Here is a 112160-nt window from a genome sequence, read left to right as displayed (position 1 = left end):
ACGCCACCTATCTCCTTCAGACCGCGCGGGGTCTGAACCTTGCCACGGACTACACCGGGCGGCTCGGCGTGGACCTGGTGCCGGATGTGGTGACAATGAACAACGCGCATTCCACGCATTTCACCTGGAACCCGGACCCGCGTATCCCCCATGTCCTTCCCGGGTGGGAAGAGGATGGCTCCCCCGCCGACCGTTACCTGGATCTCGGCGAAATCCTCATCCGCAACGTGCCGACCACGACCCGCGATTTTCGCGGTGGGGAGCGGGATTTCGGCAACTCGATCTTCATCTTCGAGGCGGCTGGCCTGTGCATCGGCCATCTCGGCCATCTGCATCATGAGCCTACGCCGGAGCAATATGCGATGATCGGGCGGCTCGATGTGGTGATGGTGCCGGTGGATGGCGGATTGACGCTGGACCATCCGACGCTGATCCGGGCGCTGCAGCGGTTCCGCTCCTCGATCGTGCTGCCCATGCACTGGTTCGGCGAGGGGACGTTGCAACAGTTTCTGGATGGGATGTCGGGTTCCTTCCGCATATCCCGCGCCGGCACGAGCGAGTTGGAAGTTTCCCTCCGGTCGCTGCCTTCGGAGCCGACTGTGATCGTTCTGGAACCCCGCTGGCTGAATTAGGGAACCGGGGCTTGTCCGGGTGGACGGTCTGTGCTGTCTCCCGCGCATGGAGGTGCCCTCATGTTCAATTCCTCTCGGCTCAATCCCGCAGACGCCGGCTTCCTGACCAGGCTCGCATCCCGGCTGCCGCCCGACACGCTCCGGGCCCCCGAGCCGCGCGATCTAGAGGAGCCGCGCGGCCGCTGGCAGGGCCGGGCCGGGGCGGTCGCGCGCCCCCGGTCCACGGAGGAGGTGGCGGAGATCGTGCGTGCCGCGGCGGAGGCCCTTGTGCCCATCGTGCCGCTTGGCGGCGGCACCGGGCTGGTCGGCGGGCAGGTCATGGCAGAGGGGCTGCCGCTCCTGCTGTCGCTCGACCGGATGACCGCCATTCGGGGGGTCTGGCCGGAGGAAAACGTGCTGGAGGTGGAGGCGGGCGCGACCATCGAGGCCATTCACCACGCGGCGGAGGCTGCCGGGCGGCTGTTCCCTCTCACCCTCGCGTCTCAGGGGACAGCGCAGATCGGTGGCTGTCTGTCTACCAATGCGGGCGGGGTCAATGTTCTGCGCTACGGCACCGCACGGGAGCTATGCCTTGGGATAGAGGCGGTGCTGCCGGACGGCTCGATCATGCATGGGCTGAAACGGCTCAGGAAGGATAACACGGGCTATGACCTGCGCGGTCTGCTGATCGGGGCGGAGGGGACGCTGGGCATCATCACGGGTGCCATGCTGAAACTCTTTCCGCGTCCTGCCGCGACCGGAGCGGCGATGGTGGTGGTACCCGGCCCGGCGGAGGCCCTGTCGCTGCTCGCGCTTGCCCGTGATCGGATCGGGGAAGGGGTTTCGGCCTTTGAGCTGATCGGGCGCAACAGCTATGCGTTCATGGCGGAGACGATGCCGGATGTGCGTCTGCCTCTGCCGCTTCCCGGCTGGTCGGTGCTGATCGACCTCGGCCTGTCTTCGGGGGAACCGGCGGAAGTGCTCGAAGCACTGCTGGCGGAGGCGATGGAGCGCGGTCTGGTGACGGATGGGGTCATCGCCGCGTCGGAGGCCCAGCGGCAGGCCTTCTGGGCCTTCCGCGAAAGCATCCCGGAAGCCAATCGCCGAATCGGCGCGATCTCAAGCCACGATATTTCCGTCCCGCTGTCCCGGCTGGCTGATTTCATCGCGGAAGCGGAGGCAGCGCTCACCCCGGCCGGCGTCCGGATCAACTGTTTCGGCCATGTGGGCGACGGCAACCTGCATTTCAACCTGTTTCCGGCGGAAGGCCGCGGCCGGGCCGACTATGCCGCGCAGGCGGCGGACCTCGCACTCCTTGTCTATGACAAGGTGGCGGAACGAGGCGGCGCGTTCAGCGCGGAGCATGGCGTGGGTCGGGCGCGGACGGGCGATGTCGCGCATTATGGCGACCCTGCCCGGATCGCGGCGATGGCGGCGATCAAAAGGGCGCTTGATCCTCCGGGTATCCTCAATCCCGGCGTGATGATCCCAGCGGCAGCCATGGGTCACGCAGCTCTGGGTCAGTCGGAGTAGCGTTCCTCCGACCAGGGATCACCGCGCATGTGATAGCCGTTCCGCTCCCAGAATCCGGCGCGGTCGCGGCCGATGAATTCGATCCGCGTGAGCCATTTGGCGCTTTTCCAGAAGTAGAGATGCGGCACCACCAGCCGCATCGGGCCGCCATGGTCCCGCGTCAGCGGGGCGCCGTTCCAATGGGTGGCGAGCACCGTCTCCTCTGCGGCGAAATCGTCGAGCGGCAGGTTGGTCGTGTAGCCATCCGCGCTTTCCAGCAGCACGAATTCCGCCTCCGCCATCGGTTCCGCGAGGGCGAGGAGATCGCGCGTCAGCACGCCTTTCCACGGGTTGTCGTAGCGCGACCATGTGGTGACGCAATGAATGTCGGTGGTCAGCTCGTGCTGTGGCAGTGCGGTGAAGGCCGCCCAGTCGAGCGTGGTGCGGTTCCGGGCAAAGCCGGTGATCTCCAGCCGCCATCGGTCGAGCGGTATCTCCGGCTCCACGCCAAGGTCGAGCACCGGCCAGTCCTTGACCAGATGCTGACCGGGAGGAAGCCGTTCGCCCTCCGCGATGCGCCCGGCCGTGCCACGGCCGGTGAGGAAACGCCCCTCCTCCGCCCATTTCCGCTTCGTACGGGTCAGCTTGGTTTCATCGCTGTCGGACACGGCACCTCCGGTTCAGCCGCCGAGGGCCAGTTGTCCCGCGCGGAATGCCAGCCAGAACAACACGGTGAAATACACCATGGTTCCGAACATCATCACGTAGCCGCCGATGACCACCAGCCCGTCCCGCTGGATCATGCCGAGCGCGAGCAGCAGCACCGCAACGCCAGGCAGCGTGTTGGAGAAGGGAACGAAGCCGAACGGTGCCATCAGCAGCAGGCCCGACACCGCGATGGCGAGAGCGTTGATCCGGGTGACGAGGCCCCCTTCGGTCATCGCGTAAAGCCGGGGCTTGATGAAGCGGTTGATCCGCTCCACGATGTTCACGCCCCGCTCCAGCGCCGGTTTGAGCTTTTCCGTCGCAATCTCGCGGTCCAGCACCTTGCGCGGCAGCCACGGCATCCGGTTCAGCGTGACCGCGATGGCGATCAGGATGATCGCCGCGCCGAAGACGGTGGACACGCCGGGGATCGACACCGGGATCAGGAAGGGCAGGGCGGCAATGGCGCAGATCAGCAGAAGCCCCTGCTCCCCCATATCCTCCATCAGCGCGCGCAGCGTGATCGTCTTGCCCTGGATCCGCCCGATCGTGCCGCGCAGCGTCGTGCCGAGATCCTGATTGGTGTCGCTGAATTGCATGCCTTGTTCCCTGCTCCGCTGCCTGACTGCAGACTGCCTGTCCCGGCCCGGTTTGGCAATGCGTCGCTGCGGCGCAGAATGATGAGCACTGGAAACCTGCGGAGACGGGCGCTACCCCTGATGCCGACCCCTCATCATGCGAGACAGACCATGCCCAGACCCGTGACGCTTCAGCTTTCGCCCCTTACCGGACAGCCGCAGGAGGATCTCGCCGTCGTCGCCGAGCTGGTTCGCGATACGGGCGCCGAAATGCCGGAGGTCGAAGCGGTGGTGACCTTCGCCGCAGAAGGTGTGCCGGCGGAGGTGCTGTCAAGGCTCCCCAATGTGAAGATGATCTCGGTCTTCGGCGTCGGCACCGACAAGCTCGATCTGGAGGAATGCAGGCGTCGCGGCATCATCGTCGCCACCACCCGGGGCACGCTGAACGACGACGTGGCCGATTGCGCGCTCATGCTCACCATCGCGCTGCACCGGGAGCTTCTGCCGCAGGACCGCTTTGCCCGCGACGGCGGCTGGGCGCGGGAGGGCAAGGCCTGGCTCACCCATACCATGGCGGGCAAGAAGCTCGGCATCTTCGGGATGGGCGACATCGGGGTGGAGATCGCCCGCCGGGCCGAGGCCTTCCGGATGGAGGTGGGCTACCACAACCGCAGCAGGCGCGACGCGCCGCAGCGCTATTTCGATACTCTTGCGGGGCTGGCGGACTGGTGCGACACGCTGGTGCTGGCCGCGCCGGGCACGGCGGAAACCTTCCATGTCGTCGATGCCGCCATGCTGGACAGGATCGGGCCGCAAGGCTTCCTGGTGAACATCGCGCGCGGGCAACTGGTGGACGAGGCGGCCCTGGTCGCGGCGCTGGACGCGGGCCGGATCGCGGGGGCAGGGCTCGATGTGTTCGAGGACGAGCCGCGTCCGCATCCCGGCCTCATCGCCTCTCCCCGCACCGTGCTCACCCCCCATGCCGCCAGCGCGACTGTGGAGACACGCACCCGAATGGCGGGAAAGGTCGTATCGAATCTGCGGGATTATATCGAGGGCCGCGCCATGGATGCGCGTATCGTGTGACTTTACGGCGCGGGTTTCGGCCCGCGCCATGTCCTGTGACATTGCAGAGCGCGTTTCGTGAACATATCATGAACGAATGACGCGACTCACCCTGAACGAAAAGCTCGCGATCCTGTCGGACGCGGCGAAATACGACGCCTCCTGTGCCTCCAGCGGGTCTGACCGGTCGGGAGGCGGTGGCATGGGCATTTGCCACGCCTATGCGCCGGACGGGCGCTGCATCTCCCTGTTGAAGGTGCTGCTGACCAACTTCTGCATCTACGACTGTGTGTATTGCGTGAACCGCGCTTCCTCCAATGTGCGGCGGGCGCGGTTCACGGTGGAGGAGATCGTGGGCCTCACGCTCGATTTCTACCGGCGGAACTATGTCGAGGGGCTGTTCCTGTCATCCGGCATCATCCGCTCCCCCGACGAGACGATGGCAGAGATGGTGAGGGTGGCGCGGGATCTGCGTCAGACCCATGGTTTCCGGGGCTATATCCATCTGAAGACCATTCCCGATGCCGCGCCCGAATTGGTGCGGCAGGCGGGACTGTTCGCGGACCGGGTTTCCATCAATATCGAACTTCCACGGGATGAAAGCCTTCGCCATCTCGCACCGGAAAAGGACGCCGCCAGCATCCGCCGCGCCATGGGCGCGGTGCGGCTGGAGCGGGAGGCCGCCAGGGATGTGAGCCATCGCGGCACCTCAGCCCCGCAATTCGCCCCGGCCGGCCAATCCACCCAGATGATCGTCGGCGCGGACGGCACGGATGACGCGGCGATTCTCGGGCAGGCCGCGCGGCTATACTCCTCCTATGCCCTGTCGCGGGTGTATTACTCCGCCTTTTCGCCGATCCCGGATGCCTCGGCGCGGCTGCCGCTCGTCCGTCCGCCGCTGATGCGGGAGCACCGGCTGTATCAGGCGGACTGGCTGCTGCGCTTCTACGGGTTCGGGGTGGAGGAGGTGACGCCGCAAACCGGCATGCTGGATCTCGCCTGCGATCCCAAGCTTGCATGGGCGCTTGCCAATCAGGATCGTTTCCCGGTGGATGTGAACCGGGCGGAGCGGGAATTGCTGCTTCGCGTGCCGGGCTTCGGCGTCAAGACGGTGGATCGCATCCTGTCCAGCAGGCGGGAGCGGCGGCTCCGCTATGAGGATTTGCTCCGGCTCGGCGCGGCGATGCGGAAGGCCGCGCCCTTCGTCACCGCGGAAGGCTGGCGGCCCACGCGCCGCCCGGAGGTGCCTCTGCCCGCCCCCCGTCAGCTGGAACTGTTCTGATGCGGCAGGTGGTGCTGCCCGCCTTCGGCACATTCGCCGTCTGGCGGGACGCCGCCCGCGCGCTTGCGGGGGCGGGCATTCCGGCGGAGGAGGTGAGCTTTACCCGCGATGCCACGCCGGGATTGCTGGGGCAGGAGCACCCGCTGCCGCCGTCGCAACGCCAGCTCCGCGTCCCCCGTGCGTTTCTCGATCTGGCGGAGGCGGTCTCCTGTCATCGCGACGCTACGGCGCATGACCGGCTGTACGCCCTGCTTCTGCGGCTTCAGGATGCACCGGGGTTGCTGGGCGACCGTGCCGATCCGATGGTCGACGGGGCAAGACGCATGGAGAAGTCGGTTCGTCGCGACATTCACAAGATGCACGCGTTTCTCCGCTTCCGCGCGCTGCCGGAGGAGGAAGGGCGGCTTCGTTTCGCCGCATGGTTCGAGCCGCAGCACTTCATCACCGAACGGGCAGTGCCGTTCTTTGCCGAGCGTCATGCGCAGATGGATTTCCTGATCGCAACGCCGGAGATGACCGCCTTCTGGCAAGGGGGGCGGCTGACATTCGGCCCTCCCTCCCCACGCCCTGATCTTCCGCCCGATGGGGCGGAGGCGCTGTGGCACACCTATTTCGTCTCCATCTTCAACCCCGCGCGGCTGAAGGTGAAGGCGATGACGGCGGAAATGCCCCGCCGCTACTGGAAGAACCTGCCCGAGACATCGCTGATCCCCGGCATGATCGCCGATGCCCCCCGCCGCACGGCGGAGATGCGGGGCGCGCTGCCGACGATGCCGCCCGCCCATGCGCTTCGTCTCGCGGCCGCGCGCAGCCCCTCGCCGCCTGAACTGTCGGCCGATCTGCCGCCGCTGGCCGAGGCGCGGCGTCAGGCGGCGGTCTGCACACGCTGCGACCTTTGCCATAATGCGACGCAGACTGTCTTCGGCGAGGGTCCGGCGGATGCCGGACTGATGATCGTGGGCGAGCAGCCGGGCGATCAGGAGGATCTCGCGGGACGGCCCTTTGTCGGCCCGGCGGGGCAGCTTTTCGACCGCGTGGCGCAGGAGGTCGGGCTGTCGCGGGAGCAGGCATGGATCACCAATGCGGTGAAGCACTTCAAATTCCTGCCGCGCGGCAAGCGCCGCCTGCACCAGCGCCCCAATGGCGGCGAAATCATGGCCTGCCGTTGGTGGCTCGACATAGAGCGGGCGCGACTCCGTCCGCGGCTGATTGTCGGGATGGGTGCCACGGCGGCCGAGGCATTGACCGGGAACGGCAAGGGGCTGACGCAGCGGCGGGGAAAGTTCGAACGGGACACGACCGGCGCGCCGCTCCTTCTGACCTGGCACCCCTCCTATCTCCTGCGTGTGCCGGAGCCAGAGATGCGGCTCGCCGCCGAGCGGCAATTCCGCAGCGATCTTGCCACGGCGCTCGACTTCCTGCGGGACGCGGCGTGAGCGGGGGCATTCGCGCTTGTGTCCCCTGTCCTCACGCCCTATCCCTGACCGGCGATCCGGGCACGGGCCGAGCCCTCCGGCAAGCCATGTTCTTCAGGGAGAAGCCTGTGATCCGCCAGACCGCCAAGAGCGTAGCCGCCCTTGCCCTTCTTACGGCACTTGTCGCCGGCTGCGGCCCCGCCCCGATTCCCTCGGGTATCAATGATCCGCATGAAGATGGTAACCGCCGTCGCCACTCCTTCAACATCGGGGTGGACAAAGTGCTCTACCGCCCCGCGTCGGAGGTTTACGGCACCATCGTCCCGCCGCCGATCCGCGACGGTGTCGCCAACGTATCCTCCAACCTCGGCCTGCCGAGCGAGGCGATCAACGGCGCGCTTCAGGGGCGCCCCCAGACCTTTGCCCAGAACGGCCTGCGGTTCGTGGTGAACTCGACGATCGGGGTGCTCGGCCTTCTCGATCCGGCGACCTCCATGGGACTGCCGCGGATCGAAACGGACTTCGGCGAGACCCTGCACGTCTGGGGCATGCGAGAGGGCAGCTACGTCGAGCTGCCGTTCCTCGGACCCTCCACCAACCGCGATGTGGCGGGCATGGTCGTGGACGTGGTCAGCAACCCGCTTGGCCTGTTCGCGGAAAGCCCGGTGCCGGAGATCGCGACAGTGTCACGCGTGGGGCGGCTGCTCGGAACACGATATGCTTACTCGGATTTCGTGGACTCCATCCTATATGACAGCGCCGACAGCTATGCGCAGGCCCGACTTCTCTACCTTCAGTCGCGGCGCGCCAAGCTGCGAGGAGACCAATCATCGGAGGCTGATGCCTATGACCCTTACGACGACCTCTACGGCACTTCGTCCCAGACGAGCGGCACGGACGACATCTATTCCGACACCTACGACCCCTATGCCGCTCTTGGCCGCTGAGGGGCCTTCGCGCCGGAGCGTGCTGACGATGATCGGTGCCGGTCTGTTGGTCGCCACGCTGCCCGCCGGCCGCGCTCTGGCGCTGACGACGGGAGAGGCTCGCGCGCTGATCGACAGGTTGGTGGCCGACATCAACCGCATCATTTCCTCCGGCATGCCGGAGCAGGCGATGTACAAGGAGTTCGAGCGCGTCTTTTCCCAGTATGCCGACGTGCCGACCATCGCGGCAAGCTGCCTCGGCCCGAAGGCGCGGCAGACGCCGGCCGCACAGATGCGCGCTTATACCCAGGCCTTCCAGGGCTATATCGCCCGCAAGTACGGCAAGCGTTTCCGCGACTTCATCGGCGGGCAGATCGAAGTGACGGGCTCCCGCCAGGTCAACAGCTTCTTCGAGGTGACCTCCGTGGCCCGCCTGCGCGGGCAGCAACCGTTCGATGTCCGCTGGCAGGTGTCCGATCGCAGCGGCGCCAACAAGTTCTTCAACCTCATCATCGAGGGAGTGAACATGCTGGCAACGGAACGGACGGAGGTTCAGGCGATGCTCGACCAGAATGGCGGCGATATCGCCCGTCTGACGGCGGCGCTGCAACGCGCGGGCTGAAGCCGGGCCGTAGACCGTATCGAAACCAGAAAGGCCGGGGGCATTGACCCCCGGCCTTTTGCGTTTCGAACATGCGGCGCATCCGCGCATGAGGGCTCTGCGCTCCCCTTGCTCCGTTCGGCCTGCAGCGGCCCCGTCATTGGCCCAAACCCTCAGTTCCCGAGAATGGACTGGAGGATGTTGCCGATGAAATCGTCCACCCGGTTGCCGCGCGGCCGCTCCTCCCGCCGTTCCTCGGCCACCTGGGGCGGCGGCTCCGGGGCGGGCACGATCATGGGAAGCTGGCGGGCGGGCAGCCCCTCATGCACGCGAAGCATCACCTCGCGCCAGATGTCTGCGGGAAGCCCGCCGCCCGTCACACCTGAGAGCGGCCGGTTGTCGTCATAGCCCATCCAGACCCCGGCAACGTAATCCGCGGTGAAGCCGATGAACCAGGCATCCCGCGCGGCGGAGGTCGTGCCGGTCTTGCCGGCGGCCTCCCGCCCCGGCAGGCGGGCACGGGTGCCGGTGCCGCTCTCGATCACCTGGTTCATCATGTAGTTCAGCTCGCGCGACGCCTGCTCCGAGATCACCCGATTGCCGATCCCGCCCGTCTGCCCGATCAGCGGCGACGAATCGCCCCTGAGCGTGAGATCCACCAGGCCATAGGGTGTCACGTGGCTGCCGCCGTTCAGCAGGCCGGCATAGGCGCCCGTCATCTCCAGCAACGTGGATTCCGAGGTGCCGAGCGCCATGGCCGGACCGGCGGCGATGTCGGACCGGATGCCGAAGGCTTCCGCCGTGCGGCGTACATTGTCCCGCCCCATGCCTTCGGAGATTTTCACCGCCGGGATGTTGAGCGACAGTTTCAGCGCCTGGGTCAGCGTGACCCGCCCCTTGTATTCGCCCCGGGTATAGTTCTGCGGCGACCATGGGCCAGAGCCGGGAACATTGATCGTCAGTGGCTCGTCCACCACGTAGTCGTTGTAATGCGCTCCCTGATTGAGCGCGGTGGCATAGATGAACGGCTTGAAGGAGGAGCCGGTCTGGCGGAGCGCCTGCGTCGCCCGGTTGAACGCGCCGGAGACCTGGCTCCTGCGTCCGCCCACCATGGCCCGCACCGCCCCGTCCGCCGACATGACCACGATGGCGGCCTGCGCCGTGGAACCCTCTTTCACCTTGGTCTCGAATACGTCGGTCAGCGCCGATTCGGCCGCCCGTTGCAGCCGGGGATCGAGCGTGGTGCGGATGACCACGTCCTCCATGGTCTGTGTGGTGAGGAACGAGGGGCCGGATTCCATCACCCAGTCGGCGAAGTAGCCGCCCGCCTGCTGGGCGGCGCTGTCGGAGAGACGGGCTGGCTGCGCCTGCGCCTGCTGCGCCTGCTTGGCCGTCAGGTAGCCCTGCTCCGCCATCAGCCCGATGATGACATTCGCCCGTTCCTGGGAGCGGGACAGGTTGTTGGTCGGCGCGTAATAGGACGGCGCCTTCAGCAGCCCCGCCAGCATCGCCGCTTCCGCCGGAGTGACCTCGGCGGCGGATTTGCCGAAATACCGCTGGGCCGCGGCCTCGAAACCCCGTGTGCCCGCACCCAGATAGGCGCGGGAGATATAGATCGTGAGGATCTCGTCCTTGGTGTACTTGGCCTCCATGGCCATGGAGTAGGGGACTTCCTTGATCTTCCGCACGAGAGAGGAGACGCGGCAATCCGCCTCGTATTCCGCCTCGTTCTTCCATGCCTTCGGATCATAGGGCACGCCGAGGCAGAGCAGTTTCGCGACCTGTTGGGTGATGGTGGAGCCGCCATTGCCCTCGAAAGGTCCGCGGCCCGCACGCATGTTGATCGCCACGGCGGAGAGAATGCCACGAGGCGAGATCCCGAAGTGGCTGTAAAACCGTTTGTCCTCCGTGGCGATCACCGCATTGCGCAGGTTGGGCGAGATATGTTGGGCGCTGATCTCTCCACCGAAGGTTTCGCCCCGCCAGGCGAAGGGCCGGCCGTCCTTGTCGAGCATGGTCACGGAGCCGCGGTTGCGGCCGTCCAGCAGGGCGGTGACATCGGGAAGCTGGGAATAGAAATAGAAGATCGCCCCGCCCAGAATCAGGGCAGCAACCATGCCAAGGCGCCATGCAGCGCCCCAGACCACCCGCAGCGATAGCCTGAACAGGCCGGAAAACAGCGCCACGAAGAAGCCGATCACTGGAATGCGACGGAGGGCAGAGCCACCTGCGCCACGCCGCCGGTTGCTGACCTTCCGCTTTGCCTTGGCGGGGGATTTCGCGGGCGCAGCCTTGCGAGGCTGCGATTTACCGGCTGTCTTTCCGGAAGGGTATCGACGATCCGCCACCAGGGGAGGGCGGGTCCGGCCGTTGTTGCTCATCCTCAGCTCGCCTGTCGCCGTCCTCGCGCCTGAGCTGGATGCCTGAAGCGGGTCGGTCTGATGATTTGATGCCGCAGCATAGCGCAATTTAAGCGGAAGGGGAGAGCGGGACGATCACAGTCTGGTTTACAAAACGCCCTAATATTATGCGATGTGCCGAAAATGTACAAAAATCAGGCATATTGTCCTCGCGTGAATGACGCTTTTGTGAGCTAATGCCTTGTCAGAACGGGGGCTTATGCGCCTGCTATCGCCGTGGGCTCGCAAGAAGCCTCCCTTAACGGAAGGGTATGGACGTGAAACTCATCATCGCAGCAATCAAGCCGTTCAAGCTGGAGGAGGTGCGCGAAGCGCTCACGTCCATTGGCGTTCGCGGCATGATGGTGACCGAGATCAAGGGCTTCGGGTCGCAATCGGGTCATACCGAGATCTACCGGGGCGCCGAATATGCCGTGAACTTCGTTCCGAAGATCAAGCTGGAGATCGTCGTAAGCGACGTGCTGGCCGATCAGGTGGTCGAGACAATTCAGAGAACCGCGCGAACCGACAAGATCGGCGACGGCAAGATCTTCGTTCTCGACGTGGCCCAGGCTGTCCGGGTGCGGACGGGCGAAATCAACGACGACGCGCTGTAACGCGGACGGGACAGAAAGGTATTCGCAAATGAAATCGAGGAATATTTTCTGGGGGGGGGCGGCGACCGCGCTGACGGCGCTCGCACCGGCCCTCGCCTGGGCGCAGGATGCCACGACACCCGCCGTGGAGACGGTGGTGGAGGCAGTCGGGCCGACGATGGACAAGGGCGACGTGGCGTGGATGCTCGTTTCGACCGTGCTCGTGCTCTTCATGATCCTGCCGGGTCTCGCGCTGTTCTACGGCGGTCTCGTCCGCACGAAGAACATGCTCTCCGTGCTCATGCAGTGTACGCTCATTACCGCGATGGTGATCGTGGTCTGGGTCGTTTACGGCTATTCCATGGCCTTTGGCGGCTCCACCAGCCCCTACTGGGGCGGTCTGGCCAAGATGTTCCTGTCCGGCGTGACCATGGACAGCATGGCCGCGACCTTCTCGGATGACTACGTGATCCCGGAATATGTGTTCATCTGTTTCCAGATGACTTTCGCCTGCATCACGCCCGCGCTGATCGTCGGTTCCTTCGCCGAGCGGATCAAGTTCTCCGCCCTCATGCTCTTCATCCTGCTGTGGGTCACGGTCGTCTACTTCCCGATCGCGCATATGGTCTGGGATTCGGCGGGCATGATCTACAACTGGGGCGCGCTCGACTTCGCGGGCGGCACGGTCGTCCACATCAACGCCGGTATCGCGGCGCTCGTCGGGGCGCTGGTGATCGGTCCCCGTATCGGCTACGGCAAGGACATGATGGCGCCGCATTCGATGACGCTCACCATGGTCGGCGCTTCCATTCTGTGGGTTGGCTGGTTCGGTTTCAACGCCGGTTCCAACCTCGAGGCGAACGGCGGCGCAGCGCTGGCTATGATCAACACCTTCACGGCAACGGCAGGCGCGATTCTTGCCTGGTGCATCGTCGAAGGGCTGGCCCGCGGCAAGGCCTCCATGCTCGGCGCGGCTTCCGGTCTGGTGGCGGGTCTTGTTGCCGTTACCCCGGCGGCAGGCATCATCGGCCCGATCGGCGCCATCGTCCTCGGCGCGATCGCTTCGGTGGTCTGTTACTTCTTCGTCGCGGTCATCAAGATCAAGTTCGGCTACGACGACAGCCTTGACGTGTTCGGCATCCACGGCGTGGGCGGCATCGTCGGCGCCATCGGCACCGGCATCTTCGCCTCCACCTCGCTCGGCGGTATCGGCTATGCGGAAGGCGTGACGATGGGGGCGCAGGTCTGGGTGCAGATCAAGGCGGTTCTCGTGACGATCGTGTGGTGTGGTGTGGCGTCCTTCATCCTGTTCAAGATCGTGGACATGATCGTCGGCCTTCGCGTCACCGCGGACTCGGAGCGTCAGGGTCTCGACCTGACCTCGCACGGCGAAAGCGCCTACCACTACTGATCGGCGTCTGCCGCGAAAACATGCAGATGGGCGGGGGAAACCTCGCCCGTTCGGCTTTCGGGCCATAGGGCGCAGGCGGCCCTTGCCAAGCCCCTTGCCAGAGACACCCGCCTCGGGCTAGAGCGGGCCTGTCAGGATCGGGAGAACCGGTGAAATCCCGGTGCCGAAGGAGCAACCGCCCCGGTAAACTCTCAGGCGAACGGACCGTTCTGGCAAAAGACTCTGGAGAGAGGCGCGACAGCGTCCGCCGAAGGGATAACGATCTCAGGCGCAAAGGACAGAGGGGGCACCTACGAGCGGGGGTAATCCGTTCCAGGGTGCCGGGTCTTGCCGGCGAGACGGGGAGACTAAGATGGCCGGGCTGAAGCAAACGGTCCTTCATGATCTGCATCTGCGCCTCGGCGCGAAGATGGTGCCCTTCGCGGGGTACGACATGCCCGTGCAGTATCCTGCCGGCGTGATGAAGGAACATCTCCATACGCGGGACGCCGCGGGTCTGTTCGATGTCAGTCACATGGGGCAGGTGATCCTCCGCGGTGACGGCGCGGCGGAAGCGCTGGAGACGCTGGTTCCGGTCGATATCCTCGGGCTGAAGGAAGGGCGGCAGCGCTATGCGCTCTTCACCAATGACGATGGCGGCATTCTGGACGACCTAATGGTGGCGAACCGTGGCGACCATCTGTTCGTCGTGGTGAACGCCGCCTGCAAGGACGACGATATCGCCCATATGCAGCGCACCATCGGCACCCGCGTCACGGTGGAACCGCTGACACACCGCGCGCTGCTTGCCCTGCAGGGGCCGCAAGCGGAGGCCGCGCTGGCCCGGCTGGTTCCCGGCGTGGCGGACATGCGCTTCATGGATGTCGCCACCCATGCGTGGGACGGGGCCGATCTGTGGATCTCGCGCTCCGGCTATACCGGCGAGGACGGGTTCGAGATCTCCGTGCCGGAGTCCAAGGCCCTGGCGCTGGCAGAGGCGCTCCTTGCCATGGAGGAGGTCCTGCCCATCGGCCTTGGCGCGCGGGACAGCCTGCGGCTGGAGGCGGGCCTGTGCCTTTATGGCCATGACATCGATACCACCACGACGCCCGTCGAGGGCGCGCTGGAATGGGCGATGCAGAAGGTGCGCCGCACGGGGGGCGCCCGCGCGGGCGGATTCCCCGGCGCATCGCGTATTCTGGAAGAGCTGGAAACCGGCGCCGCCCGGCGGCGTGTCGGCCTGCTGCCGGAGGGGCGCGCCCCCATGCGGGAGGGCACACCCCTTTATGCCGCCGAAACGGGCGGTGATCCCGTGGGAGAAGTCACGTCGGGCGGTTTCGGGCCGAGTATCGCGCGCCCGATGTCGATGGGCTATCTTCCCATGGAACTCTCCGCCTCCGGCACGACTGTCTGGGGCGAGGTGCGGGGCCGCCGGATGGCCGCCATCGTCACCGACCTGCCTTTCCGTCCCGCCACTTACAAACGCTAGCGAGGGAAAATGAGCGTCGCCAACGGAACGATCCGGTTTACGGAAGAACATGAATGGCTCCGCGTCGAGGGTGACCTCGTCGTGGTTGGAATCACGGACTATGCCGCCGAGCAGCTGGGCGACGTGGTCTTCGTGGAACTGCCGGAGCCGGGCACCATGGTCGCCCAGAGCGACGAAGTCGTGGTGATCGAGAGCGTCAAGGCCGCCTCCGACATCCTCGCCCCTGTGGAGGGCGAGATCGTGGAGGTGAATACCGTGCTCTCCGAAAACCCCGCCCTCGTCAACGACGACGCGCAGGGGGCGGCGTGGTTCTTCAAGATGAAGCTCGATTCGATCGACCTGATCGAAGACTTCATGGACGAGGACGCCTACAAGGACTTCATCTCGTGACCGTCCTGCGGATCGTGCCGAACTTGCCTTCGGCCGATCCGCAGCGCCTCGCCGCCTTCTATGAGGCGGTGTTCGGTCTTCGTCCGGTGATGGATCACGGTTTCATCGTCACGCTTGCCGGGGACGCGTCCACCACCCAGATGAGCCTCGCCTCCGAGGGCGGCAGCGGTACCCCGCTCCCCGCCCTCTCCATCGAGGTCGATGATCTCGACAGTGTGCTGGAGCGTGCAACCTCGCACGGTGCAGCCATCGAATACGGTCCCATGGAAGAGCCATGGGGCGTCCGCCGCGTCTTTCTTCGCGATCCGGCGGGCAATCTCGTCAACGTTCTGAGCCATGCCTGACGCCCGGGAGTGGGAGCCATGACCTACAAGCGCACCGATTACGACCCCTACGACTTTGCCAACCGCCGCCATATCGGCCCGTCGCCCGCCGAGATGGAGGAGATGCTGGCTGCTGTCGGTGTCGCGTCGCTGGACGACCTGATCGACCAGACGATCCCCGCCTCCATCCGACAGTCGGAGCCGCTCGACTGGGCGCCGCTGGCGGAGCACAAGCTGCTCCAGAAGCTCACCGATGTCGCCGCGAAGAACAGGGTGATGGTCAGCCTGATCGGGCAGGGCTACTACGGCACGGTGACGCCGCCCGCGATCCAGCGGAACATTCTTGAAAACCCCGCGTGGTATACCGCCTATACCCCCTACCAGCCGGAGATCGCGCAGGGCCGGCTGGAGGCATTGCTGAATTTCCAGACGATGGTGTCGGATCTGACCGGGCTGCCGGTGGCCAATGCCTCGCTGCTCGACGAAGCGACCGCGGCCGCCGAAGCCATGACCATGGCCCAGCGGAGCGCGAAGTCCAAGGCAAAGGGCTTTTTCGTCGATGAGAACCTGCACCCGCAGACCCTCGCGGTCATCGAGACGCGGGCCGCGCCCCTTGGTATCGAGATCGTCAGGGGCGCACCGGAAACGCTGGACCCGGCATCGGTGTTCGGGGCGATCTTCCAGTATCCCGGCACCCATGGCGACGTGCGGGATTTCACCGACCTCATCGCCGCGCTGCATGAGGCAAAGGCGCTGGCCGTGGTGGCGACGGATCTGCTTGCGCTCACCATGCTGAAAGAGCCGGGCGCGATGGGCGCAGATATCGCCGTGGGCTCTGCCCAGCGGTTCGGCGTTCCGATGGGTTATGGCGGTCCGCACGCCGCCTTCATGTCCTGCCGGGACGAGTTCAAGCGCAACATGCCGGGCCGGATCGTCGGGGTCTCCGTCGATGCACGCGGCAACCGAGCCTATCGGCTCGCACTTCAGACGCGCGAGCAGCATATCCGGCGGGAGAAGGCCACGTCGAACGTCTGCACGGCGCAGGCGCTGCTGGCGGTGATGGCGTCCTTCTACGCCGTGTTCCACGGGCCGAAGGGTCTGCGCGCCATTGCCGAGCGCATCCACTTCCGCACCGTGCGGTTGGCTGCGGCGCTGAAGGCGGCGGGGCTTCCCGTGCGGCCGGAGGCGTTCTTCGATACGATCACCGTCGAGGTCGGCGTAGGGCAGGCCGGGATCCTGGCTGCTGCCGTGCAGCAGGGGATCAACCTGCGCAAGGTGGGCACCGACCGCGTCGGCATCTCCATGGACGAAATCGCCGATGAGGAGGTGCTGGGCCGTCTGCTGAAAGCCTTCGGCATCGAGGGCGACGCGCCCGAGGCAGCCGGCATCGGCTTCCCCGACGCGCTGATCCGGCAGTCCGAATATCTCACCCACCCAGTGTTCCAGATGAACCGGGCGGAATCCGAGATGATGCGCTACATGCGCCGCCTGTCGGACCGTGACCTGGCGCTGGACCGGGCGATGATCCCGCTCGGCTCCTGCACGATGAAGCTGAACGCGGCGGCAGAGATGATGCCGATCACCTGGCCGGCCTTCAACACGCTGCATCCCTTTGCGCCGATCGATCAGGCACAGGGCTATGCGGAGGTGGTGAAGGATCTGTCCGAGAAGCTCTGCACGATCACCGGCTATGATGCCTTCTCCATGCAGCCCAATTCCGGCGCGCAGGGGGAATATGCGGGGCTTCTTACCATCGCTGCCTATCACCGGTCCCGGGGGGAGGGGCATCGCAACATCTGCCTGATCCCGGTCTCCGCCCATGGCACCAACCCGGCCTCGGCACAGATGGTTGGCATGAAGGTCGTGCCTGTGAAGGCAATGCCGGACGGCGACATCGACGTGGAGGATTTCCGGGCAAAGGCCGCAGCCGCAGGCGGAAATCTCGCCGCTGTCATGATCACCTATCCTTCTACCCATGGTGTGTTCGAGGAGACGGTGCGCGAGATCTGCGCCATCACCCATGAGCACGGCGGGCAGGTCTATATCGACGGCGCCAACATGAACGCCATGGTGGGCCTCGTGAAGCCGGGTGAGATCGGCGGCGACGTGAGCCACCTGAACCTGCACAAGACCTTTGCCATCCCGCATGGCGGCGGTGGCCCGGGTATGGGGCCGATCGGCGTCAAGGCGCATCTCGCGCCCTTCCTGCCTACCGATCCGCAGACGGGGGAGGAGGGGGCGGTCTCTGCCGCGCCCTTCGGTTCCGCCTCCATCCTGCTCATCTCCTGGGCCTACTGCCTGCTGATGGGCGGGGCGGGGCTGACGCAGGCGACACGTGTGGCGATCCTGAACGCCAACTACATCGCTGCGCGGCTGAAGGGGGCTTATGAGGTTCTGTACAAAGGGCGCGCGGGCCGGGTAGCGCATGAGTGCATCCTCGACACCCGCCCGTTTGCGGAAGCAGGCGTGACGGTGGACGATATCGCCAAGCGGCTGATCGACAACGGCTTCCACGCGCCCACGATGTCGTTCCCGGTGCCCGGAACACTCATGGTGGAACCGACCGAATCGGAAACGCAGGCGGAGCTGGACCGGTTCATCGCCGCTCTGCTGGCCATCCGTGAGGAGATCGCCGCCGTGGAGCGGGGAGAGCTTCTCGCCGCGGAAAGCCCCCTCCGCTTCGCGCCCCATACGGTGAATGATCTCGTGGCCGAATGGGACCGGAAATACCCGCGGGAACAGGGCTGTTTCCCGCCCGGCTCCTTCCGCGAGGACAAGTACTGGCCGCCCGTCGGGCGAGTGGACAACGTCTGGGGGGACCGCAACCTGATCTGCATCTGCCCGCCTATGGAGGCCTATGCCGAAGCGGCTGAATGACGGAGCCGGACTTTGACGGCCAGTTTGTAGGAGTCGGGCTGGCGGGGGCATCGAACCCCCGCCAGCCCGGCTGCCACGAGCCTCAACCGGGAGCCGAAAATCCGCAGCCCTCGCTTGACACGCTGGCTCACATGGTTCAAAAGCCCACCACGGTGAGGGGCAGTAGCTCAGTTGGGAGAGCGCGTCGTTCGCAATGACGAGGTCAGGGGTTCGATCCCCCTCTGCTCCACCAGTTTCCCAGATATTGTGAATAGTATCCATGGGCTGGACGCATGGCGTCTCTGCCCTGCTCGCCGATTCTGACCAGTTTCCTGATGGATCCGCGGATTGTTTGTTTCTGCTTCCCGGATGAGCCTGCGAGAACACGCATGTGGTTTAAGGGGTCGCCACCGTGCAACCTGATATCGCTTGCCGGAAAAGCCTGGGCACTGGACTTGACCGGTCAGCAACCAGCAAAAGCCCTCAACCGCCCCCGCGCGATCTGCCACCGCTCCGGGCGGCACCTTTGGGGGGCATGCGATTGCCTCGCATGACTTAGACCCCGGACGGTCTTTCTGTTCCCTATCAGTTATCTTTGACAGTCTCGGGCAGGCCGTCTGCCGGGTGACCTTACCCAGAAGCTCACACAAGTGGCCGCGGAGAATGCCGTCCTCAGCTCTGTCTCGCGCGGGGCTCTCACCGCATGTCATGTGCGTCCTGAGGTCCAGCGGCATTTTTCTAGAACGGCATGTTCGCGCGCAGCGTTGAAAGTGCCGCGCGCGAGGGGAAGATCAATCCGCGGCAAGGCGTTGGAGATAGGCGCCGTAGGCATTCTTGGAGAAGCGTTTCGCCTGCGCAAGCAGCTGATCGCGGGTGATCCAGCCGGCGGCATAGGCGATCTCCTCGGGACAGCCGCTTTGCAGACCCTGCCGCTCCTCCAGCGTCCGGACATAGTTCCCCGCGTCCAGAAGGCTTGCATGCGTTCCGGTATCGAGCCAGGCGAAGCCGCGGCCCATGAGTTCCACCGACAGCAGGTCATCGGCGAGATAGCTTTCCAGAAGCGTCGTGATTTCAAGCTCGCCACGCTCCGAGGGTTTGACATCCCGCGCCCGCGCGGAGGCGGTGCCGTCGAGGAAGTAGAGCCCGGTAACAGCATAGGAGGAGGGCGGAACCTTCGGCTTCTCGATGATTTGGGTCACGCGACCGCCCTCGCCAAAACCGACGACTCCATAACGTTCGGGGTCGGCGACGCGGTAACCGAAGACGGTGCCGCCCTTCGCCTTCTCATCGGCAGACTTGAGCAACTCCTGCAGGCCCGCGCCGTGAAAGATGTTGTCGCCCAGCACCATGGCCGAAGGTGCCCCGTTCAGGAACGCCTCCGCCAGCAGATAGGCTTGCGCCAGGCCATCGGGGGAGGGCTGGACGATCCACTCAAGGCTTATGCCCCATTGCGATCCGTCGCCCAGAAGCCGCTGAAACTGGGCCTGATCATCCGGCGTGGTGATGATCGCGATCTCCCGGATCCCGGCCAGCATCAGGCAGGTGAGCGGATAGTAGATCATCGGCTTGTCGTAGACCGGCATGAGCTGCTTTGAAACCCCGATGGTGATCGGGTAGAGCCGCGTGCCGGAGCCGCCTGCCAGAACGATGCCCTTACGTGCCGTCATCTCAGGTCTCCAGTTGCTTGAGTACAGCCGCCAGCCCCTGCCGCCAGTCGGGCCGCGGGATGCCGAAACCGGCTGTGAGGGAGGAACAGTCGAGCCGCGAATTGGCCGGCCGGCGCGCCGGCGTCGGATAGGCGGAAGTGGGGATGTCCGCCACCTCCACCGTCAGGCCGGCCTGGGAGAAGATCTCACGCGCGAAGTCGGCCCAGCTGACATCCGGCGCGCCGGAGAAGTGATAAGTGCCGCTCTTACCCGGATCGGCGATCAGTCCGCGGGCCATGATGATCAGCGTATCGGCGATGTCGGCGGCAGATGTCGGCCCGCCGATCTGGTCGGCCACCACGGTCAGCCGCTCCCGCTCGCGCCCCAGACGCAGCATGGTCTTGACGAAATTCGCCCCATGCGCCGAGAAAACCCATGAGGTCCGCAGAATTGCATGGGTGCCGCCAGCGGCGCGGACGCCGTCTTCCCCCTCAAGCTTCGTGCGTCCATAGACGCCAAGCGGGCCTGTCGGGTCATCGGGCTTCCAAGCCGCCGTGCCGTCCCCAGCAAAGACATAATCGGTCGAGACATGCAGAAACGGCAGTCCTCGCTCGGCTGCGGCGCGGGCCATGGCGGCGGGAGCGGCGGCATTGACGAGCCGGGCTGTCTCCTCCTCCGACTCGGCCTTGTCCACGGCGGTATAGGCGGCGGCATTGATGACGGCATCGGCCTCAGACTCCTGGATCGCGCGGGCGGCGCTCTCCGGGTCGGTGAGGTCTACCGTCTCGCGGGGCAGGGCGGTGATCTCCAGAGCGCTGTCGGCGCGGGCCTGCAACTCCGTCGCCAGTTGGCCGCTCCTGCCGATGACCAGAAGCTTCACGCCTTGGTCCCCAGCCGCTGACCGACACCTGCGCGGTCCTGCAGAGCCTGCCACCATGGCTTGTTGTCGAGATACCACTGCACAGTCTTCTCCAGCCCCTGTTCCAGCGTGACGGAAGGACGCCAGCCCAGCTCTTCGCGGATGCGGGAGGGGTCGATCGCATAGCGCAGGTCATGGCCGGGACGGTCGCTCACAAAGGTGATGAGCTGCTCGTGCGGGGCACCTGCGGGATGCTTCTCGTCGAGAATGCGGCAGATCATGCGGACGAGGTCTATGTTCTTGGCCTCATTCTCGCCACCGATATTGTAGCTGCGCCCGACTTCACCTTTCTGCACCACCAGAAGCAGCGCATCGGCATGATCTTCCACGAAGAGCCAGTCGCGGACATTCTCCCCCTTGCCGTAGACCGGGATCGGTTCGCCGGCCAAGGCCTTCAGAATGACGACCGGGATCAGCTTCTCCGGGAAGTGGAAAGGCCCGTAATTGTTGGAGCAGTTCGTCATCACCACGGGCAGGCCGTAGGTCTCGTGCCAGGCCCGGACCAGATGGTCGGACCCCGCCTTCGACGCGGAATAGGGACTGTTCGGGGCATAGGGCGTGTCTTCGGTGAACTTTCCGGTGTCCCCCAAAGTGCCAAAAACCTCATCCGTGGAGATGTGGTGGAAGCGGAATGTCTCGGGCCGCCCCTTGTTCGTCCAGTGAGCGCGCGCGGCTTCCAGCATGTTGAACGTGCCGGTGACGTTGGTTTCGATAAAGTCCTTGGGGCCGTCGATGGAACGGTCCACATGGCTTTCGGCTGCGAGGTGCATCACCGCATCCGGGTCATGCGCGGCGAAGATCCGGTCGAGGGCCTCCCGGTCGCGGATGTCGGCCTGCTCGAAGGCATAGAGGTCGGACCCGGACACACTGGCCACGTTGTCCAGACAGGCGGCATAGGTCAGCGCGTCGACATTGACGACCTCATGGCCCTGTGCCACGGCGCGTCGCACTACGGCCGATCCGATGAAGCCGGCCCCGCCGGTCACCAAAATCTTCATCGATCTCACTCCGTGTAGGGGAACGGGCTGTCGAAATCGGCAAAGGCGGGCGCGGCCGCATCCTTGGCCGAAAGCACGGCGTCATCCGGGGATATTCCCCAGTCGATGCCGATATCGGAATCGTCGAACCGAACGGCGCCGTCACAATCGGGCGCGTAATAGTCCGAGCATTTGTAGAACACGAGCGTGTCCGGCTCCCGCGTGACGAAACCATGCAGGAAGCCTGCGGGGATCAGCAGCTGACGACCATCCTCGGCCGAAAGCTCCACCCCCACCCACTTCCCGTAATGCGGCGAACCCTTGCGGGCGTCCACCGCAACGTCAAGGATCCGGCCCTGGAGCACACGGACCAGTTTCGCCTGCGCATGGGGCGGACGCTGGAAGTGCAGGCCGCGGATGGTGCCGACCTGGCGTGAGAGGGACTGATTGTCCTGCACGAAGGGCGTGGAAATCCCCAGCTCGGACAGGGCCTTGAGGTTATATGTCTCGGAAAAATAACCGCGGTCGTCGCCAAATCGCTTGGGTGTGATGATTACGACCCCGGGGAGGGCCGTCTCCTCGATCTGCATCCCTGCTCCGTTCCTTTTCACGCCTCCCCGCCTCATGCCTAGCAAGTCGCGGCGGGTCTGTCACCGGCCAAGACGAGCCAGAACAGGCCAACCTCATGCCTCGACAGTGGGAGCCGTCGGTCAAAATCGCATGAAAAAGGGCAAACGCCGAAGCGTCTGCCCTCTCCCGCTTAAGTTTGCACGAAAGCTCAGTTCGTGGTGGTCGCGGTGCCGCGGCGGCTGTCGCTGCTGTCGTCGGCGATCAGGGCAACGACGGCAACGGCGGCTGCGATCGCAGCGATAGTGCCGGCGCCACCCATGCTGCCGGTTTCACCAACGACGACGACGGGCTCCGGCTCCGGGATCGGGGCGGCGACAGAGCCGGCGAAGCTCGCAACGGTGCTGGACAGGAGGATCGCCCCGGCCGCAAGCGCGGAAACAGTCGATTTCATCATTTTCTACCCCTTGGGTCGGCTAGCGTGTTATTCACAGTCAGAAGATAGCATGGCCGATGGATTTTCCAAACGCAATCAATCCTTGAGCTGACGGAGCTCTAGCCATCCCAGGTAGGGGGAGACCCACTGCCGAGAGCCGCGGATAGTGCCGGAATCGTCAATCCAGTAAGCGTTTTCGAAGGAAATCTCTTCGCTCCTGCAGCGTTCGATGATGTGGCGGGTGGCAAAACTCCGCTCTGCCACGACGAAATTCTCCCGCCCGATGTTGCTAAGATCACACAGGAAAGAGCGCCCGTAGGACTGGTTGTCGCCGTCAATGTAGAACATCTGACGCTGGTGCCGACCTGTTCCGGCGGAAATGACGGCGCGGGATGGCACCTCTGCGGACATCAGGTCTGCTCCGGCGAGGCCCCGAGTCGCAACGAGCACGCCCCCCCTGAAGGAGAGTGTCGACCCGTCGCCGGACACATAGGTATCCACTCCCGCATTCCGCCCGGCGAGCGCGAGGAGCGCGTTGCCACCTGTCCGCTCCACATGGGCGGAGATGAGGGGCGTTTTCTGTTGGGCGAGCATCGCCTGCGTGACCTGGGGCATGGCTGTGGGCTGCGGCCGGTCATCCGTACCCATGACCACATCGCGAAGCAGGGTGCGCGAATCCTGCAGATCACCGCAGCCCGCAAGCGTCATGAGCGCAAGCCCCGTAGTGGCGACGAGCGCCTTTCGCATCAGCGCCATACCTTGCCCCATTGCTGTTCGAGCCGCTCCTCATGCATGCCGCGCACCGTGTCATAAAGCCGGCCGGTTACGCCGAGGCGCGCTCCGCCATCGCGGTTGATCGGGCGGATGGCGGTGGAATAGGCTTGCTGCGTCGGCTGGCCGAGCATCCAGGAAATCGGAATGGTAAGGGTGATACCCTTGTCAAACGATCCCTCGCCGAAATCCTCTGACGAGACGTTGGTGAAGGTGGCAAAGGCACCGACGCGCCAGCCGTTCGCGAACTCCCTCTCCAGCGTCAGCGTCGTGCCCCAGTCGCCCGCCAGATAGCGGCCCACGTCGATTTCCGCGCGGTAGCCGCTGCCGATATCGTAGTAGGCCGAGACATGGCCGGTCACGACATCATAGTCCTGAAACCCGAAGTAACCGTCGAAGTCGCGCTGCTTGACCCAGTTTAGCTCCGCGCCGAAAGCCAGACGGCTCCCCACGGGCGCCCAGAGCGCCTCTGTCGAGATGCCGCCGAACATCTGCTCCAGATAGCCGAAGGTGACACGGGTGTAGATCTCTTCTGCCGGATGGCGGTACCAGGCCACCTGCAAACGCTCGATACGCGGGTCGCCGTATTTGTCGTACTCCGCCTGATCGGAGCGCACATGGGGCAGGCGCGAGTTCGACTCACGCTTCACGCTGTCCAGATTGCCGATGATCCGCTTGGACACGGCTCCCGAGAACGTCAGCCCGGGCAGAAGGTCGTATTCCGCCGCCAGCAATGCGTTCAGATCGGCCCGCACCGGCTGATCGGGGTCGAACCAGCTGAACAGCGCATTCGGGCCAAGCGACCAGCGGAATTTCGGATACAGCCCCTCACCCCAGACAGTGCCTTCCGCCACGGAATCGGTCGTCTCACCGATCGTGGTATGCGCCAGGAGGCGGTTCGATCCGTCGGGGGCGTTTTCCAGCGCCTCGATATCGCTCCGCTTGAAGGTGACGCGAGCGGCGGGAAGGCCGCGGCTGACGGGTTCGATTTCGAACGTCTCGACCGAGGCCGGAAGGGTCCGGGTCATCGCGCGGGCGGCGCGACCGATGGCCTGCGGCTCCTGATCGAACCTGTTGTTCCGCAGCCGGAGCCGCGCCGTCTCCGCCGTGACGGAGAGCGCCTCGACATGCATTCCGTCCGCTGCCAGAACCGTCTCCAGCCGATCCCTCAGCGTGACCGCAGCCTCCGGGTTCTGCGCCCATTCACGGCTCCAGGCATCCGGGCGGGAGACCGGATCGGGACGCGCCACCACGGGTAGCGGGGCGGGTTCGGTGGTGTTGCGGTTCGGGGGGTTCTTCGGATTGAGAGCAAGCTGAAAGGTCAGGCCGAACTCGCTGCCATACATGTAGTAGGCGCCCAGCCGGATGCTCTCGCTCGCCTGATATTCTGCGCCGAAGTTCCAGTCGGACTTACGGTCGAAGACGTCGCTCTGCTCCGATTCGAGCACATAGGCGTCGGAGGAATACTCCGCCTTGAAGCCCAACTTGTCGTTTGCCTGCCACTCAACCCCCGCGAAGGGCGACATCGGTCCGCGGAACCAGCGATCCGGTTCGAACTTGCCGCCGGTGCCACTGAAGCCGCCGGGGCGGTCGCCGAAGGGGGAACCCAGGTCATGCCCGGTGCCTAGCCGCCCCCAGCCGAGACCGCCGGTGACCTTGAGGCCGGGCACGACGGTCTTGGTCAGGGCGACATATTCACCCGAGAACACCCCCGTTCCCGCGAGATCCTGAAGCCCGATGGTCAGCGAGGGCCAGTAGCCCTGTTCCCTCAGGGGCGTCAGCCGCAGATCGAAGCTCCGATCGTAGAACGTGTCGTAGCCCGCGTAATTGAAATCCCGCGTTTCGCTATACCGGAAGGAAGCGCCCAGCCACGGCAGGAACTGAAAGCTCAGCGTGCCCCGCGTGATGCCGGAGAAATGCCCGATGCCAAGCGTGAACTCCCCATCCGGCATGGCCTCGCCCGTGGGCATGTCGATCAGGCCGGCGACACCGTTCATATTCATCGTGGGAGACGGGGTCAGCGCGGGCGAGGGCAAGAGCGTCTCGGCCGAAAGCGGCGCGGCCGCTGCGCAGAGCGCGAGGACAGAGGCCATGGCGCACCCGGTGCGCCTGTCTCGTCTGAAGGGTGGTGTCATCGGTCCCCGGCGTGTTATTGCGGTGTGCCCGCCTGCTCTTTGATTGCGGCAAGGCTAGCCGCAGTCACCGCCAGTCACAATAGCGGGACGGACGAAAGCCGGGGCAGGTGGCAACTCGGTGCCGTTCCGGGACAGACATCACAGGCGGAAGTCGTCGGTCGCGCGGATCAATTCCGCCGCGATGCCCGGTTCGGAGAGTGCATGGCCCGCCAGGGGGATCATCCGCAACTGCGCCCGTGGCAGCCGTTCCGCCAGACGCCATGCGGAGACGGGGGGACAAACCATGTCGTGCCGACCCTGCACGATCCGCGTCGGGATATGGGCGATCTCCGCCGCTCGGGCGACGATCTGATCGTCCTGCTCCAGAAAACCGCGATGGGTGAAATAGTGGTTCTCCAGCCGGGAGAACGCGCGGACATAGTCTGCCGGTCCATCGCCCATCACCGGCGGGTGGTCGATGCTTGCCAAGGCATTCTCCCAGCCCGCCCAGAGCCGGCCATAGGCTATTTCCTCCTGCAGGTTTCCACTGAACAGGCGCCGGTGGTAGGCGGCGATCAGGTCATCCCGCTCCCGCTCCGGGACCGCGTTGGCGAAGCGCTGCCACAAGTCAGGGAAGAACCGCCCCGCCCCGCCGCCGTAGAACCAGTCCAGCTCCGCCTGCGTCATCAGAAACACGCCGCGCAGCACCAGCGCACTCACCCGCTCGGGGTGTGCTTCCGCATAGAGGAGAGCGAGCGTCGCGCCCCAGCTTCCGCCGAAAGCCATCCAGACGTCGATTCCCAGTGCTTTCCGTATCCGCTCGATATCGCCGATCAGATGCTGCGTGGTATTCGCCTCCACGCTGGCATAAGGGCGCGAGCGTCCGCAGCCCCGCTGATCGAACAGCACGATGCGATAGACCTGGGGATCGAAGAAGCGGCGCATCATGGGGCTGCACCCGCCGCCGGGGCCGCCGTGAAGCACGATCACGGGCTGTCCTTCAGGGTTTCCGCATTGCTCCATATAAACGACATGGCCGTCGCCCATTTCGATCATGCGCTGGTCGAACGGGTCGGTCGGAGGGTAAAGCGTCGCCGGGGGGCGTTTCGGGGATGCGGTCCTGTCCATGAGGATACTATATAACGGTCAGGCCGGCGCTGCCTATTCCGATTGCGCGAAAGGACAGGGGATGACGATGGAGACCACAGTCGATGCCGCCGAAGTCGCCAAGTTCGAGGCGATGGCGGCGGAATGGTGGGATCCTGAGGGGAAGTTCAAACCGCTTCACGGCATGAACCCCTGCCGACTCGACTATATCTGCGCCCAGATCGCGGCGGAGTTTGGACGCGACAGGAATGGGGCGCGCCCTTTTGCAGGGTTGAGGCTGTTGGACATCGGCTGCGGCGGCGGGCTTCTGTCTGAGCCGATGGCGCGGCTCGGCGCCGATGTGGTCGGGGCCGATGCCGCCGCGGGCAATATTCCGGTCGCACGGGTGCATGCCGTGCAGCAAGGGCTCCAGATCGACTATCGTCACACCACGGCAGAAGCGCTCGCCGAAGCTGGGGAGCGTTTCGACGTGGTCCTCAATATGGAGGTGATCGAACATGTCGCCGATCCCCTTGCCTATCTGACCGCCTGCCATGATCTTCTCAAGCCTGGCGGGCTGATGATATGCTCAACATTGAACCGCACGGCGAAGAGCTTCGCCCTCGCCATCGTGGGGGCAGAATGGGTTCTCCGGTGGTTACCCAAGGGCACGCATGACTGGCGCAAGTTCATCACACCAGAGGAGCTTGGCGCCCTGATCGAAGCCGCAGGACTGACCCAGGTGGATCGCAAGGGCATGGTCTTCGATCCCCTGCGCCAGAGGTGGTCGCTTTCCCCGAAAGATCTCTCTGTGAACTACGTCACAGCCAGCACGCGCGCCCTCTGACAGAGCCGGTGCAACAGGTGATCGGCGCCCGTCGGTTGCCGGCGCGCAGTCACGGGATGCCTGCGCCCGGATGGCCGCCGTTGTACAGGAGTGAACATAGGACAAGGTCCCGGGCACGCACGGATTGACCAATGACTGTCGCCGCGAGTGGCCGGTTTCACGCGCAACTCAACTAAGAAACCGACAGAACCCGCCAGTTACAGGAGCGACTCAGGCTACAAGTGGTATTGTTGATCTTTTGCAACTATAGCGCCTGACCGGAACCTTGTCTTCTGTCCCCCAACCGTCAGGCGGCGCGTTTTCCGGTGTCCACCGGTCTTCCGGTAAAGGTCTTGTCGCCCACGCGAACGACGACCTTACCGTTCTCGAGCCTTTTTATGAACATTCCCTGCACGGAAATGCAGCTTCCGATGGTGATGGTACGCAGCATGGCTTTCTCCTCCCAAAGCAAGACCATTGCGGTCCGTTAAGGATATCTCATGAAGGGCTTTAAATCATCCCGCAAGATCAACTCCCGCGAATGTGTTGATTCTATGCCGCAACCACCTAAAGGATGAGTTAACGGAGCGCCGAATCACGAAGAAATTCAAAGCCAGTCGCGCAGGATCGGGATCAGCGGAATGTCCGCCGGCGGCATGGGGTATTCGCGGAGCGCACCGGCCCGCACCCATTTCAGCACCTGCCCTTCGCGCGCCTCGGGAGTGCCGCGCCAGCGGCGACAGGCGAAAAGCGGCATGAGCAGGTGGAAATCGGGATAGGAATGGCTGGCGAAGGTGAGCGGCGCAAGGCAGCTCTCCTCCGTGTCGATGCCAAGCTCCTCATGCAGTTCGCGGATGAGGGCCGCTTCCGGGGTTTCTCCCGGCTCCACCTTGCCGCCGGGAAATTCCCATAGCCCTGCGAGAGACTTGCCGGGCGGGCGCTGCGCCAGCAGCACGCGCCCGTCGCTGTCCACCAGCGCGACGGCCGAGACGAGAACGAGCTTCACGAGCGATAGTCGGCGTTGATGTCGATATATCCGTGGGTAAGATCGCAGGTCCAGACCGTTGCCTTGCCACGGCCAAGCCCCAGATCGACGGAAATCGTCAGCTCCTGATTCTTCATGTAGGCCGATGCAGCGTCTTCGCTGTAGCCCTCCGCACGAAGACCTTTTTCCGCCAGAAGCAAATCTCCGAATCGGATGGCGAGCCGATCGCGATCCGCTTCCGCCCCCGACTTGCCCACCGCCATGACGATCCGGCCCCAGTTCGCATCCTCACCGGCCACTGCGGTCTTGACGAGCGGCGAATTGGCGATCGCGAGCGCCACCTTGCGCGCATCCGCGTCATTGGCGGCACGGGTTACGCGGACTTCGACGAATTTCGTCGCCCCCTCACCGTCGCGGACCACCTGTTTGGCCAGGTCGAGCATCACACCCTGCAGCGCCTTCTGGAAGGCACGGGATGTCTTGCTGCGCATGTCCCGGATTTCGGCGGCGCTGCTTTGCCCCGTGGCCGCGACGATCAGCGCGTCGGAGGTGGAGGTGTCGCTGTCCACGGTGATACTGTTGAACGTGCCGTCGACCTGGGCGCTCACCATACGTTGCAGCGTGGCGGCAGGTATTTTCGCATCAGTGAAGATATAGACAAGCATCGTCGCCATGTCGGGCGCGATCATCCCGGAACCCTTGGCGATGCCGGCGATATGGATGGTGCCGCCTTCCCCTTCCACCTCGGCCATCGCGCCCTTGGGGAAAGTGTCGGTGGTCATGATGGCACGGGCGGCATCGGCGATACCGTCCGCCGACAGCGCGCTCTTCAGATCGTCAAGCGCGGCGGTGATCCGGTCATGCGGCAGCGGCTCGCCGATCACTCCCGTGGAGGAGGAGAAGACGCGGGACGCAGGGAGATCCAGCGCCGTGGCAACCCCGCCTGTCACGCTGTCCACCGCGTCCTGACCGCTCCGGCCGGTGAAGGCATTGGCATTGCCGGAGTTCACGATGATCGCGGCCCCGGCCTCCTGCGCGATGGGGCCGGCGAGCTTTGCCTGACAATCCAGCACCGAAGCCGCGCGGGTGGAGGATTTGGTGAAGGCTCCGGCGATGGACGTGCCGGGGGCCAGCCGGACCAGCATCACGTCGGTCCGGCCCTTGTAGCGCACACCGGCCTCTGTGACGGCAAATTCCGCGCCCGCGATGACAGGCAGCGCGGGAAAGGCCGCAGGCGCGAGGGGAGAGACGGGGAGCTTTTTCTTCTTCGCGGTGGAAACGGCGTCCTCGACCCGCTCCACCGCCTCGCCAACCGCCGTTTCCAGCTTCTTCTTCAGCTTGGCGACCTTGCCTTCGGCCTTTTTCGCCTTGGCCTTCCAGTCCTTCGCCATTCCCGTCTCCTCGCGCCGCTGGGTTGTTACTCGTTCAGCAATGTCTGATTGCGAAGCACGGACGGGTCAATCCCTTCGGTGCGCTCGATCTTGGCCGATTCGGTGGCTTTCGCGAGTTCCGCCTGAACGGCGGCCTGCTGGAGCTGCGTCTCGATCTGCGGGCGAACCTCATCCAGCGTCGGAACCGCGGCGTCGCGCACTTCTTCCAGCTTGATGACATGCCAGCCGAACTGGGTCTGGATCGGCTGGGACACCTGTCCGGGTTGCAGCCCGGCCACGGCCTCTTCGAACTCCGGCACCATCATGCCGGCACCGAACCAGCCCAGATCGCCGCCATTGGTCTTGCCGCTGGGATCCTGGGTCTTTTCATTGGCGACCGTGGCAAAATCACCGCGGTCCGCGATGGCCTTCTCCACGGCCTTCGCCTCATCCTCTGTGGGAACGAGGATATGGCGCGCGTGATATTCCTTGCCCGGCTCCACCTTCGCGTATTGCTCGTCATAGGCGGCTTTGACCGCATCTTCCGTCACTGCGGTTGCGGCGACGCGCTCAAGCGCCGTTCCGGCAAGGAAAGCCCGCTCCGTCGCGCCGAGGCCGATCTCTTCGCGCTTGGTGAGCTTGCCCTCAACACTGTCGGCCAGAACCGTCTGCTGCACGAGCTGTTCGATCAGCCCGTTCATCAGCACGTCATCGGGAAGCTGCTGGTACTGCGCAGGCAGGCCCTCCTTCACCACAAGCAGATCGCCCATCGTGATATTCTTGCCGTTCACCGTCGCAACGACGGTCTCGGCAGTCACATCTGCGGCAGCGGCAGGGAGCGCCAGTGCCAGCGTTACCGCCGCGCTCATGCAGAACTTGGCCATTTTCGACATGTCGGATGCTTTCCTCGCAGAAGCCGCGATCCCTCGCGGCGTTGACACTTCAACGGGCGACCCTTACATCGCCCAAGGATTCATGGCACCGGCGCGACCGGGGCGTCCCTGTCCATTGCCCTTCCGGAGCCGTTCCGTGGGTGGTTCTAGGCAAGGCATCCCGCCCGGGCAAGGCCGGTGGCCACACGATGACGTGGGCCAAGCGGAGAAAACATGCTGGGGCTGGGTAAAATCGCCAAGAAGGTCTTCGGGACCCCGAACGATCGCAAGGTCAAGGAAGTTCGCCCGCTCGTCGCGCGGATCAATGCGCTGGAGCCTGAGTTCAAGGCCCTCTCGGATGAGGGCCTGCGGGCGAAGACGGCCGAGTTCCAGGACCGCTATGCCAAGGGCGAAAGCCTGGACGACCTGTTGCCGGAGGCCTTCGCCAACTGTCGAGAAGGTGCGCGCCGGGCCTTGGGCCTGCGGGCCTTCGACGTGCAGCTGATGGCGGGCATCTTCCTCCATCAGGGCAATATCGCGGAAATGAAGACGGGTGAGGGCAAGACCCTCATGGCGACTTTCCCCGTTTATCTCAATGCCTTGGCTGGTCGCGGTGTGCATGTCGTCACGGTGAACGACTATCTGGCCAAGCGCGACGCGGACTGGATGAGCAAGGTCTATGGCACGCTCGGCCTGACGACCGGGGTGGTCTATCCCTTCCAGCAGGACGCGGAGAAGCGCGCGGCTTACAAGGCCGACATCACCTATGCCACGAACAACGAGCTGGGCTTCGACTATCTGCGCGACAACATGAAATCCTCCATCGAGGAGATGGTGCAGCGCGACCATTTCTTCGCCGTGGTGGACGAGGTCGACTCGATCCTGATCGACGAGGCGCGCACGCCGCTCATCATTTCCGGCCCCTCGCAGGACAGGTCCGAGCTTTACAAGACCATCGATGTGCTGATCCCGGAAGTGCAGCCCGAGCACTTCACGCTGGACGAAAAACAGCGGACCGTCGTCTTCACGGAGGAAGGCAACGAATTCGTGGAGCAGCGGCTCCACGAGATGGGTGTCCTGCCGGAGGACCAGTCGCTCTACGATCCCGAATCGACCACCATCGTCCACCACGTCACGCAGGGCCTCAGGGCGCACAAGCTGTTCCAGCGCGACACGCATTATATCGTGCGGGACGGCGAGGTGATGCTGATCGACGAATTCACCGGACGGATGATGAAGGGACGGCGGCTTTCCGAAGGGCTGCACCAGGCGATCGAAGCCAAGGAAGACGTCCAGATCCAGCCCGAGAACGTCACCCTCGCCTCGGTGACCTTCCAGAACTACTTCCGGCTTTACGACAAGCTCTCCGGCATGACTGGCACGGCCGCGACGGAAGCCGAGGAGTTCGCGGAAATCTACAAGCTCGGCGTGGTCGAGGTGCCGACCAACCGGCCCATTCAGCGGATCGACGAGCACGATCAGGTCTATCGCACCGCGCGGGAGAAGTTCGACGCCATCGTCAAGGCGATCCGCGTGGCGAACGAGAAGGGGCAGCCCGTCCTCGTCGGCACGACCTCCATCGAAAAGTCGGAACTGCTGTCCAGCCTGCTCAAGAAGGAAGGCATCCCGCACAATGTGCTGAACGCCCGCCACCATGAGCAGGAGGCGATGATCGTTTCGGAAGCCGGCAAACTTGGCGCCGTGACCATCGCTACGAACATGGCCGGTCGCGGGACGGACATCCAGCTTGGCGGCAATGTCGAGATGAAGGTGATCCAGGCGCTGGAGATCGACCCGGAAGCGAACCCGGACGAGGTGCGCGCCCGGATCGAGGAGGAGCACGCGGCCGAGAAGCAGAAGGTGCTGGAGGCGGGCGGGCTTTACGTTCTGGCCACCGAACGTCACGAAAGCCGCAGGATCGACAACCAGCTCCGCGGTCGCTCCGGTCGTCAGGGCGATCCGGGCCGGTCGTCGTTCTTCCTGTCGCTGGAAGACGACCTGATGCGGATCTTCGGCTCCGAACGGCTGGATTCCATGCTCCAGAAACTGGGGATGAAGGAAGGCGAGGCCATCGTCCACCCCTGGGTGAACAAGTCGCTGGAGAAGGCGCAGGGCAAGGTGGAGGCCCGCAACTTCGACATCCGCAAGCAGCTTCTGAAATATGACGACGTGATGAATGACCAGCGCAAGGCGATCTTCAGCCAGCGCCGGGAAATCATGTCCGCCAACGAGGTGGCCGAAATCGCGGAAGACATGCGCCATCAGGTCATCGAAGATCTGGTGGATACGCATCTTCCGCCCAAAAGCTACTCGGATCAGTGGGATATGGCCGGTTTCCACGATGCCGTGCAGACCCAGCTTGGCCTCGACCTGCCGGTGAAGGACTGGCAGGAGGAGGAGGGCGTCGATCAGGAGGTGGTGCGGGAGCGGCTGGCGGCGGCTTCCGATGCCTTCTCCGCCGAAAAGGCCGCGGCCTTCGGCGACGAGACGATGCGTAGCATCGAAAAGCAGGTGCTTCTGCAGACCATCGACGCGAAGTGGCGGGAGCATCTGCTGACGCTCGAGCATCTCCGGTCCGTCGTCGGCTTCCGAGGCTATGCGCAGCGCGATCCGCTCAACGAATACAAGACCGAGGCATTCGGCCTGTTCGAAACCATGCTCGAATCTCTGCGCTCCGAGGTGACGGCCAAGCTCGCCATGATCCGCCCGCTCACCCAGGAGGAGCAGGCGGAGATGATGCGCCAGCTCATCGCGCAGCAACGCACCCCGCAAAATGCGGCGGCGCCCGAGCTGGTGACGACCGCAGATGACGCGCCGCTGAATCAGGCGGAGCCGGCGCCGGTGAGGGTCGAGGCAAGCGGCTTTGATGAGGCCGATCCGGCGACCTGGGGCAATCCCGGCCGCAATGATCCCTGCCCCTGCGGGTCGGGCGAAAAGTTCAAGCACTGCCACGGCCGGTTCATCTGACCGGCATGTGCCCACGCCCCGGAGGCGGGTCGCGGGCCTCAGGGAGATTGCCGTGCCCCCCTTACGCCGTGTTCTGCTGGCCGCAGGTGTTGCCCTTCTCCCCGGTGGAGCATGGGCCTGTACGCCGGCATTGACGCTTACCCCCGCAGCACCGGCGTCTGTCAGGGTGACGGTGGAGGCGGATTGTGCGCCGGGTACACGTATCCTTGTCGCGCAGGATGCTTTCGTGGTTACGGAGCGGCTGGACGCGAGCGGGCATTTTTCAGGTGCTTATCCGGCGCTTTCGCCGGCGGTGGAGATCACCGTGACGCTACCTGATGCCCCCTCCGTTCTGGCGCGGGTCGAGGTGCCGACGGCCACGGCTTACAACCGTTTCGTCTTGCAGTGGCTCGGGTCGGGGGAGCCGGAGCTGGCGGGGGCCGCCCATTTCGGTGCCGAGGATGTGGCTTTGCCGCTTCGCGCGCTCGTCCTGTCCACGCGTGCGTCGGATAATCTGGCGCCCGAAGTGGTTCTGCCGGTCACGACGGAAACCTGCGGCCGCGATCTCATCGGCGAAACGCTGGTGGTCCGGCGCGGCGATATCGAGCGTCGCGATCTGACGGTTACCCTTCCCGCTTGCGACGCTTCGGGGGAGCGGCTGCATCTGCGGGGGTTGGCTGGCTGACGGCCTGTGGCGGCGCCGCGATCGGTTCTGATCTGTGCTGCGGCTAAGCCACGGCCCCGTGCTTCGACCCCTGCCAGGTCTACCCTGACCGCATGATCACTTCTGACAATGCCACGCCGCCGTTACGCGCAGAGCGCCTGCGGCCCTGGCATCACTGCAGATACCCTGCCGAGCGGAAGCTCACCTCCCGCGCCTTGCCGATGATGAGATGGTCGTGCAGCGTGAGCCCGAGGGCTTGTGCCGCGGCGGCGATCTGCGCTGTCACCGAAATATCGGCATCGGAAGGCGTCGGATCCCCGGATGGGTGGTTGTGCACGAGGATCAGGGCGGAGGCGTTCAACTCAAGCGCCCGCTTCATCACTTCGCGCGGATAGACCGGTACGTGATCCACCGTGCCCCGCGCCTGCTCCTCATCCGCGATGAGCGTGTTCTTCCGATCGAGAAACAGGATGCGAAACTGCTCCGTCTCCCGGTGCGCCATCGCGGTACGGCAGTAATCGAGCAGCGCGCTCCATGACGACAGCACGGGGCGATGCATGATGCGGGCCCGGGCCATGCGATGCGCCGCTGCCTCCACGATCTTCAACTCCTGCATCACGGACTCTCCCACGCCGTCCACCGCTTTCAATCGCGGCAGGGGAGCCGAGATTACGCCGTTGAAATCGCCGAAGGCCGCCATCAACCGGTGTGCCAGCGGCTTTACATCCTGCCGAGGAATGGCACGGAACAGTACGAGCTCCAGCAGCTCATAGTCCGGCATCGCTGCGGCACCCCCTTCGATGAACCGGTGACGCAGGCGCTTGCGATGATCGCGGATATAGGACGGCAGCCTGTCGGGCAGCGGAAGCCCCTCGGCCTCATCCGGGTCGAGGAGCAGGGGGAGGGGGGCTTCCTGAAACGCGTGGGTCATGGGCCGACTGTGCCCAAGCGGCATGAATAAAGCGTTAAGGGTCTGCCGAAAAATGCCGGATCGCGGTCACGCGCTATCGAAACCGCAGCGCATCGCAGCGTTATTCTGGTCCCGCTTGGACAACCCTAAAGCTTTCCGCGGATGTGCCAGCTCCGCTGTTCGACCAGACTGTCTCGGAGGCATCCTGCTGATGGAAGAGGGGGCTTTCGCCCCCTCACCCCTTCATTCCGTCCCAGAAATTCTTCACCTTCGTAAAGAAGGAGGAGCTTTCGGGATTGTTGTTGGCGTCGATCTCCTCGAACTCGCGCAGAAGCTCCTTCTGGCGCTGGGTGAGGTTGACCGGCGTTTCCACCGTCAGCTCGATCAGCATGTCGCCGTGGTTTCCGCCGCGGAGCTGGGGCATCCCCTTGCCGCGCAGCCGCATCTGACGCCCGGACTGGGAGCCTGAGGGCACCTTTACGCGGCTCCGCCCACCGTCGATCGTCGGCACCTCGATCTCACCTCCAAGTGCCGCGGTGGTCATGCTGACCGGCACGTGGCAGTGCAGGATCTGGCCGTCGCGCTGAAAGATCGGATGATCGCGCACCTCGATGAAGATGTAGAGATCGCCCGTCGGCCCGCCGCGCAACCCGGCCTCGCCCTCACCGGCAAGCCGGATGCGGGTGCCCGTCTCCACACCGGCGGGGATGTTGACGGAAAGCGTCCGTTCCTTTTCCACCCGGCCGGCACCATGACAGACCTTGCAGGGGTTTTTCACGATCTGGCCGGACCCGCTGCAGGTCGGACAGGTCCGCTCCACCGTGAAGAAGCCCTGCTGGGCACGGACCTTGCCCATGCCTGAGCAGGTGGGACAGGTCACGGGTTCCGCGCCGCCTTCGGCGCCGGTGCCGTGGCAGGCCTCGCACGCGGCGGAAGCCGGTACCGTGATCGTCTTCTGAACGCCGCTCCACGCGTCTTCCAGCGTGATCCGCATGTTGTAGCGCAGGTCGGAACCACGTTGCGCGCGGGAGCGCGGGGCGCCGCCCTGACGGCCCCCCATGAAGTCGCCGAACAGATCCTCGAACACGTCGGAGAAGGCGGAGGCGAAGTCGCCGCCCTGATAGGCGCCACCGCGCCCGCGGGCCGCGCCGCCCATCCCCCCCTCGAAAGCCGCATGACCGAAACGATCGTAGGCGGCTTTCTTCTGCTCGTCCTTCAGTGTTTCATAGGCCTCGTTCACCTCTTTGAACTCGGCCTCTGCATTCGGATTGTCGGCGTTGCGGTCGGGATGAAGTTCCTTGGCCTTCTTGCGATAGGCCTTCTTGATTTCCTCGGCCGAGGCGCCCTTCTCGACGCCCAGAACCTCGTAGAAATCCCGCTTTGCCATTGAAATTCCCTTTCAAACACGGTCAGGCCCGGCCGAGGGCCGGGCCTTTCCGCATTCCGCGCCCGTTACGAGCGCTTGTTGTTGCCCAGATCCTCGAAGTCCGCATCGACGATGTCATCATCATCGCGCGTCCCGGCGGGGCCTTCTTCCTTCTCCGCCGCTTCTTCCTGGCTGGCCTTGTAGATCGCCTCGCCCAGTTTCATCGCAGCGTCGGTCAGGTTGTGGATACCGCCCTTGATCTTGCCGGCATCTTCGGTCTTGAGCGACTCTTCCAGCGCGCCAATGGCCAGTTCGATCGCCTCCACGGTGGAGCCGTCGACCTTGTCGCCATGATCTTCGAGCGACTTCCGGGTGGAGTGGATCAGCCCCTCCGCCTGGTTCTTGGCCTCGACGAGTTCCTTGCGCTTCTTGTCCGATTCGGCATTCGCCTCAGCATCGCGCACCATCTTCTGGATCTCGTCATCCGACAGACCGCCGGATGCCTGGATGGTGATCTTCTGCTCCTTGCCGGTGCCTTTGTCCTTCGCGGACACGCTCACGATGCCGTTGGCGTCGATATCGAAGGTCACCTCGATCTGCGGCATGCCGCGCGGCGCGGGAGGGATCTGCTCCAGATTGAACTGGCCGAGGATCTTGTTGTCCGCCGCCATTTCCCGCTCGCCCTGGAAGACGCGGATCGTCACGGCCGACTGGTTGTCCTCGGCGGTGGAGAAGATCTGCGACTTCTTGGTCGGGATCGTGGTGTTGCGGTCGATGAGCCGGGTGAATACGCCGCCCAGCGTCTCGATGCCCAGGCTCAGCGGAGTCACGTCGAGCAGGACCACATCCTTCACGTCGCCTTGCAGAACGCCGGCCTGAATGGCCGCGCCGAGCGCCACGACTTCGTCCGGGTTCACACCCTTGTGCGGCTCCTTGCCGAAGAACTTGGTCACTTCCTCCACGACCTTCGGCATCCGGGTCATACCGCCGACCAGGACCACCTCGTCGATGTCGCCCTTGGAGACGCCGGCATCCTTCAGCGCGTCGGCGCAGGGCTTCATGGACTTCTTGATGAGATCATCCACCAGCGACTCGAGCTTCGCACGGGTCAGTTTCATGACCATGTGGAGCGGCGTGCCGGTGTTCTTGTCCATCGAGATGAACGGCTGGTTGATCTCGGTCTGCTGGCTGGAGGACAGCTCGATCTTGGCTTTCTCCGCGGCTTCCTTCAGCCGCTGAAGTGCCATCTTGTCCTTGGTCAGATCGACGCCATGCTCTTTCTTGAACTCCTCGGCGAGGTAGCTCACGATGCGCATGTCGAAGTCCTCGCCGCCGAGGAACGTGTCCCCGTTGGTCGATTTCACCTCGAACAGACCGTCGTCGATCTCAAGGATCGTGATGTCGAAGGTGCCGCCGCCAAGGTCATAGACGGCGATGGTCTTCGTTTCCTTCTTGTCGAGCCCATAGGCCAGAGCGGCCGCCGTGGGTTCGTTGATGATGCGCAGCACCTCAAGGCCCGCGATCTTGCCCGCGTCCTTGGTCGCCTGACGCTGAGCGTCGTTGAAATAGGCCGGCACGGTGATGACGGCCTGCGTGACCGTTTCGCCAAGATACGACTCGGCGGTTTCCTTCATCTTCTGCAGGATAAAGGCGGAGATTTGCGAGGGCGAGTATTTCTCGCCATGCACCTCGACCCATGCGTCGCCATTGCCGCCGTCCACGATGTTGTAGGGGACGAGCTTGCGATCCTTTTCGACTTCCGCGTCGGTAACGCGGCGACCGATCAGGCGCTTCACAGCGAAAACGGTATTGGCGGGGTTGGTGACGGCCTGCCGCTTGGCGGCCTGTCCCACGAGGCGTTCGGTGTCGGTGAAGGCGACGATCGACGGGGTCGTCCGCGCGCCTTCGGAGTTCTCGATCACCCGGGGCTGCGACCCGTCCATGATGGCGACGCAGCTGTTGGTTGTCCCGAGGTCGATCCCGATGACTTTGGCCATGTATTTACCTCTTCCTTCGGCGATTATTGGAGTTCGGAGCCGGACTTCGGCCTCCGCTCCCCGATCCCAGTGGTTCGCCGGGAGATACCCTCCCGACGGCTCAAGCGGTATATAAGGAGGGTGAAATAGCGCTGCAAGCGGAGCGCCCGGCAAACTCGCGGCAAAACGCGCGACAGGGCCGAGCTGTATCATGGGCTTCGTGGGGGAGGAACAAATGCCGAAACGCGACCCGTCATCCATTCGGTCATCGGAGCAGAAGCAGGGGTCTGATCCGCCGCCGCCGCCGGGTAAAGCCGCGTCCGACGCGCCGCCGATCGTCCCCCCGGTCGCGATCCGGGGCTTCCTGCTCCACCGTGACTTTCTGGACCGGACGAGCCAGGAGGCGATGGTGGCGGACCTTCGTGCCGTCGCGGGAGAGGCACCCTTCCTGCGGCCCGTGACGGCCTGGGGCAAGCCCATGTCGGTGCAGATGACGTCTGCCGGGCGGCTGGGCTGGGTGACGGACCGGCGCGGCTATCGCTACGAGCCGCTGCATCCGGGCACGGGGGAAGCATGGCCCGCGATTCCCGACGGCATCCTCGCCGTCTGGCGCGCGGTCTCGGGCACAGGGCGGATGCCGGACAGTTGCCTTGTCAACTTCTACGGGGAATCGGCACGCATGGGCCTGCACCAGGACAAGGATGAGGGCGATTTCCGCTTCCCGGTCGTCTCCCTTTCGCTTGGCGACGAAGCGTTGTTCCGCATGGGCGGCACGACGCGGGAGGAGCGCACGGAGTCGGTCTGGCTCCGGTCCGGCGATGTCGTGGTGATGGGAGGGGAGGCGCGGCTGGCCTATCACGGGATCGACAGGATCCGCTTCGGTTCCTCCACGCTTCTGCCGCAGGGCGGGCGGATCAACGTCACGCTCCGCTGCGTCACTTCGGCATGAATGCGGCGATGACGTGCCAAAGCTCTATGTTTCGGGCGCAGACATCCTGAAAGGAGACGTGTCATGGCTGACGCCAAAGGTACGGAGTTCGACGGCAAGGTTGCCATAGTCACCGGGGGCGCTTCCGGTATCGGCGCGGCGGTGGTGCGGGAACTTGCTGCGGGCGGGGCAAAGGTCGTCGTCGCCGACATGGACGAGGACCGTGCCGCAACGCTCGCGTCAGAGGTTGGCGGCAAGGCTTTCCGTGTCGATGTGACGGATGCGGAGGCCGTTCGCGCCATGGTCGCCTTTGCCGAGGCCGAATTCGGCGCGCTGCATCTTGCCGTCAACAATGCCGGGATCAGCGGCCAGCACCCCGCTCCGCTCGGTGAATATGACGTGGATATCTGGCGGCGCGTGATCGACGTGAACCTCAACAGCGTGTTCTACAGCCTCCGCCATCAGCTGCCGGCCATCGAGCGGGCAGGGGGCGGCGCGATCGTCAACATGGGCTCCATCCTCAGCTCGGTCGGCACGGAAGGAAACCCGGATTATGTGGCAGCGAAACATGGCGTTATCGGCCTGACCAAGACTGCTGCGCTAGACTATGCAACGCGCGGCATCCGTGTGAACGCGGTCGGTCCCGGCTATATCGAGACGCCGCTGCTGACCCATATGGACAAGGCCACCCATGACCACCTCATCTCCCTGCATCCGATGGGGCGGCTTGGCCGTCCGGAGGAAGTGGCGGCGCTGACCTGCTTCCTGCTCTCGGATCGTGCCTCGTTCATCACCGGCAGCTACCATCTGGTAGACGGAGGCTATACGGTGCCCTGATCCTCGCGAGGCTCTGGTGGAGACCCGGCCGCTGCCTTCGGGGCGGCGGCGAAGCGGTCGTTTCTGCTTTGCCCGGCCCTGCTTTGCCCGGCGAGTCGAGAGGATCTCTGCCGACTTGCGCGTTCAACCCTTGTCGAAATAGGGCTCAAGCTGTGCGATGACGACCGCGTTCTCCGCCAGCGCCCGCTCCATAAGGGCGCGCTCCTCGGCGGGCACGTCCTGCCCGGCGGCGAGGCGTTCATCCAGCGTGCCATAGCCGGAGACATCGAGTGGCGCCATCTCCGCTTGCCGGAGCACGGCGACCGTCTCGCGCACGGCTTCCGCCTCGTCCACCCCGCTGGCATAGACGATCAGCCCCGCGCCCGATGAACCCTCCGGCAGGCCGTCGCCCGGACGGCGTCCTACCTCCACCACCAGCATATAGACTTGCTGAGGGCGCTTCTGCTTTTCCGTATCGGACATCTCTACCCCTCACGTTTCAGGTGGCACCGGGATGGCTGCTCCAGCGACATTTCCCGCAATAGGCACAGCAGTGCCCGGACACAACCATTGCCTTGCTGCCGCAGAGGAACCGGGCGCGGGAACGGGCGTTCGGGCGGAGCGGTTCGCACAGGAGAAACACCGTGGATGACGGACAGACCGAGCACTCCCCCTCCCCGGGCGGCGATGCACCTACCGAACAACGCCCGCTCCACCGCGACCGGCCGTTCTGGGCGGCAACGCCGCACCGCAAGGCGCCCGCCACGCGGGAGCCTTCGAGCCGGCACTATGACGTGATCGTCATCGGCAGCGGGATCAGCGGGGCGCTGGTGGCGGAATCGCTGGCGGACGGGGTGCGGCGTGTGCTGATCCTCGATCGTCGCGACCCGGTCGAGGGCAGCACACTCGCCAGCACGGCGATGATCCAGCATGAGATCGACGTGCCGCTTCACGTGCTGGCCCGCAAGATCGGGGCAGAAAGGGCGGCGCGGGCATGGCGGCGCTCCGCGCGCGCCGTGGAAGATCTGCGTCTCCGCGTGGAGCGGTTGGGGATCGACTGCGCCATGACGGCAAAACAGGCCCTTTACCTTGCCGGTGACGAATATGGGTCGCGCGCCCTGCAGATGGAGACGCAGACCCGGCATGACGCAGGAGTTGCGGCGGAGTATTTGAACGCGACCCTGCTTCAGGAGCGCTTCGGCCTCAGCCGTACTGGCGCCATCGTGTCCGACTTCTCCGCCTCCGCCAATCCGGCGCAGATGACGGCGGGCCTGCTGCGCGCGGCCATGGCGCGGGGGGCGGAACTGGTCTCGCCGGTCGAGGTGACGGATGTCGAAGAGCGGGGAGAGACCGTGATCCTCGCTACCTCGGAGGGGCGCATTCTGACGGCGGGGCATGTGGTCTTCTGCACGGGTTACGAATTCCTGAAGGTCATGGAAAGCCCGGCTCATCGGATCATCTCCACCTGGGCGCTCGCCTCTCAACCGGACATGGCGCGGCCTGACTGGCTGGACGGCTTTCTGGTCTGGGAGGCCTCCGACCCGTATCTCTATTTCCGGACCGCGAGCAGCGGGCGGATCATTGTGGGGGGCGAGGACGAGGAAAGCGCCACCGCCTTCGCAGACCCCGTGAAGGCACAGAGGAAAGCGCGGCGGATCGTGGAGAAACTCGCCGATCTGACGGGAATCGACATCGGCGAGCCAGCTTACGCCTGGTCCGCGCCTTTCGGAAACACCACTACCGGGCTGCCGATCATCGACCGTGCGCCGGGCGCGGAGCGGGTGCATGTGGTGATGGGCTTCGGCGGTAACGGCATCACCTTTTCTGTCATCGCCGCGGATATCGTGCGCGGCCGGATCGAAGGGATAGAGGATCCAGACGCCGATCTGTTCCGCCAGCCGTAATCGGGGCGTCCGCCGGCGGCAACGGCGGCGGGGAAAGCGGGCTTTCCAAGGCAACGGAGGTACAGCGCTTGATTCCGTCGCCCAGGAGGGAGCGTCGCTTGTCGGAATACCGCTCTCGGGCAATCCTTAAGTGAGCCAAGCGACCGTGCGACGAGCCATCTTCCGAGACGTCACCCTTTAGCGGCGAATCACGCATAGCGAGCAGGGAGGCGACGCCGCTCCTCCTCTGCTGCGAATTGCGCCTCCAAGACCTGGCAAGACCTGGTTTTAGCAAGCTGATCCGCTGTCGAGGACACCTGGATCACCGACGCGCCGTTGAACCTCGGCGAACCAGCCCTGACGCTGGAACATCGTCGGACTCGGGCCGGGACATGCCTTCTCCGCCTTCACCGGCATGGCGCCTGCCTCGACAGGGTTTGCAGCGGGGCAATGACCTGGCCGTCGTCCGGTGTCTGCGGAGCTTTGCGCCCGGCAGACATTGGTCTCCGTCTGTCGGTGGGAGAGGCCGGTAGCGCGACGCTAGACGCTGGAGAGCCGTCTTCACCCCAGTGGTCTCAGCGATGGACGCCACCCCATATCCCCCATGCGACACCTCCTCCCGCGTCGAAGGCGGGAGGGGCTCACATGCAAGCGGCAGATCAGTCCCGCAGCAGTTCGTTGATCGACGTCTTGGAGCGGGTCTTGGCATCCACGCGCTTCACGATCACCGCGCAATAGAGATTGACGCCGTTCTTCGAGGGAAGGGAGCCCGAGACCACGACGGAACCCGCCGGAACCTCGCCATACATCACCTCGCCCGTTTCGCGGTCGACGATCTTGGTGGACTGCCCGATGAAAACGCCCATGCCGAGCACCGAGCCTTCGCGGACGATCACGCCTTCCACCACTTCAGAGCGGGCACCGATGAAGCAGTTGTCCTCGATGATCGTGGGGCCGGCCTGCATCGGCTCCAGAACGCCGCCGATGCCGACGCCGCCGGAGAGATGCACGTTCTTGCCGATCTGGGCGCAGGAACCAACGGTCGCCCAGGTATCCACCATCGTGCCCGAATCGACATAGGCCCCGAGGTTGACGAAGGAGGGCATCAGCACCACGCCGGGCGCGACAAAGGCGGAGCGCCGCACGATGCAGTTCGGCACGGCGCGGAAACCCGCGGCCTTCCACTCCGCTTCCTGCCAGCCGTTGAACTTGGAATCCACCTTGTCCCACCAGCCGCCGCCCTGCGGCCCGCCCGACTGCATTTCCATGTCGCGCAGCCGGAAGCCCAGCAGAACGGCCTTCTTCGCCCATTGGTTCACATGCCATTTGCCGTCGGCCTGCCGCTCCGCGACCCGCAGATGTCCCTTGTCCAGTGCTTCCAGCGTCGCTTCGATCGCGTCGCGCTGTTCGCCCCTCGTGGCGGGAGTGATGCCGTCGCGCGCCTCCCAGGCGGCTTCGATGGCGGTTTCAAGCGCGGCATTCGACATGGGGATGATGCTCCGATTTCTATGGCTCGACCGGGGCCAAGCCTATAGACCGCCCACGGCAGGCACGCAACGCAGCCGAAAGGACGGGCCATGACGCAAGATCCGGACACCCCCCACAGGATAGATGGAACGGATCGTCAGCACCCGTTCCGGGACAGCCGTCAGGATGCCCGGGCGGTGGAGGAGACGCCCGACACGCCGCAGACGCGTGCGCCTGCCTACCGCTTGGCCTTTACCGATACCGATTTCCTCGTGCGGGAGGAGCTGCGGCCGGTGCGGCTGCAGCTCGAACTCCTGAAGCCAGAGATGATTCTGGCGGAGCGGGGCATCCGCTCGACCATCGTGCTGATGGGCAGCGCGCGGATCCCCCGTGAAGGGGAGGCGGGGCCGGCGGCGGCGCTTGCCGGCTGGTATGATGTCGCGCGCGATCTGTCGCGGCAGATCACCGAGGAGAGCCTCAAGACCTACGGTCATGAATCGGTGGTCATGACGGGCGGCGGCCCGGGTATCATGCAAGCGGGCAACGAAGGTGCGTCGGAGGCGGGCGGCCAGTCCATCGGCCTCAATATCGTGCTACCGCATGAACAGGCGCCGAACCCGTTCGTCACGCCGGACCTGTGCTTCAATTTCCACTATTTCGCGATCCGCAAGATGCATTTCCTGATGCGGGCGCGGGCTGTCTGCGTCTTTCCTGGCGGTTTTGGCACGCTGGACGAACTCATGGAATGCCTGACGCTGATCCAGACCGGGCGGATGCAGCGTATTCCGATCCTGCTCTTCGGGCGGGACTTCTGGGATCGTGTCATCAACTGGCAGGCGCTGGTTGACGTGGGCACGATCGCGGAAAACGATCTGTCGATCTTCAGCTATGTCGAAACGGCGGAAGAAGCGATGGCGCTCCTGCATCAGCGGCAGGTCTTCTGATCAGCGCTTCTTCCCGCCGGAGAGCGAACGTTTCAGCGCATCCATGATGTCGATGACCTTGCCTTCCTCCTCCGGCTCGCTCGGGGGAGAAGCAGGTTTCCGGGTCTTGCGCGCCGGCTTGCGCTTGGCTTCAATCATTTCCAACAAACGCGCCTGAACGGGGTCATGAACGATCTCCGGGGTCCAATCGGTCTTCCGCGTATCGATGAGTTTGGTGATCATCTTAAGAAGATCGCTGTCCGGCGTCTCCGGTTTCTGTTCAAAGTACTCGCTGGGATCGCGCACCTCATCGCCGTAACGGAGCGTCCAGAGCATGATCCCCTTGCCCTTCGGCACCAGGAGAACCGGCCGCTCCCGCCGATAGAGCACCAGCCGCGACAGCCCATAGGTGCCGGTGGCCTCCATCGCGGCGCGGATCACGGCATAGGCCTCCTCCGCCACCTTGTCATCGGGGAGCAGATAGTGGGGGGTATCCAGCCAGACCCAGCCCACATTCTCCGACGGCACGAAACGGTCAATGGAAATGGTGTGCGTGCTGTCCAGCGCAACCGATTCGATCTCGGCATCCTCCAGCAGGACATAATCATCCTCGCCCTTCGGATAGCCCTTCACCTGATCCTTCTCTGGAACTTCTTTTCCCGTCTTTTCATCGACATAGCGGCTTAGCGTGGGGTTTCCCGTCTTTGCGTTCACCGTGTTGAAGCGCAGCTTGTCAGCCTCGCTCGTCGCGGGAGTCATGGCGACCGGGCATGTGACGAGGGAGAGCTTCAGGTAGCCTTTCCAGAAGGGACGGGGTGCCATCTTCTACCTATCTGCCATGGAGACTAACCGCCCATAACGCAGCGGAAGGGGCCGTGTTCCCGGTCAAGCGCAAGTTTTGGGTTGCTTATCGATCAAATTTGCGCGACATCCGCCGGAGGCGACGAAAACATTTTCGTATAGAAAATTTCTTTCTCATGTTTCTCCAGCCTGTTTTTTAATCAAGCATTCTAGAATTTGGTGAGAATATCTTACCTTTTCTTTTTAAGTTCCTGTTCTTGAAGAAATTAGCATTGATTTTATATTCAACTTTGAGAAGGATGTTTTGGGTACGAAACAACTTTGTGGAGAGTAAGATGGCGAAGACAACGAGACGTTCCGCGAGCAAGGCAGAGGCACTTGCGGATACGCTCCGGCTCGCCATTGCTTCTGGTGAGTTCCCGGCCAACTCGCTCCTTCCCGGTGAGGTAGAGTTGATGGAGCAGCACAATATCTCCCGCCCCACCTACCGTGAGGCCATCCGTGTACTGGAGGCGGAGGGGCTGCTCACGGTCGAGCGCGGGCCGCGGGGAGGGACGCGCGTTCTCCGGCCGACCATCGAGCCGATTGCACGCCAGATCGGGTTTTATTTCCAGATGCAGCGCATGACTTTGGGGGAGGTGATGGATTATCGTCTCCAGACGGAGCCCGCTGCCGTTCACCACATCGTCAAGGCGCGGAACTTCGATGCCATAGAGGCGCTGCGTGCCTGCATGGTCGAACAACGGGCAGCGATCTCCCGGAACAATCCCGCGGAAGTCGCCGTGGCCTACAATGAGCTGGACGATGAGTTTCGCCGGACACTCGTCAAGCATTCCGGCAACGGCATCACGGAGGTCTTCGGCGAGATTCTCGACGAAGTCATGACGCGCCATCTGGAAAACCGGGCGAATGCAACCCGTTTTGCCGAGGAAGACGTCGCAGGCCGTTATGAGGCCGGTGTCGGAACCAAAATGAAGCTGATCCGTCGTGCCGAAGCGGGCGATGCCGATGAGGCGGCGAATGTCTGGCGCCTCTATCTCAACGCTTATCGTGAGCGGATCGAGGAAATGGGCCGCCATCGCACCAACCTGATGCCGATCGCCTGCTGAACGCCTACCTGCAACTCTTCTTTTCAAACGTTGCTGCCCAGTCTGACACCGCCTCTCTGGAGCAGGGGAGCGTTTCACCCATCTCACCCGCGTAAGCAAGCCAGAGCGCCAGCCGCGTATCCGCCACGGCGAGCAGAACCGGTATTCCAGCTTCTACCGCAGCTTCCAGCACAGGGCGGAAGCCGAAACCAGCGGCCTCGCTGTCACCGAAGCGATTGAGCACCACAAGAAATGGCGCTGGGTCAAGGTGTGCTGCCAACCCCGCCGCTGCCTGATCGAGCGCCGCGGGATCGAGCCTGCATCCGCTGCCGGCAGGGCCACCCAGAGGCACCAATGCCCCATCCGTCAGATCCAGCAGCGCCAACCCGCCATCCTCCCGCCGTGCCTGTACATAGCCCCGCACCCCGGGGATGCTGTCTAAAGCGGAGCGAATGACATCGTCCGGTGACTCTCCGGCGCGATATACAACGGTTGCAAGGCGTGCCATGGGCGATTCTCTTCCTTGCTGGTCGAGCCATCGGGCTAGGCCTAGAAGCTAGCTCCGGTGCACGGTTTTGTCAGGCAAAGAGCCTCGTTTTTCTTTACTCGCGGTTATGTTGACTGTATCAGTCAACCATCTTGGAATGGAACGCGAGTCTCATGGCCGTCGCAGCTCTTCTTCACGCACCTGACGTTGCCGCTCCTCAGGCTGAGGAGCGCGATGTTCAGTTGACCGCAGCGCTGAACCGGCTGAGGCTGCTTTCCCTCCGGTGTCGCGCTGCGCGCCGGATCGATGTCTTCTCTGCCTGCGCCCTCCTTGCCATGGATCGGGTGGAAGCCGCGCAAGCTTTTGCTGAGGCCCTGCTGCGGGCCTTACCCCAGGCGACCGGCAAGCCATTGAATTTCCTGTTCCCCGGCGCCAGAGAGCGCTCCTTCGATGAAAGCTGGCTCCTGCGGTTGGTGGAGGCTGTCCGGCATGGGGATGGCGACAGCACGACCTTTCTCATCGCGTCGCAGGTGCGCAAGCCCTACCGTCGCCAGATTGCCTATCTGGCGAAAGGTCTCGCCGAAGGGCTGGACACAATTTAAAATCATTCTAAATTGAGGGTCATGGCAAGCGGATGCCAGCCATTGATTCGCAACTCGAAAGGAATGAGAACATGTCGCAAACGGCTGCCAACCTGAGCGAAAGTGCGCAGGCCGCCATAGCTGACGCCCTGAACCAGGCCGTCGCGGAGACTGTCGTCACCACGATGCTCGCACAGAATTTCCACTGGAACGTCAAGGGGATGTCCTTCGGGCCGCTGCACCAGCTTTTCCAGAAGATTTATGAAGATCACTTCGAGGGTCAGGATGATCTGGCCGAGCGTGTCCGCGCCATCGGTGCCCATGCCGAAGGCCGTCTGGCCGATATGGTCAAGCGCTCCAAGGTCGATGAGCATGACGGGCATGCCAGCGCCGAGGATATGATCCGTATTCTGCTGAACGCAGAGCGGACGGTGACGGAAACGCTTGCGGGCGTTGCCTCGATTTCCGAAAGCCATGGCGACCTGCTGACGCAGGATCTGGCCATCGAGCGGGGGCGCGTCCACGAGAAATTCGCGTGGATGCTTCAATCCCACCTCGAATGAGTCAAAGCCCGGGAAGGGTGGGCATCTCGATGCCCTTCTTCCCGCATTTGCGAGCATAGGCGCGTCCCCAGGCAGGAAATTTGCCAAGGTCGCGCTGCTGATGCACCAGCATGGTCAGGAAACCTTGCTGGTGTTTTTCTTTCTTGAGCTTCTTGAACAGAGACTTCTGCTCCTTGGTCATCGAGCAGGCGATGCAATGTCCCGCGCGGCGGAATTTGCAGACGCTGAGACAAGGAGAGGGCAGCTTTGTCATGAGAGGCTCCTTCGAGCGCGACACGCATCCGAAGTGACCGGTTAGCAGCAAGCCACGGCCTCTTGTCAAGCTCGGCAAACGCAAGAAGCCCCACGATCTCCGAGGAGACGGATCGCAGGGCTTCTGAAGGCGCTATACAGACAGGAGCCTGTCTGCGCCTATCCGGCATGTTTCCGGGAGGGGGACGCCGGCTTTCCGATCACTTGGTGAGGATGAGCTTGCCCGCCTTGGTGATCCTCAGGGAATAGACCTGTCCATCAAGGACGATGCGCGCCTGCACGCCCCCGGAGGTCAGCAGGTGTGCGTCGTGGACGGGGATGGAGTCCTGCAGCGTCAGCGTGCGGGAGACGGTGGCATTCATGGCATCCTCTCAAATCTGTCGAGAACCTGGTCAAGTGGGCGTCCGCCCCCAAAGGCAAGAAGCAGGAGCCGGTACAGCTCCCCCAGCGGAGTGGAAGGCGCGCCTTCCCGAATTTGCCGGTGATCCGGCCAGAACAGGATCTCAGGTTTCATTTTCCGTACTCCGACGGAGGGTCTATTCCGGGCTGACCTGTTCGGGCGGCTAGGACTGATGATGAAACTGAGCGAAACAGTCGGGAATGTCAAACGAGTTTTGTCGGGAATTAGCCGATGGAAGTTTTTTGCTTCTTCTGCGACAAGTTCACCGCCAAAGCTTGCGCTTTCAGAAGATTGTGCCACCCTTCTGCCGGCAATCTTAGACAGGAGGTTCAGTTGCAGCAGACCTCGATAAAATCCATGTTCGACAGCCTTTTGGGCCAGCTCGCCGGTGATACCGGGATGAGTCGCAGCCCGGCTGGTGGGCAGAATGCCGGCGCCGGGGCAACTTCCGGGGGCAGCGGAGGTCTGGGGGATCTGCTCTCCAGCCTGACGGGCGGAGGGGCAACGACATCTTCCGGCCGTTCTGGCGGCCTGTCGGAGATGCTGGGCGGCCTCGTCGGCGATCAGGGCTCTTTCGCCAAGGGCGCGGCCGCAGGTGGCCTTGCCGGAGCCCTTCTGGGTGGCAAGGGGCTGGCCAAGGGGGCGGTCGCTGCAGCGATCGGCACGCTTGCCTACAAGGCCTATAATGACTGGCAGGCAGGCAGGGCACCGGCCAGCGCTGATGGCTCGGCAACGCAACTGCAATCGGCCGCGGCGCTGGAGGCATTGCCTTCCCCGCGAGGGACCGATTTCATGCCCGATGATCCCGAGGAATTGGCGGAGAAGTTGGCGCGCGCCATGGTCGCCGCTGCCAAGGCGGACGGGGAAGTCACTCCTACGGAGCGCGCGCGGATCACCGCCGCCTTGAAGGAGCGGGGCTATGACGATGGCGCTGCACAGGTCGTGACCGAAGAACTGGCGGCCCCTCTCGACGTCGGGCGGATCGCGGCCCTTGCCGCCAACGAGGCGGAGGCGGCAGAAATCTATGCGGCCTCTTTGCTTTCTGTCGATCCGGAAGGCGCGGCGGAGAAGGGCTATCTTGCCATGCTGGCGGCACGATTGAAGCTCCCCCCGGATCTCGTGGCGCATCTTCACGCCAATGCGGGCGCGCTGGCCTGATCGCGTCAGGCCGGATTGGCGGTTTCCGGGGCATCCTGCGGCAACGCCGCCCCGGAAGGCCGTTCGACCTTTGCGAGTGTGCCGAGATAGTCGCGGCACCAGTGATGCACATCATAGGCGCGGAGCCTGTCCATCATGGCGCTCCAGCGTTCCGTGCGCTCCTCCAGCGGCATGGAGAGCGCGCGGGCCAGAGCATTGGCGGTGGCATCTATATCATACGGATTGATAAGCAGAGCCTCCACCATCTCCCGTGCCGCGCCGGCGAAGCGTGAGAGGACAAGCACGCCGGGATCCGCCGGATCCTGCGCGGCCACATATTCCTTGGCGACCAGATTCATCCCGTCCTTCAGGGGCGTTACGAATCCCACCTGCGCCACCCGGTAGAGACCCGCCAGCACCGGACGTTTCAGCGACTGGTTTATGTAACGTATCGGCGTCCAGTCCACTGCGCCATTGTCGCCGTTCACGCGCCCCGCCTGCGCCGCGACCGCCTCCTGCATGGTTCGGTATTCCGGCACGTCGGAACGGGACTTCGGCGTGACCTGAAGAAAGGTCACCTCCCCCCGGAAATCCGGATGACGCTTCAGGAACCGCTCATAGGCGTCGATGCGGTTGGGGATCCCCTTGGAATAGTCCAGCCGGTCCACCCCGATGATGAGCCGCCGGCCATGCAGACTGCGGAGCAGGTCGCGCACCCCCGGCTTGCCCACGGAAGCGCGCGAGAGATTGGCGAACTCCTCCGTCTCCATGCCGATGGGAAAGGCGCCCACGCGGAACTGCCGGCCGTAGGCCACCGCTTCTCCGTCACCGAGAAGGCTGCCGCTGCCCTCGCGCTGCAGGCAGCCTATGAAATTGTCCATATCGTAATCGGTCTGGAAGCCCACCAAGTCATAGGCGGAAAGCCCGGAAAGCACCGCCTCATAGACCGGCATGGCAAAAAGAATATCGGCCGGCGGCCAGGGGATGTGGAGGAAAAAGCCGATCCGGTTCTTGACCCCGCGCTGCCGCAACTCCTCCGCCAGCGGGATGAGGTGATAGTCATGCACCCAGATCGTGTCGTCCGGGCGGAGCATGGGCACGAGCTGATCGGCAAAGAGCCGGTTCACCCGGAAGTAACCCGCCATTTCCCGACGGGCATATTCCGCCAGATCGACCCTGCCGTGAAAGATCGGCCACAGGACCCGGTTGGCAAAGCCGTTATAGTATTCCTCGACGTCGGTTTCCGTCAGGTCCATCAGCGAATAGGCGATACGACCCTGTTCGCGAACGGTGACGCGGACATCTTCGGTATCCGCGACCGCCCGTCCCGACCATCCCATCCAGATGCCGCCCTGATCGCGCAGCGCGGCGTGAACGGCGACTGCAAGCCCACCCGGCGGCGGATTCCCATGCTTGTCGGGGAGCGGTACGCGATTTGAAACGACAACGAGCCTGCTCATGGGGCGATCTCCGCCAGCAGGGCGCGAAGTGCCGCGGGCGAGGGGAGCCGCTCCGTCGCCGCGCTGGCCTCCAATGTCTGTCCTATACGGATACCGCGTCCGCCCCTCTCCGCCACCAAGCGGAACATCGCCTCATCCGTTAGGTCGTCTCCGATGGCGATCGGCAGCCGGCCCTGGAATGCGGGCTGCGCGAGGAACGCGGCGACCGCAGTACCCTTGTCGCCGGAGGCGGGGCGCAACTCGACAACCATCTTGCCGGACTGGAGCTGAAAGGCATCGCCCGCAGTCGCCAGCGCCGCCGCCATCTCGCGTCGGACTTCAGCTTCCGCCTCGGGGAGCGCCCGATAGTGCAGCGCAAAGGCGAGGCCCTTGTCCTCAAACAACACGCCGGAGTGGCTTTCGGCAAAGCGGGCGGCCTCGGCCTTGGCGGCAATATAGGCGTGTGGCGGCGGCGGCTGATCCGCGCCCCGTAATTCTGCCCCGTGCAGGCCGGCGATCGGCAGACTGGCCGGCGCGAACATGGCCTCTGCCCGCAGCAGCGCTCGCCCGGTGACCAGCGCGAGCGCTCCGCCCAGCAGGCTGGAAAGGCGGGTGAGGCGGGCGGGGAGTTCCTCCTCCACCACGATACTGTCAGGGCTGTCGGCAAGATCAACCAACGTCCCGTCAATGTCCAGGAACATGGCCCAGCGGTCTGAAACGGCGGGAAGCGACCTCAACGTGGCTTCCGCAGCGGCAACCGGGTCAGAGAGGGAGTCCCGGTCCGTGACCGGGGGTGGCGTCTGACTGATCTGCATAAGGGGAAACTAGGGCGACCCCCCGTTTCGGCAACCGCGAAGCAGTTATTTTGCACCCGCAGCAGGCATTTCATGCATTGCGTGGCGGGTGTCGCTCAAGTCAGCTCGGCCAGTTTCCTCCGGGTGGCCGTTTCGCGCCAGACCGCGGGATGCGGCTGCTGCTCAGTCCAGTATCGGGGCCAGTATCGGTTCCAGCATAGGGGCCAGCATCGGATGCAGGTCTCGCCTGCGGCGGCGCAGGTCTTGGCGCTGGCGCATTTCCCATACGTGATGCCATCTCCCTGAGGGCGGCAACCCGGTTCGCGGTGGAGGGGTGGGTGGAAAACAACTTGTCGCGCTGAAAGGCATGCAGGGGATTGATGATGAACAGTGGCGCCGTGGCCGGATTGCGCTCCGCCGGGACGTTGTCGATCCGGCTGGCATAGCCCTCGATCTTCTGAAGGGCAGAGGCGAGCCAGAGCGGCTGGCCACAGATCTCCGCGCCTGTTCGGTCCGCTTCATACTCCCGCGTCCGGCTGATTGCCATCTGCACCACGGCCGCCGCCATAGGGGCCACGATCATGGCGATCAGGCCGCCGAGTGGGCCCGCGGAGCTGTTGCGATCACGCGGCATGAACAGCGCAAAGTTGCCCAGCATGGAAATCGCCCCGGCAAAGGTTGCCGTCACCGTCATGATGAGCGTGTCGCGGTGTTTCACATGGGCCAGCTCATGCGCGACGACGCCCGCCACCTCTTCCATCGTCAGCGCCCGCAGGAGGCCGGTGGTGACGGCGACCGCGGCATTCTCCGGGTTGCGGCCCGTGGCAAAGGCATTCGGCTGGTCGTTGGGCAGGATGTAGAGCTTCGGCATGGGCAGACCGGCTCGCGCGACAAGCCCTTCCACCATATGATAGAATTCAGGCGCGGCGCTCGGATCCACGGGCTGGGCCGAATAGGCCTTCAGCACCATCTTGTCTGAATTCCACCAGGTGAAGACGTTTGTCAGCGCCGCGAAGATCAGCGCGAAGATCATGCCGCCTTGTCCGCCCAGCAGATATCCGACGCCCATGAAAACCGCCGTCATGGCGGCCATCAGAAGCGCTGTCTTGGCATATCCTGTCATCTGTCGTCCCCGCAACGGATTGTGAGAGAGATATGTGGTTCTTGATGCGAGTGTTGACAAACAACACGAGGGGTTCAACTTCTTTCGCAGGCACCGGCGGCCCCCTTTCCGCCGACCATCCGATTGGAGCAGAGAATGCTGAAGGAATTCCGGGACTTCATCGCGCGCGGCAACGTGCTCGACCTTGCTGTTGGTATCATCATCGGTGCCGCATTCACATCTATCGTCAATTCCGTGGTTGCGGATCTCATCAACCCCATCATCTCCCTCTTCACCGGTGGACTGGACTTCTCGGGACTGTCGATCGCCCTGGGCGAGGGACCGAATGCCGCGCAATTCGCTTACGGCAAGTTCATCATGGCGGTGATCAACTTCCTCATCATCGCCTGGGTCGTGTTCCTGATCGTCAAGGGTGTGAACACGGCACGCAGATTCGCGCATCTGGATGGCAAGGACAAGGAAGAGAAGGCCGAAGATCCGCCGGAGATCAAGCTTCTCACCGAAATCCGCGACGAACTGAAAAATCGCCCTGCCGTCTGATGCAATAACCTCTTCGTCGGGGGCGGAAATATTGGTAGGCTCTACCGGATTTTCCGCTCCTTTTCGAAGAAGTTTGCGCTGAATGGAACTTGATGCGACGGACCGTCGAATTCTCATCGTCCTGCAGAAGGAGGGGAGGATCTCAAACTCCGATCTGTCGGAGCGTGTGAACCTATCTGCTTCCGCCTGTCACCGTCGTGTGCAGCGGCTGGAGCAGGAAGGCTATATCCGGGACTATGTCGCATTGCTGGACGAGCGCCGCATGGGGGTGCCCACGACGGTCTTTGTCGAGATCACCCTCTCCGGTCAGGCGGATGAGGTGCTGGAAGCCTTTGAACGCGAGGTTGCGCGCGTCCCCGATATTCTCGAATGTCACCTGATGGCGGGGTCCGCGGACTATCTGCTGAAGGTCGTGGCCTCCGATACGGAGGACTTTGCCCGGATACACAGGCAATATCTGGCGAAGCTGCCGGGAGTCTCACAGATGCATTCCTCCTTTGCGCTGCGCACCGTCTTTCGCACCACGGCGATTCCCGTATAGGCACCTCCGGCCGATCGCCGGCGTGGGCAACTCGCGCCCCGACGATCACCGGGCGATCACCCGGTTCGATACCGATCGAGATAATTGGTAATCCTGTTTCGAACTGCGGCACGCGATCGGCATTCATGGGAGCTCCCTGTCCTGGCCAACGGAAGGTAGCAGGGCCGATTGGCCCCCTGGGTCACTGCCCGGCATACGCCTTCATACGGGCCCGGCATATGGGGATGACCCGCGCCATCCCCGCTCAGGGAAAGGCTCCCGTCGCAGAGGCGTTCCTGCTCTGGCAATGGCGTTGCCTGCGCAAAAGAAAACCCCCGCGCAAGAAGCAGCGGGGGTTCGGCAACCATGAGGTTACCCGTCGCGTCAGAGGCTCAGAGGAGACCCTCGCGCTGCGCCTTCTTGCGAGCCAGTTTACGCGACCGGCGAACGGCCTCGGCTTGCTCGCGGGCCTTCTTGACGGAAGGCTTCTCGAAGTGCTGCTTGAGCTTCATCTCACGGAACACGCCCTCGCGCTGAAGTTTCTTCTTCAGAGCGCGCATGGCCTGTTCGACGTTGTTATCGCGAACGCTTACCTGCATGTGGTTGTCACCACCTTTCTGGTCTAGGGTTTCTGTCAGGTGCAGGACGCCGCTCCATATCAGGGGGCAGAGGGGTTGTCTACCGCGCCTCGCAAGGAAAAGGGGAATTGCCATGACCGAGACTTCTTCCGGTTCAGCTCACTCTATGGAAGAGATCCGTGAACGCCTTCTGGACGCGGCGCTGCCGCATGTCGTCTTCGATGGCTGGACCGCCGTCACCTACAAGGCGGCCGTGGATGATTCGGGAGTCGATCCGACGCTCGCGCGTATGGCCGCGCCGCGCGGTGCAATCGACCTTGCCCACGCTTTCCACGTCCTTGGCGACAGACGCATGGCAGAGGCGCTGGCGACAAGCGACCTTTCTGCCCTGCGCTTCCGCGAGCGCGTTGCAAAGGCCGTCATGCTGCGCCTCGAACGCGCAGGCGACCGGGAGGCCGTGCGCCGCGGCATGACGCTCTTTTCGCTGCCCCAGCACGCGGCAGAGGGATCCCGGCTGGTCTGGGAGACGGCGGATGCGATCTGGACAGCGCTCGGCGACACGGCGGACGATCTGAACTGGTACACGAAACGCGCCAGCCTTTCCGGGGTCTTCGGCGCGACAGTGCTTTACTGGCTCGGCGACGAAACACCCGACAGCAGCGCCACGGCGGCATTTCTGGAGCGCCGGATCGACGGGGTCATGCGGATCGAGAAAACCAAGGCTTTCCTGCGCAAGACGCCCGGCTTCAATCTGCTGATGAGCGGCCCCGACTGGCTCGCACGGCAGGTGCCTTCTCCCGACCGGTGCCGGAGGGACGGACTGCCCGGGCGTCGATCCCGAACGGCGCCCGGCCCGCTTGGGAGGACGGCACAATGAGCCGTTCCATGCGTGCTGTAGAGATATCTCGGCCCGGCGGGCCGGAAGTTCTGCGCCTGGTGGAGCGTCCGATTCCGCAACCGGGGTATGGAGAGATCCTGATTCGCGTGGATTATGCGGGTGTGAACCGTCCTGATGCCCTGCAACGTGCCGGGAACTACGCGCCGCCGCCCACCGCCTCCGATCTGCCGGGGCTGGAGGTATCGGGCCATGTCGTTGCCGTCGGGCCGGGAGCGCAGCGCTGGAAGGCGGGTGATGCCGTCGTCGCGTTGACCCCCGGCGGCGGCTACGCGGATTACGTCGTGACCCATTGGGGTCAGGCGCTACCCGTGCCGGAGGGACTTGATCCTGCCGCCGCCGCCGCGCTCTGCGAGACATTCTTCACCGTCTGGACCAATGTCTTTGGCCGGGGAAAGCTGAAGGCAGGCGAGCGGTTCCTTGTCCACGGCGGATCCTCCGGCATCGGCACGACGGCCATCCAGCTTGCCCATGCCTTTGGCGCGCGGGTCTTTGCCACGGCGGGGAGCAAGGAAAAGTGCGACGCCTGCCGTGCTCTGGGTGCGGAGAGGGCGATCAACTACCGGGAGGAGGATTTCGTCGCCGTGCTCAAGGGCGAGGGCGGGGCGGATCTGATCCTCGACATGGTGGGGGGCGACTATATCCCCCGCAACCTGCGCGCCCTGGCGGAGGATGGCAGGCTGGTGCAGATCGCGTTCCTCTCCGGTCCGACGGCGGAGGTGAACTTAGGCCTGCCGATGCGGCGGCGGCTGTCCGTCACCGGATCGACGCTCCGGCCGCTTTCCGATCTCAACAAAGCGCGAATCGCGCAGGGGCTTGAGGCGTCGGTCTGGCCGTTACTATCGGCGGGCCGTGTCGCGCCGGTGATGGATTCGGTCTTTCCGCTTGAACAGGCATCGAAGGCGCATGAGCGGATGGAAAGCTCAGCCCATATCGGCAAGATCGTCCTGAAGGTGGCGTGAGGCGGCCAGCGGGCGTCCGGTCTGCACGTCGTATGACGCGGGCCTGCGCCGCCTGAAGGCGGTGCGGGCCTGACCCGGGCGCTCCGACAGACGCAACATGCTGCGGCCGATCCTGTACGGGCACACCTTGGCAGCCGCTGCCTGGCAAGGGGCGGCGGCCGGGGTCTGGTTTCATCCGGTGAAAGCAAGGCTTTCAGTAATGCGGCGGCTTCTGGTCTGCGAGCGGGATCGTGCCCCCGGCCTGCATCTCGCGCTCCGCCTCCCGCTCCATCAGGAGGGATACGAGCCGCGTCAGGCGGGTGACATCACGGGACTGAGCACTCATCACGTCCGACAGATCTTCCACCGTACGGGTGAGGTGGGCGATCTGTTCCTCCGCTCGGGTAAGGCGGTCATCCATAATCATGTCCTTTCGGGCCGGAAAGCCGCATTGCCTTGCCCCGCACGGGTCCATCCGCTAGACGACGCCCGTCAACCACGAGGCACACCGATGGCGAAGGACAAGGGCAGCCAGGCCAAGGGGACCCGCCGGCCCAAGGCGGAGAACCCCCGCGGCTTCCGGGACTATTTCGGCGCAGAGGTCACCGAACGCAAGACCATGCTCGACCGGATTGCCGAGGTGTATCATCTCTTCGGCTTCGATCCGCTGGAAACCCCGGCGGTGGAAACGGTGGAGGCGCTCGGCAAGTTTCTTCCCGATGTGGACCGGCCGAACGATGGCGTCTTTGCCTGGCAGGACGAGGGCGACTGGCTCGCGCTCCGCTATGACATGACGGCACCGCTGGCCCGCGTGGCTGCGCAGTTCCGCAACGACCTGCCCTCTCCCTATCGCCGCTACGCCATGGGTCCGGTCTGGCGGAACGAAAAGCCCGGGCCGGGCCGCTTCCGCCAGTTCTATCAGTGCGATGCCGATACGGTGGGTTCCGCCAGCGTGGCCGCGGATGCGGAGATCTGCGCGATGCTCTCCGACACGCTGGAAACCCTCGGCATTCCGCGCGGCGATTATGTTGTGCGCGTGAACGACCGGAAGGTGCTGAACGGGGTGATCGAGGTTGCGGGCGTGCTCGATCCCGCCGACCCTGATCGCTTCGCCTCCGAGCGCGGCATCGTCTTGCGGGCCATCGACAAGATCGACCGGCTGGGCGAGGCGGGTGTCCGCGCCCTGCTGGGCGAGGGGCGGCGCGACGAATCCGGTGATTTCACCAAGGGCGCGGGTCTGGGGACGGAGCAGGCCGATGTGGTCATGGGCTTCATGGCCGCGCGGCGCGACAGCGGCGCGGAAACCGTGGCCCGGCTGCGGGAGCTGGTCGGCACCTCGGCCATCGGTCTGGAGGGCGTGGGCGAGCTTGAACAGATCGCGGAGCTTCTGGATGCGCAGGGCTATGGAGCCGACCGAGTGCTGATCGACCCGGCGGTGGTCCGCGGCCTTGGCTACTACACCGGCCCGGTGTTCGAGGCGGAGCTGACCTTCGAGATCCTTGATGAAAAGGGCCGTCCGCGTCAGTTCGGTTCGGTCGCGGGCGGCGGGCGCTATGATGATCTGGTGAAGCGTTTCACCGGCCAGACGGTGCCCGCGACCGGCGTTTCCATCGGGGTGGACCGTCTGTTGGCTGCGCTGCGGGCGAAGGGGCGGCTCGGCGGTGAAACCATCGGGCCGGTCATCGTCACCGTCATGGACCGCGAGCGGCTGGCGGACTGCCAGGCGATGGTTGCGGAGCTGCGGAGTGCCGGGATCCGGGCGGAGGTCTATCTGGGCAATCCGAAGAACTTCGGCAACCAGCTCAAATACGCCGATAAACGCAATTCGCCCGTCGCGGTGATTCAGGGGTCGGATGAGCGCGCGCGGGGCGTCGTGCAGCTCAAGGACCTGTATCTGGGCGCCAAGATCGCCGCCGAGGCGAGCCTTGAGGAGTGGAAATCCCAGCCCGCGCAGATCGAACTGCCGCGGAGCGAGCTGGTGCAGGGGGTGCGCAGCATCCTCGGGCGGTACTGATGCCGCGCAAGGCCGCCGCACGGGGCGAGGGCGAGGCGATCTTCTCACGATTCCTGCTGGCCGGCGCCCTGCCGGTGGAGACGGATATCCTGCAGCCCGCCGAAACGCTGCTCGACCTGTATGGCGAGGATATCCGCGCCCGCGCCTATGTGACATCCGATCCGCTCCGGGGGGAGCAGATGCTGCGCCCGGACTTCACTGTGCCTGTCGTGCAGATGCATATGGCACAGGGGGCAGAACCGGCCCGCTACACCTATTTCGGTGAGGTATTTCGCCGTCAGGAGCATCGCGGCGCACGCGCCAGCGAGTATTTCCAGGTGGGCTACGAGCTTTTCGCGCGTGATGATATTCCCGCGGCGGATGCCGAAGTGTTTGCGCTGTTCGCAGAGATACTGGCTCCGCTCGGCCTGCGTGCCGCAACGGGTGACATGGGCCTGCTGCTGGCGGCGGTGAATGCGCTGGAGACGTCGGAGGCGCGCAAGGCGCGGCTGCATCATCACATCTGGCGGCCCCGGCGGTTCCGCGCCCTGCTTGACCAGTATTCCGGTCGCACGAAGCCCACCGATGCCCGCAAGCGGATGCTTCACGGGCTGGCCGCAACCCCTGTGGAACGGCTCCTTTGGGAGGCCGGCACCGCTGTCGGCCTTCGCAGCGATGAGGAGGTCGCCGCGCGCGTGCGCCATCTGGTGGAGGAGGCCGACACCCCGCCGATCCCCGCCGTGCAGGCAGAGATACTGGATGAGCTGATCGGGCTGCGGGATACCGCGCCCGCCGCGCTCAGCCGTCTGGAAGATCTCTCCGTGGATATGCCAGGGCTATTTCCGGCGGTGGAGCGGATGTCGCTCCGGCTGGATGCGCTCGTCGCGCACGGGATCGACGTGGACCGGCTGGATTTCGAGGCGAGCTTCGGGCGCACCACGCTGGAATACTACGATGGCTTCGTCTTTGGCTTCTACGCCGAGGGCCGGCCTGATCTTCCGCCGGTGGCAACCGGGGGGCGCTATGACGCGATGACATCCCGGCTGGGCCTTGGGCAGTCGATCCCCGCAGTCGGCGGCATCATCCGGCCGGGTGTGCTGGCGGAACTGAAGGAGGCGGGCGAATGGCGGTGAAGCTCGGCGTGCCCTCCAAGGGCCGCCTGATGGAAAAGACCTTCGAATGGTTCGGCTCGCGCGGCGTGAGGCTGATGCGCGCGGGATCCGACAGGGAGTATTCCGGGCATGTCGCGGGGGTTGAGGGCGTGGAGCTGGTCCTGCTCTCCGCCGGGGAAATCCCGAGGGAGCTTCAGGCAGGCCGCATCCATCTCGGCGTTACCGGATCCGATCTGGTGCGCGAGAAGATCGTGGACTGGCAGCAGAGGGCAGAGGTGCTGGCCCCGCTGGGTTTCGGCTTCGCCGATCTGGTGATCGCGGTTCCGGCGCTCTGGGTCGATGTGGATTGTCTGGATGATCTTGACGCCGTGGCCTCTGATTTTCGGGCGCGCCACGGGCACCGGCTTCGCATCGCGACCAAATATCACCGGCTGGTGCGGGAGTTCCTGCGCGACAATGGCGTCGCCGATTACCAGCTCGTGGATAGCCAGGGCGCGACGGAGGGCACGGTGAAGAACCTGACGGCGGAGGCGATCGCGGATATCACGTCCACCGGTGAGACATTGCGTGCCAACCACCTCAAGATCCTGTCGGATGGTCTTGTCCACCGGTCGGAAGCGACGCTGTTCCTGTCCCGCACCGCATCTTTGACAGAGGCGGAGCGCAGTGCTCTGGCCCAGCTGTCTGCCCGGATCGGCGTCTAGCGGAGGCCGATCTCATCCAGCATGGCGGCGAGCGCGGGGGGAAGATCCTCGCTCTCCCGCCCTTTGGGCAGGTCCTGTGGCGCGTCGGTGGCGGCAAGGTAGCGCCAGCCCTGAAACGGGCGCCGGGGCATGGGATGGGTCAGGACCACGTCGCGCTCCAGCACGAAGCCGCAGCGCCGGATACCGTCTCCGTGATCGCGCTCCTCGAACCCCAGCAGGCGCTGCCGGGCGAGGATCAGCCCCTTGAACACCCAATAGAGCGAACCGCCCGAGAGGATCTCCGCCTCCCGCTTCGGCCACATGCGCGTGACATGCACCGGATTGCCGGCGGGATACCGCTCCTTCTGCCAGCGGATCAGGTCATCGACCGCCTCTGCGCCGACGCAAAGCTTCACGATATGCAGGGAATCGGTCATCATCGCCTCCGGGGGATACCTGACCACATAGGCGGGCATTGACCGGAGGGCAAGGTTGACCCGCACAAATCAGTGCCTATCTTGTGTTTCCCGTCGGTTTACACACAACATACAGGGTTTACGATATGTCCCGCTTTGATACTGCCATCGCTGAACAGATCTGGGACATGAAGTACCGGCTCCGGCAGGCGGACGGCACTCCCGTGGATGGCACGGTGGAGGATACCTGGCGCCGCATCGCCCGCGCGCTGGCGGAGACGGAGGCAGACCCGGGAGTGTGGGAAAACCGCTTCTACGCCGCGCTGGAGGATTTCCGCTTCCTGCCCGCAGGCCGCATCATCGCGGGCGCCGGCACCGGCCGCAGCGTCACGCTCTTCAACTGCTTTGTCATGGGAACCATCCCGGACAGCATGGCAGGCATCTTCGACATGCTGAAGGAAGCCGCGCTCACCATGCAGCAGGGCGGCGGCATCGGCTATGATTTCTCCACCATCCGGCCCCGCGGAGCGGAGGTGAAGGGCGTGGCGGCGGATGCCTCCGGCCCGCTTTCCTTCATGGATGTGTGGGATGCGATGTGCCGCACGATCATGTCGGCGGGATCGCGGCGCGGCGCCATGATGGCAACCATGCGCTGCGACCACCCCGATATAGAGGATTTCATCAAAGCCAAGCGTGATCCGGCGCGGCTGCGGATGTTCAACCTCTCCGTCCTGGTGACGGATGCGTTCATGGCGGCGGTGAAGGCGGACGGGCCGTGGGACCTGAGCTTTGGCAGCAAGGTCTATCGCACGGTGCAGGCGCGCGATCTGTGGAACGGCATCATGCGCTCCACCTACGATTATGCGGAGCCGGGGGTGATCTTCATCGACCGGATCAACGCGATGAACAACCTCGCCTATTGCGAGACGATCTCCGCCACCAATCCTTGCGGGGAGCAACCGCTTCCGCCTTACGGGGCCTGCCTGCTCGGGTCCGTCAACCTCGCGCGGCTGGTCTCCGACCCGTTCGGGGCGGAGGCGCGGATGGATCTGGACGTGCTGGACGATCTGGTGCGCGTGGCCGTGCGCATGATGGACAACGTGGTGGATGCCTCGCGCTTTCCGCTGCCGTCACAGGCGGCGGAGGCGGCGGCGAAGCGACGGATCGGGCTGGGGGTCACGGGGCTGGCCGATGCGCTGCTGATGCTGGGCCTGCGCTATGGTTCGGAGGAGGCCGCCGAGCGGACGGAGGAATGGCTGCATGCCATCGCGCGTTCCGCCTATCTCGCCTCCGCCGATCTGGCGGCGGAGAAGGGGGCCTTTCCGCTGTTCGATGTGGAGAAGTTCCTCTCCTCCGGCTCCCTGCGGGAGATGGATGAGGACGTCCGGGCCGCGATCCGGGAGAAGGGCATCCGCAACGCGCTGCTCACCTCCATCGCGCCGACGGGGACGATTTCGCTCTACGCGGGCAACGTCTCTTCGGGAATCGAGCCGGTCTTTGCCTATGCCTACACCCGCAAGGTGCTGCAGAAGGACGGCTCGCGGACGGAGGAGGAAGTGGTGGACTACGCTGTCCGCCTCTGGCGCGAGCGGTTCGGGGATGCGCCCCTGCCGGAGTGGTTCGTGGATGCCCAGAGCCTTGCTCCGCTCGACCATGTGCGGATGCAGGCGGCGGCGCAGAAATGGATCGACAGCTCCATTTCAAAGACGATCAATTGCCCGGAAGACATCTCCTTCGACGCATTCAAGGATGTCTATCTTGCGGCCTATGAGACGGGTTGCAAGGGCTGCACCACCTATCGTCCCAACAGCGTGACGGGATCGGTTCTGACGGTTGCGGAGCCGAAGGTGGAACCCGCGCCCGCGGCAGCGCCCGTCGAGGAACGTCCCGTGCGCGCCGCTACCGGGGGTGAGGTCGTCTATCTCAGCGATCCGCTGGATCGACCGCAGGCGCTGGAAGGCCAGACCTACAAGCTGAAATGGCCCGACTCGAACCATGCGATCTACATCACGGTCAACGATATCGTCGTGGGGGGCCAGCGGCTGCCGTTCGAGGTGTTCATCAACTCCAAGAACATGGAGCACTACGCCTGGACGGTGGCGCTGACACGGATGATCTCCGCCGTATTCCGGCGCGGGGGCGACGTGTCCTTCGTGGTGGAGGAGTTGAAGGCGGTGTTCGATCCGCGCGGCGGCGCCTGGATGGAGGGTCGCTACGTGCCGTCCATCCTTGCCGCGATCGGGGGGGTGATCGAGCGGCACCTCGTCACCATCGGCTTCATCGCCGGCGAAGGGCAGGGTCTGAAGTCCGATCCCCGCGCGGACCGGGTAGTGGTTGGAGAAAAGCGCGGCCCTGCCTGCCCCAGTTGCGGAGGCTACGATCTCCACATGGCGGAGGGCTGCATGACCTGTCTGGACTGCGGATACTCGAAGTGTTCATGAGGCGATGCCGAAGCAGCGGAGTGAACCGGCCTGAAGAGGCCGGTTCCCCCTTGGGCGAGAGTGCTCAGAGCACGTAGCGGCTGAGGTCGGCGGACCGTGCCAGCGCGCCCACGTTGTTCTCCACGAAATCGGCATCCACGGTCACGGTCTCGCCCGCCCTGTCGGGCGAGGTGAAGGACAGTTCCTCGAACACCCGCTCCATCACCGTGTAGAGCCGCCGTGCGCCGATGTTCTCCACCGAGCGGTTCACATCCGCCGCGATACGCGCGACAGCGGCGATGCCATCGTCGGTGAAGGTCACATTGACCGATTCTGTGCCCATCAGACCCGCATACTGCCGTGTCAGCGCGTTGTCCGTCTCGTTCAGGATGCGCACGAAGTCCTCCTCGGTCAGCGCCCGCAGCTCCACCCGGATCGGCAGGCGGCCTTGAAGCTCCGGCAGCAGGTCCGAGGGTTTGGCGACATGGAAGGCGCCGGAAGCGATGAACAGAATGTGATCCGTCTTCACCGGACCATATTTGGTGGAAACCGTCGTCCCCTCGATGAGCGGCAGCAGGTCGCGCTGAACGCCCTCGCGGCTCACCTCCGCGCCGCGGGCATCGCCGCGCGCCACCACCTTGTCGATCTCGTCGATGAAGACGATGCCGTTCTGCTGCACCGATTCGAGCGCGGCGCGCGTCACGGCTTCATCGTCGATGAGCTTGTCCGCCTCCTCGGCGATCAACACCTCATAGCTTTCGGCCACGCTCAGCTTGCGCTTTACGCGCCGCCCGCCGAGCGCCTTGCCGAAGATGTCGCCGAGATTGACCATCCCCATGCCGGGCTGGCCGGGGATCTCCATCCCCCCGAACGGGCTGGACGTATCCTGAACCTCCAGTTCGATGACTTGTCCGTCAAGCTCGCCGCGCTTCAGCTTCTGGCGGAACATCTCGCGCGTCTGCTCCCGTGCGTCGCGGCCGGCGATGGCTTCGACCACACGCTCCTCTGCGGCCTTATGGGCACGGGCCTTCACTTCATCCCGCATCCGGTCGCGGGTTTCCGCGATGGCCGCGTCACAAAGGTCGCGGATGATCTGCTCCACATCCCGCCCGACATAGCCGACCTCGGTGAATTTCGTGGCCTCCACCTTGATGAAGGGTGCTTTCGCCAGTTTTGCCAGACGGCGGGAGATCTCCGTCTTGCCGACCCCGGTCGGCCCGATCATCAGGATGTTCTTCGGATAGACCTCCTCCTGCATCGCGGGGGGAAGCTGCTTGCGCCGCCAGCGGTTGCGCAGGGCGACAGCCACGGCGCGCTTCGCCTCCTTCTGGCCGATGATGAAACGGTCGAGCTCCGAGACGATCTCCCGCGGGGTAAGGTTGGTCATGTCTGGTCCTGTTCGTCAGTTGCGGGAACACGCGCGCATTCCGCCCGTTTCCCAATTATGCAGTAGCGGAGGAATGACAATGCCTACCCCCCAGGAACTCGCGGCCGACTTCTGGAAAGCGCTGAAATCCGACATGACGGTCATGCTGGGTATTTCGGGCAAGGATGACAGCCATACCCGCCCGATGACTGCCCTTTTCGAAGGCGATGAGGGTGGCCCGGTGTGGTTCTTTACCAGCGTCGACAGCGAGCTCGTCCACGGTCTGGGCGACAAGACGTCGCGGGCCATCGCCACATTTACCTCGGAGGGCCACGGGATTTTTGCCTGCCTGCACGGCTCGCTCACCGTTGATACGGATCGGGCGGTGGTGGATCGTCTGTGGAACCGGCATATCGCCGCTTGGTACGAGGACGGCAAGGACGATCCCAAGCTCGTGCTTCTCCGCTTCGACCCGGAAAGCGCGGAGATCTGGAAGGATGCCAGCGGCATGTGGGCCGGGCTCAAGCATCTGTTCGGTTCCGACCCGAAGGAGGACTACAAGGATAACGTGGCAGAAGTGCGGCTCTGAAGCGTCGCAGGGCACGGGCGCGCCTTCTCGCAGCCCGCGCGCCTCGCATGGACGGAGGAGCGGGTCATGACTGGTCCGCTCCTCCGCCAGTTCGCATGTCGGCGCGCTGATGACCATTGTCGTGTGTCGCAACGCCGTTGAACGGAAGGAGAAAGCGGACCCTCCCCGCCCAGGTCACGGAGCGGTAATCCGCTCCACAGTCAGATTACCGTTGGTATAGACGCAGATGTCGCTCGCGATCTTCATGGCGCGGCGGGCGATGTCCTCGGCCGGAAGATCGCTGTCCATCAGGGCCAGCGCCGCGGCCTTGGCATAGTTGCCCCCCGAGCCAATGGCGGCCACACCGTCCTCCGGCTCCAGGACGTCACCCGCGCCGGTCAGCACCAGCAGATCATGACCATCGGTGACAATCAGCATCGCCTCCAGATTGCGCAGGAACTTGTCCGTGCGCCAGTCCTTTGCGAGATCGACGCACGCCCGCGCGAGCTGTCCCGGCGTGGCTTCCAGCTTCGCCTCCAGCCGCTCCAGCAGTGTGAAGGCATCCGCGGTCGAACCGGCGAAGCCCGCGACGATCTCCCGCACCCCGCCGGGACAGAGGCGGCGCACCTTGCGGGCGGTGCCCTTGATGACGGTCTGGCCGAGGCTTACCTGCCCGTCGCCCGCCACCACCACCTCGTTACCCTTGCGGATGCCGACAATCGTCGTGCCATGCCAGCCGGGGAACCGTTCTTCCGCCATTCTTCTCTCCTTCCGGGATGCCAAGCAAAAGGGCGCCCGACGCGGGCGCCCTTGCCGTGGATCGCGCCGCGATCAGATCGCGCTGTCGATCCAGTTCTTGAGTGCCGCCTTCGGCGCGGCACCGATCTTGTTGGATACAACCTCACCGTCCTTGAACAGGAACAGGGCGGGGATGCCGCGTACGCCAAGTTGGGAAGGAGATTGCGGGTTTTCGTCCACATTCACCTTCACGATCTTGACCTTACCGTCATATTCGACGGCGAGTTCTTCCAGCGCCGGGCCGATCTGGCGGCAGGGGCCGCACCATTCGGCCCAGAAATCCACCACGACCGGCAGGTCGGACTGGCGGACTTCGCTGTCAAAGGTGGCATCGGTGACGGATTGCGTGGCCATCGGGTTCTCCTCGGCTGAGTGTTGGGGCAAACGTAGGTATGGCAAGAGAGAGCGTCAAGGCGGACAGGGATCGGCATGTTCTGGCTCTGGCATGGCTGCGGCAAGCGCCGCGGCCACCCGCGCCGGGCCGAGCGGCATGAGCACCCCCGTTCGTGTCCAGAGAACAGCCGTCTCCACCCGCCGCCCCGGCCAGATCAGGCGGAGCGCCGCCGCATAGGCTCCCATCTGGCGAAGAATGCCTTCCGGCACTTCGGCTTCCGAAGAGGGGACGACGGCGTTCGACTTGAAATCGATGGCGAGGACGTGATCGGGTGCGATCACGAGCCGGTCAATGGTGCCGAGCATCCGCCGCCCGCCGATTTCCGCGGTGACGGGCACTTCCGCCAATGTCTCCGGCGCGAACAGGAATCCAAGCGCCGGATTTTGGATGACCGCCCGAGCCTCCGCGAGCAGGGCCAGCCGCTCTGCCGCAGGCGGGGGATCGTCGTCCAGCGCCAGCAGATCGTGGGACAGGCGGTCCCAATCCGCATCGGGGTAATGCGGCAGGTGCTCGAGCAGCAGGTGAAGCCGCGTGCCGCGGAGCTTCGCAGTCTCCTCATCCAGCCCGGATTCTCCCGGCAGGGCCTTTGCGCCGCCGAGGGCGGAAGGAGAGATCGGGCCTGGGTCCTCCCTGGGCGGTGGCGCGGGCTGCAGGGTCCAGCCGGGAAGTACAACGGGCGACGTCTCCCCGCTGGCCATGACGCCCTCGCCGGGGTGGTCAGCGGGCCAGTCTCCCCGGGAGAGCCGCTTGCCCTCGCCCGAGGGGAACGTGCAAGCCTCCAGCTTCAGGCCGTCGCCCGCCGCCCGCGCGATTCCCGCGGCGATCCGGTCGTGCCAGGAGGAGAGGTCCTTGGCAGGCTCGCCCGCGCCGCAGACGATGAGCCAGGACTGCGCCCGAGTCATCGCCACATAAAGCAGCCGCGCCCGTTCCTCCTCCTGCCGTTCCAGAAGGTCGCCGCGCGCGCTGGCGATGAGGTCGGGGCTTTCGGCGGCGGCGGTGCGCCAGAGAGGCGTGCCGTTGGAAAGATAGATCTGCTCACGTTCCTGGGGGCGTGTCTTGGCGGTATCGGGCATGATGACCACGGGGGCTTCCAGGCCCTTGGAGCCATGCACCGTCATCACCCGGATGCGCCCTCCCGCCGCGTCCACCTGGCGCTTCACCTCCACATCACCGGAGGCGAGCCAGCCGACGAAGCCCTGCAGGCTGGGCACCTCCGCCTGCTCATAGGCCAACGACTGCGCGAGAAAGGCGTTGATCCCGTCCTCCGCCTCCGGCCCCAGCCGGGCCAGAAGCCTGCCGCGCCCGCCATGACGGGTCAGGATGCGCTCGGCCAGCTCATAGGGCCGCAGGAAGTCCGACTGGTCGCGCAGATCGTCCAGCATCGCGAGGGTCGGCCCGTGCCGCTCCCGCTCCCGCCGGAGGGCTTCCCAGAGAAAGGCGCCGCCCCGCGGCTCCGCCAGCCGGTAGAGATCGCCCTCCCCCCAGCCGAACAGCGGCGAGCGAAGCGCAGCGGCCAGCGACAGGTCATCCTCCGGTGTGACGAGAAAGGAAAGCAGCGCCGTCAGATCACGGATGGCCATTTCGGCGGCGAGCTTCAGCCGGTCCGCCCCGGCGATCGCCAGGCCGGCCTGCTTGCAGGCGCGGATGATCTCGCGAAAGAGCGTGTTCCGGCGTCGCACGAGGATCAGCACGTCCCCCTCCGTCATCGGATGGGTGCGGCCGTTGCCCTCGGGGATCAGCGTGCCCGCGTCTATCAGCCGCCGGATCTCCCGCGCGATCATCCGGGCCAGGCGCGCCTCGTGATGCTGGTCGGTGACGAGATCGACAGGTTCGTACCAGACGTCTTCCTCCGGGTCGCCCGCCTTGGGCACCAGCGGCCAGAGGTCGACCCGTCCCGGCATGTCGTTCTTGAAGGCGATGTGGTTCACTTCGCCGCCGAGCCCTTTGCCGGCCTCCGCCGCGAAAGTCGCGTCCACCGCGCTGAGGACCGCGGCGGAGGAGCGGAAAGAGTGGGCGAGCGTCAGTTCCACCAGCGGCATGTCGATCTGGGCGAGACGCTGGCCGAACTCCCTCCGCATCGCCTCGAACACCGCAAGATCGGCCCCCTGAAAGGAGTAGATCGACTGTTTCTTGTCGCCTACGACAAAGAGCGTGCGCGGCGTCTCCACCCGTGCGCCTTCGCCCGCGGCAAACTCCTCCGCCAGCCGTTCTATCACGGCCCATTGGCCGGGGCTGGTGTCCTGCGCCTCGTCCACGAGGATATGGTCGATCCCGCCGTCCAGCCGGAACAGCACCCATTGCGCGGCGGAGCGGTCCGTCAGCAGGGCGCGGGCGCGGGTGATGAGGTCGTCGAAGTCGAGCCAGCCGCGCTCCGCCTTGCGCCGGTCGTACTCCGGCAGGAAGGCGGCGGCGAAACGATGGAGCGCCGCCGCGCGCTCCGCCGCGACGAGGGCGAGGCGCCTCGCCCGCGCCCCCTCCACCCGCTTCATCAGATCCTCCACCATCGCCATGCGCGGCACGCGGGCGCGGGTGGCCTTGGTGGGGAAGCTGCCGATCTTGGCTGTGAACGGCTCCTTTGCCCCCGCGCCGGTCAGGAACACGCCCTCCAGCACCGCGAGCGTGCCAAGCCCCATCGGGTCGAACCGCGCGGCGCGGAGCTTCTCCGCTGCGGACAGATCTATCGAACCGCCGGTCTCCAGCGCCGCGATCAACTCCCGGCAGAGGTCGCCCTCATTGCCTAGACAAACTTCGGCCAGCACATCGGCAGCGGTGAACGCGTCAGGCAAACCGAAGAGCGTGAAGGCCGCCCGGCGATTCAGAGGATCGGTGAAGGCCGCGCGGTGCTGGCAGATCTGGGCCACCAGATCCTTCAGGCTGTCCCCGGTCCAGAGCGCGGCCACCCCGTCCACGGCGGCGACGTGACGGGGATCGTCGGCCAGCGTCTCTATCACCTCCTCGCGCAGCAGCTCTGCCGCGCGGTCGTCGATCTCGCTGAACTGCGGCGTCACCCCGGCTTCCAACGGAAAGCGGCGGAGCAGCGAGGCGCAGAAGGAGTGGATCGTCTGGATCTTCAGGCCGCCCGGCGTCTCGATCGCGCGGGCGAAAAGGCGGCGCGCCCCCCGGAGCCGCTCCGCGCCGATGTCCTGCGCGGGAATGCCGAGCTTCATGAGCGCATCGCCCAGCGGCCCGTCGCCGAGCATCGCCCATTCGCCAAGGCGATGAAACAGGCGGTTCTGCATCTCGCTTGCCGCGGCCTTGGTATAGGTCAGGCAGAGGATACGCTGCGGCTCCACCCCGTTCAGGAGGAGCCGCGCCACCCTGTCCGTCAGCACGCGGGTCTTGCCGGAGCCTGCGTTGGCCGAAAGCCAGGTGGAGGCGCGGGGGTTGGCGGCATCCACCTGCCGCTGGCTGGCTGCGTCGCGGCTCATCGGTCGTCCTTCCCGTTCCGGGGTGCGTCTGTGGCGGCACCCAAAGCGTCGGTATGCCCTGGTCGCATGTCCTCTGGCCCGTCTGGGCGCCGGTCGGCCGCCGTATCCTGACCGACGTCTTCTGGCTCCGGCGTGGCAGTCATCTCCCATTCGCCGAAGCGTGCGAGATGGTCGTAGGCCCCGGCGCTGCCTTCGCTGAACATTGCGCGTCGGGAAGTATAGCCCGTCTCTTCCGCCGCATAGCGGGCGATGAGCTGGGCCAGCTGCTCCCATGCCGCGGCCGTCACGGCGGGGGAGAGGTCCAGTGGCTCCTCCTTCGGCGTGGCGCCAAGGCCGATATAGGTGGCACCGGCGATATCGGCGAGGCCGAAATCCTCGAACGCCCCGCGCTCGGCCATCGCGGCCTCCAGCAGAAGCTGCTTGTCGAAGGCGCGCTGCTGCTTCTCCGTGGGTGGGCTGCCGGTCTTGTAGTCATAGATGTGGATGCGCCCGTCGGGAAGCTCGTCGATCCGGTCGGGCCGGGCGGTCAGCCGGAAGCCGGACGGCTCCAGCGTGATCCCCCCCGGCTTTTCCACCAGCCGCGGCGTACCTGTCCGCCGCGCCTCCCGCGCGAGAAACCAGTCCGCCGCCCTGTCCAGCCGTGCGCGCCACAGGCGGCGGGCCACGGGCCAGGGCACTTCCTCCGCCAGCACGGTGTCGGCGATCTCCATCAGCCGCGCCCTTGCCTCCGGCACTCTCGGATCGACGGTGGAGAACCGCGCGAGGATCTCGTGCAGCACGGAGCCGCGCAGCGCCGCATCCGGCTCCGGCCGGAGCGGATCGAGCGGGCGAAGCCGCAGGATGCGCCGGGCATATACCGCGTAGGGATCCCGGATCAGCCGCCCGATATCCGTCACGGGCAGTTCCAGGGGCCGCGCGGCGACGGGTGGGCGCGGAGAGGGGCGCGGTGCGGGCGTCATGCGTCGCGCCGGCGTTTCCAGCGCCTCCGCCAGCTTGAGCCAGTACGCCCCGCGCCGCCGCATCCCGGCCAGCGCCTCCGGCCCGCCGTTGTCCTTCAGCCCGCCCATCAGGTTTACCAGCCGGTTCATCCAGCGTGCGGGCACCGTCTCCGCCTCGTCCGAGCGGATGGCGCGGCTCAGCACGACACGGGGCGTCGTTACCGCCTGTTCGAAGTCATGGGCGGAGAGGCCGATCTGCCGTTCCGGGAGGAGAAGCCCGGTCTTGTGCCGCATCTGCCGGTTGAGCCACGGATCAGGCGGCGGCATCTTCGGCCAGCTCCCTTCGTTCAACCCGCCGAGGATGACAAGTTCTGCGCCATGCACGCGGGCCTCCAGCGTCCCCCAGATCATGATGCGCGAATCGACCTCGGCGGCCTCGCGGACTTCTCCCCGCGCAAGGATGGCGGAGACCATGTCGCGGTAGTCGGCGGCGTTCATCCGGCCGCCGTGAGGGGCCTCAAACGCGAGTTCCTCCATGGCGGCGAGCGCCTTGTCCCCCGCCGTATCTTCCCAGAGGATACCGCTTCCGGGCACGGGACCGGCGGCCAGCAGTTCCGCCAGCCTGCTGTGACGCGCCACGTGCTCCGTGAGTGGAAGGTCATGCCCCGGCTCTGCTGCCAGCGTCAGGGCGCCGGCCAGCCACTCGCCCCACTCGGCACGCCCTTCCTCCACTTCTCCGCCGCGGCTTTTGCGGGCGGCGAAGGCGCCGATGTCTTCCGGCGTGGGAAACACGGGGCCATGACGGCGCAGCCGCAGCTCGAACTCCCGGGTCCAGCGCAGATGCGGACCCCGTCCGGCCCCGGTATGGGTCAGCGGATGCTTCAGCAGGGTCAGCAGTGCATCGGCGGTGAGCTTTTGCGAAAAGAGCGCCGCGACATGCCGCAGGAAGCGGCCGGGCGGCGAAAGCGCAAGCGGTCGCCCCGCGCTGTCATCGGGCAGGATGCCCCAGCGGTCCAGCGCCGCCGTCACCTGCCGGGTGAGGCTTCGGTCCGGCGTGATGAGGGCGGCAGTCTCGTTCCGCTCCGCCGCATCCCGCAGGAGAAGCGCGATGGACAGCGCCTCCGCCCGCGGCGAGGGAGCCTCGATCAGCGTCATTCCCGCCACCGCGCGGTCAAGGCCGGAAAGGGTCGGCCCCTCCTCCATCCACTGATCCGTCACCGGCGCGGGGCGAAGGGCAAGCGAGACGAGCCGGTTCCGCTCCGGGCAGGGCGGGGGCGTGCCATCCCAGTGCTGCACGGCGGACATCGGCAGATCGACGCTCCGCAGGAAGCTGCGGAACCGTGCCTGCGGATGATCCTGCGCCGTCAGCCCGTCGTCGAGCGAGTCCCAGACCGGCTCCGGCAGGTCGAAGTCATAGCCCGGCAGCACAACCGCGCCCTGCGGCAGACCTGACACCGCGCGCATCAGCCGGGCCGTCGTCCCGCGCGAGCCGGTGGAACCCGCAACGATGATCGGATGGGCCGGGGGTGTCTCCAGCCACTGGCTTTCCAGCCGCTCCACCACCATGCGCCGCCGGGCCTCTGCATCCGGGGCCTCGCCGGGGCCGGGCGACAGGAAGCGCGCGGCGATGCGGATGAAGGCGAGGCTCCGTTCCCAATGCTGGGCATGGTCGGCGAGATCCAGCGCCTCCAGCCGCTCCAGCGGAACATCCTCTCCCTGCATCTCGGACAGCAGCGCGGCAAGGCTGTCGGCCAGATCATAGACAGACGACCGGGGGGCGAGATGCGGCTGCACGTCGAGCAGACGCTGTACAAGTTGGGCCAATTCCAGCCTTCGCCGCAGTGGCGGCACCGGGGGCGGCAGGTCTGCCATCGCCAGATCCCGCTCCAGATCGGTGACGAGCCGGATGCGGGGCAGGAGCGTCGCCCCGCCTGTGGCGAACAAGGCCTTCACCCGCCTTTGCATCCGCCGCGTGTTGACGAAAAGCTCCACCCGCGCGACCGCCTCCGGTGGAAGGGGGGCCAGCCGGGCACGCAGACCTTCGACCAGTTGCCGCGGGAAATCGACGCCCGCGGGCAGGGCAAAGACGCGGGGGGTATCGCTTGGCGGGAAAAGGTCAGCCATCGGCGAGCATCGCCTCTCCCAGCGCGATACCTTCAGGTCGGCCCACGTCGCACCAGCGGCCCGGATGGACCACGCCGTAAAGGCGGCCCGCGGCGATCATCTCATCCCAGAGAACGTTGAGGGAAAACACCTCGGCCGCGATCCCGGCCAGACCGTCGGGGCGGATGATCTGGGCGCCGGTGTAGATGTAATCCTGCCCCCGCGTGACAAGTCCGTCGGCAAGGTCGAAATCGCCCTTCGGCCCATGTCCTGCCGCGCGGCTTTTGGGCACCAGAAGGAGAAGCCCGTCCATCCGCTCCGGCTCCCAGGCCGCGGCAAGCGTGGCGAGCGGGTTCGGCCCGGTCCAGACGGCATCGCTGTTCAGGGTGTAGACCGGCCCCCCGCCCAGCAGCGGCAGCGCGGCGCGGAGACCTCCGCCCGTTTCAAGGAGCGTCGGCTCCGGCGAATAGAGCACCCGTTTGCCCAGATGTGCTTCGATCATCGGGGCGAGGTAATGGGTGTTGACCACGATCGGCTCGGCCCCGGCGGCTTCCGCCAGCCCGAGCGCATGGTCGATCAGCGGCAGACCCGCCACTTCCACCAGCGGTTTCGGGCGGTCCAGCGTCAGTGCGCCCATGCGCGTGCCACGACCCGCGGCGAACAACATCAGGGGCAGGCGCGCGTTCCGCATCGGGCTTTGATCCTTTCGAGGCGCTCCGGCGTGGGTTCTGGCAGCGTCTCCCGCACGAGACGGGAGAGATCGGCCAGCGCCGGGTGGGAGAGGTCGCGCATCAGGTGATCCCAGACGCGCGGCATGAAGGCGAGGTAACGCGGCTTGCCATCCCGGAGGCAGAGCCGGGCAAAGACACCCAGAATTCGCAGGTTCCGCTGCGCACCCAATGTGGCATAGGCGGCGCGGAAGGCCGCATCTTCCGCGCCCGTTTCCGCGACGTAGCGGGCGATCATCTCCTGCCGGAGCGCCTCGGTCGTGTCGCGCCGCGCATCCTCCAGCAGCGAGACCAGATCATAGGCGGGATGGGCGCGCCGCGCGTCCTGAAAGTCGAGCAGGCCGACACGGGCCGCCCCCTCCCGCTCCGGCAGCCACAGCAGGTTTTCGGCATGGTAATCGCGCAGCGCCAGCACTTCAGGCCCGCCGGCATGGCGCAGTGCCGCCGTGTTCACAGCCTCGGCCAGCGGCGCGCGATCCACAGGATCGGCACCGGTTCCCGGCAGATACCAATCCACCGCCAGCGCGGCGAGATCGCCGAGCAACGGTGGGGCATACCGCTCCACGCCATCGGGCGCGGGATGGCGATGCAGTTCCACGAGAGCATCGACAGCGGCAGCGTAGAGCTGGCGCTCCTGCCCGGCATCCTCCCGCAGCAGGTACGCGTAAAGGTCGTCCCCCAGATCCTCCAGCAGCAGGAAGCCCCGCGCCGCATCCTCCGCCAGGATCCGGGGAGCAGAAAGGCCGAGCGAGGAGAGATGCCGTGCGATTGCTGTGAAGGGGCGCACATCCTCCCCCCGCTCCGCCGGTGCGTCCATGAGAACCAGCGTCTCCCCCGCCGCGCGCACCCGCTCATAACGGCGGTTGGAGGCGTCGCCCGCCAACGGTGCGCGCGCCGCGTCTATCAGCCCCGCCCGGGTGAGAAAGGCATCTGCAAAGTGGGTCCGGGATGTTTCGGTCATCGGTCCTTCGTGCGCTGGGTTATGGGAAGAAACGCCATGGGTAGAACAGTCTTTGAACAGAGGGGTGTTGGACGGGCGGTCGCCGGACAGGCGGTCGGGCGGAACGTCCTCCGGCAGAGGTATTCCGGGCGACGGTTCCTGCCGGGGCATTCCGGGTGGGGCGCTCATGGCAACGTTTCCAGCAGGGGCTTCAGCCGCGTGGCCCAGCCTGCATTTCCGGTGAGGGTGACAGATCGGCTCTCCCCCTCCCGCGTGGGCCGGAAGGCCAGTGCCAGCGCCCCCTCCGGCGCGAGGGAGCCGAGCCTGTCGGGCCATTCCACCAGTGTTATCGCAGTGGTGAACGCGTCCTCCAGCCCCAGTTCCACGATCTCATCGGGATGCGACAGGCGATAGAGGTCGCTGTGCCAGATCTCGTTGCTCCCCGCGCCATAAGTCTGGACGAGGGTGAACGTCGGTGAGGGAACCTCCGTCTCTGCCCCGAACCGCGCCCGGATCAGAGCGCGCGCGAAGTGGGATTTGCCGGCTCCGACCGACCCGTCGAGCAACAGGACGTCTCCCGGCCGCAGCAGCGGCTCCATCGACCGTGCGAGGGCGTCCGTGGCCTCCGGGCTGGCAAGGTCGACCGTGCGGGAAAGGGGTGCTCCAGACATGCCCGACTTGTAACGTTCCCGTCCCGTTCTGCAAGCCGTCTTGAGGAGCGGGCCGCGCCGAATGCAGTAGGGCTGGAGCGCTCATCGCCCAAGCCGCGGTGCCTCCGGCGATTGCCCTGCGGGCCGGTCATTCTGCTGCGAGCAGCCGTTCCCCCGCTGGACGGATCTGAAATGCCACGAGAGTCGCACCATCGGACAAGGGCGTCGCGCGGCACTGGAGAAAGGTCTCGTCTTCGCGCCGGACGGCGGCCGTCCATTCCTCCCGCCGGTCGAGAGTGCCGACCTGCTGGCGCAGCTTCTGCCAGAGCGTCGCCCCGGGAAGGGTTGCCTCCCACACGGCGATTGCCTGGTCGATATCCACCGGCGTCAGATCCTCACCCCCCTCTATCCCCCAGAGACCTGCGTAAGCCCGATTGGAGACGAGCAGGGTTCCCGCGGCGGAAAACACCGCGATGCCGTCCGGTATGGCGTCGATGACCTCCTGCGACAGCTCGATCTCCGCACGGAAGCGGCGCGACAGGGTGATCTCTCCAGTGATATCCTCCAGCAGGAAGGTAATGGCGCCTTCCGGATGCGGCTGGCCGGTCACCCGATAGGTCTGGCCTCCCGGAAGGCTCCACGTCTCCTCATAACCACCGGTTTCGGCGGCCTTCTCGACCTCGGTCATCTGCTGACGCCAGCTTGCGTAATCCCGCCGCTCGGGCAGCATCCGCTGTTCCCGCAGGCGTTCAAGAAAGGCAAAGAGCGAAGGTCGCGCGGCAAGGAAATCCGGTCCCAGCCGTGTAAGGTCCGCGAGCGCCGGGTTGAACATCTGGAGCTTGCGGTTCCGGTCGAAGACCGCCAGCCCGATCGCGAGCCCCATGAACGCATTCGACATCGCCTGCTGCGAGCCGCGGAGCCGCCGCTCCATCCGCATCACGCCATCGGCGGGGATCGCATATCCGACGGTATCGCCGCCGTCTTCGGCGGTGAACACGCAATCGAACCACGCTTCGCCGCCAGCGCGCTGGATCCGCTGACTTCCCGGCAGGCTTCCCGGCGATGTCGCGCGCGGGCCGGGGAGGAAGAGGCGCGGAAGCGGCCAGGTGATATCGTCCGGGTTGCTTCCCGTGAGCGCGAGATAGGCGGCATTGGCCCAGGTGATTTCCCCCGCCGGGTCTGTCCGCCAGATCGGCCATGGCGCGGTCTCCACCGTCCGGCGCAGCAGATCCAGCTCCTCCTCTGCGGCCGTTCGGGACAGGGCGCCGGCTGTCGCGCCACGGAGAGTGAGCCGGAGGTGGCTGTTCTCCCGCCGGGCCGCGAGCGTCACGCCGCCCCCTGACTCCCGCGCCTCCTCCCCAGGCGCGAGCGCACGGAGCCGCGCCATCACCCCGGGCAGCCGCGGTTCCAGATAGCCGCCGAGTCGTGACCAGTCCGTCCGGCCGCGAAGCGGTGCAAGCAGGAGCAGCCCGTCGGGCGAGCTGTCGATGAGCCGCTCGTCATCGAAGAGAAAGGTGATCCCTTCCGCGCGCGGCTCTGAGGCAAGCTCCCTCACCCCGCCCGGCGTCTTACCGCCAAGGAATACCGCCACGGCGGTCGCCGCGCCGGTTGCCATCACCGTCGCAGTTGCCACGGTCAGGAAGAAGGCGATGTCCATTGCCCCTGTCCTCCATTCCCTGCCTGGACGCAGGGTTTTGGGCATGAGGCTGCAAAAGGGTTAAGATGGAGTTAATGCGCGCACGACCCTTTAACGAGCGGGGAGAGCGTGGCTTTCAGGTCTCGAATGTCGGATTCTCGCCCAGCGGACCGGTTTCCGCCGCAAGCGTCGCGAGCGGCCAGCGGGCGGCGATCACCGCGCCCCCTTCCGCGGCGTTGGTGAAGCGCAGGCTCGCCCCTGTCCGCTCCAAGAGCGTCTTGGCGATGAACAGGCCGAGGCCCATTCCCTCATAACCGGGGCGTTCCGGGTCCGGCTCATCGCGGCGGCGGCGCAGGAAGGGTTCGCCGATTCGGCCCAACAGCTGAGGGGGATAACCGGGACCGTCATCGACGATGGTGATGCGCAGGCTCTCCCGTGACCAGATAGCGGTGATGACGATGCCGCTCCGCGCGAAATCCACCGCATTCTGCACGAGATTGCGCAACCCGTGGATCAGTTCGGGCCTGCGGCGGATCATCGGCTGGGGGGAGCCGTCGCCGCTCTCCATCACGAAACGCACGGTCTTGCCCCGGCTGGCGTGCGGCTCCGCCGCTTCTCGCAGGACCGCTTCCACCGGAGCGCTCCGCAAATGCATGTCGTCCTTCCCCGCGCGGCCCATGGACCGCAGGATATCGCGGCAGCGGTCGGCCTGATCGCGGATCAGCGTGACATCGGCCATCAGATCGGGATCGTCGCCCACCTCCTCCAGCAGTTCGGAGGAGACAAGCTTGATCGTGGCGAGAGGTGTGCCGAGTTCATGCGCCGCCGCCGCCACCACACCGCCCAGATCGGTGAGCTTCTGCTCCCGGGCCAGCGCCATCTGCGTGGCAAGCAGCGCCCGGGACATGGCCCGCGCCTCGGAAGCCACGCGATGCGTGTAAAGCCCGATGAACAGGATGCCGATGAGTATCGCGAGCCAGTTGCCGAAGCGATAGATCGGCGGCAGCACCACCGGACTTCCGTCGGCGAATCGCATGGGAACGCTGCGAAACTCCACCAGCGTCACGAGGGCGATGGCCACCACGGCGAGGACGATGGTCGAGGATAGCCGGAGAGAGGTGGCGGAGATCGTCACGGGCGCAAGGATCAGCAGCGCGAAGGGGTTGTGAATCCCCCCCGTCAGATAAAGCAGCAGCCCGTATTGCGATGTATCGACCAGCAGGGTCAGCATCGCCTCCCGATCCGTCAGGCGGCGGTTCTTCGGAAAGCCCAGCATGGTGACGACATTGACGGCCACCATGGCCAGAATCGCCGCAATCGCCCAGCCCGTGGGAAGAAGCAGGCCGAAATACCGCTCCGCCACCATGAGCGCGATGAACTGCCCGGTCACCGCCATCCACCTGAGCAGCACCAGCGTGCGCAGGCGGAGCGGGCGTTCCGCCGCGCTTTCGGGCGGGTCCGGGAAAAGGTCGGTAAGCGTCATGCCGGGGCCTGATGTCGCATGGGGGCGGGGGGTGATTGTTAATCGCCTCGCGATCGGCGATCAATGCAGCCGCGCACCGGAACGGGGTCCATCGGGATGATACGCACCTATGCCGCGCTCGCCGCGGGCTTCATCATTGCTCTTCTTGGAGGGCTGGCTTTCCTTGTCGTCAGCGGCCGCGGAGAGGAGGATCCCTTTGCGTCCTGCCGCTCCACCAACATTGCGGGGGGCGCCGGTCAGATCGGCGGGCCGTTCAGCCTTGTCGATGGCAAGGGGGAGACGGTGACCGAAAAGGCGGTGCTGACGAAGCCGTCGCTCGTCTATTTCGGCTATACTTTCTGCCCTGATATCTGCCCCTTCGACATGGTGCGCAACGCCGAGGCCGTCGAACTGCTGGAAGAGAAGGGCAAAGACGTGACGCCCGTCTTCATTACCGTCGACCCCGAGCGCGACACACCGGAGGTGGTGGGCGAATGGTCGAGTGCCATGCATCCCCGCGCCATCGGTCTCACCGGCACGCAGGAGCAGATTCATACGGCCGCGCAGGCCTACAAGGTCTACTATCATATTCCTGACCATGCCGAGGGGGATGAGAGCTATCTCGTCGATCATTCGACCTTCACCTATCTGATGCTTCCCGGCTATGGCTTCGTCGATCTCATCCGGCGCGACCAGACGCCCGAACAGGTTGCAAAAACCGCCGCCTGTTTCATAGATAACATGTGATCACCATATCGAGGGTTGCCGGGAGCGGGATTTGACCCGGTCCGGCGGCGCGCCTAGAGTGCCGCGAATTTCGTGGGATGAGAGATGACCGAAGACACTGAAGACCTCGGGCCTGACCGTTCGCTCCTGCTGGTCGATGATGACGAGCCATTTCTGAAGCGGCTTGCCCGCGCTATGGAGAAGCGGGGCTTCGAACCGGTTCTCGCCGGGACGGTCGCGGAAGGTCGCACCATCGCGCTCGAGCAGGCGCCCGCCTACGCGGTGATCGACCTGCGTCTGGAGGATGGCAACGGCCTGGAAGTGGTGGAAACCCTGCGGGAACAGCGGGCGGACAGCCGTATCGTGGTGCTGACCGGCTATGGGGCAATCGCCACCGCCGTCGCTGCGGTCAAGGCGGGTGCCACTGACTATCTCTCCAAACCCGCGGATGCCAACGATATCACTTCCGCGCTGCTGGCCCGTGGGGGCGATCTGCCTGCGCCGCCGGAAAACCCGATGTCCGCCGACCGCGTGCGCTGGGAACATATCCAGCGGGTTTATGAGCTCTGCGACCGGAACGTCAGCGATACGGCGCGCCGGCTCAACATGCATCGCCGCACTTTGCAGCGCATTTTGGCGAAACGCAGCCCGAAATAACATATCTTCATTCGCAGAGGTGGGAAACTTTTTGCCGGTTGCCCAGCTGGCGAAAAAAAATTATTGCGCTCGTCGTGGATATTCGTCAGCAGCATATTATCCTAAGCGTTAATGTTTTCCCCGGAGCCGGATAATGGAAATGGATCTCGAGACGCTGTCCCTGAAAGAACTCAAGGATATGCGTCACAAAATAGATAGGGCGATCGCTACTTTCGAAGAACGCAAGAAACGCGATGCTCTTCAGGAGCTGGAGGAAGTCGCAAAACGCCACGGCTTCGACATCGCCGATCTTACCGAAACGCTCAGCGCGCGCAAACGCGGGCCAGCGGCGCCGAAATATGCCAATCCGCACGACCCGGATCAGACCTGGACAGGCCGTGGACGCCAGCCCAACTGGGTGAAAGCGGCTTTGGAAGCAGGCCGGCAGCTCGAAGACCTCGCGATCTGAACATCTTTCCCGGCGTGCTACCTGCTTTGGGTGGCACGCGCCCCTCAGCTTTGGTCCATTTCCGCCAGCAGGGCGGAGTGTCGGGCAAGAAATGCCTCTCGGGCCATGACGGGCGCGCGGGGGGTTATTTCATGGCCAGCGAATTGCGACTGCGTTCGGCCAAAATACTTGTTCGCTTCGGCCACGGTAAAGCCCGCGATCTGTGTCGCTTCCAGCCAGGCAGAAGCACTGTCCGCCAGCTTTATCGCCTTCTTGACAGCCGCCGGAAGAACGGCAGGCAGCCCGAAGCGCAGGTGAATGGCCGCTGTCAGTCTCTCGTCCAGCTTGCCGTAATCCGGCCCGATCGCCGCCTTCACCGGAGAGATCATATCGCCGATCACGTATTCGGGGGCGTCATGCAGCAGGGCGGCCAGCCGCCAGCGCGGCGATTGCCCGAATTCGCCTTCGGCAAAGATCTTCTCGACCAGAAGTGAGTGTTCGGCGACCGAATACGGGAATTCCCCCTGCGTCTGTCCGTTCCAGCGGGCGACGAAAGCAAGCCCACGGGCGATATCCGCGATCTCTATGTCCATCGGCGTCGGGTCCAGCACGTCGAGGCGACGGCCGGACAACATCCTCTGCCAGGCGCGGGGCGGCTTCTTCATCTGGCGCTCCTTGATCGCAGGTAGCGGTAGGCCCGGTCCCGCAGCTTGGCAAGGGTCAGAGCGCGGGGGAGGGGTTTCATTGCCGTTCCCGTCCATGGGTGATATCGACGGGCAAACGCGACGCAGGAGCTGTCATGAAGGATTATATCGTCAAGGATATCACGCTCGCGGATTTCGGCCGCAAGGAAATGGATATCGCGGAAACGGAGATGCCGGGTCTGATGGCGCTCCGCGAGGAATACGGTGCCTCCCAACCGCTCAAGGGCGCGCGGATCGCCGGCTCCCTGCATATGACCATCCAGACCGCTGTGCTGATTGAAACCCTGACCGCGCTGGGCGCGGAGGTGCGCTGGGCGTCCTGCAACATCTTCTCCACGCAGGATCATGCGGCGGCGGCGATTGCTGCATCAGGCGTGCCGGTCTTTGCCATCAAGGGCGAGACGCTGAAGGACTACTGGACCTATACCGATCAGATTTTCCAGTTCCCGGAGCGCGCCAACCTGATCCTCGATGATGGCGGGGATGCGACACTCTACATCCTGCTCGGCGCGCGGGTAGAGGCGGGGGAGACCGCGCTGATCGCCAATCCGACCTCGGAGGAGGAGGAGGCGCTCTTCGCCCAGATCCGCAAACGGGCGGAGGAAAGCCCGGGCTGGTTCACCCGTCAACGCGACCTGCTTCAGGGCGTGTCGGAGGAGACGACGACCGGCGTCCACCGCCTTTACGATCTGCACAAGCAGGGCCTGCTGCCCTTCCCGGCGATCAACGTCAACGACAGCGTCACCAAGTCGAAATTCGACAACAAGTACGGCTGCAAGGAATCGCTGGTCGATGGCATCCGTCGCGCGACCGACACGATGATGGCCGGCAAGGTCGCAGTGGTCTGCGGCTATGGCGACGTGGGCAAGGGGTCTGCCGCCTCGCTCCGCGGCGCGGGGGCCCGCGTGAAGGTGACGGAAGTCGATCCGATCTGTGCGCTTCAGGCGGCGATGGACGGCTATGAGGTGACGCTGCTGGAGGATGAGGTCGCGACCGCCGACATCTTCATCACCACGACCGGCAACAAGGACATCATCCGCATCGAGCATATGCGCGCGATGAAGGACATGGCCATTGTCGGGAATATCGGTCACTTCGACAATGAAATCCAAGTCGCCGCGCTCCGCAATCACAAGTGGACGAATATCAAGGATCAGGTGGACATGATCGAGATGCCTTCGGGCGCGCGGATCATTCTGCTGTCGGAAGGGCGTCTGCTGAACCTCGGCAATGCAACCGGGCACCCGAGCTTCGTGATGTCCGCCTCCTTCACCAACCAGGTTCTGGCACAGATGGAACTTTGGCAGAAGGGTGAGGACTACAAGCCAGGCGTGTATATCCTGCCCAAACATCTGGATGAAAAGGTCGCCCGTCTGCATCTGGGCCGGATTGGTGCGAAGCTCACGGAACTCCGGCCGGATCAGGCTTCCTATATCGGGGTGAAGGTCGACGGCCCCTACAAGCCCGAGCATTACCGTTACTGAGCCAGATTGCGTTATGTGAATGTCCTGCTAACCTCTGCGCATCCCAGATGCGGAGAGGTTAGATGGGCAAACGCGACGAATTGATCGAGAAATATGCCGGCGATCTGCGCACGAAGTGCGGGATGGAGCCGGACATGGATCTGCTCACCAAGATCACGATCGGTTGCGGGCCGACGATCTACAGCGCAGACAGCGAAACGGTTGCTGCCTCCGATTCCGCTGAACTGGAGCGGGTTAAGGCGAGTTTTCTGGTCAAGAAGCTCGGTCTGCCTGAAGGGCCGTCGCTTATGGAAGGCATCCATAAGGCGGTGGAGACCTATGGGAAATCCGAGCGCAACAAATATCGGGCGGTGTTCTATTACCTGCTGGTGAAGAACTTCGGCAAGGAATCCGTCTACGCCTGACCGGGCAATCGTTCGAGCAGTGCCATGGCGGCAGCAGGATTGGCGGTCTTGTGGCCGCTGATCACATAAATGAACACATCGCGGGGTTTTTTCGGGGCTGCCTCTCCGATGGGGGGCAAGCCGCCATCGCCGCCTTCCGCCCAATTCACTGCCGCTTCACTCCATCGGGTCAGATCAGCGGGTGAATAGCCGGCTTCTGGGGTTTCAGTGGTTCCCATGAGGCGCGCATAGACGAAGTCCGCCGTCACATCCGGGAACAGCGGAAATTCAGAATCTCCCGCGATGACCGCCGCAACCCCATGTCGGTGGAGCAGCTCCGCGCATTCCGCCACCAGGAAGCTCTCATGGCGCAATTCGACCGCGTGCCGGAGCGGGCGTCCGTCCACCTCTTTCGGCAAAAGCGCGAGAAACCCCGCGAAATCCTCCGGGTCGAATTTCTTTGTCGCCATGAACTGCCAGTTGATGGGGCCGAGCTTGTCCTTCAACTCGGCGATACCGCTGTCGATGAACCGCTGGATCGACTCGCCCGCCTCCGCCAGCACCTTGCGATTGGTGGCGAAGCGCGGTGCCTTGAGGGCAAAGACGAAGTCCTCGGGCGTCTCGTCATGCCAGCCGGCAAAGGTCTTGGGCGTCTGGCTGCGGTAGTAGGTGCCATTGACCTCGATGGTGGTCAGATGGCGGCTGGCATAGTCCAGTTCGCGCTTCTGCGGCAGCCCGTCAGGGTAGAAACTGCCCCGCCATGGCTCATAGGTCCAGCCGCCGATTCCCACCCTGATCCTGCCCGCCATACCGCTCGCCTCCCGCTACAATCCACCCATTTCGCAGATAGTCTGCCATTCCGCCTCTGACACCGGCTGCACGGAAAGGCGGGAATTGTTGACCAGCACCATATCCTTCAGGCGAGGGTCGTTCTTGCATTCCTCGAGCGTGACGGGGCGCGGCAGGGGGCGCACCGCGCGGATATGCACGCAGTCCCATTTCGGATTGTCCGCAGTGGAATCGGGCGCGGATTCGGCGGAAACCTCGACGATTCCCACGATCTCCTTGCCGATGTTGGAGTGATAGAAGAAACCCTTCTCCCCCACCTTCATCGCCCGCATGTTGTTGCGCGCCTGATAGTTGCGCACGCCGCCCCATTCCTCACCGGCCTCGCCCTTGGCGACCTGCTGGTCCCAGGACCAGGTGTCGGGCTCCGACTTGAACAGCCAGAAGGCCATCAGCCGATCACCTTGCGCCATTCGCAGACTTCGACCGTTTCGAACAGCCCGGCCTTCGCATAGGGATCGTTCGCGGCCCAGGCTTCGGCGGCGGAGAGGTCATCGGCCTCGATCACCACGAGGGAGCCGACGGGCGAACCGTCCTCGATGAACGGCCCGGCGAAGGCCACCTTGCTCTCCCCGAGATAGGCGAGATGGGCGGGGCGGTTCTCCATGCGGAGATCGAGCGCGCCGGGTTTGTCCCGGCAGATCACGGCAGCGTACATCATTCCTCCTTAAGCGGTCGGTTCAACAGGCGCTCGGCGGCCTCGGTCACGGTGACGCGGCCATCAATCAACGCAACGATCATGGAGACCACGGGCATGTCCACCCCTTCCCGCGCGGCGCGGGCAGCCATCGCGCGGGCGGTGGCGATCCCCTCCACCGTGGTGGAGGCGTCCCACTCCGCGCCGGACCCCAGCGCGTGACCGTAGCGGAAGTTGCGCGATTGCAGCGAGGTGCAGGTGAGGACGAGATCGCCGAAGCCCGAAAGGCCCGCCAGCGTCTCGGCCCGTGCCCCTGCGCGCATCGCCAGCCGCGTCATCTCGCCGTATCCGCGGGTCATCAGAGCGGCGCGCGCGCTGTCGCCCAGCCCCGCGCCCATCACCGCGCCCGCCCCGATGGCGATAACGTTCTTCAGCGCACCGCCCAGTTCGGCACCCACCACATCGGTCGTGCGATAGAGCCGGAGCGCGGAGGTGGAGAGCCGCTCCTGCATCGCCTCCCCCACTGCGGCATCCGCGCAGGCGAGTGTCAGGGCCGTCGGCAGGCCGTGCGCGATATCGGCGGCGAAGCTCGGCCCGGTCAGCACGGCGGGAACCGCGTCCGGGCAGGACCGCGCGATGAGCCCGGTGGATCCAAGCCCGCTGGCGAGGTCGATCCCCTTGGCACAGCCGATCACGCCCCGACCGGCGAAAAGCGCGCGATGGGCTTCCAGAAAGGCAGCGGTCTGCTGCATGGGGATGGCGAGGAGGAGGAGATCAGCCCCGTCCGGCAGCGTCTCTCTCACCCGGATCGCCATGGGCAGCGTCTCGCCGGGGAGGCGGCGGCTGTTCGTCCGCTGATCCCGCATCTCATGCGCCTGCACCGCATCCCGGGTCCAGAGGTCGACTTCGGTTCCCTGCCGGGCAAGGCTGATCGCCAGCGCCGTGCCAAAGGCGCCTGCCCCCAGAATGGCGATACCGCTCATGCTTTGGCGCCCTTCTTGCCGGAGCCGATGAGCGCCGGTCTGCTCTGGTCGAGCGGCCAGCGCGGGCGGGCGGTGAGGTCGGCCGGATCGTCCGGGATGCCCGCCCGCAGCCGCTCGATAGCCGCCCAGGCGATCATCGCGGCATTGTCGGTGCAGAGCTTGAGGGGCGGCGCGACGAAGGCCAGGCCTTGAGCATGGGCGACCCCTTGGAGTGCCGCGCGGATCTCTCCGTTGGCGGCCACGCCGCCCGCCACCGCGATGGCGGGTGTTTCGGGGGCAAGCTCCAGATAGCTCGCGATGGCCCGCCGCGCCTTCTCCGTCAGCACATCGGCCACCGCGCGCTGAAAGACCGCGCAGAGATCGGCCCGGTCCCCCCGGCGCAGCCCGCCGTGAGCGGCCATCAGCTGATCCCGCGTCCGCAGCACCGCCGTTTTTAACCCTGAGAAGGACATGTCGCAGCCCGGCCGGTCAAGCAGCGGGCGGGGCAGGGGGAAGCGGGCGGCGTCACCGTGCCGGGCCTCTGCCTCCACGGCGGGGCCGCCGGGCTGGGGCAGGGCGAGCAGCTTCGCCACCTTGTCGAACGCCTCGCCGGGAGCGTCGTCGATCGTGCCGCCCAGCCGGTCGAAGCGATCCGGGCCGTGGACGATCAGGAACTGACAATGACCGCCGGAAACCAGCAGCAGCAGATAGGGAAAGGCGATGTCCCCCGTCAGCCGGGGGGTGAGGGCATGGCCCGCCAGATGGTTGATCCCGTGAAGCGGCAGGCCGGTTCCCGCCGCCAGCCCGCGGGCGAGCATGACACCCGCCAATACTCCGCCGATAAGCCCGGGACCGGAGGTGACGGCCACGCCGTCAAGATCGTCAAGCGCCAGCCCTGCCGTCCGCAGCGCCTCGGCCACCGAAATGTCGAGCTTCTCGACATGGGCCCGCGCGGCGATCTCCGGCACGACGCCGCCATAGGCCTCATGAAGCGCGGTCTGCCCGGCGACGACATTCGCCAGCACCTCGGCCCGGCCTTCCGGCGTCAGCCGGACAACCGCCGCGGCGGTGTCGTCGCAGCTCGACTCGATGCCGAGAAGGGTGAGAGCCTTTTCCATGATCCTGATCCGACGGGTCTTCCGCGTTGCCTGACCGCCCCCGCGCAGGTAACACCGCAACATGCGCGAGACAACCCGACGGCCCTTTTCTGCCGGTGCACCAACGCTCCTGCTGACCCGGCCGGAGGCGCAGTCCCGGCGTTTCGCCGCCGAAGTGGCGCGGCTATGGCCGGATCTCGCGGTGATCCTTTCCCCTGCTCAGGAGATCAAGCCGCTCCCCATTGCCGTGCCGCAGGGCACGAAGGGCATTGTTCTCACATCGGAGAACGCTGTGCCGGCGCTGCCGTTCGGGCTGGGTCTGCCCGCCTATTGCGTGGGTGAACGGACGGCGGCGGCGGCGGCGGCGCATGGCCTCTCGGCACATGCGGCGGCGGGGGATGCGACGTCCCTGCTGTCCCTCATTCGGCATGAACGGCCTTCCGGCCCGCTTTTTCACCCGCACGGGCGGCATCTTGCCGCCGATATGGTTGCGGCATTGCGGGACGAGGTCGAGATCACCGGCGCCGTGGCCTATGAGCAGGTGGCGATCCCGCCTTCGGGAGAGGCAATGCGGCTTCTGGAGGCGGATCGGCCGGTCCTTCTGCCGCTGTTCTCTCCGCGATCCGCGCGGCTTGTGGCGGGCTGGCCGATGCGCGCACCGCTTCTTATCGCCGCGATGAGCGAGAATGTATCGGCTGCATGGTCGGGCGCGACCCCGAGATGCCTGAAAATCGCCCCAATCCCTTCGGCGGCGGCTATGCTAGAGACAATCGGAGCGCTGAAAGGCTGAAATAGGTTGTTTTTTCGGGAACCTAGCCTCGTGAGAAGGCATGAATTGCCGATGGGCCGCACCCGGATGCCGCAGGCTGCGGGTTGAGGCCGAGGGAACCGGTCGCTAATCTCCGTTCAAGGAACGGCCAACGGGAGAGCTGCGTGGAAGACGAAAAGAAACCGAGCTCGCGGAGCAAGGCGAAGGCCGAAGAAGCGCAGACCCCGCCATCTGAAGGAACTCTCTCCGCGCGGGAGGCGGCAGAGGCCTTCGACGCTTCGCAGAGCCCTGACACAGACGCCAAATCTCCTTTGGAGGCGGATGCGACGGAAGACCCGGCACCGGCGGAGCGCCATGGCTTCACCGCCGATCGGCATACCGATCCTTCCGCAGCTCCCTCCGCCGATCACCCACGGGATCTGACATTGGAGGAGCCGCTGGTAAAGGCGGCGGAGGAGGAGCGCGTGGCACCGCCCCCCCCCACTCGTCCCGAACCGGTATCACAGGGCGGCGGCTTCTGGCCGACACTTGCAGGGGGTGCGATCGCTGCGGCACTGGGGTTCGGCGCGGCCTATTTCCTTTTGCCTCGTCATGCGACCGATCCCGCATTGGAGAGCCGGATCGCGGAGCAGGCGCAGCAGATTTCCCAGATGCGTTCCCAGATTTCGGCGCTGCCCGCCCCGGCCGATCTGTCCGGGGTCGAGGCGGAGATTTCCCGTCTCTCCGCCGCCGTGGCAGAGGCGGAGACGACGCGCGATTCCCTGGTCTCCCGGATCACGGCGCTGGAGGATCGGCCCGTCGCCGCCGCCTCGTCAGGAGGGTCGGAGACGGTGTCGGCAGATGTGAGCGCGGCGCTGGAGAGCCTTCGGGGTGATCTCGCCGCTCAGGCGGAGCGCAACGCTGCCCTGTCCAGCGAGGTGGAAAGTCTCCGATCGTCGGCTGCCGCCGGTTCGCGCGCGGCGGAAGGGGAGGCGATCGTTGCCCGTATCCGCATGGCGATAGAACTCGGGACCGGTTTCGCGCCGGCTGTCGAGCGTCTGGAGCAGCTGGGGGTGAACGTTCCCGCCGCGCTGAAAGAGGCCAGCGGCGGCGTAGCCCCCCTGTCCGATCTCCGCCGTGATTTTCCCGAAGCTGCGCGCGCCGCGCTTGATGCCTCATATCGCGCGACGGGGCAGGAGAGCTTTGGCGACCGGGCAGAAATGTTCCTGCGCAATCAGCTCGGCATCCGCTCTCTCACGCCGCAGGAGGGGAATTCACCCGATGCGGTGCTGTCCCGTGCCAACGCGGCGGTTCAGGCGGGGCAGATCGATCAGGCGCTGACGGAAATCGAAGCCCTTCCCGCCGCGGGTCAGGCCGCGATGGGCGGGTGGCTCTCCGCCGCCAAGACCCGCGTTTCTGCACAGCAGGCCGCCGACGAGATCGTCGCCGGCTTTACCCGGAACTGAGGCGCACATGCTCTGGTCCCTTCTCAAGGTTCTCCTCTTCGTCGCCATCATCGCGGCGCTGACCTTCGGCGCGAGCCATCTGCTCAGCGCGGGCGAAGGCATCCGCATCGTCTTCGGGGATAAGGAATTCTCCATCGGGCTGCTGCAGGCAGTGATCCTCTCGCTGCTCGGCCTCGTCGGCGCATGGGTGCTGTTCAAGGTCGTGGGCCTCGTGCTCGCGCTGTTCCGTTTCCTGAACGGCGATGAAACCGCGATGAGCCGCTATCTCGACCGCAGCCGCGAAAAGCGGGGATACGAGGCGTTGGCCGACGGTATCCTCGCCCTGACAGCAGGGGAGGGGCGTCTCGCCATCAACAAATCCGTGCGGGCGGAGAAATTTCTCAACCGCCCCGAACTCACCGATCTCGTCATTGCGCAGGCGGCGGAGATGGTCGGTGATTCGAAACGCGCCACGGAGGCGTGGAAGCGCCGTCTCAGCGATGACCGGACGCGCTTCGTGGCGCTCCGCGGATTGATGCGGATGAAGCTGGCCGAAGGCGATACCGATACCGCGCTGAAGCTCGCGGAGCACGCGCTGGCCATTCGCCCGCGTCATGCCGAAACGCAGGATGTGCTTCTGAAGCTTCAGGCGGATCGCGGCGACTGGAAGGGTGCGCGGCGCACGCTGGAGGCAAAGCAGCGCACCGGCAACATGCCTCGCGATGTCTACAAGCGCCGCGACGCGGTTCTGGCGCTGCAAGAGGCGAAGGAGGTCTTTGCCGAGGGTAATTCCATCGAGGCACGGGAGGCGGCCATCGCTGCGAACCGCCAGTCGCCCGACCTTATCCCTGCCGCTGTCATGGCCGCACGCGGCTATCTCACCACCGGTGACAAGAAGAGCGCCTCGCGTGTGTTGCGCAAGGCCTGGGAGGTGTCCCCGCATCCCGACCTCGCTGCCGCCTTTGCCGAGATCGAACCGAATGAGACGCCCGCACAGCGTCTGAAGCGGTTCGACAGCCTTCTCCGGCTGCGCCCGGATGACGAGCAGACCCGGCTTCTGCGTGCCGAACTGGACATTGCGGCGGAGGATTTCCCCGCGGCACGGCGGGCAATGGGCGATCTGGCGGAAACGCATCCCACCGCGCGGAGCCTTGCCATCATGGCGGCGATCGAACGGGGAGAGGGCGCGGACGATGCGGTGGTGCGTGGCTGGCTTGCGCGCGCGCTTGTGTCTCCGCGCGGGCCGCAATGGGTCTGTGACAATTGCGGTGCGATTCACGCGCAATGGGGTCCGATCTGCGACAATTGCGGCGCCTTTGACACGCTCGCGTGGAAGGAGCCGCCGGAAGGGGCTGGTCCCTCTCCGACGCAGGCGGAAATGCTGCCGCTGATCGTCCGCGCGCCGGAGCCGAAGCCTGCACCTGTGGAGCCGGTTGTGGAACCGGAACCGGTGCCTGACTCCGTGACCATTGCGCCGGATGAAACGCCGGAGCCGGTGGTGGAGACGCCGCCGCACCCCAAGGAGCCGCAGGAGACGCAGCCAGCAAGCTCCAGCCCGTTCCACACGCCTCGCGAGGTCGACCTCGACGCGATGCGAAAAGCCGGCGGCTGAGCGGGAGAATTCTTGCGTTTTAGGGCTACACACCCCCGCTGGATGGTGCTATCAGCCCGCCACAACGCCCTTCCGGCCCCGCCGGGCGGGCCTCCCGCAAGGGAACGCCGCAGTAGCTCAGCTGGTAGAGCACGTCATTCGTAATGATGGGGTCGGGGGTTCGAGTCCCTTCTGCGGCACCACTCGACCAAGAAGACTCCAGAAGATCAGGATCAACGGGTTTCAGCCCGGGTTATCGGTATTGGCTGGCATAGCCGCGACCGGGGACCGGGGGCAGATCGGCGTCCGAAGCGGTCTGTGCGCCCCTGCTGGCGGCAGTCGCGGCATTCGGGCGGGAATGCCGTCATCGAGAAAGCCGCATCGATACAGGGATTGCGCGTGATCCTCATGGGTGCCGTCACTCGGACTCGTTCGCACCCAGCTGCGACCCGGCGGGTGAGCCGTTGCCGGGATCTCGGGGCGGGAATGGCTGCAGGGAAGGCGGCCTAGCCGGCCCGCGTCCCGCTGCGGGGGGGCAGAATGCACCCGGATGTTCTGGCCACAGTGTCATGTTGTGCTCTCACGTCTCGCTTGCCGCGCTGCGTGAATGCCGCAATAAGGCTGCGTCCCGAAGGATGGAGCGGGAAACTGAAAGGACGTACGATGACTGAGACGCTGCAAGAAGCGGGTGAAGAAAACCGCCCCCTCAACCGTGAGGATTTCAAGGTGCTGGGCCTGTCGGCCTTGGGCGGGGCGCTGGAATTCTACGACTTCATCATCTTTGTCTTTTTTGCAGGGGTCATCGGGCATCTGTTCTTCCCGCCGGATATGCCGGACTGGCTCGTCATGATCCAGACATTCGGGATCTTTGCCGCCGGATACCTCGTGCGTCCGCTGGGCGGAATCGTGATGGCGCATTATGGCGACAAGGTGGGGCGCAAGCGCGTTTTCGCCCTTTCCGTGTTCCTCATGTCGATCTCGACGCTGGGCATGGCGATGCTGCCGACCTATGCGACCATAGGCGTGATGGCCCCGATCCTGCTGATCGTGCTTCGCATGCTGCAGGGCGCGGCCATCGGCGGTGAGGTTCCGGGGGCCTGGACCTTCGTGGCGGAACATGTGCCCGCCCGGCGCGTGGGCATGGCTTGCGGGTTCCTCTGCTCGGGGCTGACGCTGGGCATCCTTTTGGGCTCGCTGATCGCCACGGCGATCAACTGGACCTTCACGACGGAGCAGGTCTCTGCCTGGGCATGGCGTCTTCCGTTCTTCCTTGGCGGGATCTTCGGGCTGTTCGCGGTCTATCTGCGGCGCTGGCTGTCGGAGACGCCCATCTTCCTTGCGATGAAACAAGACAGCCGCCTGCAGGAGACGCTGCCGATTCGCACCGTTCTGCGCGACCATATGCATGGCGTCATCATCTCGGGCCTGCTCACCTGGGTTCTGTCTGCCGGGATTGTCGTCACGACACTGATGACGGCAACCTTTCTGCAGAAGCTTTATGGCTACTCCGCGCTGGAAGCGCTCTCCGCCACCAGCTTCGGCACGCTGTTCCTGATCTTCGGGACAGTCAGCGCAGGGGCGATCGTCGACAAGGTCGGCAGCGGCCCGTTCTTTGCCGTGGCGGGCGTTGTCTTCGGGGTGGCAACCTTCACCTTCTACACCTTCGCGGGTGTGTCCTTGCCGGTCCTCTTCGGTCTCTACGCGGTGATGGGGCTGGCGGTCGGCATGGTGGGGGCGGTGCCCTATGTCATGGTGCGGGCTTTCCCGGCGCAGGTGCGGTTCTCTGGCCTCTCCTTCTCCTACAACGTTGCCTATGCGATCTTTGGCGGGTTGACACCGGTGCTCGTCACCACGTTCCTCGCCGTGAACCCGATGGCCCATGCGTGGTATCTGGTCTTCATCGCCGTGCTGACGACGGGTCTCGGCTTCTACCTGATGGCGAACAGTGCGCGGGTGGAAGGTGAGATCGGTCTCGACGGAACGGAGGCGGCGGCCCATTGAGGGCCGCCCCTCGCGTCACACGGCCCGCGCGGTGATGGTGTAGGCAAAGGCCTTGGCGTCAAGCTCGTTCAGCGGGGCGCCGGCCACCGTCCCCTGTGGATACATGAGGAAGGGCAGGGTGCCCGTGCGCCCCGGCAGGTGCAGATCCTCCGCCCGGTTATAGGCCACCCAGTTACCTTCCCAGTTGCCCAACAGGGCCGCATTTACCTCTGTCACCAGCGGGTCGGACGGGTCACGGATCCAACGGTCCGATTCGGCGCGCATCACCTTGAGCACATCGGCGGGGTCCATCGCGACCCAGCCATAGCCGTCGAGCCACACCTCCGCCCGGCAGTGCTGCGCGCCGGTGATCGTCTCGCTGTTTGCGCCGAGCTGCTTGTAGCCGAAGGCGGAGGGCGCGACCCGCACCCCGTACATGTCACGCGCCGGAACGCCTGAAGCGCGGGCGAGGGCCACGAACAGTCCGTTGAGATCGGCGCATTTCCCGCCCAGCCCGGCGCTGGTCAGCGTGGCCACGGCATCGCCCGGACCGCAGCCCGGCGTGTCGAGATTGCGGTAGCAGTTGGCGACGATATAGTCGTAGATCGCGCGCACTTTCTCCACATCCGTGGTGGCGCCTTCGGTGATCCGCGCCGCCGTCTCGGCCACAACCCCGTCGAGCGGCTTCATGGCAGAGGGTCGCAACGCCGCGGCCAGAACGGCAGGATCCTCGGTGACCGCGGAAGGTTTGGACCAGTCGATGGTGCGGTTGCGCGTTTCAAACCGATTGACCAGTTCGAGGCTTCCGGGAGCCTTGCCGTCAAACGCCGCATGCAGGAAGCGCGCGCCGGTGGCGGGGTCCGTCACAAGCTCGGCCTGCGCGGCATTGCCTGTCCAGCTATCGCCGAGGCTCCGCTGATACTCGGTGGAGAGCGAGGGCACCGGCAGCCATATCTCCGCCTTGCCGGCGGGCAGGGCGATCGTCACGCGTGTCTCATACCGCCGCCAGGGCGTGGGAGCCGGAGCGAAGCTGACAGGATCCGCCCATGCGCGGGAGGTGAGGCCCCCGAGCATCGGGGCGAAGCCTGCAGCCAGGGCGAGTTTGAGAACGGTCCTGCGGGGATGGGCGGTCATCGGCTCCTCCTGTCCGTGGGTATCCGGACAGATTGGGACAAGACCGGCCGCTGCTCAACGATTTTCGGGAGAGTAAGGTGAGAGGCTGGACGACGACCCAAGCGGGACTCGTTACGGCTGCTTCCTTCCGGACCTGACCGGGTTGGCAAGGCGCTCGCCCGCGCCAACCTCTCGCGAGGGGATCTAAGGGGCGCGTGCGGAAATGGCAAGCCTACTCTGCAGCTTCGAGCCGCTGGGTCGCGCTATCGTCATAGGCTTCCCGCGCCGCGCAGACCCGTTCGTAATTCGCCTCCGCCCAGTTGCCGAGCGCGCGGAGCGGCACCTGCAGCTCCTCTCCCAGCGGGGTGAGCCGATATTCCACACGCGGCGGCACGGTCGGATACACCCGCCGGTGAACGTAACCGTCCCGCTCCAGCCCGCGTAGGGTGACCGTCAGCATCTTCTGCGAAATCCCGGTAATAGACCGTTTTATCTCGGAAAATCGGCGCGGTTCGGGGGTGAGATGCATGACGATGAGCACGCTCCACTTGTCACCGACAAGGGCAATGATGTCATTCACGCGGTTGCAGCGCTGGTGAGTTGGTTCCATGGACGTAACCTTCTGACTGCAAGGTGCCTTCTTGCGTTTTGCGAGACGGTTACTAATTTGCCCTCAGTCACTCAAAGAAACAAGAGGCTCCCCCATGAAGACCGTGGCCGTTCTGGTCGGATCACTCCGCAAGGATTCGATCAACCGCAAATTCGCCGAAGCGCTTGCCAAACTCGCCGCTGGCAAGCTGAATTTCAAATTTGTCGAGATCGGCGATCTGCCGTTGTACAACGAGGATCTGTGGGACAACGTCCCGGCGTCCGTCCTGCGGATGAAGGCCGAGGTAGAGGCCGCCGATGCCGTGCTGTTCGTAACGCCCGAATACAACCGCATGCTCTCCCCCGCGTTGAAGAACGCCGCCGACTGGGGGTCCCGCCCCTATGGGAAAAGCTCCTGGCTGGGCAAGCCCTCGGCCGTCGTCGGGACCACACCCGGGACGACGGGCTCCGCCGCCGGACAACAGTCGATGAAGATGCTCGCGACGATTCTGGGCACCGTGCAACTCGGCCAGCCGGAGGTCTATTTCGTCTGGAAGCCCGAGCTGTTCGACGCCACAGGCACGCTGGTCGAGCCGACGGCGAAGGCGTTCCTGACAAGCTGGGTCGACGCTTTTGCCAATCTCATCGACGCGGTCGCCAAAGAGCCGGTTCCCGCCTGATCCGCCTGTCGAGATCGGCGATGAGAGATGTCGTCTCGCCGATCTCCCCGCGCCCGTGTCTTCTCGCGTCCGTGTCTCCCCGCGTCCGTGCCGCCATGCTTCGCACGGGCCAGCGACCGCATCCTCGGATCGGTGATATGCGCCCGCGATGACATCGGGCCGCGATGGAATGATGCGGGGATCATCGAGCGTATGCAGGCCCATCTCCACGGTAGCCCACGGTGGCCTCTGCGACCGGAGCGGGATGAGGCCGCCACGAATGCCACGGCGCTCCCTGCGAGAATGGCGCAATTCGGGGGGGAAGGTTGCGATCCATGCTCCACATGAAAATCACCACGACCGCGCCCTCGCCGCGCCCATGCAGAGCGCGGCGAGGGCGCGGGTTCTCGCTGAAATGGAGGGGAGCGCCATTCCGGGTATTGAGGGACATCAGCACGGTGGAAAGGCGCTGACGCTTGGAAACCGGGCGCGGGAAATCGGATTGTCCTGAGCTGAGCGGAGTTCCGGCAGGTGAAGCGTCCCGCGCCTCTCCGAGGCGTTCTCAGCCCGGATTGCGCTCCGCCCAGCCGGCGAAGACCTTCTCCAGCGCCACGACGATGTAGTAGAGCACGATCCCCAGAAAGGCGAGCGCGAGCAGAACGGCGAACATCAGCGGGTAATCCGCATTGATCTTGCCCGAATCGAACAGCGCACCAAGGCCCCGGCCATGCGGTTCCACGATCTCCATCAGGTTCGTGCCGATGAAGGCCAGCGTCACGGCGACCTTCAGCGCGCCAAAGAACTCCGGCAGCGTCTTCGGCAGGGCGATCTTGCGGAAGATGGTGAATTTGGACGCACCAAGCGAACGGAGGATATCGCGATACTCCGGCTCCAGCGTGGACAGGCCGATCGCCACCGACACGGCAATCGGAAAGAAGGAAATCATGAAGGCCATCAGGATGGTGTTGAAATCGTGCTGGCCCACGAAGATCAGCGCCACCACCGGCACCACCGTCGCCTTCGGGATGGCGTTGAAGCCCACAAGCAGCGGATAGAGCGCATCCCGCATGGTGCGGGAAAAGCCCATCACCATGCCCAGCAGCGTTCCGAAGATCACCGCCAGCACCAGCCCCACGACCGTGCGCCACAGCGTCTGCCAGCCTTGGGTGAGGAACAGCTCCCGGTATTTCCAGAAGGCGGGCGGCAGATCGGAGGGCGAGGCCATCACGTAATTCGGCCAGCCCTTCACCCAGACCAGAAACTCCCACCCGGCGAGCAGAAGCACCGTGGCGATCAGCGGGATGGCGATCTTGCGCAGCGTGTCCATCAATGCGCCTCTGCCGGTTTGCGGCCCTGCGCAATTTCGATCTGCTCGCGGAGAATGGAGAGACGCTCCACCGAGGCGGGTTCGTAAAGCATGTCGAGCGTCCGCGGGCCGTCGTGGTTGACGGTCATGACATATTGCGTGGTGGCGGGGCGGCCCGACAGCACCACGATCTCATCGGCAAGAAACACGCTCTCCCGCAGGTCATGGGTGATGAGCAGGGAGGTGAACGGCTCTTCCGCGCGAAGCGCGTGCATCGTCTGCCACAGATCCTCCCGGGTGAAGGCGTCGAGCGCGCCAAAGGGTTCATCCATGATGAGCACGTCGGGCTTGTGGACGATGGCCCGGCAGAGAGAGGCGCGCTGCCGCATCCCGCCCGAGAGCTCGGAGGGGCGCTTGTCGGCAAACTTGCCGAGACCCACGAGTTCCAGAAGCTCCATCGCGCGGGCTTCCTTGGCCTTGCGGGACATGCCGGGGGAAACGATCTCCAATGGCAGGATCACATTGTCCAGGATCGTGCGCCATTCCAGCATGACAGGGTTCTGAAAGGCCATCCCCACCGTCTTGCGCGGGCCTTTCACCCGTTCCCCATGCAGCCAGACCTCGCCCCTGTCGGGGATCATCAGCCCGGCAATCAGCCGGGTGAGCGTGGACTTGCCGCAACCGGAAGGGCCGACCACCGCGCAGAAGTTGCCCTCGGGGATGGAGACGTTGAGGTCTTGCAGAACCGGCAGCGGGCCGGCCTTGGTCTTGTAGGCGTGCGTGACGCCCTTGATATCAACGAGGTTTGCCATGCCGCTTCCGTTTCGGGCGGGTCCGACCCCGCCCGGCCTAATCCACTGTGGTCAGTCTGCGAGCTTCAGGCTGCCGTCAGCGGGCAGGTAATCGGCGGTGAAATACAGATCCGGCGTGGGATCGTTCTGGAAGGTATAGATTTCCTTGAGCTGCTCGATGGAGGCGGCATACCGCTCGGCATCGATATTACCCATGCCGTGCTCCTTCACCCAGTCTGTCAGCACGTTTGTCCCGATGGACATCTTCAGCCGCTCCGTTTCCAGCGCCAGATCGGAGGCGGGGGAGCGTTTGATCATCGATTCCACCGCCGCCTCCGGGTTGGCGATAGCGTCTTGCCAGCCCTTCGCCACGGCGCGGAGGAAGCCCGTCACCTGCTCGGGATGTTCCTTGGCGTAGGTCGTGTTCACGATGATGGCGTTGCCGTAGTATTTCACCCCGTTGTCGGCCATCAGAAAGACCGAGATGTCATCTGCCGGAACGCCGAGCCGCGTCAGGTTGAGGAAGACGGAGAAGGAGAAGCCCATCACCGCATCGACCTTGCCCTCTGCCAGCATGGGTTCCCGGGTGGGGAAGCCGACAGGCTCCACGGTGATCTTGGAAATGTCGATACCGTTGGCTTTCGCGAAGGCCGGGAACTGCGCCCATGCACCGTCAGGAGGCGGAGCGCCGAGTTTCTTGCCTTCGATATCCTTGATCGCGTTGATGCCCTGCGACTTGCGGCCGACCATGGCCGCGGCGGGCTTGTCATAGACCATCATCACCGCCGTGACCGGTGCGCCGGGGTTCTGATCGAGGAACTTCGCGATGGAGTTCATGTCGGAGAAGCCGAAGGGGAATGCGCCCGTCGCCACTTTCGGAATGGCGTCGAGCGACCCCTGGCCTGCGGAGATCTCCACGTTCAGGCCCTCGGCCTTGAAGTGACCGTTGTCGATCGCGGCGAAATACGGGGCCGATGGCCCTTCGAATTTCCAGTCGAGGGCGAAGGGGACCGTCGTTTCCGCCGAGGCGCCCGTGGCGATGAGGACGGTGGCGGTGAGGGCTGTCAGGGCGCGATGGAACACGAAGGGCCTCCTTGAAAACTGCGGCACCGACCCTGCCCGACCTTTGATCGGGAGGGGAGCATCTTAGGCGATCTGCCTGCGAACTATGCAAATTCGTCGCAGGCGAATGCTTGATTATAGGGCTAACCGTAAAATCATGCCCGACAAATGGGCATAATGCAAACTAAAGAAGGATGCGAAAACGGGCGAAGCCATCGTTTCCCGGTCCTGCCGCCTCGATGCGCAGGCCTTTCAGGTCGCCCAGATGATCCGCCGCTTTCGGCCCCGTTTCAAAGATCACGCTTGTGTCGGCCAGAGGGGCGAGGCGCCAGTTGTTGTCCGCGGAGGGGTTAATCGTGCCCTGCTCGACGATGTAGCGCACGATGACATCCCGGTTGGTGTCTGGCCCTTCGAAGACGATCGTCGTGCCGTCGGCGCCGGGAAAATCTCCGCCGCCTTCGGCGCGGTAATTGTTGGTCGCGATGATGAATTCCTGTTCCGGCTCTACAGGGCGGCCGTCGAAGGTGAGGTTGACGATGCGAGCGGCGTCCGGTGCCTCCAGCTGCCCCTTTGCAGAGTAACGGGAGGGTTGGGAGAGGTCGATCTCATAGCTCACCCCGTCGATCACGTCGAAATTGTAGCTCGGAAACTCTGGGTTCAGGAGGGGCTGATCGGCCTCGCCCGGCGTGATCTGATTGAACATTCCCGCTGATCGTTCCAGCCACCCTCGCAATTCGGCGCCCGTCACCCGGACCGCCCGGATCGTATTGGGATAGAGATAGAGATCGGCCACGTTGCGGATGGCGATGTCGCCCGCAGGCACATCGGTATAGTACTCCGGCCCGCCCCGGCCACCCGCCTTGAAGGGCGCCGCGGCGGAGAGGATCGGCAGCCCCTCATGCGGGGAGCCGACCAACATCTCTGCGATGTACCACTTCTGCGCGTTGGAGACGATCTGGACGGAGGGATCGTCGGCCACGAGGGCGAAATAGCTGTGCAACGGCGCGCTCGTCCGGCCCACCGGGCGGCGGACATAGGCCAGCGTCTCCTCATGCTCCCGCGCCACCGAGGTGAGCACTTCGGGGCGGCTGTCCACCAGCGCGGTGATGCTCCTGTCCTCGTTCCGGCGGGCAATGGGGCGGGCCTCGCTCGTCGCGGTGACGACGCGCCATTGCCCTCCCTCGTGCTCCAGCAGCAGGTCGATCAGCCCCATATGCGAGCCCCAGAAGCCCGCCATGACCGCGGGCCTGCCATGGATCGTGCCTGCAACGGGATCGACGGCGGCAGAGGCTTCAAAGGCGGGGGAGGGGAAGACGAGATGGCTGTGCCCGGTCAGCACCGCATCCACCCCCGGCAAGGCGGCAAGGGGCGTGGAGGCATTCTCCATTCCGTCTGACCGTTCCGCCGGGCCGATACCGGAATGGGACAGCGCGAGGATGATATCCGCCCCCGCTTCTTTCATCTCCGGCAACCATGCTTCCGCCGCCTCGACGATGTCGCGCGTCTCGACCCGGCCCTCGAGGTGCTTTCGGTCCCATTTCAGGATTTGCGGAGGCACGAAGCCGATCAGGCCGATGCGAATGGGGATATTCCGCCCGGAGCCGTCCTGCACCACGCGGTCGAGAATGACATAGGGCGGGATCAGCGTCCGATCCTCTCGCGGGCCGGTGCCCCGCCGCGTCGCGACATTGGCGGAGACCAACGGGAAGTTCGCGCCCGCCAGCGTCCGTTCCAGAAACTCCAGCCCATAGTTGAACTCATGGTTGCCGAGCGTCCCCGCATCGTAACCGACCGTATTCATCGCCGCGATCACCGGATGGATGTCCCCCTGCCGCATCCCGCGCTCATAGGCGATATAGTCGCCCATGGGGTTGCCCTGCAGGAAGTCGCCGTTGTCCACCAGGATCGTGTTCGTGGCCTCCGCCCGCACGGCGTCGATGAGTGCTGCGGTACGCGCCAGCCCGACCGTGTCGGAAGCCCGGTCGGCGTAGTAGTCGTAAGGGTAGACATGGACGTGAAGATCCGTCGTCTCGAGGATCCGCAGATGGGCCTGGTTGGTGGCCGCCTGAAGCGAGAAAGGATGCAGAGCGATCAAGCCGGTTCCTGCCGTTCCCGCCAGAAACTTCCGCCGGGTCATCGTGAAGTCTGTCCCGCTCCGCATGTCCACCCCCCGCCTTTTGATCGGCGCGATCCTAACATCATCGGTCGCAGGTCGCATACCGCTTCCCCGCTCCCGGCGGAGGATTGCCATTGCAGCTATAAGCCACAAATTACAACTTGTAATTGTTTAATTTCCATGAATGCCCCGTTTTTGTGCAGCTTGCAGCGACCGCAGCAGCATGCGATCCAAGGATCAAACTCACAGCAGAGGGCGGTCTGCCGGATGTCAGACGGCTGCGGGAGGCAGAAATGCGGGATGCAGAGGCGGTAACTTTTGGCAGCGCGGGGCTCGACAGGGCGTCCGGGCTGCGGGCGAAGCCGGAGGCTCTGGCGGCGCTGCTGAAAAGGCCGGACGCGCGGGTTCTGCCGATGTGGCAAGGTCTCGTGCCCGTCGTGGACGCGGGCCTTGCCACCGTGTCACCCGGCCATCCTGCCCTGGCTGACGCCGCAGGCACACCGACGCTGCTTGGCCTCGACGACGGCGTGCCGTGGTTCGGGGCGGATATCTCCGCCTGGACTCCCGACATCGCCGATGCTGCGGCCAATGCCGCCTTCCTGGATCCGCGGGAGCAGCGCCACCCCGCGCTGCCTGCCGAGAGCCGATTCGTCGAGCTGCGCGCGGTGATGACCCGCCTCACCCGCCGGGAGGCGGAAATCGCCGCTACCGCCCGCGCGCTTTTCGGCTGGCACGCGACACATGGCTTCTGCCCGCGCTGCGGCCATGCCTCAGAACCCGCGATGGGCGGGTGGATCCGGCGTTGCCCGAACTGCCGGGCAGAGCTTTACCCCCGCACCGATCCGGTGGTCATCATGCTCATCACGCGGGGTGACCGGGTGCTTCTGGGCCGGAGCGCGGCCTGGCCGCAGGGGATGTATTCGCTGCTCGCGGGCTTTATCGAGCCGGGAGAAACGGTGGAGGCCGCTGTCCGTCGCGAGGTGCTGGAGGAGGCGGGCGTCCGTGTCGGCGCGGTGAACTATCTTGCGAGCCAGCCCTGGCCCTTCCCTGCCTCGCTGATGATCGGATGCCGGGGCGAGGCTCTGTCGGATGCCATCGAAATCGACCCGGCGGAAATAGAGGACGCGCGCTGGGTATCGCGGCAGGAGATGGTTGACGTGCTCTCCGGTGCCAATCCAGCGATCCGGCCGGCGCGGGAGGGAGCGATCGCGCATTTCCTCATCCAACGCTGGATGGAGGACCGGCTGGACTAGCGCCCATCATCGCAGGGTGAACTGACCGGGTTCCCGCGCGGCATGCCCTCTTCGCGGGCTGCGCCAGATCGGCTGGCGCCGCCGCGGCCATGAGAGCAGGAAGGTAAAAAGCAGCTCTTGGCTGGCCGTCGCGCCGGAATACGCTCACGTCTTGAGGCTCACGTCTTGAGGCTGACCGATACAGGGTGCGCTGCAACGAGTCCCGCAGGTTTCCGGGTCTCACCGGGGGTGGCAGAGTTTTGCGATTTTTCCCCAACTGCGGGCTGCTGAAAAAGTCTTGAAGCCTCATGTCGATGCTTTGGTAATCGGAAAGCCGAACCTCTGAATGATCCGAAATGGATAGATTTCCGACCGTACTTGGCAGGATTTCCGCTCGAGCGCCGACCTGAAAGCCTCTTCCGGCCTGCCAAGGGAGGCTGTGCGCAGGAAAGCCAGCACACGGCTGCCCCCGCGTGCATGGAGGGCTTCCCGGAAGGATTCCGACAGGCGATACCGGGGGCAATGGTCGGCCGGAGGCGCGCCGACGGGCTTGCCCGAGGTTGTTTTCCCCGACAGCCTGCCTTGTGACCACCGGAGGCCGCGGAATATCGCTGCTGAATAAGTCGGGCACCTGCCCGGGCTTGCGTTGAAGGCCGGAACGTCTGTCCGGACTCGCGGCTTCGGGGACGCTTCTGAAAATCTGCAGAAGATTTCGACCCCAGCACAACCGCGGAATGCGTTTTCGGCAGCCTGTCAAACCGTCGCTCTCCGGGCAGAAGCAGGTTGTCCGCCCCGGCTTGCAGGCCGTGCCAAAGACCCTTGACTGGGGGATGATTTCTGCATCCTCCCGCGCTCATTGATCGCGGTGAAGCCGGCCGATCTGGCGCAACACGCCAACGGGAAACGCTGCGAGAGGCAAAAGACCCAGTCAGGTCGCACCGCGATCCCGGTCAGTTTTCATCCCGCGATCATGGTCGCTAATGCCTGCGCGAATCCGCCGGATACACGCCGACCAGCGACATTTCCGTGGTGAAATAGCGAAGCTCGTCAAAGGCGAGCTGCACGTTCCGGTCTTCGGGGTGCCCTTCCACATCGGCATAGAACTGCGTCGCGGTGAAGGAGCCGTTGACCATGTAGCTTTCCAGCTTCGTCATGTTGACACCGTTCGTGGCGAAGCCGCCCATCGCCTTGTAGAGCGCGGCGGGGATGTTGCGCACCCGGAACATGAAGGTCGTGATCATTCCCGCCTCTCCCCGGCGCGTCAGATCCAGTTCGCGGGACATGACGAGGAAGCGCGTGGTATTGTTCTGCTGGTCCTCGATCTCCTTCGCCAGCACGTCCAGCCCGTAGATCTCGCCTGCGAGTTCCGAGGCCAGCGCCCCGATCGCCGGATCGCCCATTTCCGCGATCTTCATCGCGGAGCCCGCCGTATCTGCGCCGGTCAGCGACTGGATGCCGTGCGCACGCAGGAAATCCCTGCACTGTCCCAGCAGCACGGTATGGCTCATTGCCTGCCGGATATCCGCGATCTTCGTGCCGGGGATGCCAAGCAGGCTGATGTGAACGCGCACGAAGGCTTCGTCGATGATATGCAGCCCGCTCTGCGGCAGCAGGCTGTGCATGTCCGCCACACGGCCATAGGTGGAATTTTCCACCGGCAGCATGGCCAGATCCGCCTTGCCCTGACGGACCGCTTCCATCGCATCCTCAAAGGTACGGCAGGGCATCGGTTCCATCTCCGGCCGCGCCTGACGGCAGGCCTGATGGGAGTAGGCTCCCGGCTCACCCTGAAAGGCGATCTTTCCTCGCATGGTTTCTCCCGGAATTCTGAGGCTTGCTCTGTGACGTATCCTGAGGGCTTGCGGGACACACCGCCCCGGCGCGTGGTAACTACACCTTGAAAACGACGAACGGAAGCGGCTAAGACCGGACGAGACACCAGCCGGGGGGGCCAGATGTTTGACCAGATGACCGTGACCAAGACCGTCGCCGCTTTCTGCGGGGCCCTTCTCATCCTGATGCTGTCGAACTGGGCCGCCAGCGCCCTGTTCTCCGTGGGGGGTGGTCATGGAGAGGAACACGCCGCCTATGTGATCGACACGGGCGCGGAGGAAGCGGGCGCTGCGGCTGCCTCCGACGAGCCGCCGTTCGAGGAGGTCTTCGCCACCGCCGATGCCGCCGCGGGCGAGAAGGTGTTCGCCAAATGCCGCGCCTGCCACAAGATCGATGGCGCCAATGCCACCGGCCCGCATCTGGACGGCGTGGTCGGCCGCGCGGTCGGCGCTGTCGAAGGTTTCGGCTATTCGGACGCGATGAAGACTCATGGCGGCGACTGGACGCCCGAGAAGCTGAGCGAGTTCCTTGCCAACCCCAAGGCCGATGTCCCCGGCACCAAGATGTCCTTTGTCGGGCTGCCGCGCATCAAGGAACGTGTGGACCTCATCGCCTATCTGGAATCGCTGCCGCACTGAACCTGCGCTTGGGCGATGCAGGAGACAGGCCGGCCTGCGCCGGCCTTTTTCTGTTGCGTAGCCAAGCCACGCGGCGGGCATTGCGCGTGACCGGGAGCCGGCAGCTCCAGCGCGCTGTTGAACAGGCGGTCGTGTTCAGCAGCCGTATTGTAACCACTGTCGATCCCGCTTCACTGACCGATACGCCGGCGCCCGATATCGACCAAAGCCCCGCGCGCGAGGCCGCTTGATCTGGGGAAGGGTTTTAAGGGTCGACCAATGCGATCCAGCCCCGCGCGCGAAGCCGCTTGGTTATGACCAGCGGGCGCGGCCAGGCGCGAACGATTCAGCCCCGCCCAGCCCCGCGCGCGAGGCCGCTTGGCAGCACGGCACCGTTTAACGGGCCCCGCACCGGAACCAGCCCCGCACGCGAGGCCGTTTGATCTGCGCCGAGAACCACCATGTCCCGGTGCCACCCTGTCCGGTGCTGTCAGGGGGTTGCGAAAGGCCCTAAGCCGCGAGGGCTGACATGCAGCCGGTAAAGCGGGTGGGTCCGACGGCTCCTCGACGAACCCGAACCTCGCGGCATTGGGTTTGCGAAGACCTGGTTGGCTTGGATGCCGCTCCCTGCCTCACGGATGCGGCGGAGCGCGCCGAAGCCGTTCGCTCGGAGATGGCGATCCTCGGCGGAGACCTGCATCCGCGCCGCGGTGCGTTTTCACCTACCCTTACAACAGGGACGCCGGCGCCGAGATCATCCGTAATCTGACCACCGCCGCTCCGTGAGATCCGCCCTGCATCCTTGCGAAACTCAGCCGTTCTGCCTTTGCCCGCGGCTCCTCTGCCGCAGAATAATGGACCGGTATGGCAACTGGTTCGGGGAGGCGGGAGAGGCGGGGAGGCCCCGAGAATACCTGAGAAGAAGGTCTGCAAGGACAACGCCGTCAGGGAGCCATTGCTTTGGGGTGTATGTGATCGGTTTTCCGTCTATCCTGCCCGGCGGCGCAGTCTCTCACGCAATCGCAACTTGAAACTTTGCCGCTTGCGCCCTTAGCTGGCGCGAAACGATGCTATCGGAGGGACAGGATGCCGGTTGACCCGAGGACACCTATTATCGCGGAACGGAAACCGTCTGCGATTTCCTCCCGCATCCTGCTCCTGACACTGCCGTTTCTGACGCTCGGCCCCTCGATGGCCTTGGCTCAGGAACAGAAGGTCATCACCTCCCACGGCATCTCCACCTTCGGCGATCTGAAATACCCCGCCGATTTCAGCCACTTCGACTTCGTGAACCCCGAAGCACCCAAAGGCGGCACGATGACCTTTCGGGGCACCGGCGCGAGCCAGACTTTCGACAGCCTGAACGCCTTCGTGCTGAAGGGCAATCCGGCACAGGGGCTGGCGATGCTGTACGACAGCCTGCTTTCCGGCGCGCCGGACGAGCCTGATGCCGCGTATGGCCTGGTGGCTTCGAGCGTGGAATACCCGGAGGACCGCTCCTGGGTGATCTTCACCATGCGGCCGGAGGCGACATTCTCCGACGGTCAGCCGATCACGGCGGAAGATGTGGTCTTTACCTGGAAGGTGCTGCTGGAGAAGGGCTCCCCCGCCTATCGCATCTCCCTCCGCGACATCGAGAATGTCGAGGCGCTTGACCCCCACCGGGTGAAATTCACCTTCAAGGAAGGCGCGGCCACGCGCGATCTGCCGATGCTGGCGGGCGGGCTGTCGATCCTGCCCAAGCACTATTACGACACCGTGGATTTTGCGCAGTCCACGATGACCCCGCCCGTGGGCTCGGGGCAGTTCGTGGTCAGCAATGCACAGCCCGGTCGGTCCATCACCTATTGCCGGAACCCCGATTACTGGGCCAAGGATTTGCCGGTGAATATCGGCATGGCGAACTTCGACTGCTACACGTATCAGTATTTCGCCGACAACAATGCCGCTTTCGAGGCGTTCAAGGTCGGGCAGTTCCTCTATCAGCAGGAGTTCTTCTCCCTGCTCTGGGCGACAGGCTACAACTTTCCCGCGGTGGAGCGTGGCTGGGTGAAGCGGGAGGAGCTGGAGGACGCGACGCCCTCGGGTACGCAGGGCTTCTGGTTCAACCTCCGGCGCGAGAAGTTTCAGGACCCGCGCGTGCGTGAGGCCATCGGGCTGATGTTCAACTTCGAATGGACGAACGAGACGCTGTTCTACGGCCTCTACAAGCGCACCGACAGTTTCTTCGAGAATTCCCCCATGCAGGCGGAGGGCCTCCCGGAGGGGGAGGAACTGGCCGTGCTGGAGGAGTTCCGTGACAAGCTGCCCCCGGAGATCTTCACCGCACCCGCCTTTGAGCCGCCGGTTTCGGGCAAGCAGCAGGTCGACCGGGAAAACCGCCGCCGCGCCTCGGAGCTTCTGGACGAGGCGGGCTGGTCCGTCGGGCCGAGCGGAATGCGCCAGAATGCCAAGGGCGAGCGGCTGACGCTGGAATTCATCGAGGACGGCACCTCGATGGACCGGGTGCTGAATCCCTATATCCAGAACCTGGGCCGCATCGGCGTGGATGCCCGCCTGACGCGGATCGACAGTGCGCAGATGCAGCAGCGGCAGAAGGATTTCGATTACGACATCATGAGCGGGCGGTTCGTCATGTCGCTCAGCCCCTCCATCGAACTCCGGCAGCTTTTCTCCTCCGAAGCGGCGGCGACACCGGATTCGGCCAACCTCTCCGGCGTGGCTGACCCGGTGGTGGATGCTCTGATCGAAAAGGTCATCCAGTCGAAAACGCGGGAGGAGTTGGATGCCCGTGCCAAGGCGCTGGACCGGGTGCTCCGCTCCAAGCAGATCTGGGTGCCGAACTGGTATTCCGGCAAGTATCTGGTGGCCTATTGGGACGTCTTCGGCATGCCGCCCGAAAAGCCGCCCTATTCCCGTGGAGACGGGCTTTGGTGGATGGACGAGGCGAAGCTTGGCCGGCTGAAAGCTCAGGGCGCGCTTCGATAACATGGCCGCCTATATCCTTCGCCGCCTCCTGCTGATGATCCCGACACTCATCGGGATCATGGTCATCAACTTCACGCTGGTGCAGTTCGTACCCGGCGGCCCGATCGAGCAGATCATCGCGCAGGTCAGGGGCGGGGGGGACGTGTTCTCCTCCATCTCCGGCGGCAGCGGTGATGCCGGGGCGGGGCAGCTTTCGGCGGGCAATGCCGGGGGGGACGACCGCTACCTGGGCGCGCGGGGCCTGCCCCCTGACTTCATCGCCGATCTGGAAAAGCAGTTCGGCTTCGACAAGCCGCCGCTCCAGCGGTTTCTGGACATGATGTGGTCCTATCTGCGCTTCGATTTCGGAGAGAGCTACTTCCGCTCCATCTCCGTGGTCGATCTGGTGCTGGAGAAGATGCCGGTCTCGATCTCCCTGGGCCTGTGGTCGACGCTGCTCGCCTATCTCATTTCCATCCCGCTCGGCATCCGCAAGGCGGTGAAGGACGGCACGGCCTTCGATACCTGGACATCCGGCCTTATCATCGTGGGCTATGCGATTCCGGGCTTCCTGTTCGCGGTGCTTCTGCTCGTGCTGTTCGCGGGTGGCTCCTACTGGCAGTGGTTTCCGCTCCGTGGGTTGACCTCGGACAACTGGGATCAGCTTTCGCCCATCGGCAAGATACTGGACTACCTGTGGCACATCACGCTGCCGGTCATCGCCTCCACCATCTCCAGCTTCGCCACGCTTACCTTGCTGACGAAGAACTCCTTCCTGGACGAGATCAAGAAGCAGTATGTCATGACGGCACGGGCCAAGGGTCTCCCGGAGCAACGGGTGCTTTATGGCCACGTGTTCCGCAACGCGATGCTGATCGTGATCGCGGGCTTCCCGGCGCTGTTCGTATCGGTTTTCTTCGGCGGCAGCCTCATCATCGAGACGATCTTCTCGCTCGACGGGCTGGGACGGCTGGGGTTCGAGGCGGCGGTGTCGCGGGACTATCCGGTCATGTTCGCCACGCTCTATGTCTTCGGGCTGATCGGGCTGATCCTTGGGCTGCTGTCGGACCTGACCTATGTCTGGATCGACCCCCGCATCGACTTCGAATCGCGTGAGACCTGAGTGATGGCAATCTCAGAGCTGACCCGCCGCCGCTGGCGGACCTTCCGGGCCAACCGGCGTGCCGCCTGGTCGCTGGTGATCTTTTCCGTCCTGTTTCTCATCGCGCTGTTCGCGGAGTTCGTGGCAAACGACAAACCCCTTCTGGTGAGCTACCGGGGGGAGCTTTTTGTGCCGGTGATGCGCTTTTATCCGGAGACGACCTTCGGCGGCGACTTCGCGACCGAGGCCGTCTACCGCGACCCGGAAGTGCAGTGTCTGATCGCGGCCGGCGGCTCGGAAGCCTGTTGGGACGACCCGGCCGCCACGATGGAGGAGGCTCGTGCCACCGGCACCGTCGGCGGCGCGCCCGTGCAGACAGGTTGGATGATCTGGCCGTTCATTCCCTACAGCTACAACACCGTGAACGACATTCAGGGCACCGCCCCCTCCGCGCCCGACGCCCAGCACTGGCTGGGCACCGACGATACGGCGCGGGATGTCCTCGCCCGGGTGATCTACGGCTTCCGGCTGTCGGTCGTATTCGCGCTGGTGGTGACCCTCGCCACCACGGTGATCGGCATCGCCTCCGGCGCCGTACAGGGCTATTTCGGCGGCTGGATCGACCTGAGTTTCCAGCGGATCATCGAGATCTGGGGGGCAACGCCAAGCCTTTACATCATCATCATCGTGGGCGCGATCTGGCAGATGAACTTCTGGCTGCTCGTCCTTCTGATGACGGCCTTCGGCTGGACGGCACTGGTGGGTGTCGTCCGGGCGGAGTTCCTGCGGGCGCGGAACTTCGAATATGTCCGGGCGGCCCGCGCGCTTGGCGTATCCGACGGCAAGATCATGTTCCGCCATGTGCTGCCGAATGCCATGGTGGCGACCGTGACCATGCTGCCCTTCATCATCACGGGCACCATCGGGTCGCTGGCCGCGCTGGACTTTCTGGGCTTCGGACTGCCTTCCTCCTATCCGTCACTCGGCGAGTTGACCCAGCAGGCCAAGGACAACCTTCAGGCGCCGTGGCTCGCCTTCACCGCCTTCTTCACCTTCGCGATCATGCTGTCCCTGCTCATCTTCATCTTTGAAGGGGTGCGGGATGCCTTCGACCCCAGAAAGACCTTCCGGTGAGCGATCCCGTCCTCGACGTCCGCGATCTTCATGTCCGTTTCGTGCAGGACGGACGCGTGCATGAGGCCGTGCGCGGCGTCTCCTACACCGTGGGCCGGGGGGAGACGGTGGCGCTGGTGGGGGAATCCGGTTCGGGCAAGTCGGTCACCGCGCTTTCCACCGTCTCTCTCCTGCCGGACAGCGCGGAAGTGACGGGCAGCATCCGCTACAAGGGCGAGGAACTCCGCGGCGCGTCCGAGGCGAAGTTGCGGGATGTGCGGGGCAACGACATCAGCTTCATCTTTCAGGAGCCGATGACATCGCTGAACCCGCTGCATACCATCGAAAAGCAGATCATGGAGAGCCTGTCCCTCCACCAGAACCTCTCTGGCGCCGCCGCCCGGGCGCGCGTGCTGGAACTTCTGCGCAAGGTCGGTATTCGCGATGCGGAGAGCCGGCTGAATGCCTATCCCCACCAGCTCTCAGGCGGCCAGCGGCAACGCGTGATGATCGCCATGGCGCTCGCCAACGGTCCGGAGCTGCTCATCGCGGACGAGCCGACGACCGCCCTCGACGTGACGATCCAGGCGCAGATCCTCGATCTTCTGGCGGAGTTGAAGCGCGAGGAGGGGTTGAGCATGCTGTTCATCACCCATGACCTCGGCATCGTGCGGCGGATCGCGGACCGGGTCTGCGTGATGAAGGATGGCGAGATCGTGGAGACCGGCCCCACGGGGGCGGTGTTTGGCGATCCGCAGCATCCCTATACGCGGAAGCTCCTCGCCGCCGAGCCGAAGGGGCGCCCGGCCCCGGTGCCGGAGGGGGCCGAGGAACTGCTGAGGACCGATGCCCTCCGCGTCTGGTTTCCGATCCATCGGGGCTTCCTCCGCAAGGTCACCGGCCATGTGAAGGCCGTCAACAGCGCCAGCCTTTCCGTCCGCGAGGGCGAGACGCTCGGGGTGGTGGGCGAATCCGGTTCCGGCAAGACGACGCTTGCCCTCGCCATCCTGCGGCTCATCTCCTCTGAGGGGCCCATCGTGTTTCTGGGGCGCGACATCCAGGGCTGGCGATCACGGCAGATGCGGGCGGTACGCCGCGACATGCAGATCGTCTTTCAGGATCCTTACGGCAGCCTCTCCCCCCGCATGACAGTGGAGCAGATCATCTCCGAAGGGCTGGGCGTGCATGGTGACCTCTCCACGGCGGAGCGCCATCGCCGCGTGGCGGAAATCATGGCGGAGGTCGGCCTTCCCCCTGAATCCATGTATCGCTATCCGCACGAATTCTCCGGTGGTCAGCGGCAGCGGATCGCCATTGCCCGTGCCATGATCCTGCGGCCCCGCCTCGTCGTGCTGGATGAGCCGACCTCCGCGCTCGACATGACGGTGCAGGTGCAGATCGTCGATCTTCTGCGCGGCTTGCAGCAGAAGCACCGGCTCGCCTATCTGTTCATCAGCCATGACCTGCGGGTGGTGCGGGCGCTGTCGCACAAGGTCATGGTCATGCGCGCGGGCGATGTGGTGGAAGAGGGCCCTGCGGCGGAGATCTTCGCCGCGCCAAAGACCGATTACACCCGCGCGCTCATGGCCGCCGCGCTCAACATGTCGGCGGAGGATGCGCCTCCCGTGGCCGACACAGGGCCGCCGGAATCGCTGCCGGAACCACCAAAGCCCTTTCCACCTGCCCCCCTTTAGGCTAAGGGACCGCGTCCCTTGACAGACAGGAGGTCCGGATGGGCTACAGGGTCGTCGTCGCGGGCGCCACCGGTAACGTGGGCCGCGAAATGCTGAACATCCTCGCCGAGCGGGAGTTCCCCATCGACGAGATTACCGCGCTTGCCTCGCGCAAGTCGCTGGGAACGGAGGTCAGCTTCGGGGACAAGACGCTCAAGACGAAGGATCTCGACACGTTCGATTTCGAGGGCTGGGACATCGCGCTCTTCGCCATCGGTTCGGATGCAACCAAGATCTACGCGCCGCGGGCGGCTGCGGCGGGCTGCGTCGTGATCGACAACTCCTCGCTCTACCGCTACGATCCGGAGGTTCCGCTGGTCGTGCCGGAGGTGAACCCGGAGGCGGTGGAGGACTACCGCAACAAGATGATCATCGCCAACCCCAACTGCTCTACCGCGCAGATGGTCGTGGCGCTGAAACCGCTCCATGACCGGGCGCGGATCAAGCGGGTCGTGGTTTCCACCTACCAGTCGGTTTCCGGCGCGGGCAAGGCGGGCATTGACGAGCTCTGGGACCAGACCAAGGGCCTCTATGTCCCCGGTCAGGAAGTGGCGCCGTCGAAATTCACCAAGCAGATCGCCTTCAACGTCATCCCCCATATCGACGTCTTCATGGAAGACGGCACCACCAAGGAAGAGTGGAAGATGGTGGCGGAAACCAAGAAGATCCTCGATCCGAAGGTGCGGGTGACGGCGACCTGCGTGCGGGTTCCGGTATTCGTCGGCCATTCCGAGTCGATCAATATCGAGTTCGAGGAATTCCTCGACGAGGACGAGGCGCGCGACATTCTCCGCGAAGCGCCGGGGATTCTCGTCGTCGACAAGCGGGAGCCGGGTGGCTACATCACGCCGATCGAATCGGTTGGCGAATATGCCACCTATATCAGCCGCATCCGGCAGGATTCGACCATCGAGAACGGCATCAACCTCTGGTGCGTCTCGGACAACCTGCGCAAGGGCGCCGCGCTGAACGCCGTTCAGATCGCGGAAACGCTGGGCAACCGGGTTCTGAAGAAGGGCTGAGGCCCGCCTTTCCCGCGGCTCCTCGCAGGGGGGCCGCGTTTTCTTCCGGGGTGGTTACCGAATCTCAAGGAACTTCCCCTAGCGTGATCCCAGAACCCCAATCGGGCGGGATCCATGGCGCGCTTTCTTCTTTCCCTGATGCTCCTGCTTGCAGCGCCTGTTGCCGCGCTTCCCGTTGCCGATCCGGCGACGGTCTGTGAACGCGCGGCACTGATGGCGGCGCGGGAGAGCGGCGTTCCCGCCTCCGTGCTCCGCGCGATTTCCCTCACGGAAACCGGCAGGCGGCAGGGCGGGCGGTTTCAGTCATGGCCCTGGACCGTCAATATGGAGGGGGAGGGGCGCTGGTTCGACACGCCGGAGGCAGCGCTCGCCTATGTCCGGCAGGAGTTCGCCCGTGGGGCGCGATCCTTCGATGTCGGCTGTTTCCAGATCAACTACCGCTGGCACGGCGATGCGTTCGAGACGGTGGAGGAGATGTTCGATCCTCTCGGCAACGCGCTCTATGCTGCACGCTTCCTGTCGGACCTGTACGGGGAATTCGGATCATGGAGTGCGGCCGCGGGCGCGTTTCACTCCCGCACGCCCGAATATGCTGCGCGCTACCGCGCCCGGTTCGACAGTATCCACGCCGGTCTGGCGGAGGAGGACGGCATCCCCGACATTCCGGATATCGTGCTCGCCATGAACGGCGGAGAGCCGGTTGCCCGGCAGAACCTGTTCCCGCTGCTGCAGGCGGGTGAGCGCGGGCGGCGCGGCTCCCTGTTTCCCGGTTCCGCGCCCTCCTCCCGGCCGCTGATCGGCCCGCCCTCGCAGGAGTGAGCCATGCCGGCGAGATTCGACCTCAAGCTCCTCTTTCATC

General features: G+C 64.9%; 105 protein-coding genes, 2 tRNA genes, 1 other RNA gene and 2 riboswitches (2 of these 110 only partly in view). Of the genes, 54 read left to right on the top strand and 54 right to left on the bottom strand.

The features are described 5' to 3' along the window. Together CN97_RS07890 and CN97_RS07885 are read left to right on the top strand one after the other, a co-directional pair. On the top strand, nt 1–632 hold the 3' portion of the coding sequence (locus CN97_RS07890) for an MBL fold metallo-hydrolase (RefSeq protein WP_084684040.1). The gene continues 181 nt to the left of window position 1, outside the view; 632 of the gene's 813 nt are visible here — the last part of the coding sequence; the start codon falls outside the window, past its left edge; the stop codon is at nt 630–632. 60 nt (nt 633–692) lie between these two features. Further along, complete coding sequence (locus tag CN97_RS07885) at nt 693–2144, top strand: FAD-binding oxidoreductase (protein WP_035709403.1); 1452 nt, start codon at nt 693–695, stop codon at nt 2142–2144. Here the strand turns inward: CN97_RS07885 and CN97_RS07880 are convergent. Together CN97_RS07880 and CN97_RS07875 are read right to left on the bottom strand one after the other, a co-directional pair. Beyond that, nucleotides 2132–2791, bottom strand: a complete 660-nt coding sequence (locus CN97_RS07880; RefSeq protein WP_035709400.1) for a sulfite oxidase-like oxidoreductase — start codon at nt 2789–2791, stop codon at nt 2132–2134. The genes CN97_RS07885 and CN97_RS07880 overlap by 13 nt on opposite strands. A gap of 12 nt (nt 2792–2803) precedes the next feature. Next, nucleotides 2804–3427 carry an exopolysaccharide biosynthesis protein gene (locus CN97_RS07875; RefSeq protein WP_035709398.1) on the bottom strand — a complete coding sequence of 208 codons (624 nt, stop codon included), beginning with the start codon at nt 3425–3427 and terminating at the stop codon, nt 2804–2806. Between the two features lie 150 nt (nt 3428–3577). On the opposite strand from CN97_RS07875, the gene CN97_RS07870 reads away from it, so the two are divergent. From CN97_RS07870 to CN97_RS07850, 5 genes are all read left to right on the top strand, one after another. Next, the gene (locus CN97_RS07870; RefSeq protein WP_051911051.1) at nt 3578–4492 is read left to right on the top strand and encodes a 2-hydroxyacid dehydrogenase; all 915 of its coding nucleotides are present in this window, start codon (nt 3578–3580) and stop codon (nt 4490–4492) included. Nucleotides 4493–4568: 76 nt separating this feature from the next. After that, complete coding sequence (locus CN97_RS07865) at nt 4569–5753, top strand: putative DNA modification/repair radical SAM protein (RefSeq protein ID WP_035709396.1); 1185 nt, start codon at nt 4569–4571, stop codon at nt 5751–5753. Continuing rightward, on the top strand, nt 5753–7189 hold the full coding sequence (locus tag CN97_RS07860; protein WP_035709394.1) for a UdgX family uracil-DNA binding protein: 1437 nt from the start codon (nt 5753–5755) through the stop codon (nt 7187–7189). Before CN97_RS07865 ends, CN97_RS07860 begins: the two co-directional genes overlap by 1 nt. Nucleotides 7190–7296: 107 nt before the next feature. Further along, on the top strand, nt 7297–8115 hold the full coding sequence (locus CN97_RS07855; RefSeq protein ID WP_242685194.1) for an MlaA family lipoprotein: 819 nt from the start codon (nt 7297–7299) through the stop codon (nt 8113–8115). 28 nt (nt 8116–8143) lie between these two features. After that, nucleotides 8144–8716 carry an MlaC/ttg2D family ABC transporter substrate-binding protein gene (locus CN97_RS07850; RefSeq protein ID WP_242685193.1) on the top strand — a complete coding sequence of 191 codons (573 nt, stop codon included), beginning with the start codon at nt 8144–8146 and terminating at the stop codon, nt 8714–8716. Nucleotides 8717–8868: 152 nt separating this feature from the next. Here CN97_RS07850 and CN97_RS07845 read toward each other — a convergent pair whose 3' ends face one another. Beyond that, on the bottom strand, nt 8869–11076 hold the full coding sequence (locus tag CN97_RS07845) for a transglycosylase domain-containing protein (protein WP_035709388.1): 2208 nt from the start codon (nt 11074–11076) through the stop codon (nt 8869–8871). Nucleotides 11077–11372: 296 nt separating this feature from the next. On the opposite strand from CN97_RS07845, the gene CN97_RS07840 reads away from it, so the two are divergent. From CN97_RS07840 to CN97_RS07810, 7 genes are all read left to right on the top strand, one after another. Next, complete coding sequence (locus CN97_RS07840) at nt 11373–11711, top strand: P-II family nitrogen regulator (protein ID WP_035709620.1); 339 nt, start codon at nt 11373–11375, stop codon at nt 11709–11711. 28 nt (nt 11712–11739) lie between these two features. Then, nucleotides 11740–13101 carry an ammonium transporter gene (locus CN97_RS07835; RefSeq protein ID WP_035709386.1) on the top strand — a complete coding sequence of 454 codons (1362 nt, stop codon included), beginning with the start codon at nt 11740–11742 and terminating at the stop codon, nt 13099–13101. A gap of 128 nt (nt 13102–13229) precedes the next feature. Further along, nucleotides 13230–13318, top strand: a riboswitch (glycine riboswitch). 3 nt (nt 13319–13321) lie between these two features. Continuing rightward, a riboswitch (glycine riboswitch) is annotated at nt 13322–13384 on the top strand. 69 nt (nt 13385–13453) lie between these two features. Next, the gene (gene gcvT / locus CN97_RS07830) at nt 13454–14569 is read left to right on the top strand and encodes a glycine cleavage system aminomethyltransferase GcvT (RefSeq protein WP_035709384.1); all 1116 of its coding nucleotides are present in this window, start codon (nt 13454–13456) and stop codon (nt 14567–14569) included. Nucleotides 14570–14599: 30 nt separating this feature from the next. Continuing rightward, nucleotides 14600–14959: a glycine cleavage system protein GcvH gene (gcvH, locus tag CN97_RS07825; RefSeq protein WP_035709617.1), complete on the top strand. Its 360-nt coding sequence runs from the start codon at nt 14600–14602 to the stop codon at nt 14957–14959. Then, on the top strand, nt 14956–15303 hold the full coding sequence (locus CN97_RS07820; RefSeq protein WP_035709381.1) for a VOC family protein: 348 nt from the start codon (nt 14956–14958) through the stop codon (nt 15301–15303). Before gcvH ends, CN97_RS07820 begins: the two co-directional genes overlap by 4 nt. 18 nt (nt 15304–15321) lie before the next feature. Then, the gene (gene gcvP / locus CN97_RS07815; protein WP_035709378.1) at nt 15322–18159 is read left to right on the top strand and encodes an aminomethyl-transferring glycine dehydrogenase; all 2838 of its coding nucleotides are present in this window, start codon (nt 15322–15324) and stop codon (nt 18157–18159) included. Nucleotides 18160–18315: 156 nt separating this feature from the next. Further along, nucleotides 18316–18391: transfer RNA gene (locus tag CN97_RS07810), tRNA-Ala, on the top strand. A 538-nt stretch (nt 18392–18929) separates the two neighbouring features. On the opposite strand, the gene rfbA is transcribed toward CN97_RS07810, so the two are convergent. The 8 genes from rfbA to pip form a co-directional block, all read right to left on the bottom strand. After that, on the bottom strand, nt 18930–19805 hold the full coding sequence (gene rfbA, locus CN97_RS07805) for a glucose-1-phosphate thymidylyltransferase RfbA (RefSeq protein WP_035709374.1): 876 nt from the start codon (nt 19803–19805) through the stop codon (nt 18930–18932). A 1-nt stretch (nt 19806) separates the two neighbouring features. After that, on the bottom strand, nt 19807–20664 hold the full coding sequence (gene rfbD / locus CN97_RS07800) for a dTDP-4-dehydrorhamnose reductase (RefSeq protein ID WP_035709370.1): 858 nt from the start codon (nt 20662–20664) through the stop codon (nt 19807–19809). Continuing rightward, nucleotides 20661–21701 carry a dTDP-glucose 4,6-dehydratase gene (gene rfbB, locus CN97_RS07795; RefSeq protein ID WP_035709367.1) on the bottom strand — a complete coding sequence of 347 codons (1041 nt, stop codon included), beginning with the start codon at nt 21699–21701 and terminating at the stop codon, nt 20661–20663. Before rfbB ends, rfbD begins: the two co-directional genes overlap by 4 nt. A gap of 5 nt (nt 21702–21706) precedes the next feature. Then, complete coding sequence (gene rfbC / locus CN97_RS07790; protein WP_035709364.1) at nt 21707–22270, bottom strand: dTDP-4-dehydrorhamnose 3,5-epimerase; 564 nt, start codon at nt 22268–22270, stop codon at nt 21707–21709. 188 nt (nt 22271–22458) lie between these two features. Beyond that, entirely contained in the window at nt 22459–22704 is a 246-nt protein-coding gene (locus CN97_RS07785; RefSeq protein WP_242685192.1) for a hypothetical protein, read from the bottom strand. Nucleotides 22705–22779: 75 nt separating this feature from the next. Next, the gene (locus CN97_RS07780; protein WP_051911050.1) at nt 22780–23439 is read right to left on the bottom strand and encodes a YjbF family lipoprotein; all 660 of its coding nucleotides are present in this window, start codon (nt 23437–23439) and stop codon (nt 22780–22782) included. Beyond that, nucleotides 23430–25547 (bottom strand): YjbH domain-containing protein, encoded by a 2118-nt coding sequence (locus tag CN97_RS07775; RefSeq protein ID WP_088217220.1) that lies wholly within the window; start codon nt 25545–25547, stop codon nt 23430–23432. The genes CN97_RS07780 and CN97_RS07775 overlap by 10 nt, the downstream gene beginning before the upstream one ends. 180 nt (nt 25548–25727) lie before the next feature. Continuing rightward, nucleotides 25728–26696 carry a prolyl aminopeptidase gene (pip, locus tag CN97_RS07770; protein ID WP_035709354.1) on the bottom strand — a complete coding sequence of 323 codons (969 nt, stop codon included), beginning with the start codon at nt 26694–26696 and terminating at the stop codon, nt 25728–25730. Between the two features lie 61 nt (nt 26697–26757). On the opposite strand from pip, the gene ubiG reads away from it, so the two are divergent. Continuing rightward, nucleotides 26758–27501 carry a bifunctional 2-polyprenyl-6-hydroxyphenol methylase/3-demethylubiquinol 3-O-methyltransferase UbiG gene (gene ubiG, locus CN97_RS07765; RefSeq protein WP_035709351.1) on the top strand — a complete coding sequence of 248 codons (744 nt, stop codon included), beginning with the start codon at nt 26758–26760 and terminating at the stop codon, nt 27499–27501. A 286-nt stretch (nt 27502–27787) separates the two neighbouring features. Here ubiG and CN97_RS20900 read toward each other — a convergent pair whose 3' ends face one another. The 4 genes from CN97_RS20900 to CN97_RS07745 form a co-directional block, all read right to left on the bottom strand. Continuing rightward, nucleotides 27788–27931 (bottom strand): hypothetical protein, encoded by a 144-nt coding sequence (locus CN97_RS20900; RefSeq protein WP_035709347.1) that lies wholly within the window; start codon nt 27929–27931, stop codon nt 27788–27790. Between the two features lie 156 nt (nt 27932–28087). Further along, complete coding sequence (gene mutT, locus CN97_RS07755; RefSeq protein ID WP_035709345.1) at nt 28088–28486, bottom strand: 8-oxo-dGTP diphosphatase MutT; 399 nt, start codon at nt 28484–28486, stop codon at nt 28088–28090. Then, a complete protein-coding gene (gene argJ, locus CN97_RS07750; RefSeq protein WP_035709342.1) occupies nt 28483–29856 on the bottom strand; it encodes a bifunctional glutamate N-acetyltransferase/amino-acid acetyltransferase ArgJ in 1374 nt (457 codons plus the stop codon). The genes mutT and argJ overlap by 4 nt, the downstream gene beginning before the upstream one ends. A 26-nt stretch (nt 29857–29882) precedes the next feature. After that, nucleotides 29883–30728, bottom strand: a complete 846-nt coding sequence (locus CN97_RS07745) for a peptidylprolyl isomerase (RefSeq protein ID WP_035709338.1) — start codon at nt 30726–30728, stop codon at nt 29883–29885. A gap of 213 nt (nt 30729–30941) precedes the next feature. Between CN97_RS07745 and secA the strand changes: the two genes are divergently transcribed. Both secA and CN97_RS07735 read left to right on the top strand, forming a co-directional pair. Continuing rightward, nucleotides 30942–33674, top strand: coding sequence for a preprotein translocase subunit SecA (gene secA, locus CN97_RS07740; RefSeq protein ID WP_035709334.1), 2733 nt, complete (start codon nt 30942–30944; stop codon nt 33672–33674). Between the two features lie 52 nt (nt 33675–33726). After that, the gene (locus CN97_RS07735) at nt 33727–34338 is read left to right on the top strand and encodes a hypothetical protein (RefSeq protein WP_131389570.1); all 612 of its coding nucleotides are present in this window, start codon (nt 33727–33729) and stop codon (nt 34336–34338) included. A 151-nt stretch (nt 34339–34489) separates the two neighbouring features. Here the strand turns inward: CN97_RS07735 and radC are convergent, their stop codons facing one another. The 3 genes from radC to dnaK all read right to left on the bottom strand — a co-directional run bounded on the left by radC (nt 34490) and on the right by dnaK (nt 38590). Beyond that, entirely contained in the window at nt 34490–35248 is a 759-nt protein-coding gene (gene radC / locus CN97_RS07730; protein ID WP_035709330.1) for a RadC family protein, read from the bottom strand. 214 nt (nt 35249–35462) lie between these two features. After that, nucleotides 35463–36614 (bottom strand): molecular chaperone DnaJ, encoded by a 1152-nt coding sequence (gene dnaJ / locus CN97_RS07725; protein WP_035709326.1) that lies wholly within the window; start codon nt 36612–36614, stop codon nt 35463–35465. Between the two features lie 65 nt (nt 36615–36679). Beyond that, nucleotides 36680–38590 (bottom strand): molecular chaperone DnaK, encoded by a 1911-nt coding sequence (gene dnaK / locus CN97_RS07720; RefSeq protein WP_035709323.1) that lies wholly within the window; start codon nt 38588–38590, stop codon nt 36680–36682. Nucleotides 38591–38804: 214 nt separating this feature from the next. On the opposite strand from dnaK, the gene CN97_RS07715 reads away from it, so the two are divergent. Further along, complete coding sequence (locus tag CN97_RS07715) at nt 38805–39518, top strand: alpha-ketoglutarate-dependent dioxygenase AlkB family protein (protein ID WP_084684036.1); 714 nt, start codon at nt 38805–38807, stop codon at nt 39516–39518. Nucleotides 39519–39581: 63 nt separating this feature from the next. Beyond that, nucleotides 39582–40334 (top strand): SDR family NAD(P)-dependent oxidoreductase, encoded by a 753-nt coding sequence (locus tag CN97_RS07710; RefSeq protein WP_035709320.1) that lies wholly within the window; start codon nt 39582–39584, stop codon nt 40332–40334. 123 nt (nt 40335–40457) lie between these two features. Here CN97_RS07710 and CN97_RS07705 read toward each other — a convergent pair whose 3' ends face one another. Beyond that, nucleotides 40458–40796, bottom strand: coding sequence for a hypothetical protein (locus CN97_RS07705; RefSeq protein WP_035709317.1), 339 nt, complete (start codon nt 40794–40796; stop codon nt 40458–40460). Nucleotides 40797–40957: 161 nt separating this feature from the next. Here CN97_RS07705 and CN97_RS07700 point away from each other — a divergent pair, with 161 nt between their 5' ends. Further along, nucleotides 40958–42217 carry an NAD(P)/FAD-dependent oxidoreductase gene (locus CN97_RS07700; protein WP_051911049.1) on the top strand — a complete coding sequence of 420 codons (1260 nt, stop codon included), beginning with the start codon at nt 40958–40960 and terminating at the stop codon, nt 42215–42217. A gap of 638 nt (nt 42218–42855) precedes the next feature. On the opposite strand, the gene dapD is transcribed toward CN97_RS07700, so the two are convergent. After that, nucleotides 42856–43683, bottom strand: a complete 828-nt coding sequence (gene dapD, locus CN97_RS07695; RefSeq protein ID WP_035709313.1) for a 2,3,4,5-tetrahydropyridine-2,6-dicarboxylate N-succinyltransferase — start codon at nt 43681–43683, stop codon at nt 42856–42858. Between the two features lie 90 nt (nt 43684–43773). Between dapD and CN97_RS07690 the strand changes: the two genes are divergently transcribed. Continuing rightward, nucleotides 43774–44607, top strand: a complete 834-nt coding sequence (locus CN97_RS07690) for an LOG family protein (protein ID WP_051911048.1) — start codon at nt 43774–43776, stop codon at nt 44605–44607. Here CN97_RS07690 and ku read toward each other — a convergent pair whose 3' ends face one another. Next, a complete protein-coding gene (gene ku, locus CN97_RS07685) occupies nt 44608–45408 on the bottom strand; it encodes a non-homologous end joining protein Ku (RefSeq protein ID WP_035709310.1) in 801 nt (266 codons plus the stop codon). A 314-nt stretch (nt 45409–45722) separates the two neighbouring features. Between ku and CN97_RS19810 the strand changes: the two genes are divergently transcribed. Then, nucleotides 45723–46496 (top strand): FadR/GntR family transcriptional regulator, encoded by a 774-nt coding sequence (locus CN97_RS19810; protein ID WP_051911047.1) that lies wholly within the window; start codon nt 45723–45725, stop codon nt 46494–46496. Between the two features lie 4 nt (nt 46497–46500). Here the strand turns inward: CN97_RS19810 and CN97_RS07675 are convergent, their stop codons facing one another. Further along, a complete protein-coding gene (locus CN97_RS07675; protein ID WP_051911046.1) occupies nt 46501–46983 on the bottom strand; it encodes a DUF2478 domain-containing protein in 483 nt (160 codons plus the stop codon). 152 nt (nt 46984–47135) lie between these two features. On the opposite strand from CN97_RS07675, the gene CN97_RS07670 reads away from it, so the two are divergent. Next, the gene (locus tag CN97_RS07670) at nt 47136–47564 is read left to right on the top strand and encodes a hypothetical protein (RefSeq protein ID WP_051911045.1); all 429 of its coding nucleotides are present in this window, start codon (nt 47136–47138) and stop codon (nt 47562–47564) included. Between the two features lie 71 nt (nt 47565–47635). Further along, complete coding sequence (locus CN97_RS07665) at nt 47636–48106, top strand: Dps family protein (RefSeq protein WP_035709307.1); 471 nt, start codon at nt 47636–47638, stop codon at nt 48104–48106. A gap of 1 nt (nt 48107) precedes the next feature. Here the strand turns inward: CN97_RS07665 and CN97_RS07660 are convergent, their stop codons facing one another. Further along, entirely contained in the window at nt 48108–48359 is a 252-nt protein-coding gene (locus CN97_RS07660) for a DUF1289 domain-containing protein (protein WP_035709304.1), read from the bottom strand. Nucleotides 48360–48558: 199 nt separating this feature from the next. Then, nucleotides 48559–48720: a hemin uptake protein HemP gene (gene hemP / locus CN97_RS20190; RefSeq protein WP_084684034.1), complete on the bottom strand. Its 162-nt coding sequence runs from the start codon at nt 48718–48720 to the stop codon at nt 48559–48561. Between the two features lie 371 nt (nt 48721–49091). Here hemP and CN97_RS07655 point away from each other — a divergent pair, with 371 nt between their 5' ends. Then, nucleotides 49092–49916 (top strand): DUF533 domain-containing protein, encoded by an 825-nt coding sequence (locus CN97_RS07655; RefSeq protein ID WP_051911044.1) that lies wholly within the window; start codon nt 49092–49094, stop codon nt 49914–49916. Between the two features lie 5 nt (nt 49917–49921). Here CN97_RS07655 and otsA read toward each other — a convergent pair whose 3' ends face one another. From otsA to htpX, 3 genes are all read right to left on the bottom strand, one after another. Next, nucleotides 49922–51355 carry an alpha,alpha-trehalose-phosphate synthase (UDP-forming) gene (gene otsA / locus CN97_RS07650; protein ID WP_035709302.1) on the bottom strand — a complete coding sequence of 478 codons (1434 nt, stop codon included), beginning with the start codon at nt 51353–51355 and terminating at the stop codon, nt 49922–49924. Beyond that, nucleotides 51352–52071 (bottom strand): trehalose-phosphatase, encoded by a 720-nt coding sequence (gene otsB, locus CN97_RS07645; RefSeq protein WP_035709598.1) that lies wholly within the window; start codon nt 52069–52071, stop codon nt 51352–51354. Before otsB ends, otsA begins: the two co-directional genes overlap by 4 nt. Nucleotides 52072–52249: 178 nt before the next feature. Next, complete coding sequence (gene htpX, locus CN97_RS07640) at nt 52250–53251, bottom strand: zinc metalloprotease HtpX (RefSeq protein WP_084684032.1); 1002 nt, start codon at nt 53249–53251, stop codon at nt 52250–52252. A gap of 135 nt (nt 53252–53386) precedes the next feature. Here htpX and mscL point away from each other — a divergent pair, with 135 nt between their 5' ends. Beyond that, nucleotides 53387–53791 (top strand): large-conductance mechanosensitive channel protein MscL, encoded by a 405-nt coding sequence (gene mscL / locus CN97_RS07635; protein ID WP_035709299.1) that lies wholly within the window; start codon nt 53387–53389, stop codon nt 53789–53791. Between the two features lie 82 nt (nt 53792–53873). Further along, nucleotides 53874–54332 (top strand): Lrp/AsnC family transcriptional regulator, encoded by a 459-nt coding sequence (locus tag CN97_RS07630; protein WP_035709296.1) that lies wholly within the window; start codon nt 53874–53876, stop codon nt 54330–54332. A 371-nt stretch (nt 54333–54703) separates the two neighbouring features. On the opposite strand, the gene rpsU is transcribed toward CN97_RS07630, so the two are convergent. After that, nucleotides 54704–54910: a 30S ribosomal protein S21 gene (rpsU, locus tag CN97_RS20185; RefSeq protein ID WP_084684048.1), complete on the bottom strand. Its 207-nt coding sequence runs from the start codon at nt 54908–54910 to the stop codon at nt 54704–54706. A 112-nt stretch (nt 54911–55022) separates the two neighbouring features. Here rpsU and CN97_RS07620 point away from each other — a divergent pair, with 112 nt between their 5' ends. Further along, on the top strand, nt 55023–55766 hold the full coding sequence (locus tag CN97_RS07620; RefSeq protein ID WP_035709290.1) for a COQ9 family protein: 744 nt from the start codon (nt 55023–55025) through the stop codon (nt 55764–55766). Beyond that, entirely contained in the window at nt 55763–56746 is a 984-nt protein-coding gene (locus CN97_RS07615) for an NAD(P)H-quinone oxidoreductase (RefSeq protein WP_035709287.1), read from the top strand. The genes CN97_RS07620 and CN97_RS07615 overlap by 4 nt, the downstream gene beginning before the upstream one ends. Before the next feature lie 193 nt (nt 56747–56939). Here the strand turns inward: CN97_RS07615 and CN97_RS07610 are convergent, their stop codons facing one another. Further along, complete coding sequence (locus tag CN97_RS07610) at nt 56940–57146, bottom strand: SlyX family protein (protein WP_035709594.1); 207 nt, start codon at nt 57144–57146, stop codon at nt 56940–56942. A gap of 90 nt (nt 57147–57236) precedes the next feature. Between CN97_RS07610 and hisS the strand changes: the two genes are divergently transcribed. Genes hisS through hisG form a run of 3 tightly spaced genes read left to right on the top strand, consistent with a single transcriptional unit; the run spans nt 57237 to nt 60534 of the window. Continuing rightward, entirely contained in the window at nt 57237–58739 is a 1503-nt protein-coding gene (gene hisS / locus CN97_RS07605; protein ID WP_035709284.1) for a histidine--tRNA ligase, read from the top strand. Further along, a complete protein-coding gene (locus CN97_RS07600; protein WP_035709281.1) occupies nt 58739–59851 on the top strand; it encodes an ATP phosphoribosyltransferase regulatory subunit in 1113 nt (370 codons plus the stop codon). Before hisS ends, CN97_RS07600 begins: the two co-directional genes overlap by 1 nt. After that, nucleotides 59842–60534: an ATP phosphoribosyltransferase gene (hisG, locus tag CN97_RS07595; RefSeq protein WP_035709280.1), complete on the top strand. Its 693-nt coding sequence runs from the start codon at nt 59842–59844 to the stop codon at nt 60532–60534. The genes CN97_RS07600 and hisG overlap by 10 nt, the downstream gene beginning before the upstream one ends. Here hisG and CN97_RS07590 read toward each other — a convergent pair. Then, nucleotides 60531–60950: a DUF1489 family protein gene (locus CN97_RS07590; protein ID WP_035709277.1), complete on the bottom strand. Its 420-nt coding sequence runs from the start codon at nt 60948–60950 to the stop codon at nt 60531–60533. The two genes, hisG and CN97_RS07590, sit on opposite strands and share 4 nt — an antisense overlap. 125 nt (nt 60951–61075) lie before the next feature. On the opposite strand from CN97_RS07590, the gene CN97_RS07585 reads away from it, so the two are divergent. Then, nucleotides 61076–63370, top strand: a complete 2295-nt coding sequence (locus CN97_RS07585) for an adenosylcobalamin-dependent ribonucleoside-diphosphate reductase (RefSeq protein WP_035709273.1) — start codon at nt 61076–61078, stop codon at nt 63368–63370. A gap of 64 nt (nt 63371–63434) precedes the next feature. Here CN97_RS07585 and hslU read toward each other — a convergent pair whose 3' ends face one another. Then, on the bottom strand, nt 63435–64736 hold the full coding sequence (gene hslU, locus CN97_RS07580; RefSeq protein ID WP_035709271.1) for an ATP-dependent protease ATPase subunit HslU: 1302 nt from the start codon (nt 64734–64736) through the stop codon (nt 63435–63437). A gap of 79 nt (nt 64737–64815) precedes the next feature. On the opposite strand from hslU, the gene CN97_RS07575 reads away from it, so the two are divergent. Continuing rightward, nucleotides 64816–65304 (top strand): pyridoxamine 5'-phosphate oxidase family protein, encoded by a 489-nt coding sequence (locus tag CN97_RS07575; protein WP_035709268.1) that lies wholly within the window; start codon nt 64816–64818, stop codon nt 65302–65304. 174 nt (nt 65305–65478) lie between these two features. Here the strand turns inward: CN97_RS07575 and hslV are convergent, their stop codons facing one another. The 9 genes from hslV to regB all read right to left on the bottom strand — a co-directional run bounded on the left by hslV (nt 65479) and on the right by regB (nt 78381). Next, nucleotides 65479–66042 carry an ATP-dependent protease subunit HslV gene (gene hslV / locus CN97_RS07570; protein ID WP_035709266.1) on the bottom strand — a complete coding sequence of 188 codons (564 nt, stop codon included), beginning with the start codon at nt 66040–66042 and terminating at the stop codon, nt 65479–65481. A 72-nt stretch (nt 66043–66114) separates the two neighbouring features. After that, nucleotides 66115–66435 (bottom strand): thioredoxin, encoded by a 321-nt coding sequence (gene trxA, locus CN97_RS07565; RefSeq protein ID WP_035709262.1) that lies wholly within the window; start codon nt 66433–66435, stop codon nt 66115–66117. Nucleotides 66436–66489: 54 nt separating this feature from the next. Further along, nucleotides 66490–69903: a double-strand break repair helicase AddA gene (gene addA, locus CN97_RS07560; RefSeq protein ID WP_035709260.1), complete on the bottom strand. Its 3414-nt coding sequence runs from the start codon at nt 69901–69903 to the stop codon at nt 66490–66492. Next, entirely contained in the window at nt 69900–72965 is a 3066-nt protein-coding gene (gene addB / locus CN97_RS07555; protein WP_084684031.1) for a double-strand break repair protein AddB, read from the bottom strand. Before addB ends, addA begins: the two co-directional genes overlap by 4 nt. Then, a complete protein-coding gene (locus CN97_RS07550) occupies nt 72958–73635 on the bottom strand; it encodes a nucleotidyltransferase family protein (RefSeq protein ID WP_035709257.1) in 678 nt (225 codons plus the stop codon). The genes addB and CN97_RS07550 overlap by 8 nt, the downstream gene beginning before the upstream one ends. Beyond that, nucleotides 73611–74633, bottom strand: coding sequence for an aminoglycoside phosphotransferase family protein (locus CN97_RS07545; RefSeq protein ID WP_035709254.1), 1023 nt, complete (start codon nt 74631–74633; stop codon nt 73611–73613). Before CN97_RS07545 ends, CN97_RS07550 begins: the two co-directional genes overlap by 25 nt. 164 nt (nt 74634–74797) lie before the next feature. Then, nucleotides 74798–75283, bottom strand: a complete 486-nt coding sequence (tsaE, locus tag CN97_RS07540; RefSeq protein WP_035709253.1) for a tRNA (adenosine(37)-N6)-threonylcarbamoyltransferase complex ATPase subunit type 1 TsaE — start codon at nt 75281–75283, stop codon at nt 74798–74800. Nucleotides 75284–75410: 127 nt separating this feature from the next. Next, nucleotides 75411–76919, bottom strand: coding sequence for a PAS-domain containing protein (locus CN97_RS07535; protein WP_035709250.1), 1509 nt, complete (start codon nt 76917–76919; stop codon nt 75411–75413). A 115-nt stretch (nt 76920–77034) separates the two neighbouring features. Then, entirely contained in the window at nt 77035–78381 is a 1347-nt protein-coding gene (gene regB / locus CN97_RS07530) for a sensor histidine kinase RegB (RefSeq protein WP_035709247.1), read from the bottom strand. 96 nt (nt 78382–78477) lie between these two features. On the opposite strand from regB, the gene CN97_RS07525 reads away from it, so the two are divergent. The 3 genes from CN97_RS07525 (at nt 78478) to CN97_RS07515 (ending at nt 80191) form a co-directional block, all read left to right on the top strand. Continuing rightward, nucleotides 78478–79107: an SCO family protein gene (locus CN97_RS07525; RefSeq protein ID WP_035709591.1), complete on the top strand. Its 630-nt coding sequence runs from the start codon at nt 78478–78480 to the stop codon at nt 79105–79107. An 84-nt stretch (nt 79108–79191) separates the two neighbouring features. Continuing rightward, the gene (locus tag CN97_RS07520) at nt 79192–79743 is read left to right on the top strand and encodes an ActR/PrrA/RegA family redox response regulator transcription factor (protein WP_035709244.1); all 552 of its coding nucleotides are present in this window, start codon (nt 79192–79194) and stop codon (nt 79741–79743) included. A gap of 133 nt (nt 79744–79876) precedes the next feature. Then, complete coding sequence (locus tag CN97_RS07515) at nt 79877–80191, top strand: H-NS histone family protein (protein ID WP_035709241.1); 315 nt, start codon at nt 79877–79879, stop codon at nt 80189–80191. 44 nt (nt 80192–80235) lie between these two features. Here the strand turns inward: CN97_RS07515 and CN97_RS07510 are convergent, their stop codons facing one another. After that, the gene (locus tag CN97_RS07510; protein WP_035709239.1) at nt 80236–80835 is read right to left on the bottom strand and encodes an HD domain-containing protein; all 600 of its coding nucleotides are present in this window, start codon (nt 80833–80835) and stop codon (nt 80236–80238) included. Between the two features lie 134 nt (nt 80836–80969). On the opposite strand from CN97_RS07510, the gene ahcY reads away from it, so the two are divergent. Both ahcY and CN97_RS07500 read left to right on the top strand, forming a co-directional pair. Then, a complete protein-coding gene (gene ahcY / locus CN97_RS07505; protein WP_035709236.1) occupies nt 80970–82358 on the top strand; it encodes an adenosylhomocysteinase in 1389 nt (462 codons plus the stop codon). 62 nt (nt 82359–82420) lie between these two features. Continuing rightward, nucleotides 82421–82762 (top strand): DUF2853 family protein, encoded by a 342-nt coding sequence (locus CN97_RS07500; RefSeq protein WP_035709235.1) that lies wholly within the window; start codon nt 82421–82423, stop codon nt 82760–82762. Here CN97_RS07500 and CN97_RS07495 read toward each other — a convergent pair. From CN97_RS07495 to tsaD, 5 genes are read right to left on the bottom strand one after another with little or no spacing between them, the layout of a single operon-like run. Further along, entirely contained in the window at nt 82753–83550 is a 798-nt protein-coding gene (locus tag CN97_RS07495) for a DUF72 domain-containing protein (RefSeq protein ID WP_035709233.1), read from the bottom strand. The genes CN97_RS07500 and CN97_RS07495 overlap by 10 nt on opposite strands. 15 nt (nt 83551–83565) lie before the next feature. Next, entirely contained in the window at nt 83566–83979 is a 414-nt protein-coding gene (locus CN97_RS07490; RefSeq protein ID WP_035709230.1) for an EVE domain-containing protein, read from the bottom strand. Next, complete coding sequence (locus tag CN97_RS07485) at nt 83979–84245, bottom strand: YciI family protein (protein WP_035709227.1); 267 nt, start codon at nt 84243–84245, stop codon at nt 83979–83981. The genes CN97_RS07490 and CN97_RS07485 overlap by 1 nt, the downstream gene beginning before the upstream one ends. After that, on the bottom strand, nt 84245–85207 hold the full coding sequence (locus CN97_RS07480; RefSeq protein WP_035709225.1) for an NAD(P)H-dependent glycerol-3-phosphate dehydrogenase: 963 nt from the start codon (nt 85205–85207) through the stop codon (nt 84245–84247). Before CN97_RS07480 ends, CN97_RS07485 begins: the two co-directional genes overlap by 1 nt. Beyond that, entirely contained in the window at nt 85204–86304 is a 1101-nt protein-coding gene (tsaD, locus tag CN97_RS07475; protein WP_035709589.1) for a tRNA (adenosine(37)-N6)-threonylcarbamoyltransferase complex transferase subunit TsaD, read from the bottom strand. Before tsaD ends, CN97_RS07480 begins: the two co-directional genes overlap by 4 nt. Before the next feature lie 61 nt (nt 86305–86365). Between tsaD and CN97_RS07470 the strand changes: the two genes are divergently transcribed. From CN97_RS07470 to CN97_RS07450, 5 genes are all read left to right on the top strand, one after another. Next, nucleotides 86366–87073: a uroporphyrinogen-III synthase gene (locus CN97_RS07470; RefSeq protein WP_051911042.1), complete on the top strand. Its 708-nt coding sequence runs from the start codon at nt 86366–86368 to the stop codon at nt 87071–87073. Between the two features lie 143 nt (nt 87074–87216). After that, nucleotides 87217–88497 (top strand): COG4223 family protein, encoded by a 1281-nt coding sequence (locus CN97_RS07465; protein WP_035709223.1) that lies wholly within the window; start codon nt 87217–87219, stop codon nt 88495–88497. 7 nt (nt 88498–88504) lie between these two features. Continuing rightward, nucleotides 88505–90088, top strand: coding sequence for a heme biosynthesis protein HemY (locus tag CN97_RS07460; RefSeq protein WP_084684028.1), 1584 nt, complete (start codon nt 88505–88507; stop codon nt 90086–90088). A gap of 106 nt (nt 90089–90194) precedes the next feature. Then, nucleotides 90195–90270 (top strand) — tRNA-Thr (locus CN97_RS07455). 460 nt (nt 90271–90730) lie between these two features. Further along, nucleotides 90731–92068, top strand: coding sequence for an MFS transporter (locus tag CN97_RS07450; RefSeq protein ID WP_051911041.1), 1338 nt, complete (start codon nt 90731–90733; stop codon nt 92066–92068). Between the two features lie 15 nt (nt 92069–92083). Here the strand turns inward: CN97_RS07450 and CN97_RS07445 are convergent, their stop codons facing one another. The 3 genes from CN97_RS07445 to CN97_RS07440 all read right to left on the bottom strand — a co-directional run bounded on the left by CN97_RS07445 (nt 92084) and on the right by CN97_RS07440 (nt 93770). Continuing rightward, nucleotides 92084–93181, bottom strand: a complete 1098-nt coding sequence (locus CN97_RS07445) for a transglutaminase-like domain-containing protein (RefSeq protein WP_035709220.1) — start codon at nt 93179–93181, stop codon at nt 92084–92086. A 75-nt stretch (nt 93182–93256) separates the two neighbouring features. After that, an RNA gene (gene ffs / locus CN97_RS20180) (signal recognition particle sRNA small type) lies at nt 93257–93355 on the bottom strand. Nucleotides 93356–93392: 37 nt separating this feature from the next. Beyond that, a complete protein-coding gene (locus tag CN97_RS07440; RefSeq protein WP_035709217.1) occupies nt 93393–93770 on the bottom strand; it encodes a winged helix-turn-helix transcriptional regulator in 378 nt (125 codons plus the stop codon). 94 nt (nt 93771–93864) lie between these two features. Here CN97_RS07440 and CN97_RS07435 point away from each other — a divergent pair, with 94 nt between their 5' ends. Beyond that, nucleotides 93865–94428: an NADPH-dependent FMN reductase gene (locus CN97_RS07435; RefSeq protein ID WP_035709215.1), complete on the top strand. Its 564-nt coding sequence runs from the start codon at nt 93865–93867 to the stop codon at nt 94426–94428. A gap of 541 nt (nt 94429–94969) precedes the next feature. Here the strand turns inward: CN97_RS07435 and CN97_RS07430 are convergent. The 4 genes from CN97_RS07430 to CN97_RS07415 all read right to left on the bottom strand — a co-directional run bounded on the left by CN97_RS07430 (nt 94970) and on the right by CN97_RS07415 (nt 99727). Continuing rightward, entirely contained in the window at nt 94970–95734 is a 765-nt protein-coding gene (locus tag CN97_RS07430; RefSeq protein WP_035709214.1) for an ABC transporter permease, read from the bottom strand. After that, nucleotides 95734–96525 (bottom strand): ABC transporter ATP-binding protein, encoded by a 792-nt coding sequence (locus tag CN97_RS07425; protein ID WP_035709212.1) that lies wholly within the window; start codon nt 96523–96525, stop codon nt 95734–95736. The genes CN97_RS07430 and CN97_RS07425 overlap by 1 nt, the downstream gene beginning before the upstream one ends. 51 nt (nt 96526–96576) lie before the next feature. Further along, on the bottom strand, nt 96577–97587 hold the full coding sequence (locus tag CN97_RS07420) for an ABC transporter substrate-binding protein (RefSeq protein ID WP_035709210.1): 1011 nt from the start codon (nt 97585–97587) through the stop codon (nt 96577–96579). 163 nt (nt 97588–97750) lie between these two features. Further along, the gene (locus tag CN97_RS07415) at nt 97751–99727 is read right to left on the bottom strand and encodes a bifunctional 2',3'-cyclic-nucleotide 2'-phosphodiesterase/3'-nucleotidase (protein ID WP_035709581.1); all 1977 of its coding nucleotides are present in this window, start codon (nt 99725–99727) and stop codon (nt 97751–97753) included. Between the two features lie 248 nt (nt 99728–99975). Here CN97_RS07415 and nudC point away from each other — a divergent pair, with 248 nt between their 5' ends. Then, nucleotides 99976–100935: an NAD(+) diphosphatase gene (nudC, locus tag CN97_RS07410; protein ID WP_035709208.1), complete on the top strand. Its 960-nt coding sequence runs from the start codon at nt 99976–99978 to the stop codon at nt 100933–100935. Between the two features lie 956 nt (nt 100936–101891). On the opposite strand, the gene CN97_RS07405 is transcribed toward nudC, so the two are convergent. Beyond that, on the bottom strand, nt 101892–102725 hold the full coding sequence (locus CN97_RS07405; protein WP_035709206.1) for a prephenate dehydratase: 834 nt from the start codon (nt 102723–102725) through the stop codon (nt 101892–101894). 144 nt (nt 102726–102869) lie between these two features. Between CN97_RS07405 and CN97_RS07400 the strand changes: the two genes are divergently transcribed. The 8 genes from CN97_RS07400 to flhA all read left to right on the top strand — a co-directional run. Beyond that, nucleotides 102870–103385, top strand: a complete 516-nt coding sequence (locus CN97_RS07400; protein WP_035709204.1) for a c-type cytochrome — start codon at nt 102870–102872, stop codon at nt 103383–103385. A gap of 1065 nt (nt 103386–104450) precedes the next feature. Beyond that, nucleotides 104451–106352, top strand: a complete 1902-nt coding sequence (locus CN97_RS07395; protein ID WP_051911040.1) for an extracellular solute-binding protein — start codon at nt 104451–104453, stop codon at nt 106350–106352. Nucleotide 106353: 1 nt separating this feature from the next. Then, nucleotides 106354–107454: a microcin C ABC transporter permease YejB gene (locus tag CN97_RS07390; protein WP_035709202.1), complete on the top strand. Its 1101-nt coding sequence runs from the start codon at nt 106354–106356 to the stop codon at nt 107452–107454. 3 nt (nt 107455–107457) lie between these two features. Then, nucleotides 107458–108567, top strand: coding sequence for an ABC transporter permease (locus CN97_RS07385; protein ID WP_035709200.1), 1110 nt, complete (start codon nt 107458–107460; stop codon nt 108565–108567). Further along, entirely contained in the window at nt 108564–110240 is a 1677-nt protein-coding gene (locus CN97_RS07380; RefSeq protein WP_084684027.1) for an ABC transporter ATP-binding protein, read from the top strand. The genes CN97_RS07385 and CN97_RS07380 overlap by 4 nt, the downstream gene beginning before the upstream one ends. 38 nt (nt 110241–110278) lie before the next feature. Further along, complete coding sequence (locus CN97_RS07375) at nt 110279–111301, top strand: aspartate-semialdehyde dehydrogenase (RefSeq protein ID WP_035709198.1); 1023 nt, start codon at nt 110279–110281, stop codon at nt 111299–111301. 114 nt (nt 111302–111415) lie between these two features. Then, nucleotides 111416–112120, top strand: coding sequence for a transglycosylase SLT domain-containing protein (locus CN97_RS07370; RefSeq protein ID WP_035709196.1), 705 nt, complete (start codon nt 111416–111418; stop codon nt 112118–112120). A gap of 3 nt (nt 112121–112123) precedes the next feature. Next, nucleotides 112124–112160, top strand: the beginning of a protein-coding gene (gene flhA, locus CN97_RS07365; RefSeq protein ID WP_035709194.1) for a flagellar biosynthesis protein FlhA. Its footprint extends 2051 nt past the window's final position; 37 of the gene's 2088 nt are visible here — the first part of the coding sequence; its start codon is at nt 112124–112126; its stop codon lies beyond the right edge, outside the window.

Source organism: Haematobacter massiliensis (assembly GCF_000740795.1).
GTDB lineage: Bacteria > Pseudomonadota > Alphaproteobacteria > Rhodobacterales > Rhodobacteraceae > Haematobacter > Haematobacter massiliensis.
The sequence above is the reverse complement of the archived record's forward strand: the minus strand, read 5'-3'. Positions and strand labels throughout refer to the sequence as shown.

Excerpts from the sequence above, each read along its gene's own strand:
- CN97_RS07745 (WP_035709338.1), bottom strand. The coding sequence starts at position 30,728 with ATGTCGAAAATGGCCAAGTTCTGCATGAGCGCGGCGGTAACGCTGGCA.
- CN97_RS07610 (WP_035709594.1), bottom strand. The coding sequence starts at position 57,146 with ATGGATGACCGCCTTACCCGAGCGGAGGAACAGATCGCCCACCTCACC.
- CN97_RS07690 (WP_051911048.1), top strand. The coding sequence starts at position 43,774 with ATGACGCAAGATCCGGACACCCCCCACAGGATAGATGGAACGGATCGT.
- CN97_RS07660 (WP_035709304.1), bottom strand. The coding sequence starts at position 48,359 with ATGACAAAGCTGCCCTCTCCTTGTCTCAGCGTCTGCAAATTCCGCCGC.
- CN97_RS07670 (WP_051911045.1), top strand. The coding sequence starts at position 47,136 with ATGGCCGTCGCAGCTCTTCTTCACGCACCTGACGTTGCCGCTCCTCAG.
- otsA (WP_035709302.1), bottom strand. The coding sequence starts at position 51,355 with ATGAGCAGGCTCGTTGTCGTTTCAAATCGCGTACCGCTCCCCGACAAG.
- CN97_RS07405 (WP_035709206.1), bottom strand. The coding sequence starts at position 102,725 with ATGCGAGGAAAGATCGCCTTTCAGGGTGAGCCGGGAGCCTACTCCCAT.
- CN97_RS07590 (WP_035709277.1), bottom strand. The coding sequence starts at position 60,950 with ATGACCGATTCCCTGCATATCGTGAAGCTTTGCGTCGGCGCAGAGGCG.
- regB (WP_035709247.1), bottom strand. The coding sequence starts at position 78,381 with ATGACGCTTACCGACCTTTTCCCGGACCCGCCCGAAAGCGCGGCGGAA.
- CN97_RS07785 (WP_242685192.1), bottom strand. The coding sequence starts at position 22,704 with ATGATGAAATCGACTGTTTCCGCGCTTGCGGCCGGGGCGATCCTCCTG.
- CN97_RS07835 (WP_035709386.1), top strand. The coding sequence starts at position 11,740 with ATGAAATCGAGGAATATTTTCTGGGGGGGGGCGGCGACCGCGCTGACG.
- CN97_RS20900 (WP_035709347.1), bottom strand. The coding sequence starts at position 27,931 with ATGCTGCGTACCATCACCATCGGAAGCTGCATTTCCGTGCAGGGAATG.
- addB (WP_084684031.1), bottom strand. The coding sequence starts at position 72,965 with ATGGCTGACCTTTTCCCGCCAAGCGATACCCCCCGCGTCTTTGCCCTG.
- CN97_RS07860 (WP_035709394.1), top strand. The coding sequence starts at position 5,753 with ATGCGGCAGGTGGTGCTGCCCGCCTTCGGCACATTCGCCGTCTGGCGG.
- CN97_RS07875 (WP_035709398.1), bottom strand. The coding sequence starts at position 3,427 with ATGCAATTCAGCGACACCAATCAGGATCTCGGCACGACGCTGCGCGGC.
- CN97_RS07535 (WP_035709250.1), bottom strand. The coding sequence starts at position 76,919 with ATGGACATCGCCTTCTTCCTGACCGTGGCAACTGCGACGGTGATGGCA.
- dnaJ (WP_035709326.1), bottom strand. The coding sequence starts at position 36,614 with ATGGCAAAGCGGGATTTCTACGAGGTTCTGGGCGTCGAGAAGGGCGCC.
- ubiG (WP_035709351.1), top strand. The coding sequence starts at position 26,758 with ATGACGATGGAGACCACAGTCGATGCCGCCGAAGTCGCCAAGTTCGAG.
- pip (WP_035709354.1), bottom strand. The coding sequence starts at position 26,696 with ATGGACAGGACCGCATCCCCGAAACGCCCCCCGGCGACGCTTTACCCT.
- CN97_RS07615 (WP_035709287.1), top strand. The coding sequence starts at position 55,763 with ATGAGCCGTTCCATGCGTGCTGTAGAGATATCTCGGCCCGGCGGGCCG.
- CN97_RS07545 (WP_035709254.1), bottom strand. The coding sequence starts at position 74,633 with ATGACCGAAACATCCCGGACCCACTTTGCAGATGCCTTTCTCACCCGG.
- gcvT (WP_035709384.1), top strand. The coding sequence starts at position 13,454 with ATGGCCGGGCTGAAGCAAACGGTCCTTCATGATCTGCATCTGCGCCTC.
- dnaK (WP_035709323.1), bottom strand. The coding sequence starts at position 38,590 with ATGGCCAAAGTCATCGGGATCGACCTCGGGACAACCAACAGCTGCGTC.
- CN97_RS07525 (WP_035709591.1), top strand. The coding sequence starts at position 78,478 with ATGATACGCACCTATGCCGCGCTCGCCGCGGGCTTCATCATTGCTCTT.
- CN97_RS07775 (WP_088217220.1), bottom strand. The coding sequence starts at position 25,547 with ATGGCCTCTGTCCTCGCGCTCTGCGCAGCGGCCGCGCCGCTTTCGGCC.
- CN97_RS07435 (WP_035709215.1), top strand. The coding sequence starts at position 93,865 with ATGAAGACCGTGGCCGTTCTGGTCGGATCACTCCGCAAGGATTCGATC.
- CN97_RS07470 (WP_051911042.1), top strand. The coding sequence starts at position 86,366 with ATGCGCGAGACAACCCGACGGCCCTTTTCTGCCGGTGCACCAACGCTC.
- rfbC (WP_035709364.1), bottom strand. The coding sequence starts at position 22,270 with ATGCAGATCGAGGAGACGGCCCTCCCCGGGGTCGTAATCATCACACCC.
- CN97_RS07490 (WP_035709230.1), bottom strand. The coding sequence starts at position 83,979 with ATGGCCTTCTGGCTGTTCAAGTCGGAGCCCGACACCTGGTCCTGGGAC.
- CN97_RS07495 (WP_035709233.1), bottom strand. The coding sequence starts at position 83,550 with ATGGCGGGCAGGATCAGGGTGGGAATCGGCGGCTGGACCTATGAGCCA.
- addA (WP_035709260.1), bottom strand. The coding sequence starts at position 69,903 with ATGAGCCGCGACGCAGCCAGCCAGCGGCAGGTGGATGCCGCCAACCCC.
- hslV (WP_035709266.1), bottom strand. The coding sequence starts at position 66,042 with ATGGCGGAAGAACGGTTCCCCGGCTGGCATGGCACGACGATTGTCGGC.
- CN97_RS07665 (WP_035709307.1), top strand. The coding sequence starts at position 47,636 with ATGTCGCAAACGGCTGCCAACCTGAGCGAAAGTGCGCAGGCCGCCATA.
- CN97_RS07400 (WP_035709204.1), top strand. The coding sequence starts at position 102,870 with ATGTTTGACCAGATGACCGTGACCAAGACCGTCGCCGCTTTCTGCGGG.
- nudC (WP_035709208.1), top strand. The coding sequence starts at position 99,976 with ATGCGGGATGCAGAGGCGGTAACTTTTGGCAGCGCGGGGCTCGACAGG.
- CN97_RS07440 (WP_035709217.1), bottom strand. The coding sequence starts at position 93,770 with ATGGAACCAACTCACCAGCGCTGCAACCGCGTGAATGACATCATTGCC.
- CN97_RS07550 (WP_035709257.1), bottom strand. The coding sequence starts at position 73,635 with ATGCGGAACGCGCGCCTGCCCCTGATGTTGTTCGCCGCGGGTCGTGGC.
- argJ (WP_035709342.1), bottom strand. The coding sequence starts at position 29,856 with ATGGCGAAGGACTGGAAGGCCAAGGCGAAAAAGGCCGAAGGCAAGGTC.
- CN97_RS07885 (WP_035709403.1), top strand. The coding sequence starts at position 693 with ATGTTCAATTCCTCTCGGCTCAATCCCGCAGACGCCGGCTTCCTGACC.
- CN97_RS07515 (WP_035709241.1), top strand. The coding sequence starts at position 79,877 with ATGGAAATGGATCTCGAGACGCTGTCCCTGAAAGAACTCAAGGATATG.
- CN97_RS07445 (WP_035709220.1), bottom strand. The coding sequence starts at position 93,181 with ATGACCGCCCATCCCCGCAGGACCGTTCTCAAACTCGCCCTGGCTGCA.
- rpsU (WP_084684048.1), bottom strand. The coding sequence starts at position 54,910 with ATGCAGGTAAGCGTTCGCGATAACAACGTCGAACAGGCCATGCGCGCT.
- CN97_RS07705 (WP_035709317.1), bottom strand. The coding sequence starts at position 40,796 with ATGTCCGATACGGAAAAGCAGAAGCGCCCTCAGCAAGTCTATATGCTG.
- CN97_RS07500 (WP_035709235.1), top strand. The coding sequence starts at position 82,421 with ATGGGCAAACGCGACGAATTGATCGAGAAATATGCCGGCGATCTGCGC.
- CN97_RS07430 (WP_035709214.1), bottom strand. The coding sequence starts at position 95,734 with ATGGACACGCTGCGCAAGATCGCCATCCCGCTGATCGCCACGGTGCTT.
- tsaE (WP_035709253.1), bottom strand. The coding sequence starts at position 75,283 with ATGTCTGGAGCACCCCTTTCCCGCACGGTCGACCTTGCCAGCCCGGAG.
- gcvP (WP_035709378.1), top strand. The coding sequence starts at position 15,322 with ATGACCTACAAGCGCACCGATTACGACCCCTACGACTTTGCCAACCGC.
- tsaD (WP_035709589.1), bottom strand. The coding sequence starts at position 86,304 with ATGGAAAAGGCTCTCACCCTTCTCGGCATCGAGTCGAGCTGCGACGAC.
- htpX (WP_084684032.1), bottom strand. The coding sequence starts at position 53,251 with ATGACAGGATATGCCAAGACAGCGCTTCTGATGGCCGCCATGACGGCG.
- CN97_RS07585 (WP_035709273.1), top strand. The coding sequence starts at position 61,076 with ATGTCCCGCTTTGATACTGCCATCGCTGAACAGATCTGGGACATGAAG.
- CN97_RS07780 (WP_051911050.1), bottom strand. The coding sequence starts at position 23,439 with ATGGCGCTGATGCGAAAGGCGCTCGTCGCCACTACGGGGCTTGCGCTC.
- CN97_RS07715 (WP_084684036.1), top strand. The coding sequence starts at position 38,805 with ATGCCGAAACGCGACCCGTCATCCATTCGGTCATCGGAGCAGAAGCAG.
- CN97_RS07450 (WP_051911041.1), top strand. The coding sequence starts at position 90,731 with ATGACTGAGACGCTGCAAGAAGCGGGTGAAGAAAACCGCCCCCTCAAC.
- hisG (WP_035709280.1), top strand. The coding sequence starts at position 59,842 with ATGGCGGTGAAGCTCGGCGTGCCCTCCAAGGGCCGCCTGATGGAAAAG.
- CN97_RS07575 (WP_035709268.1), top strand. The coding sequence starts at position 64,816 with ATGCCTACCCCCCAGGAACTCGCGGCCGACTTCTGGAAAGCGCTGAAA.
- rfbB (WP_035709367.1), bottom strand. The coding sequence starts at position 21,701 with ATGAAGATTTTGGTGACCGGCGGGGCCGGCTTCATCGGATCGGCCGTA.
- CN97_RS07870 (WP_051911051.1), top strand. The coding sequence starts at position 3,578 with ATGCCCAGACCCGTGACGCTTCAGCTTTCGCCCCTTACCGGACAGCCG.
- CN97_RS07845 (WP_035709388.1), bottom strand. The coding sequence starts at position 11,076 with ATGAGCAACAACGGCCGGACCCGCCCTCCCCTGGTGGCGGATCGTCGA.
- CN97_RS07710 (WP_035709320.1), top strand. The coding sequence starts at position 39,582 with ATGGCTGACGCCAAAGGTACGGAGTTCGACGGCAAGGTTGCCATAGTC.
- dapD (WP_035709313.1), bottom strand. The coding sequence starts at position 43,683 with ATGTCGAATGCCGCGCTTGAAACCGCCATCGAAGCCGCCTGGGAGGCG.
- CN97_RS07415 (WP_035709581.1), bottom strand. The coding sequence starts at position 99,727 with ATGCGGAGCGGGACAGACTTCACGATGACCCGGCGGAAGTTTCTGGCG.
- secA (WP_035709334.1), top strand. The coding sequence starts at position 30,942 with ATGCTGGGGCTGGGTAAAATCGCCAAGAAGGTCTTCGGGACCCCGAAC.
- CN97_RS07850 (WP_242685193.1), top strand. The coding sequence starts at position 8,144 with ATGATCGGTGCCGGTCTGTTGGTCGCCACGCTGCCCGCCGGCCGCGCT.
- hisS (WP_035709284.1), top strand. The coding sequence starts at position 57,237 with ATGGCGAAGGACAAGGGCAGCCAGGCCAAGGGGACCCGCCGGCCCAAG.
- hslU (WP_035709271.1), bottom strand. The coding sequence starts at position 64,736 with ATGACCAACCTTACCCCGCGGGAGATCGTCTCGGAGCTCGACCGTTTC.
- CN97_RS07425 (WP_035709212.1), bottom strand. The coding sequence starts at position 96,525 with ATGGCAAACCTCGTTGATATCAAGGGCGTCACGCACGCCTACAAGACC.
- trxA (WP_035709262.1), bottom strand. The coding sequence starts at position 66,435 with ATGGCCACGCAATCCGTCACCGATGCCACCTTTGACAGCGAAGTCCGC.
- CN97_RS07675 (WP_051911046.1), bottom strand. The coding sequence starts at position 46,983 with ATGGCACGCCTTGCAACCGTTGTATATCGCGCCGGAGAGTCACCGGAC.
- CN97_RS07510 (WP_035709239.1), bottom strand. The coding sequence starts at position 80,835 with ATGAAGAAGCCGCCCCGCGCCTGGCAGAGGATGTTGTCCGGCCGTCGC.
- CN97_RS07460 (WP_084684028.1), top strand. The coding sequence starts at position 88,505 with ATGCTCTGGTCCCTTCTCAAGGTTCTCCTCTTCGTCGCCATCATCGCG.
- CN97_RS07600 (WP_035709281.1), top strand. The coding sequence starts at position 58,739 with ATGCCGCGCAAGGCCGCCGCACGGGGCGAGGGCGAGGCGATCTTCTCA.
- hemP (WP_084684034.1), bottom strand. The coding sequence starts at position 48,720 with ATGAATGCCACCGTCTCCCGCACGCTGACGCTGCAGGACTCCATCCCC.
- CN97_RS07370 (WP_035709196.1), top strand. The coding sequence starts at position 111,416 with ATGGCGCGCTTTCTTCTTTCCCTGATGCTCCTGCTTGCAGCGCCTGTT.
- mscL (WP_035709299.1), top strand. The coding sequence starts at position 53,387 with ATGCTGAAGGAATTCCGGGACTTCATCGCGCGCGGCAACGTGCTCGAC.
- CN97_RS07480 (WP_035709225.1), bottom strand. The coding sequence starts at position 85,207 with ATGAGCGGTATCGCCATTCTGGGGGCAGGCGCCTTTGGCACGGCGCTG.
- CN97_RS07485 (WP_035709227.1), bottom strand. The coding sequence starts at position 84,245 with ATGTACGCTGCCGTGATCTGCCGGGACAAACCCGGCGCGCTCGATCTC.
- CN97_RS07375 (WP_035709198.1), top strand. The coding sequence starts at position 110,279 with ATGGGCTACAGGGTCGTCGTCGCGGGCGCCACCGGTAACGTGGGCCGC.
- CN97_RS07395 (WP_051911040.1), top strand. The coding sequence starts at position 104,451 with ATGCCGGTTGACCCGAGGACACCTATTATCGCGGAACGGAAACCGTCT.
- CN97_RS19810 (WP_051911047.1), top strand. The coding sequence starts at position 45,723 with ATGGCGAAGACAACGAGACGTTCCGCGAGCAAGGCAGAGGCACTTGCG.
- CN97_RS07385 (WP_035709200.1), top strand. The coding sequence starts at position 107,458 with ATGGCAATCTCAGAGCTGACCCGCCGCCGCTGGCGGACCTTCCGGGCC.
- CN97_RS07620 (WP_035709290.1), top strand. The coding sequence starts at position 55,023 with ATGACCGAGACTTCTTCCGGTTCAGCTCACTCTATGGAAGAGATCCGT.
- CN97_RS07630 (WP_035709296.1), top strand. The coding sequence starts at position 53,874 with ATGGAACTTGATGCGACGGACCGTCGAATTCTCATCGTCCTGCAGAAG.
- ku (WP_035709310.1), bottom strand. The coding sequence starts at position 45,408 with ATGGCACCCCGTCCCTTCTGGAAAGGCTACCTGAAGCTCTCCCTCGTC.
- rfbA (WP_035709374.1), bottom strand. The coding sequence starts at position 19,805 with ATGACGGCACGTAAGGGCATCGTTCTGGCAGGCGGCTCCGGCACGCGG.
- CN97_RS07865 (WP_035709396.1), top strand. The coding sequence starts at position 4,569 with ATGACGCGACTCACCCTGAACGAAAAGCTCGCGATCCTGTCGGACGCG.
- CN97_RS07520 (WP_035709244.1), top strand. The coding sequence starts at position 79,192 with ATGACCGAAGACACTGAAGACCTCGGGCCTGACCGTTCGCTCCTGCTG.
- radC (WP_035709330.1), bottom strand. The coding sequence starts at position 35,248 with ATGACCCACGCGTTTCAGGAAGCCCCCCTCCCCCTGCTCCTCGACCCG.
- CN97_RS07390 (WP_035709202.1), top strand. The coding sequence starts at position 106,354 with ATGGCCGCCTATATCCTTCGCCGCCTCCTGCTGATGATCCCGACACTC.
- ahcY (WP_035709236.1), top strand. The coding sequence starts at position 80,970 with ATGAAGGATTATATCGTCAAGGATATCACGCTCGCGGATTTCGGCCGC.